Source organism: Tundrisphaera macrotermitis, assembly GCF_051175315.1.
GTDB lineage: Bacteria > Planctomycetota > Planctomycetia > Isosphaerales > Isosphaeraceae > Tundrisphaera.
Genome location: NZ_CP195100.1, coordinates 5,810,420 through 5,925,762 on the forward strand (window position 1 = coordinate 5,810,420; position 115,343 = coordinate 5,925,762).

The 115,343-nt window shown below is 66.9% G+C and carries 90 protein-coding genes and 2 tRNA genes (2 of these 92 running past the window's edge); 45 read left to right on the top strand and 47 right to left on the bottom strand.

Annotated elements, in window-relative coordinates:
* Positions 1–865 carry the 5' portion of a carbon-nitrogen hydrolase gene (locus TA3x_RS23490; protein WP_435017106.1) on the bottom strand. The gene continues 23 nt to the left of window position 1, outside the view, so 865 of the gene's 888 nt are visible here — the first part of the coding sequence; its start codon is at positions 863–865; the stop codon falls past the left edge of the window.
* A 238-nt stretch (positions 866–1,103) separates the two neighbouring features.
* On the opposite strand from TA3x_RS23490, the gene TA3x_RS23495 reads away from it, so the two are divergent.
* Positions 1,104–1,586, top strand: coding sequence for a RidA family protein (locus TA3x_RS23495; RefSeq protein ID WP_435017107.1), 483 nt, complete (start codon positions 1,104–1,106; stop codon positions 1,584–1,586).
* A gap of 73 nt (positions 1,587–1,659) precedes the next feature.
* On the opposite strand, the gene TA3x_RS23500 is transcribed toward TA3x_RS23495, so the two are convergent.
* Positions 1,660–2,568, bottom strand: a complete 909-nt coding sequence (locus tag TA3x_RS23500) for a glycosylase (protein ID WP_435017108.1) — start codon at positions 2,566–2,568, stop codon at positions 1,660–1,662.
* A gap of 162 nt (positions 2,569–2,730) precedes the next feature.
* On the opposite strand from TA3x_RS23500, the gene TA3x_RS23505 reads away from it, so the two are divergent.
* Positions 2,731–2,803, top strand: a tRNA-Ala gene (locus TA3x_RS23505).
* A 92-nt stretch (positions 2,804–2,895) separates the two neighbouring features.
* Here the strand turns inward: TA3x_RS23505 and TA3x_RS23510 are convergent.
* Complete coding sequence (locus tag TA3x_RS23510) at positions 2,896–3,936, bottom strand: cytochrome d ubiquinol oxidase subunit II (RefSeq protein ID WP_435017109.1); 1,041 nt, start codon at positions 3,934–3,936, stop codon at positions 2,896–2,898.
* Between the two features lie 7 nt (positions 3,937–3,943).
* Positions 3,944–5,287, bottom strand: a complete 1,344-nt coding sequence (locus TA3x_RS23515) for a cytochrome ubiquinol oxidase subunit I (protein ID WP_435017110.1) — start codon at positions 5,285–5,287, stop codon at positions 3,944–3,946.
* 474 nt (positions 5,288–5,761) lie between these two features.
* Here TA3x_RS23515 and TA3x_RS23520 point away from each other — a divergent pair, with 474 nt between their 5' ends.
* Both TA3x_RS23520 and TA3x_RS23525 read left to right on the top strand, forming a co-directional pair.
* Complete coding sequence (locus TA3x_RS23520) at positions 5,762–6,757, top strand: DUF1559 domain-containing protein (protein ID WP_435017111.1); 996 nt, start codon at positions 5,762–5,764, stop codon at positions 6,755–6,757.
* Positions 6,758–6,838: 81 nt separating this feature from the next.
* Complete coding sequence (locus TA3x_RS23525) at positions 6,839–7,039, top strand: hypothetical protein (RefSeq protein ID WP_435017112.1); 201 nt, start codon at positions 6,839–6,841, stop codon at positions 7,037–7,039.
* 120 nt (positions 7,040–7,159) lie between these two features.
* On the opposite strand, the gene TA3x_RS23530 is transcribed toward TA3x_RS23525, so the two are convergent.
* Both TA3x_RS23530 and TA3x_RS23535 read right to left on the bottom strand, forming a co-directional pair.
* Positions 7,160–7,681 carry a VOC family protein gene (locus TA3x_RS23530; RefSeq protein ID WP_435017113.1) on the bottom strand — a complete coding sequence of 174 codons (522 nt, stop codon included), beginning with the start codon at positions 7,679–7,681 and terminating at the stop codon, positions 7,160–7,162.
* On the bottom strand, positions 7,678–8,106 hold the full coding sequence (locus TA3x_RS23535) for a RidA family protein (RefSeq protein ID WP_435017114.1): 429 nt from the start codon (positions 8,104–8,106) through the stop codon (positions 7,678–7,680). The genes TA3x_RS23530 and TA3x_RS23535 overlap by 4 nt, the downstream gene beginning before the upstream one ends.
* 180 nt (positions 8,107–8,286) lie before the next feature.
* Between TA3x_RS23535 and TA3x_RS23540 the strand changes: the two genes are divergently transcribed.
* Positions 8,287–8,619 carry an FKBP-type peptidyl-prolyl cis-trans isomerase gene (locus TA3x_RS23540; protein WP_435017115.1) on the top strand — a complete coding sequence of 111 codons (333 nt, stop codon included), beginning with the start codon at positions 8,287–8,289 and terminating at the stop codon, positions 8,617–8,619.
* A gap of 106 nt (positions 8,620–8,725) precedes the next feature.
* Positions 8,726–11,788, top strand: a complete 3,063-nt coding sequence (locus TA3x_RS23545; protein WP_435017116.1) for a hypothetical protein — start codon at positions 8,726–8,728, stop codon at positions 11,786–11,788.
* 5 nt (positions 11,789–11,793) lie between these two features.
* On the opposite strand, the gene TA3x_RS23550 is transcribed toward TA3x_RS23545, so the two are convergent.
* The 14 genes from TA3x_RS23550 to TA3x_RS23615 all read right to left on the bottom strand — a co-directional run bounded on the left by TA3x_RS23550 (position 11,794) and on the right by TA3x_RS23615 (position 37,475).
* Entirely contained in the window at positions 11,794–12,516 is a 723-nt protein-coding gene (locus TA3x_RS23550; protein ID WP_435017117.1) for a DedA family protein, read from the bottom strand.
* A 67-nt stretch (positions 12,517–12,583) separates the two neighbouring features.
* On the bottom strand, positions 12,584–13,015 hold the full coding sequence (locus TA3x_RS23555; RefSeq protein ID WP_435017118.1) for an ExbD/TolR family protein: 432 nt from the start codon (positions 13,013–13,015) through the stop codon (positions 12,584–12,586).
* A 36-nt stretch (positions 13,016–13,051) separates the two neighbouring features.
* A complete protein-coding gene (locus TA3x_RS23560; RefSeq protein ID WP_435017119.1) occupies positions 13,052–13,921 on the bottom strand; it encodes a MotA/TolQ/ExbB proton channel family protein in 870 nt (289 codons plus the stop codon).
* A 418-nt stretch (positions 13,922–14,339) separates the two neighbouring features.
* The gene (locus TA3x_RS23565; RefSeq protein ID WP_435017120.1) at positions 14,340–15,551 is read right to left on the bottom strand and encodes a DUF1559 domain-containing protein; all 1,212 of its coding nucleotides are present in this window, start codon (positions 15,549–15,551) and stop codon (positions 14,340–14,342) included.
* 166 nt (positions 15,552–15,717) lie between these two features.
* Positions 15,718–22,911, bottom strand: a complete 7,194-nt coding sequence (locus TA3x_RS23570; protein ID WP_435017121.1) for a hypothetical protein — start codon at positions 22,909–22,911, stop codon at positions 15,718–15,720.
* A gap of 67 nt (positions 22,912–22,978) precedes the next feature.
* Positions 22,979–24,970 (bottom strand): PulJ/GspJ family protein, encoded by a 1,992-nt coding sequence (locus tag TA3x_RS23575; RefSeq protein ID WP_435017122.1) that lies wholly within the window; start codon positions 24,968–24,970, stop codon positions 22,979–22,981.
* Positions 24,971–25,014: 44 nt separating this feature from the next.
* Positions 25,015–26,409 carry a type IV pilus modification PilV family protein gene (locus TA3x_RS23580; protein WP_435017123.1) on the bottom strand — a complete coding sequence of 465 codons (1,395 nt, stop codon included), beginning with the start codon at positions 26,407–26,409 and terminating at the stop codon, positions 25,015–25,017.
* Positions 26,406–27,977, bottom strand: coding sequence for a prepilin-type N-terminal cleavage/methylation domain-containing protein (locus TA3x_RS23585; RefSeq protein WP_435017124.1), 1,572 nt, complete (start codon positions 27,975–27,977; stop codon positions 26,406–26,408). The genes TA3x_RS23580 and TA3x_RS23585 overlap by 4 nt, the downstream gene beginning before the upstream one ends.
* Complete coding sequence (locus tag TA3x_RS23590; protein WP_435017125.1) at positions 27,977–29,551, bottom strand: prepilin-type N-terminal cleavage/methylation domain-containing protein; 1,575 nt, start codon at positions 29,549–29,551, stop codon at positions 27,977–27,979. Before TA3x_RS23590 ends, TA3x_RS23585 begins: the two co-directional genes overlap by 1 nt.
* A 65-nt stretch (positions 29,552–29,616) precedes the next feature.
* The gene (locus TA3x_RS23595; protein ID WP_435017126.1) at positions 29,617–30,786 is read right to left on the bottom strand and encodes a type II secretion system protein; all 1,170 of its coding nucleotides are present in this window, start codon (positions 30,784–30,786) and stop codon (positions 29,617–29,619) included.
* Between the two features lie 179 nt (positions 30,787–30,965).
* Positions 30,966–32,216: a type II secretion system F family protein gene (locus tag TA3x_RS23600; protein ID WP_435017127.1), complete on the bottom strand. Its 1,251-nt coding sequence runs from the start codon at positions 32,214–32,216 to the stop codon at positions 30,966–30,968.
* Positions 32,217–32,296: 80 nt separating this feature from the next.
* Entirely contained in the window at positions 32,297–34,015 is a 1,719-nt protein-coding gene (locus TA3x_RS23605) for a GspE/PulE family protein (protein WP_435017128.1), read from the bottom strand.
* 266 nt (positions 34,016–34,281) lie between these two features.
* Positions 34,282–35,406, bottom strand: a complete 1,125-nt coding sequence (locus TA3x_RS23610) for a type IV pilus twitching motility protein PilT (protein WP_435017129.1) — start codon at positions 35,404–35,406, stop codon at positions 34,282–34,284.
* A gap of 350 nt (positions 35,407–35,756) precedes the next feature.
* Entirely contained in the window at positions 35,757–37,475 is a 1,719-nt protein-coding gene (locus TA3x_RS23615; protein ID WP_435017130.1) for a GspE/PulE family protein, read from the bottom strand.
* A 771-nt stretch (positions 37,476–38,246) separates the two neighbouring features.
* On the opposite strand from TA3x_RS23615, the gene TA3x_RS23620 reads away from it, so the two are divergent.
* The gene (locus tag TA3x_RS23620) at positions 38,247–38,627 is read left to right on the top strand and encodes a hypothetical protein (protein ID WP_435017131.1); all 381 of its coding nucleotides are present in this window, start codon (positions 38,247–38,249) and stop codon (positions 38,625–38,627) included.
* Between the two features lie 85 nt (positions 38,628–38,712).
* Positions 38,713–39,228, top strand: a complete 516-nt coding sequence (locus tag TA3x_RS23625; RefSeq protein WP_435017132.1) for a BON domain-containing protein — start codon at positions 38,713–38,715, stop codon at positions 39,226–39,228.
* Positions 39,229–39,232: 4 nt separating this feature from the next.
* Here the strand turns inward: TA3x_RS23625 and TA3x_RS23630 are convergent, their stop codons facing one another.
* Together TA3x_RS23630 and TA3x_RS23635 are read right to left on the bottom strand one after the other, a co-directional pair.
* On the bottom strand, positions 39,233–40,147 hold the full coding sequence (locus TA3x_RS23630) for a UbiA-like polyprenyltransferase (protein WP_435017133.1): 915 nt from the start codon (positions 40,145–40,147) through the stop codon (positions 39,233–39,235).
* A gap of 33 nt (positions 40,148–40,180) precedes the next feature.
* Positions 40,181–40,945 carry a ubiquinone/menaquinone biosynthesis methyltransferase gene (locus TA3x_RS23635; protein ID WP_435017134.1) on the bottom strand — a complete coding sequence of 255 codons (765 nt, stop codon included), beginning with the start codon at positions 40,943–40,945 and terminating at the stop codon, positions 40,181–40,183.
* Positions 40,946–41,139: 194 nt separating this feature from the next.
* Between TA3x_RS23635 and TA3x_RS23640 the strand changes: the two genes are divergently transcribed.
* The 4 genes from TA3x_RS23640 (at position 41,140) to TA3x_RS23655 (ending at position 46,048) form a co-directional block, all read left to right on the top strand.
* The gene (locus tag TA3x_RS23640; RefSeq protein ID WP_435017135.1) at positions 41,140–42,984 is read left to right on the top strand and encodes a UbiD family decarboxylase; all 1,845 of its coding nucleotides are present in this window, start codon (positions 41,140–41,142) and stop codon (positions 42,982–42,984) included.
* 205 nt (positions 42,985–43,189) lie between these two features.
* Positions 43,190–44,494, top strand: coding sequence for a hypothetical protein (locus TA3x_RS23645; RefSeq protein ID WP_435017136.1), 1,305 nt, complete (start codon positions 43,190–43,192; stop codon positions 44,492–44,494).
* Positions 44,495–44,565: 71 nt separating this feature from the next.
* Positions 44,566–45,333, top strand: a complete 768-nt coding sequence (locus TA3x_RS23650) for a DUF6655 family protein (protein ID WP_435017137.1) — start codon at positions 44,566–44,568, stop codon at positions 45,331–45,333.
* Between the two features lie 184 nt (positions 45,334–45,517).
* Complete coding sequence (locus TA3x_RS23655; protein WP_435017138.1) at positions 45,518–46,048, top strand: adenine phosphoribosyltransferase; 531 nt, start codon at positions 45,518–45,520, stop codon at positions 46,046–46,048.
* A gap of 80 nt (positions 46,049–46,128) precedes the next feature.
* On the opposite strand, the gene TA3x_RS23660 is transcribed toward TA3x_RS23655, so the two are convergent.
* The 5 genes from TA3x_RS23660 to TA3x_RS23680 form a co-directional block, all read right to left on the bottom strand.
* Complete coding sequence (locus TA3x_RS23660) at positions 46,129–48,936, bottom strand: BamA/OMP85 family outer membrane protein (protein ID WP_435017139.1); 2,808 nt, start codon at positions 48,934–48,936, stop codon at positions 46,129–46,131.
* Positions 48,937–49,206: 270 nt separating this feature from the next.
* A complete protein-coding gene (locus TA3x_RS23665) occupies positions 49,207–49,626 on the bottom strand; it encodes a hypothetical protein (protein WP_435017140.1) in 420 nt (139 codons plus the stop codon).
* Positions 49,623–50,786, bottom strand: a complete 1,164-nt coding sequence (locus tag TA3x_RS23670) for a GTPase (RefSeq protein ID WP_435017141.1) — start codon at positions 50,784–50,786, stop codon at positions 49,623–49,625. Before TA3x_RS23670 ends, TA3x_RS23665 begins: the two co-directional genes overlap by 4 nt.
* A complete protein-coding gene (locus TA3x_RS23675; protein ID WP_435017142.1) occupies positions 50,783–52,198 on the bottom strand; it encodes a DUF697 domain-containing protein in 1,416 nt (471 codons plus the stop codon). Before TA3x_RS23675 ends, TA3x_RS23670 begins: the two co-directional genes overlap by 4 nt.
* A gap of 59 nt (positions 52,199–52,257) precedes the next feature.
* Positions 52,258–53,799, bottom strand: a complete 1,542-nt coding sequence (locus tag TA3x_RS23680) for a YcjF family protein (RefSeq protein ID WP_435017143.1) — start codon at positions 53,797–53,799, stop codon at positions 52,258–52,260.
* A gap of 370 nt (positions 53,800–54,169) precedes the next feature.
* On the opposite strand from TA3x_RS23680, the gene TA3x_RS23685 reads away from it, so the two are divergent.
* The 3 genes from TA3x_RS23685 to TA3x_RS23695 all read left to right on the top strand — a co-directional run bounded on the left by TA3x_RS23685 (position 54,170) and on the right by TA3x_RS23695 (position 57,283).
* Positions 54,170–55,732: a GspE/PulE family protein gene (locus TA3x_RS23685; protein ID WP_435017144.1), complete on the top strand. Its 1,563-nt coding sequence runs from the start codon at positions 54,170–54,172 to the stop codon at positions 55,730–55,732.
* 66 nt (positions 55,733–55,798) lie between these two features.
* Positions 55,799–56,596 carry a hypothetical protein gene (locus TA3x_RS23690; RefSeq protein WP_435017145.1) on the top strand — a complete coding sequence of 266 codons (798 nt, stop codon included), beginning with the start codon at positions 55,799–55,801 and terminating at the stop codon, positions 56,594–56,596.
* Between the two features lie 150 nt (positions 56,597–56,746).
* Positions 56,747–57,283: a Fur family transcriptional regulator gene (locus TA3x_RS23695; RefSeq protein WP_435017146.1), complete on the top strand. Its 537-nt coding sequence runs from the start codon at positions 56,747–56,749 to the stop codon at positions 57,281–57,283.
* A 73-nt stretch (positions 57,284–57,356) separates the two neighbouring features.
* Here TA3x_RS23695 and TA3x_RS23700 read toward each other — a convergent pair whose 3' ends face one another.
* The 3 genes from TA3x_RS23700 to ltaE all read right to left on the bottom strand — a co-directional run bounded on the left by TA3x_RS23700 (position 57,357) and on the right by ltaE (position 61,869).
* The gene (locus TA3x_RS23700) at positions 57,357–59,771 is read right to left on the bottom strand and encodes an alkaline phosphatase family protein (RefSeq protein WP_435017147.1); all 2,415 of its coding nucleotides are present in this window, start codon (positions 59,769–59,771) and stop codon (positions 57,357–57,359) included.
* Between the two features lie 253 nt (positions 59,772–60,024).
* Positions 60,025–60,711 (bottom strand): deoxyribonuclease V, encoded by a 687-nt coding sequence (nfi, locus tag TA3x_RS23705; protein ID WP_435017148.1) that lies wholly within the window; start codon positions 60,709–60,711, stop codon positions 60,025–60,027.
* A 108-nt stretch (positions 60,712–60,819) separates the two neighbouring features.
* The gene (gene ltaE / locus TA3x_RS23710) at positions 60,820–61,869 is read right to left on the bottom strand and encodes a low-specificity L-threonine aldolase (protein WP_435017149.1); all 1,050 of its coding nucleotides are present in this window, start codon (positions 61,867–61,869) and stop codon (positions 60,820–60,822) included.
* Between the two features lie 194 nt (positions 61,870–62,063).
* On the opposite strand from ltaE, the gene hisD reads away from it, so the two are divergent.
* The 5 genes from hisD (at position 62,064) to TA3x_RS23735 (ending at position 66,821) form a co-directional block, all read left to right on the top strand.
* The gene (gene hisD, locus TA3x_RS23715) at positions 62,064–63,428 is read left to right on the top strand and encodes a histidinol dehydrogenase (protein ID WP_435017150.1); all 1,365 of its coding nucleotides are present in this window, start codon (positions 62,064–62,066) and stop codon (positions 63,426–63,428) included.
* A gap of 123 nt (positions 63,429–63,551) precedes the next feature.
* Positions 63,552–64,046 carry a GNAT family N-acetyltransferase gene (locus tag TA3x_RS23720; RefSeq protein ID WP_435017151.1) on the top strand — a complete coding sequence of 165 codons (495 nt, stop codon included), beginning with the start codon at positions 63,552–63,554 and terminating at the stop codon, positions 64,044–64,046.
* Complete coding sequence (hisC, locus tag TA3x_RS23725; RefSeq protein WP_435017152.1) at positions 64,043–65,086, top strand: histidinol-phosphate transaminase; 1,044 nt, start codon at positions 64,043–64,045, stop codon at positions 65,084–65,086. The genes TA3x_RS23720 and hisC overlap by 4 nt, the downstream gene beginning before the upstream one ends.
* 65 nt (positions 65,087–65,151) lie before the next feature.
* Positions 65,152–65,745: an imidazoleglycerol-phosphate dehydratase HisB gene (gene hisB, locus TA3x_RS23730; RefSeq protein ID WP_435017153.1), complete on the top strand. Its 594-nt coding sequence runs from the start codon at positions 65,152–65,154 to the stop codon at positions 65,743–65,745.
* A gap of 26 nt (positions 65,746–65,771) precedes the next feature.
* A complete protein-coding gene (locus TA3x_RS23735) occupies positions 65,772–66,821 on the top strand; it encodes a lysylphosphatidylglycerol synthase transmembrane domain-containing protein (RefSeq protein ID WP_435017154.1) in 1,050 nt (349 codons plus the stop codon).
* Here TA3x_RS23735 and TA3x_RS23740 read toward each other — a convergent pair.
* A complete protein-coding gene (locus TA3x_RS23740; RefSeq protein WP_435017155.1) occupies positions 66,799–68,139 on the bottom strand; it encodes a TlpA family protein disulfide reductase in 1,341 nt (446 codons plus the stop codon). The genes TA3x_RS23735 and TA3x_RS23740 overlap by 23 nt on opposite strands.
* 123 nt (positions 68,140–68,262) lie before the next feature.
* Between TA3x_RS23740 and TA3x_RS23745 the strand changes: the two genes are divergently transcribed.
* A complete protein-coding gene (locus tag TA3x_RS23745; RefSeq protein WP_435017156.1) occupies positions 68,263–69,123 on the top strand; it encodes a CAP domain-containing protein in 861 nt (286 codons plus the stop codon).
* Between the two features lie 18 nt (positions 69,124–69,141).
* On the opposite strand, the gene ribA is transcribed toward TA3x_RS23745, so the two are convergent.
* Positions 69,142–70,362 carry a GTP cyclohydrolase II gene (gene ribA / locus TA3x_RS23750; RefSeq protein ID WP_435022423.1) on the bottom strand — a complete coding sequence of 407 codons (1,221 nt, stop codon included), beginning with the start codon at positions 70,360–70,362 and terminating at the stop codon, positions 69,142–69,144.
* Between the two features lie 425 nt (positions 70,363–70,787).
* On the opposite strand from ribA, the gene TA3x_RS23755 reads away from it, so the two are divergent.
* Positions 70,788–72,140 (top strand): cobyrinic acid a,c-diamide synthase, encoded by a 1,353-nt coding sequence (locus TA3x_RS23755; RefSeq protein WP_435017157.1) that lies wholly within the window; start codon positions 70,788–70,790, stop codon positions 72,138–72,140.
* 25 nt (positions 72,141–72,165) lie between these two features.
* Here the strand turns inward: TA3x_RS23755 and TA3x_RS23760 are convergent, their stop codons facing one another.
* Positions 72,166–73,239 carry an Ldh family oxidoreductase gene (locus TA3x_RS23760; RefSeq protein WP_435017158.1) on the bottom strand — a complete coding sequence of 358 codons (1,074 nt, stop codon included), beginning with the start codon at positions 73,237–73,239 and terminating at the stop codon, positions 72,166–72,168.
* A 148-nt stretch (positions 73,240–73,387) separates the two neighbouring features.
* Between TA3x_RS23760 and TA3x_RS23765 the strand changes: the two genes are divergently transcribed.
* Together TA3x_RS23765 and TA3x_RS23770 are read left to right on the top strand one after the other, a co-directional pair.
* The gene (locus tag TA3x_RS23765; RefSeq protein WP_435017159.1) at positions 73,388–74,398 is read left to right on the top strand and encodes an aldose 1-epimerase; all 1,011 of its coding nucleotides are present in this window, start codon (positions 73,388–73,390) and stop codon (positions 74,396–74,398) included.
* A 132-nt stretch (positions 74,399–74,530) separates the two neighbouring features.
* A complete protein-coding gene (locus TA3x_RS23770) occupies positions 74,531–75,043 on the top strand; it encodes a hypothetical protein (RefSeq protein WP_435017160.1) in 513 nt (170 codons plus the stop codon).
* A gap of 9 nt (positions 75,044–75,052) precedes the next feature.
* On the opposite strand, the gene TA3x_RS23775 is transcribed toward TA3x_RS23770, so the two are convergent.
* From TA3x_RS23775 to TA3x_RS23810, 8 genes are all read right to left on the bottom strand, one after another.
* On the bottom strand, positions 75,053–76,267 hold the full coding sequence (locus TA3x_RS23775) for an ATP-binding protein (protein ID WP_435017161.1): 1,215 nt from the start codon (positions 76,265–76,267) through the stop codon (positions 75,053–75,055).
* The gene (locus TA3x_RS23780; protein ID WP_435017162.1) at positions 76,264–77,109 is read right to left on the bottom strand and encodes a response regulator; all 846 of its coding nucleotides are present in this window, start codon (positions 77,107–77,109) and stop codon (positions 76,264–76,266) included. The genes TA3x_RS23775 and TA3x_RS23780 overlap by 4 nt, the downstream gene beginning before the upstream one ends.
* A 401-nt stretch (positions 77,110–77,510) precedes the next feature.
* Positions 77,511–78,278: a nucleoside phosphorylase gene (locus TA3x_RS23785; protein ID WP_435017163.1), complete on the bottom strand. Its 768-nt coding sequence runs from the start codon at positions 78,276–78,278 to the stop codon at positions 77,511–77,513.
* Positions 78,279–78,401: 123 nt separating this feature from the next.
* Complete coding sequence (gene shc / locus TA3x_RS23790) at positions 78,402–80,450, bottom strand: squalene--hopene cyclase (protein WP_435017164.1); 2,049 nt, start codon at positions 80,448–80,450, stop codon at positions 78,402–78,404.
* Between the two features lie 242 nt (positions 80,451–80,692).
* A complete protein-coding gene (locus TA3x_RS23795; RefSeq protein ID WP_435017165.1) occupies positions 80,693–82,165 on the bottom strand; it encodes a BON domain-containing protein in 1,473 nt (490 codons plus the stop codon).
* Between the two features lie 60 nt (positions 82,166–82,225).
* Positions 82,226–84,109, bottom strand: a complete 1,884-nt coding sequence (locus tag TA3x_RS23800; RefSeq protein ID WP_435017166.1) for a metallophosphoesterase — start codon at positions 84,107–84,109, stop codon at positions 82,226–82,228.
* 162 nt (positions 84,110–84,271) lie between these two features.
* Positions 84,272–85,111, bottom strand: a complete 840-nt coding sequence (locus TA3x_RS23805) for a CDP-alcohol phosphatidyltransferase family protein (RefSeq protein ID WP_435017167.1) — start codon at positions 85,109–85,111, stop codon at positions 84,272–84,274.
* Between the two features lie 11 nt (positions 85,112–85,122).
* Positions 85,123–86,676 (bottom strand): amino acid permease, encoded by a 1,554-nt coding sequence (locus tag TA3x_RS23810; RefSeq protein ID WP_435017168.1) that lies wholly within the window; start codon positions 86,674–86,676, stop codon positions 85,123–85,125.
* Between the two features lie 275 nt (positions 86,677–86,951).
* Here TA3x_RS23810 and TA3x_RS23815 point away from each other — a divergent pair, with 275 nt between their 5' ends.
* Together TA3x_RS23815 and TA3x_RS23820 are read left to right on the top strand one after the other, a co-directional pair.
* A complete protein-coding gene (locus TA3x_RS23815) occupies positions 86,952–87,179 on the top strand; it encodes a hypothetical protein (RefSeq protein ID WP_435017169.1) in 228 nt (75 codons plus the stop codon).
* Between the two features lie 129 nt (positions 87,180–87,308).
* Positions 87,309–87,620, top strand: a complete 312-nt coding sequence (locus TA3x_RS23820) for a hypothetical protein (protein WP_435017170.1) — start codon at positions 87,309–87,311, stop codon at positions 87,618–87,620.
* Positions 87,621–87,633: 13 nt separating this feature from the next.
* Here TA3x_RS23820 and ybaK read toward each other — a convergent pair whose 3' ends face one another.
* Entirely contained in the window at positions 87,634–88,125 is a 492-nt protein-coding gene (gene ybaK, locus TA3x_RS23825; protein WP_435017171.1) for a Cys-tRNA(Pro) deacylase, read from the bottom strand.
* 518 nt (positions 88,126–88,643) lie between these two features.
* Between ybaK and TA3x_RS23830 the strand changes: the two genes are divergently transcribed.
* From TA3x_RS23830 to TA3x_RS23870, 9 genes are all read left to right on the top strand, one after another.
* The gene (locus TA3x_RS23830; protein WP_435017172.1) at positions 88,644–88,955 is read left to right on the top strand and encodes a hypothetical protein; all 312 of its coding nucleotides are present in this window, start codon (positions 88,644–88,646) and stop codon (positions 88,953–88,955) included.
* 153 nt (positions 88,956–89,108) lie between these two features.
* Positions 89,109–90,770 carry an AMP-binding protein gene (locus TA3x_RS23835; protein ID WP_435017173.1) on the top strand — a complete coding sequence of 554 codons (1,662 nt, stop codon included), beginning with the start codon at positions 89,109–89,111 and terminating at the stop codon, positions 90,768–90,770.
* A 49-nt stretch (positions 90,771–90,819) separates the two neighbouring features.
* Positions 90,820–92,106 (top strand): protein kinase domain-containing protein, encoded by a 1,287-nt coding sequence (locus tag TA3x_RS23840; protein WP_435017174.1) that lies wholly within the window; start codon positions 90,820–90,822, stop codon positions 92,104–92,106.
* Between the two features lie 94 nt (positions 92,107–92,200).
* Positions 92,201–93,073 (top strand): prephenate dehydrogenase, encoded by an 873-nt coding sequence (locus TA3x_RS23845; RefSeq protein ID WP_435017175.1) that lies wholly within the window; start codon positions 92,201–92,203, stop codon positions 93,071–93,073.
* 159 nt (positions 93,074–93,232) lie between these two features.
* Positions 93,233–96,097 carry a phosphoribosylformylglycinamidine synthase subunit PurL gene (gene purL, locus TA3x_RS23850; protein ID WP_435017176.1) on the top strand — a complete coding sequence of 955 codons (2,865 nt, stop codon included), beginning with the start codon at positions 93,233–93,235 and terminating at the stop codon, positions 96,095–96,097.
* Between the two features lie 77 nt (positions 96,098–96,174).
* Entirely contained in the window at positions 96,175–97,020 is an 846-nt protein-coding gene (locus TA3x_RS23855; RefSeq protein WP_435017177.1) for an NYN domain-containing protein, read from the top strand.
* An 11-nt stretch (positions 97,021–97,031) separates the two neighbouring features.
* Entirely contained in the window at positions 97,032–97,808 is a 777-nt protein-coding gene (gene purQ, locus TA3x_RS23860; protein WP_435017178.1) for a phosphoribosylformylglycinamidine synthase I, read from the top strand.
* A gap of 712 nt (positions 97,809–98,520) precedes the next feature.
* Positions 98,521–99,615 (top strand): DUF1559 domain-containing protein, encoded by a 1,095-nt coding sequence (locus tag TA3x_RS23865; RefSeq protein WP_435017179.1) that lies wholly within the window; start codon positions 98,521–98,523, stop codon positions 99,613–99,615.
* Positions 99,616–99,653: 38 nt separating this feature from the next.
* On the top strand, positions 99,654–99,875 hold the full coding sequence (locus tag TA3x_RS23870; protein WP_435017180.1) for a hypothetical protein: 222 nt from the start codon (positions 99,654–99,656) through the stop codon (positions 99,873–99,875).
* A gap of 99 nt (positions 99,876–99,974) precedes the next feature.
* Here the strand turns inward: TA3x_RS23870 and TA3x_RS23875 are convergent, their stop codons facing one another.
* Positions 99,975–101,105, bottom strand: coding sequence for a prenyltransferase/squalene oxidase repeat-containing protein (locus tag TA3x_RS23875; RefSeq protein WP_435017181.1), 1,131 nt, complete (start codon positions 101,103–101,105; stop codon positions 99,975–99,977).
* Positions 101,106–101,497: 392 nt separating this feature from the next.
* Between TA3x_RS23875 and TA3x_RS23880 the strand changes: the two genes are divergently transcribed.
* The 5 genes from TA3x_RS23880 (at position 101,498) to TA3x_RS23900 (ending at position 107,038) form a co-directional block, all read left to right on the top strand.
* Positions 101,498–101,770 carry a WXG100 family type VII secretion target gene (locus TA3x_RS23880; protein WP_435017182.1) on the top strand — a complete coding sequence of 91 codons (273 nt, stop codon included), beginning with the start codon at positions 101,498–101,500 and terminating at the stop codon, positions 101,768–101,770.
* A 47-nt stretch (positions 101,771–101,817) separates the two neighbouring features.
* Complete coding sequence (locus tag TA3x_RS23885) at positions 101,818–102,300, top strand: hypothetical protein (protein ID WP_435017183.1); 483 nt, start codon at positions 101,818–101,820, stop codon at positions 102,298–102,300.
* 46 nt (positions 102,301–102,346) lie between these two features.
* On the top strand, positions 102,347–102,556 hold the full coding sequence (locus TA3x_RS23890) for a hypothetical protein (protein WP_435017184.1): 210 nt from the start codon (positions 102,347–102,349) through the stop codon (positions 102,554–102,556).
* 138 nt (positions 102,557–102,694) lie between these two features.
* A complete protein-coding gene (locus TA3x_RS23895; protein ID WP_435017185.1) occupies positions 102,695–106,645 on the top strand; it encodes an FtsK/SpoIIIE domain-containing protein in 3,951 nt (1,316 codons plus the stop codon).
* Positions 106,646–106,852: 207 nt separating this feature from the next.
* Positions 106,853–107,038, top strand: a complete 186-nt coding sequence (locus TA3x_RS23900) for a hypothetical protein (RefSeq protein WP_435017186.1) — start codon at positions 106,853–106,855, stop codon at positions 107,036–107,038.
* 112 nt (positions 107,039–107,150) lie between these two features.
* Here TA3x_RS23900 and TA3x_RS23905 read toward each other — a convergent pair whose 3' ends face one another.
* Positions 107,151–107,990, bottom strand: a complete 840-nt coding sequence (locus TA3x_RS23905; protein ID WP_435017187.1) for a class I SAM-dependent methyltransferase — start codon at positions 107,988–107,990, stop codon at positions 107,151–107,153.
* Complete coding sequence (tsaB, locus tag TA3x_RS23910) at positions 107,987–108,670, bottom strand: tRNA (adenosine(37)-N6)-threonylcarbamoyltransferase complex dimerization subunit type 1 TsaB (protein WP_435017188.1); 684 nt, start codon at positions 108,668–108,670, stop codon at positions 107,987–107,989. Before tsaB ends, TA3x_RS23905 begins: the two co-directional genes overlap by 4 nt.
* Before the next feature lie 221 nt (positions 108,671–108,891).
* Between tsaB and TA3x_RS23915 the strand changes: the two genes are divergently transcribed.
* Positions 108,892–109,740: a metallophosphoesterase family protein gene (locus TA3x_RS23915; protein WP_435017189.1), complete on the top strand. Its 849-nt coding sequence runs from the start codon at positions 108,892–108,894 to the stop codon at positions 109,738–109,740.
* Positions 109,741–109,824: 84 nt separating this feature from the next.
* On the top strand, positions 109,825–112,065 hold the full coding sequence (gene yidC / locus TA3x_RS23920; protein WP_435017190.1) for a membrane protein insertase YidC: 2,241 nt from the start codon (positions 109,825–109,827) through the stop codon (positions 112,063–112,065).
* 154 nt (positions 112,066–112,219) lie between these two features.
* Here yidC and TA3x_RS23925 read toward each other — a convergent pair whose 3' ends face one another.
* The gene (locus tag TA3x_RS23925; RefSeq protein ID WP_435017191.1) at positions 112,220–112,822 is read right to left on the bottom strand and encodes a GNAT family N-acetyltransferase; all 603 of its coding nucleotides are present in this window, start codon (positions 112,820–112,822) and stop codon (positions 112,220–112,222) included.
* A gap of 66 nt (positions 112,823–112,888) precedes the next feature.
* Positions 112,889–112,961: transfer RNA gene (locus TA3x_RS23930), tRNA-Ala, on the bottom strand.
* Between the two features lie 223 nt (positions 112,962–113,184).
* Between TA3x_RS23930 and TA3x_RS23935 the strand changes: the two genes are divergently transcribed.
* The 3 genes from TA3x_RS23935 to TA3x_RS23945 form a co-directional block, all read left to right on the top strand.
* Positions 113,185–113,592 carry a hypothetical protein gene (locus TA3x_RS23935; RefSeq protein ID WP_435017192.1) on the top strand — a complete coding sequence of 136 codons (408 nt, stop codon included), beginning with the start codon at positions 113,185–113,187 and terminating at the stop codon, positions 113,590–113,592.
* Between the two features lie 109 nt (positions 113,593–113,701).
* Complete coding sequence (locus TA3x_RS23940) at positions 113,702–114,472, top strand: ABC transporter ATP-binding protein (RefSeq protein ID WP_435017193.1); 771 nt, start codon at positions 113,702–113,704, stop codon at positions 114,470–114,472.
* Positions 114,469–115,343 carry the 5' end (the start) of an ABC transporter permease gene (locus TA3x_RS23945; RefSeq protein ID WP_435017194.1) on the top strand. 967 nt of this gene lie beyond the right edge of the window, so only the first 875 of its 1,842 coding nucleotides appear in the window; the start codon lies at positions 114,469–114,471; its stop codon lies beyond the right edge, outside the window. Before TA3x_RS23940 ends, TA3x_RS23945 begins: the two co-directional genes overlap by 4 nt.

The following is a 115,343-nucleotide window of genomic DNA, read 5'->3' on the forward strand; positions in this document are numbered from 1 at the left end:
TCGGCCCGTAGGCGTCGATCCGCCGATCCCGGAGGAACGGCCAGTGCTGGCGGGTGACCTCGATCAGCTTCGGGTCGCACTCGACGATCAGGATATCCTCGACGTCGTGGCCCAGGCGGCCCAGGACGCGGCCGAAGGGATCGACGGCGAACGTACCGCCCCAGAACTCGATCCCGCCGTCGGCGGGCCCCTCGTGGCCGATCCGGTTCACGGCCATCACGAACACGCCGTTGCTGATCGCATGGGCCCGTTGCATGGTATGCCAGGCATCGGCCTGGGCCGGACCGTATTCGGCCTTCTCGGCGGGATGCCACCCGATCGCCGTGGGGTAGAACAGAATCTCCGCCCCCTTGAGCGCGGTGAGCCGCGCCGCCTCGGGATACCACTGGTCCCAGCACACCAGCGAACCGACGGTCCCCCGGCTGGTCTGGATGGCCTGGAAGCCGAGGTCGCCGGGGGTGAAATAAAATTTCTCGTAGTAGAGCGGGTCGTCGGGGATGTGCATCTTGCGGTACATCCCCCGGGTCGAGCCGTCTGCATCGAAGACGACCGAGGTGTTGTGATAGAGGCCCGCCGCCCTTCGTTCGAAGAACGACCCCAGGACCACCATCCCGGTTTCCCGGGCCACGGCGGCGATCGCCTCGCTGCTCGGGCCGGGGATCGGCTCGGCGAGCTCGAAGAATTTGTGATCCTCGACCTGGCAGAAGTACTGGGTCCGAAATAATTCGGGCAAGCAGGCGACCCGGGCGCCCCGATGCGCGGCCTCGCGGAGCATCTCGCACGCACGGCGGAGGTTCTCGTCGGGGTCGGTCGAGCACCTCATCTGGATCAGGCCGACGGAGACGGGGCGATCGATTCGATTCATGGCATCAGGGCTCATTCGAGGAGGAAACGCGGGGCGGCGAAGGGCCCGGGGGCCGACCGTGCTGGCCACGGCCGATGCGAACGGTCTCCAGGTTCGGGGCCCGATTATACGGGCCAGTCAAGGTTGTTAGCGAGTCCGACCGCCATCACGCGCGGTTGCGTTTCGGGCCGAGGCGCGTTAGCGTCGGCGGCCCGAATGAACCGACCGCATTTCCCCGATCCCGAAGGAAGGCCGCACCATGGGTGCCGACGCCCGTCTCGCCGCGATGAACCTGCCGATCCCGCCTGCCCCCAAGCCGATGGCGGTCTACCTGACGGCCGTCCGCCAGGGCAATCTCGTCTATGTATCGGGCCACGGTCCCCTGAGGCCCGACGGGACGCTCCACCTCGGCAAGCTCGGGGCGGACCTGGACATCGAGGCGGGGGCCGCAGCCGCCAGGCAGACCGGGCTGGCCATCCTGGCGACCCTCCGCGACCACCTGGGGACGCTGGACAAGGTCGTCCGGGTCATCAAGGTCCTCGGCCTGGTCAACAGCACCCCGGATTTCACCGACCATCCCAAGGTCATCAACGGCTTCTCGAACCTCATGGTCGAGGTCTTCGGCGAGCCCGGCCGGGGGGCCCGCAGCGCCTTCGGCGTCGCCGCCCTCCCCAACGGCATGGCCGTCGAGGTCGAGGCGATCTTCGAGGTCGACGACGCCATCCGGGCCACGGCCCTCTGAGTCGACCCGCCGGTAACGCCGGGCGTCCCAGGACTCCCGGCGGCCCGCGGCCGCGATGCTTGATCGGTTGAGTTTACTTCGCGGGCAAGGGCTCGAAGGCCCGGATCTCCGGGTGCATGGTGTAGAGCCGGAGGAGGCCGTCGACGTCGACGAACATCGCGCTGGACGAGTCGTTGCGGACCAGGGGATTGCCCGGGTACTTCTCCCAGTGGATCAGGTCGCGGGATCGGGCGATGTTGGTCGTCCAATCCTTCTGCCAGGGTTCATGGGCATTGGCGTGATACAGGGCATAGTAAACCCCGTCACGCTTGATGATCTGATCGAAGGCGACGGCGTGGCGATCATATGCGTCGGGCCCCATCGCCAGGACGGGCTCGTCCTGGACGTTGGTCCAAACCTTCAGATCCCGCGACCTCGCCAGCCAGACGCCGCGATCGCCCCGTTCGTAGAAAAGGGACCAGACCCCGTCCTCGTACCAGACGGTCGGCGTCCCGTAGGGGCCGGTTGGGATCGGCATCCCATCCACCTTGCGCACGTCCAACGGACCCTGTTCGTCCCAGTGGATGCGATCCTTAGACGTCAGCAGGTGGGCGACGTCCCCCTTCCCCTCGGCGAACATGTAGTAGACGCCATCGTTCTTGAGGATGCAGACGTCCTCAACCCATTCCGTGGGGGGCGAGAGGGGGTTGGCCGGATCGCGGTTCCACCGGACCCCATCCGTTGAAGTGGCATGACCAAGGAACCGCGTCGGAGACTTTGCCTCGTTGTAGCCGGTGTACCAGAGGTGGAATGTTCCGTCCTCGATCAGGATCCAGCCCCGCTCGCGTATCTTGAGATCCCAACGGTCGGGGGTGGTGCCCGTGAAGACGGGATTTGTGGCGATCGGCGCCCAGCGGACCAGGTCGGGCGGGAATTCGTCCGACCGCGCGAGCGTCGCGAATCCGAGGAGCAGGAACGGCGTGATGCGCAGGCTTCGTCGCATGATTGGGGTCATCCCATCGAAGGAACGCGGACTCGACGGCACCAGGAGATTAGGGCGAGGCCCCACCCCAGACAAGGGGCCGGGGCCGATCTGCCCATCTCGGACCGGTGGGCTTGCGTCTCCGGCCGCGCGCGGATAGACTGTCCGGGGTCAGATGAACGAGGGGCGGTAGCTCACTTGGGAGAGCGTCGCGTTCGCAATGCGAAGGTAGAGGGTTCGAATCCCTTCCGCTCCACTCGGCCTCGTTTCTTTTTCGTTTCCCCGCAGCTTGCCTTCATCGTAATGCCCAGGTCCGGCCGGCCTGGGCTCGATCTGCTTCACCGCCCCTCAGTGCGGTCGAGCGGAAACCTCGCTCGCGTTGGTCGCCCGTTCCGTGGTTTTGAAGACCCGGAATAGCAGCCAGAGCGACGGGATGAGGAAGACCGCCCCGAATGGGAAGCTCGCCAGCAAGAAGGCGATCGTCGCCCGAGGCGCCGCGGCGTCGTAGATGGTGACGTCCGGGTAGATCAGGTAGGGCCGCTGGGCCACGCCCCAGCCGGCGAGCATCAGCACCACCTGCCCCGCCGCGAAGAATCGGCTCAGGCGGTGGCGGCGTCCGAACACCGCCCAGGCCGAGGCCGCGAACATCAGTCCCCCGACGGCCAGGATCGGCCAGGCCCTCGGCGCGGTGATCTGCCGGAAGAACCAGTCGGCGCGATCGTGGGCGAGGAACAGGACCAGGGCGGCCAGCATGGCCGTCGTCGTCCCCGAGAGGATGGCGTGGCCGCGGAAGTCGTCTCGCAACTCGCCCGTCGTCTCGACCGTCAGGTAGACCGCGGCCAGGTAGGCGCAGGTCGAGAGGGCGAGGAAGCCGCACGCCAGCGTGTAAGGTTCCAGGAACAGCGAAGCCGGACGCATCGTCACGCCGCCGCCCGGGTTGACGTGCACGCCCCCCTCGGTCACGACCCCGAAGGCCATCCCGAGCAGGAACGGCGAGATCAACGACGTCACGCCGAAGACCGCCCCCCATCGGGACGGGCGGCCCGTCGCCTGGCTCCGGTATCCCCGGAAGATGAAAGCCGCCCCCCGGAGCATGATCCCGATCAGGGCCAGGTGGAACGGGATGAACAGCGCGATCCCCAGCGGCGCATATCCGTAGGGGAAGCAGGTGAACAGGACCACCACGACGAAGATCAGCCAGACGTGATTCGCCTCCCACACGGGCCCCATCGCATGGGCGATCGCCGCGCGTTGGGCGTCGCGGCGCGGGCCGAAGGCGAACAGGTCCCAGACGCCCCCGCCGAAGTCGGCCCCGCCGAACACGGCGTAGGCGGCCAGGCCGGTCAGGGCGAGGATGGCGGCCAGATGGATCAAGAGTTCGTGCGACATCGTCGGCTCAGGCCCCCGGGGTATTCGTAGGGATCGGATCTTCCTGGGGCGCGATCACCCGCTCCCCGGCTCGCAGCCCGCGGAGAAGCATCACGACCGTGACGCCGAGGATCAAATAGAGCAGCGAGAACGAGAAGAACATCAGGGAAACCCCCGACGCCGGGGTCACGGACTCGCTCGTCCGCATCACACCGTTGATGATCCAGGGTTGGCGGCCGACCTCGGTCACGATCCAGCCGGTTTCCAGGGCCAGGAATCCGAAGGAGCCGCAAACGAGGATCGCCCGGGGCAACCAGTAGCCGTCCAGGGCCCCTTCCCCCTTACGCCAGGTGGCCAGCCAGAACCAGGCCGAGAGCCCGATCAGGGCCATGCCGAATCCCACCATGGCCTGGAACGCCATGTGGACGACCTCCACGGCTGGCCAATCGGCCTTCGGTACCTGATCGAGCCCGGGTACCTCGGCATTGAAGTCGTGGGTGGCCAAAAAACTCAACCCGCCAGGGATCTCGATCGCATATTTGGTCTCGCCCGCCTCGACGTCCGGCCAGCCGCCGATCCGGAGCGGGGCATGCTTCTGGGTGCGGAACTGCCCTTCCATCGCGGCGAACTTCGGCTTCTGAGTCTCGAAGACGAACTTGGCCAGGAAGTCGCCGCTCAGCGGCTGCATGACCGCAACGATCGCCCCGACGGCCAGGCTCAGGCGGATCGCCGACCGGGTCGCGGCATCGCGTCGCCCTCGGATCCAGGCGGCGGCGTAGACCCCCGCCACCGCGAACGAGACCGCGATGTAGCAGGACAGGGTGGAGTGCAGGGCCATGTAAAACCAGCCGGGACGCTTGAAAATCGCGATCGGGTCCGAGACCGCAACTTTGCCCCCTTCCATCGTGAAGCCGACCGGCAGTTGCATCCAGGCGTTGACGCCCAGGATGAAGATCCCGGAGATCATCCCGCTGATTGCCACGACGACCCCGCACCACCAGTGGGCACGTTGGGAAAGCCGATCCCACCCGTAGAGGTAGAGTGCGATGAAGATGGCCTCGATGAAGAAGGCGTAGCCTTCCAAACCGAAGATGTGGCCCACCACCGCGCCGGTCAGCTCCATGTATTTGGGCCAGAGCAGCCCGAGTTCGAACGAGAGCGCCGTCCCGGAGACCGCGCCGACCGCGAACAGGATCCCGGTCGCCTTGGCCCAGGTCTTCGCCAGGGCCTTGTAATGGGGCTGCCCGGTCGAGATCCATCGCCGCTCGACCAGGACCATCAAGAGCGGCAGCCCGATGCCGATCGCGGCGAAGATCATGTGAAAACCGAGAGACACCGCCATCTGGAGCCGCGCGGCGACCAGGTTATCCATGGGATCAAGATTCCTTCGGTCCAGTCGGGCCACTCCGACGTTGAGCGGCCCGACATCTTGATTGTATCCAATCCGAACCGGCGTTTCCCATTCGCGTTTCCCGCGAGTCCACCCGATCAGTCGCGGCGTCTCGACGGGCGGCCTCGCGACGACCGGCCGGCCCCGCAGGCGGCGGGGAGCGGCCGGGCCCCGAAGCATGAATAGTTGGAATTAATTTCCCATATGGATTGGTAAATATCGATGGTTTCTCGCATCCGCGACTGGAATCGCCCGGTCGGCCCTGATAGAAGTCGAAATCACGCCTTCGCTGGCCCACCTGCCCGGTCACCGTCCCGATCACGCCTCATCGAACCTCCCTGCGCGGTGCCCACGGCAACCGCCAAATTTCCTTCCATGCGATGTCCGGGCCGGGCACGCAGGCCACCAGCCGAATCACCAGGACAGGAATCGAACTCGTCTCGCGGGAGTGTCATCATGCTCACGAAGATGAATCGGGCGCGACGGCCGGCCTTCACGCTGATCGAGCTGCTGGTGGTGATCGCGATCATCGCCGTGCTGATCGCGCTCCTGCTGCCGGCCGTCCAGGCGGCGCGCGAGGCCGCCCGGCGCTCGCAGTGCGTCAACAATCTCAAGCAGCTCGGCCTGGCCATGCACAATTACCACAGCGGCCTCGGGACGTTCCCGATCGGACGAACCGGGATCGGCTTCACCTACCCGACCAGCGGCGGCCCGAATCGCAGGACCTGGGCCTGGACTCTCCTGGGCCATATCGAACAGACCAGCCTGTACAACGCGATCAATTTCAGCCGCACCTTCTACGAGTGGGAGAACACGACGGCGATGCGCACCGAGGTCGCCGCCTACAATTGCCCCTCGGATCCCAACGCCACGCTCATCCTCTCGACCGCCGATGCCCAGACCACCCGCATGAACGGCAACTACATGGTCAACTGGGGGAACACCCATTTCTACCAGGGCACCCGGACCGATATCGATCCGTTCACCGGGCCGCTGCTCCCCGAGAAGCTGCGATTCCTGGGGGCCCCGTTCGCGGCCAACGAGGCCTTCGGCATCCAGGCGATCGCGGACGGGACGAGCAGCACGCTGATGATGAGCGAGATCAAATGCCCCACGCCCCGGGGCAACAGGAATGGGGATGTTGACCACCGCGGCGACGTCCTCAATGACGACCAAAATTGTGCCATGTTCCATACCTACTCGGCACCGAACACGACTGCGCCCGACAGCGTGCCCGGCTATTGCGTCCCCGATAAAGAAAGGGCCTTGAATCCGCCCTGCGTCGATTTGGCCCCGGCTTTCAGCGCCGCCCGCAGCTTCCACCCGGGCGGGGTGAACGCCCTGATGTGCGACGGGAGCGTTCGATTTGCCAAGAACACGGTGAACATCAACATCTGGCGCGCCCTGGGGACGTCCAAGGGCCAGGAAGTCATCTCGGACGATTCTTATTAATTCAAGCGACTCGGCATGCCGAACCCGGGACAATTCAGCCCATTGTCATCGTCATCTTCGACTCTTTAGGAGGTTCATGCGTTGATGCGATCCATGCAGGTCACGGGGGCCATGACGGCGCTTATCGTCGGGTTGGGCGGTTGCGGGGAGAAGTCGGATGTGCCGCCCGTCGAATACGGGGTCCAGAAAATCAATGCCAAGCCCCAGTCCGGGCCGCCCAAGCATGTGACACCGTCCGGCATGGAACCGGCCGAGTCGCGGTCGGCCAATCCCCTGCCCTGACCCGCTTCGTCTCCATGTCCCGTGAAACATCGGCTGTATTCGAACCGACCATTCGAGCCGAGGTGCGGGTGCATCCCCCGCACCTTGGCCTGATTCTCGGGAAGGATCGGGCGAGTTGGATCAATCGCCGCGGGGAAGGTCCAGGAGCGTCTCGGGATCGTACCGATGGGTGACCATGGCGATCCTCCCCTGGGGGTCGGTCGGCCACTGGTCGCGGGGGCGATCCCAGTAGAGTTCGACGCCGTTGCCGTCCGGGTCGCGGAGATAGAGGGACTCGCTCACCCCGTGGTCGCTGGCCCCTTCCAGGGGGATCTGGGCGGAGACCACGCGGCGGTAGGCGTCGGCCAGCGCGATCCGGGTGGGATAGACGATGGCCAGGTGGTACAGGCCGGTCGTCCCCCGCGCCGGGGGCGGCCCGCCCGCGCTTTCCCAGGTATTCAGGCCGATGTGATGGTGGTAGCCGCCCGCCGAGACGAAGGCCGCCTCGTGGCCGATCCGCTGGATCAGCTCGAATCCGAGGACGCCGCAATAGAAGCCGAGCGACCGTTCGAGGTCGGCGACCTTGAGGTGGACGTGGCCGATCCGTGCACCCGGGTCGATCCCCCGGATGGCCGGTTCCTCCTTGCCGTCGCGGCCGGTCACTGGCCGGTCCCCAAGATCGCGTCGGCCTCGATCTCGACCAGTGCCTCGGGGATGATCAGGCGTGACACCTCGACCATCGAAGTGGCCGGGCGGATCGCCCCGAAGATCGTGCCGTGGGCCCGCCCGATCTCCTCCCACTGGTTGATGTCGGTCGCGAAGATCCGGGTCCGCACGATATCGGCCGCCGTCCCGCCCAGAGCCTCGACGGCCGCCACGATGATCGCCAGCGCCCGGCGGGTCTGCTCGCCCGGGGTCGACGATAGAGAGCCGTCGGCCTCGGTCCCGAGGGTCCCCGAAACGCTGATCGACGAGCCGACCCGAATCGCCCGCGAATAGCCGATGATCGGCTCCCAACTGGACCCGGATGACGCCCGGCTCCGGCCATGTTCGTCGCAGGTCACCGTGATCTGGATATCGCTGGACATCGACTCGCCCCCACCGTTCACGCCCGGGATGGGCCGATGCCGCCATCGCCCCGGCCCACAGAGTAACGTCTGGAACCCGCCCGGTGAAGGACCGGGTGGGTTGTCGGCGGGGCCGGGCGGTCGTAAGATTTCCCGATCCAAACCCTCCCATCGCACAATGGCAACTGGCGGAGACGCGCCGTGGCAGACTTCAAGACCAAGATCGACGACCTCCAGGTGGGTTCGGGCCCGGCGGCCAAGGCCGGCGATCGCGTCTCGGTCCACTACACCGGCACCTTGACCGACGGGAGCAAGTTCGACAGTTCGGTCGACCGCAACCAGGCGTTCGACTTCCCTCTGGGGGCCGGACACGTCATCAAGGGGTGGGATGTCGGGGTGGCCGGGATGCAGGTCGGGGGGCGTCGCCGCCTCACGATCCCGCCCGAAGAAGGCTACGGCGCCCGGGGTGCGGGCGGCGTGATTCCCCCCAATGCGACCCTCATCTTCGACGTCGAGTTGCTCAAGATCAACTGAAACCGGCCAGTCCCGACCGCGGTGGATCGTCGCGATCTCGCCCGCGACTTCCGGGATGGGCGGAATCGACACCAGTGAACCCATCGGGGGGGATGTGGCGGATCGCGTGCCCGACTACTACGCCTTGCTCGGGGTCGATCCCGACGCGGACCGGGCCATGCTGGAGAACGCACTCGCCCGCCTCCAACCGGTCTGGTCGTCGGGCACACGCAATCCGAAGACGAAGCACATCTACCAATCCTACCTCGATCGCATCCCGGAGATGCGTCGCTGCCTGCTCGGGACTGCCGAGGCACGCACAGCCTATGATGCCGAACGGACTGCTTCGCTCCGTGCCGACCGGGAAGCCCGGCTCGATGCCATGCAGCGGCTGGTCCGCCTCCGGGCGGCCAAGGGCGGGCTGACCAAGGCCGACCGGGATGCACTCCGCGAGCGAGCCGGCAGGATGGGCGTCGATGCTGCCGACCTCTCCCACCTGGTCGCCCCATTCCCTGATCTGAAGCCGGAAGCAGCGGTTACCCTGGCTGCGCCCGAGCCATCCTCGGACGTGCTCGACCCGGTGACCCGGACCCAGATCGCATCGGTCCTGGTCCACCTGAATCGGTCCGACCTCTATGATGCCCTCGGCCTCCCGCGGGATGCCCCACTCGACGAGATCGCCGACCGGGCCGGGGCCGAGCGTCGCCTGTGGATGCAGAAGGCCCAGGTGACGGCGGAGAAGACCGCCTGGCTGGAAGCCATCTCCCACGCCCAGACCCACCTGGGGACGCCCGAACGGCGTGCCCGCTATGACCGGACGCTGATCCTGGAGGCCGAGGAGCGGGCGGCCGAAGCGATCGCCTTCGCCCTGGAAGGCGTGACCCGGCTCGACGGCGGGACGCGGCTTGCGCTGATCGAGGAGGCCGCGGCCCGCGGCATCGCCCCCGACCGGGCCCTGATCCTGATCGATCGCGGATGCCAGGCCCTCGGCGTGGGCCGGGACGCAGCGGCGTTCGGGTTGTTCTCGGCCTCGATCGAGCCGCCACGCCACCTCCGCTGCCGGTCCTGCTCGGGACTGACGGAATTCGAGGAGTTGAACGCGCCGGGGGCTCGGCCGGAGTGCCGGCATTGCCGCAAGTCGCTCCGCTGGAACTGCCCGGCCTGCAAGCAAGAGCGTTGGGTGGATGAGGCCCGCTGCGCCTGCGGGTTCCCCCAGGCATTCCGCGAGCCGCTGGCCCGCCACCTCGACGCGGCGCGACGTGCCCACCTGGATCGCGATTTCGCGGCTTCCCTGGATCACCTTCAACGCGTCCTCCACTATGCCCCGACGCATGCCGGGGCCCGCAAGGGGATCGAGTCAATCCGGCGATCGATGGCCCAGGCCGAGGCCGCCCGGACCTCCTGCGAGACGGCGCGAGCCCGAAGGCATCTGGTCGCGGCCCGCGCGGCGATCCTCGCCTGGGGCCGGCTGGTGCCCGATGATTCCGCCGAATTCGCATCGGCCCGGGACGAGATCGCCCGCGGGCTCCGCATGGCCCAGATCGCGGCCGCCCGGGGCAAGGCCGCCGAGGCCGAGGATCCTCGCTCCGCGCGGGCCTGGTTCGAGAAGGCCCTGTCCATCTCGGCCGACCTCGACGACGCGCTCCAGGGGTTGCGGCGATGCCCGCCGGAACCTCCCGCCGGGTTGGTCGCGGATTTCGACCTCGACCGGGTCCGCCTGAGATGGACCGCGCCGGCCCCCGACCCGATCGGGCCGATTCGATTCCGCGTCGTCCGGAAGCGAGACGGCCGACCGACTCTCCCCAACGACGGGGTCGTGATCGCCGAAACGGCCGAGGCCGAGGTCGAAGATCCCACGGTGACGGCCGGGGATTCGGTCGGCTATGCCGTCTTCTCCGTCCGGGGCGAGGCCATCTCGGGCACCCCGGCGGCGGCCGGCCCCGTCATGATCGTCCCGGAGGTCATGAACCTGGCCGCCGAAGCCCGCACCGGCGAAATTCGCCTCACCTGGAATGTCCCCCAGCGAGCCTACGAGGTTCGCGTCACCCGCAATCTCAGCCATCGCCCCGCCCATGCGCGGGACGGCGAGCCGATCCCCGCCACCGATGGCGAGGCCATCGACCGAGGGTTGATCGATGGGCGGACCTACCACTACCTCGTCACCGCGATCTATCGCGGGCCGGACGGTTCCGAGCATCTCTCCCGAGGTCTGGGGATCTCCGCGGTGCCCCAGGCGGCGGTCGGAGCCATCGGCCCCCCTTCGATTTCGCGGAACATCCATGGATCGGTGCAACTGGCTTGGGACAGACCCGCGCGAGGGTCGGTCAAGCTGATCCGGACCGCTTCGGCGCTGCCCCACCAGCCCGGCGATCGGCTCCCCCTGGCGGCCACCGCGCGATGGGAAGGGGCATGGATCGATGTGATGGGCGATGATCATGCCATCGACGAATCCCCGCCGCCGGCCGGTCTCTGCGTCTACACGCCGATCGCGATCGGGGCGGGCGGCGCGACGGTCGGCCACCCGGCCCGCTATTCCTGCGTGGCCGACCCCTCCGACCTCCGGGCGGTCCGGGCGGGGAACGGCGGTCGGGTCCACCTCCGCTGGCGATGGAGCCCCCACGGGACCGAATCTCGCGTGGCGGCCCGTGCCGGGGTGCCACCGAGCGGCCCGGACGACCCCGAGGCGATCGTGACGAGCGTGGCCGACTCCGAATACGGTCGGCTGGGATACCTGGCGATGACCTTGCCGCCCACATCGAATGGCCCGTGGCACCTGGCCGTTTTCAGCGTCGTGTCGGCCCGGGGGGAAGAGATCGTCTCGCCCGGGCTGGAGCCGACCGCTCGCACCGTGGTCCCCGGGCCGAATCCGGAGGTCACGGTCTCCTACGTCCTCCGCCGACCCATGTTCCCAGGGCGGGCTTGGTCGGTGAGCTTCCGCACCGACCCGGCCGGGGCGACGATCCCGCCCACCGCACTGGTCGCCCACCCGCGGACCGTCCCACTCTCGCCCGATGATGGCGAGATCGTGGTGCGATTCCCCGCGGCGAGGGACGGTGAATCGTTCCCGATCCCCGGCCATGTCGACCTCGCCCGGCGGCGGACCCGGGTCTTCGCGGACCCGTCCTCCGACCCGTCCGGGCTGCCTCCGATCCGCCTGCGGCACCCGGAAGGAGGCGGGACCCGGGTCTGACGCCGTCAGACGACCTCGGGCTCATCGGGCACCAGGGTCGGTTCGAGCGAGGTCGCCTCGACGATCGCCGAACGGCCGCGACGGGCGGCGAGCCAACCCTTGGCGAACTCGAAGAGGGCTGGGATGACCGAGATCAGGATGATGGCCACGATCACCAGGTGGAAGTTCTTCTTCACCACCTCCCGGCCCCCGAACCACCAACCTGCGCCGAGGAATCCCGCCACCCAGGCCACCGCGCCGATGACGTTGAAGGCGGCGAACCGGGCATAGTTCATCCGGCCGATGCCGGCGACGAACGGGGCGAAGGTGCGGATGATCGGCACGAACCGAGCCAGGATGATCGTCTTGCCGCCGTAGCGGTCGTAGAATGCCTGGGCTTCGGTCAGGTGCTTCTTGTTGAGCAGCCAGGAGTCGTCGCGAGAAAAAACACGGGGACCGATCCGCTTGCCGATGGCATAGTTCACGGCGTCTCCCACCACCGCGGCGACCAGCAGCAAGATCATGGTCAGGCCGAGGTTGATGGGCGAGCCCGGGCTGGCGGCCACGGCGCCGACGGCGAACAGGAGCGAGTCGCCGGGCAGGAAGGGCACGACGACCAGCCCGGTCTCGGCGAAGACGATTGCGAACAGGATGACATAAAGCCAGGGGCCCACCGACTGGGCCAGGGTATTGATCGATTCCGGGCTGAGATGCAGGAGCGTTTCAAAAAGCTGCTGAAGGAAGGCCATTCCGGGCTCCAGGTGGGATTCGATTCGATGCGAATCAAGAAGGAGGATCGGTCGCGAAGCCGATGGTTCAGCGCGAGGATGAGTCATCGCGAGGTCGGACCGGCAGCCCGACGTTGCGGATGCCGGCGGAGTGGCAGGCGGAGAGCACGTCGGCCACGTCCTGATAGTCGAGCCGGGCATCCGCCCGGATCGTCACCGCCTGGTCGGCGTAGCGGGATCGGGCCTCGCGCAAAGCCTTATCCAGGGCGGGGAGGTCGAGCGTCCGGTCCTCCAGGACGATCCGGCCCGGGGCGACGACCGTCAGCGTCAAATCTTCGGGGGCCGCGGTCATCGGGGCCGCCGCGGCGACCTCCGGGACTTTCACCGAGAACTCGTTCTCATCCCAGTCGTAGAGCTTCGTCGCCGCCATGAAGAAGACGAGCAGGCAGAGGACGATGTCGACCATCGGGGTCATGTTGATGTTGGGCAGCTCGTCGACTTGGTGGCGATCCGAGATCATCCCAGGACTCCGGGGGCCAGCGGGCAGGCCGGGCGCTCAGTGCAGCCTCGACTCGGATCGGGCATGGTCGATCCGCCGATCCATGGCCGGTCGCAGCGCCTCGGCGCAGACCAGGTCGATTGCCGATCGGGCGTGATCGTCCAGTTCCCGGACCAGCACATCGACGCGGTTGAGCAGGAAGTAATAGACGGCCACCGAGACCACGGCGATCCCCAGCCCGACGGCCGTGGAGATCAGCGCCAGGCTGATGCCCTGGGCCAGCAATTCCCCCTTGGCCCCTCCGGCCCGGCCGCCGATCGCGTCGAACGACTGGATCATGCCGATCACCGTGCCCAGCAGCCCGAGCAACGGGGCGAGCGTCGCCGTCCCGTTCAGGACGCGGATGTTGCGCTTGAGATCCGCGACCTCGCGGGCGGCATCGTGGTCGACGGCCTGGCGGATCGTCGCGGCCGGCTGGCCCCAGTAGCGGACCACATGGCCGAACACGCGGGCCACGGCACTCTCATTAGAACGGCACAACTCGGCGGCCCGATCGCGATCGAGCTTGCCACCGGAGAGTCGTTCGGTGAAGCGGTGGACGAAGTCTTTCGGGATGACCCGGCCACGACGCAACGCCACCAGCCGCTCCAGCGTGTACCCGACCGTGACGATCGAGCACAGCCCGAGCAGCAACAACATCGGGTTGGCGGATTTGAACAGAGTGAGGATGCTCTGACGACCGACGCCGGTGGCTGCCGGCTTCGTCCCCGCGGCCCGCGCCGCCGGCGCGATGGTCTCCTGCGAGACATCGACCGGAGTGGTGACCGGCGACGGTATGGCGGGGTCCTGGGCCAATGAGGCGCCAGAAGTCAGCACCAGAGCTAGCGCCAGGCTCAGCCCCAGCGTTCCGAGGCACCGGCGAAGCATGGCGGGTCTCCTCCCCGGGTCGACGATTGGCCGACCGACTCTTCAATCCTCGCGGCATACGCCGAACCGCCGATTCTAGCGTTCGCACCATCGCTGTCAACCAGACCCGATTGCAAGAAAAGATCCCCATCAACCGACAATCAAGACATCACAAATCACAATCCTATGCGGCGTCCGGAGGACAGGGGCGAGGGTAAGTCGCCGCCGTCGAGCTCGCGGGCCCTGGTCAGAGAATCCTCGGACCGGCAACGCATCGGATCGCCTGATGATGAAATGACCCGATCAAAGAGATTGAACATGATTTCCACCTGCCACCCGCGTGCGCATGCAAACCCCCATCCGACTTCCCGAAGGCGTCGGATGGGGGTCCGGAGATCCGAGTGAGTCGAATCGTCCTAAGCGGTCCTGCCGACGAGGATCACTGGCCGAAGGCGTCGCCGCTGACCGGCAGCTGGCGGAAGGCCAACGGCAGGCGGCCGCCGGCGGGGGTGATGAGCTTGGAGTACACGACCCCGTCGATGCGATCGCTGATGAAACGGGCCGCACCGTCGCCGAAGAGCATGTTGACGCCCCCGGTGTGGAAGCTCGACGGGAACGGCGAGGTGCCCTTCTCGGCGAAGTTCAGGCCGGTATTGATGGCCTCGAGCGTGGACTGGTTGTTGGCAAACTTCCAGTTCGTGCCGGAGTCGTCGGTCGGCGTCGTCGGGACGAAGACGCCACCGGTCCCACCATTGCCGTTGGCGACGTTGTCCGAGGCGATGAAGCCGCAGTAGTTCGGGTGCGGGCAGCCCCAGTTGGTGCGGGCCGAGCCGGTCGTCGCGGTCAGTCCGGGGGAGGCACCACCCTGGACGCTCTCCGCCACCACGATCGTGTTGCTGGCGCCGTCATACATGCTGGACGCCGTGGTCTTGAAATCCCAGGAGAACGAGCCGAGATCGCTGGTGAGGAACATCGCGGAGGTCTTCTGAGCGTTGCCCGGACCCCAGACGACATCGCCCACCTTCGCGACGGCCATCCCCCCGCCGCCGGTAGCGCCCCCCTCGGACGTCCCGACCCATCCGATCGAGGGATCGCCGGCGAATCGGCTGAATCCCAAATTGGCCAGATAGGAGAGGTTTCCATCGCCGGGGCTCGAGTTCAGGTCATCCGGGCAGCGGAGGACCGCGATCGCCGTGTTGGTCACGGAGGAGTTGCTCATCACGGTGCCGGGATTGACCGTGGGATTCAGGTAACCGGCGTTCCGGTTGAAACCGTTGTACAGATCTTGATTGTCAAGATACGGCAGTACCTCGACCACCCAGCTATACAAGGCGGTCGCGGCCGTCGTGCCGGTAGCGGTCTTGAACGATGTGGCCGGGGTAAGGATGGCCGACGCGATGATCGAGTCCGAGGCCGTGTCTCCCGGCGTCCCAGTCTCGTGGAATACGCCCGCCGAGGGGTAAGCATTCTTGGCGGTGAGGAATCCCTGGAGGGCGAGACCCACGTTATGCAGGTTGCTCGCACATTGCATGCGGCGGGCCGATCGGCGGGCCGCCTGGACGGCCGGGAGCAGGAGGCCGATCAGGACCCCGATGATGCTGATCACCACCAAGAGTTCGATCAGGGTGAAACCGCGGCGACGACGCCTCATGGTTCGGATCCTTTCGAGATGAGATGGGAGGGGTTGACTTCGATTCTAGCTGCGTTCCCGATGATTCCACAAGCCGTTTCGGCCCGTTATGTGGATCTCTGTACGGTTCGACCCGCGGATCGTGTCGCGCAATCCGCGGGTCCGGTTGACACCCGATGCCGAACGATCATTCGATCCGGCGTCGATAGGTCACGACATCGCGGAAGTCGCCAGGGTTGTAGGGGTTGAATCCCTTGGCCCTGGTCCGGTCCAGCACGAAGAACGAGCGGAACCGGATCTTCGCCCCCGCGGCGCTGTTCAGTTCCACGCCCAACTGGTCGGCAATGCCCATCTCGGGCGTTCCCGTCTTGGTCACCTCGAAGAACCCGACCGTGATCCAGACGGCGAACTGGTGAGTCCGCACGGTGGTCAGATTCATCACCTTCTGGAGCCACTCCGTCCGGTAGAGCGGGTGCTGGCGATTGTCGGTGTTGCCCGTCCCGATCGCCGGGAGGCCGCCGAGATAGTTCGCGCGGCCATAGCCGAGGCCGCTCAGGTCTTGCTGGTCCTCCGTTTGATTATCGGGCATCAACACCTTGCGGTTGCGGAGCACCAGGGTCGGCGGGAAGAGCGTGGCCGGCGAGGTCGACGTGTCCTGCGAGGTCAGGTGGACGTCGGTCGTCTGCTGGTTGACGAAGTACACGGGATCGGGGAGGACCGCCGCGGTGTTGTGGGCCCCATGCAGGCTGGCATTGGACAGCGAGGAGGCGGGGATCGGCGTGCTGCCCTGATTGTCGGGGATCTGGAACAGACGCCGCGCCGGGGTCGGCGGGATTGCACCGTGGTTCGGCTGGAGCGGCGGCAGATTCGCGGCGGCGCTGCTCTGCCGCTCCAGGTAGGGATTCTTGATCCCCGGATCGGCGACATACTGGACCCCCGGGGTGAGCCGGCTCGGCGCCTCGGGAGGATACGGGGTGACGAAGGGTGCGGCCGCCGCCGCGGCATACTGGAGGATCCCCCCGCCGACCGGCGGTCCGGCAGGCCCGACCATCTGGGTGGGGATCAGGGGGAACGACCAGCTGGGAAGGTAGGTCGCGTCGGTCCCGTAGGTCGACGGCGGCAGGCTGGCCGGCCGCATGACCGTGTAGTTGATGTCCGGGAAGCTGAGCGAGCGGAACGGTCGTTCCGAGGCGACCGGGGAGGTGAACAACTTACCGGCCCCCTGGAGGACCGTGCTCACCTGGCTCGAAGGGACATAGGTCCCCTGCCCCGGGGCGCCGGATCCGAAGGCGAAGAGATAACCCGAGCCGCCGTGGCGGAGCTTGAGGAAGTCGTGGAAGGCCCCCTTCAGCCCGTGGATCAGGTTGCCCGAGGCCGCTGGATCGCGATAAACGAACCCACGCCCCAGCGTCCCCGCGTTCACGGGGGCAGGCCGGTTGTGGAGGGTCGTATCGGAGCTGACCGAGAGCAGGTCGGAGATCGGATAGCGGGCCAGGGTGGTCCCGACCAGGATGTCCGGATAGCCGTTGGCGTCGATCTGGGTGACGACGGAGGGGAGGTTGTGGTAGTCGTCGGCCAGGCTCACGAAGGTTCCGGCCGCCAGGTTCTTGTTCAGGCGATCGTCGTCGATGAGGCCATAGAACGCCTCCTCATCGATGATGAGGTTAAGGTTCATCAGGCCCGGCTTGACGTCGGATCGATACCAGTCGAAGTCGACGCCGTTGGCGGCTGTGCCGATGGCCCCGTTGGCCGAGCTGGGGACCTCGAAGAACTCGAACATCTTGAACCAGCCGGCGCCGGTCCGGCCGCCCACCTCGGTCGGGAGCTTGGTCATCCCGGCGTTGGGAGCATCGGGCGGGGTGATCGATGCCGCGGTGTAGTAGAAGGCATCGGGCAGATACGGGAACGACGGGGTCGGCAGGACCGGGGCGGTGACGTTGAAGTTCACCCGCCCTTCATCGTTCGCGTTCCCCGACTGGACGATGGCACCGGCGGCGCCGGGCGGGTTGGCGTCGTTGAAGGCCGTGCCGCCGATGTTGCCGGGATAGGCCTCCTCGACGAATTGCTTGGTGAACAGGCCCGGCGGGCAGCCCGGGACGAGAAGCAACTCGGCCACGCTGGTGAAATCCCGATCATGGAACGGGAAGTGGCACCAGTTGGCATCGATCGCGTCGTTCGCCCTGCCGATCGTGGACTCGATCTGCCGGGTGATGAGGTTGTTCTGGGGATCGCCCATCGCCGCCGTGTTGTTCTTGTAGGCCCCGTAATTCGGGTCCGAGCTGGAACTCACGCCGTCGGCGGAGTCGGTCTGCTCGGTGTAGCCATAGGCATCGCGAGGCGAGGGGCGATTCCCGCCGGGCAAGGCCCCGACCAGATGGCCGCCGCGGTAGGGCTGCAGCCGCTGGGTGGAGAAGATGTGGTTGGCGCCGGGCGTCTGCGGGGCCATCGGAGCCGGGGTGCCGCTCCCCTCGACGAACAGGAAGCGCATCGAATCCACGACCACCATCTCGCGGTTGGGCCTCGCGTCGGTGAGCTTCTCGGTATCGAACGGATTGGCGGGCCGCCTGAGGTAGACCCAGAAATATTTCCCCGCGTTCCTGGCGATGGCCGGCGCGGCGCCATATCGCAGCTGATTGGGATGGGTCGCGTCCGGCGGGGTCGGGTCCTCGGTGGCCGGACGGCCGAAGGGCATCGCATAGTCGGGGAAGAGGCCGGAGATCTTGTGATCGCCGGTCGGGATCGTCCCCGTGAAGTTGACGGGGAGGATCGGATCGACCTCAGCCCCGGCCGGGGAGAGCCCGGCCCCCATCCCGACGGGATCCGCGCCCGCCGCCGCCTCGTTGGCGAGGATGAAGAACCGCCGACCGGCTTCGTCGGCCGGCCCGGCCTGGATCGCCGGGACCCTCGGCGTCCCCGTCACCTGGGGGTTGGCCAGGGTGTTGAGCGGCCTTGTCTCCCCGAAGATGTAGCCGGGCAGGCCCGACCCGCCGTTGACCTGGATCGGCACCATGGGATCGACCGCCGTGGGCTGGGGGGGGAGGTTCGCATCCCCGGCGGCCGTCTTCTTCAAAACGGCCGGGAACTTGACCGTGCTGACGTCGCCGGTGATCGGGTCGGGGCGTCCCCAGCCATAGGCATCGGGCGTGACCACGATATCCCAGCCCCGGAGGTCGATGTCGCTGGCGTTACCCCCCTGGTGGTCGGTCAGGGTGTTGACCAGTTCGATGTACAGACGGTTGTTATCGGTGTCCGTCCCGGAGGCGTCGTACCGGGTGGAATAGGCCAGGACCTCGTTGATGGCGACCGGGCTGTATTCCATCCCATGCTGGACCACGAACCGGGTCTGGGGCCTGAACTCCAGCGGGTCGGCGGGATCGGGCCGGACGTTCAGCTCGAAGAGCGAGGGATCGTAGGGGAAGGCCGGGTCCTTCTCGCCGGGCCGGAGCATGGGGTCGGCGGGCCGGGCGAACCGGACGCCCGCGTGGGTGGTGTCGGTGGCCGGGATGGTCTCGATGTCGGTGTTGACGAACCGGGTCGAGGTGCAATCCGGGTCGCGGAAGTCGATGATGTTCACGACGTACTGGCTGAGGGCCGCGAGTTCCTCGGGGGTGTCCACCGACTGGGGCGGCAGGATCGCCTTGAGGAGCTGGTAGGTCTCGCGGATCCACTTCTGGCGGATCGGCTCGGCCGGGTCGCTGGAGATTGGCAGGGGGAAGTTGAGATTGATCCGCCGATCGCGATGGGCGAGCGACGGGGTCTGGACCGGGGCCGCCGACGATTGCAGGGCGGAGTAGTTGAAGACCCCCGTGACGAACTTGAGCGTGGCCGCGTTGTTGCCCGCGGCCCCAATCAGCTGGGCCGGGGTCGCGGGGGCGGTGTCGTACGGCAGGGCCGCCGACGCGCCTTTCACGTAGATGTAATTGTTGATCGACGCCCCGGCCGTATCCGCGTTGTTCGGATTCGGGTTCATCGGGAGCGTGGGATTGGGGAGAAACTCGGTCGCGATCGGGTTGGCGTGGGTGAACCCGAGATAGGAGTGGAAGAAGGTATCGGGATCGTAGTTGAGGTAGGCATTCGCCGGGTAGCGGGTCCCGCCGGAATCCTCGATCGAGGCGACCTGATTCATCCCGTAGAAGTTGGAGCTGGCCCGGGGGGTGAACCGGCTATTCCACTGGAATCGGGGCTGGAGCACACCCCGATACGGGACCTGCTCGTGCATGTAGCCGGCCGGGTTGTCGTTGGCGTAGACGAAGCTGATCGGCTCCCAGGAATCGATCGAGAACAGGCGGCGGCGGGTGAGCCCGTCCGCCTGGTTCAGGAAGCTGATTGGGGCCAGGCTGGGGAGGCGGCTGGAGAGCGACGCCCCGTCGACGTCGTGCTTGCGATACAGCCATTCCAGGTCGCTGGGGCCGAACGGCTGGTCGTAGATGTTGGGGGTATACAGGTCCATCTCGTCGGCCTCATCCTTGTTGAGGCTGCCGCCGAGATAGCCGTTCACCGTACCGAGGTTCGCCGTGGCGTTGTAGGGTGCGTATGGCCCGACGGCGAGATAGGCCGGCGAGGAGGCCCCCAGATTGGGGCCCCAGTCCGTGTTGATCTTGGAACCCAGGGGCAGGTCGTAGTTCGGGTTGACGGTCGGCGCGGCGATCAGCGGGTCATAGCCGGCGGGCGGGGCCGGGGTCGGGGGCGTCGTGGCCGTGGGGTCGGCCTTCCAGTCGAACGGCATCGCCCCCATCACGGCCACGGCCCGGGCATCGGGGTCGGCGGTGAGCTTGCCGGGCAGGAGGGCCTGCTGGAACCCGTGCAGGACGTTCTGAGTCCGGTTGGTCCCCGTCTCGGGCGAGAGGAGCGCGATGTTGTAGTCGAGGACGCCGCCCGCGTTGTTGTACAGGTAGCTGATCCGCTGCGGGAGGCCGGCCGGGCGGAAGTAGCGGAAATGGCTGACGCGGCCGTTCTTGTCATGGCCCAACCCGTAGTCGTGGGCATCATAGGGCCGCTGCATGTATCCCACGACGCGTCCGGTGCCCGCCGGATCGATGGGGTCGACGAAGGCCCGGATTCGTTCGGAGGCCACGCTCCGCTGCCCGGCGCCGTCGAACGAATCGATCTGCTCGGGCAGGGTCCGCACGACCGGGATCGGCGTGCCCATGAGGGGGCTGATCGGCACGGGATAGTTCACGCCGGTCTGGTCGACCCCAGCGAAGTACGGATCGATCGAGTCGAAGTCGTCGTCCATCACGTCGTTGGAGCCGTAGACGTAGGTCGACCGGCCCGCGCGGACCGGGTTCAGGTAGGGGGCGATCGGGTAGAGGAAGTTCGGGGCCATCGACGTCCCCGAGTAGATCGTCTCGGCGGGGATGGAAGAAGGGATCCCCCCCGCCTCGCCCCAGCGGCCGGGGACCGGCGTGTTGGAGCGGGACATGCTTGTATTGCCCCATGCGTAATCCGCCGGCTCGAAGACGTTGTTCGGGAACACCCAGTCCTGGCCATCGATCCGGACGATGTTCGTATCCTGATTACTGCGGATCGTCGTCGTGTCGATCACGGTCTTGAGCGGGGTCGGCATGTCGGTCGGATACGTCCCGGCCAGCAGGTTCCTCAACTGGGTCAGGGCGACGTCCACGCCGGCGTTGTCAAACTGGCTGTAGTAACCGGCGACGCTGACCGTGCCCCCCGGGTAGAGGCCATTGAACTGCCGTTGCGTCGCGCTGGCGGGGTAGGCGTTGGCCGGGGCATTCTGGAGGGCGTATTTGGGGTTGATCTCGTTGACCGAATAGCCCAGGTGCGAGGCATGGTCCCAGATCGGGGCATCGACCCAGGTCTCGGAGACCAGGAACGGGCTCATGCCCGTGTTGAACGGGTAAGGCGCCGTCGTGCTGGGATCGTAGGCGCCCGCCTGGGGGACGACGGTCTTGCCCAGGGTCGGCGGGGGACCGGCCGCGATGCCGGCCTGACGCGGGGGGGCGACCGGGGTCGCACCCGGCCCGGCGACGGGAGGGACGGGGGCGACCGCGACCGATTCGGGCAGCCCGACGCCATCGGCGCGGGCCTGGAGGTTGCCGGCGGTGTTCAGCGGGAGACGGCCGTTGAGCCCGAGCACCATGAAGGCGAACAGGGGCTTGTAGAGCTTGCCCCCCGGGTCACGCTGGATCGGGTAGCCGAGATCGAGCCAGACCGAGTCGGTGATGCCGTCGCCGTCATTGTCGATGTCGTAGGTGATCTTGCCGGTCGCGTTCGGGGTCGGGTCGATGGGAAACAAAGGCGAGTTGTCGATCTGGCGTGGGCGGAGGATCTTGGCCGCCGACTTGGTGTTCACGTCGTTGGGATCGCTGGTCGGCATGACCGTCCAGTCGGCGAGCCTCAGGATGCCGGGGCGATGGAACGACGGGATGATCACCTGTCCGTCGGCGCTCTGGATGGCCAGGAACCAGTTCTCCAGGTCGCAGGCGTCGTAGTCCTCGTCCATCCCGACCGCGTCGGGATCGAGCCCGGTGAGCCGGAAGTTGGCATAGGCGGCGTAATTCTTGGGATACGGCGCACCCCAGGTCGGGTGAGTCGTCGTCGATTGCGTGTAGTCCGGCTGCGTCATCCCCGGCCCGTTGAACGCCCTCATGTACTGGGCATCGAGCGTGAAGCCCGAGACCGGGAACGCCGTGATCGTCCCGTTCAGCACGCTCCGGTTGATCGGGGCGGAACGGACGACGCTGCCCGTCTCGACGAGGTTCGGGTTCAGATAGATATTCGAGGAGGTGTCCGAGCTGATGTAATTCGGCGCGGCCCCGGTGGGATTCCCCAGATTGTTGCTCAGCGTGAAGACATGCGTGCCGCCGCTCACATTATCGCCGAGGATCTCGAACGTCTGGGCCACCCGATTCGGCGCGGCCGGGAAGGTCAGGATCCAGCGGGTGAAGTTCAGGCCGAAATACTGGCCGTTGGTGGGGATGTTGGTCGTGTACTGGATCTGGTTGTAGAACGGCGCCTCGGTGGAGACCGCCGAGCCCGTCAGGGTAAGCGGCGTGGCCGTCCCGTTCAGGTAGACCTGATCGAGGTGCCCCCGGATCGCGCCGGCCGCGGAGACCGTGGGGTCTCCGCCCCGGAACACCGAGTCGTTGCCGTACATGTCGCGCAGCAGGCTGTGGCCGCGGATCGCCGACAGGGGGTTGGAGGTGTCGTTGATGAGCTGCGCCAGGGCGTAGTCCATCAGGACCTCGGCCGACGGGCGGGCGACCCCCTGCATGAAGTCGCGGCTGCTCTTGAGCGACTGGCCGGCGAAGGTGGCGAAGGTCACCCCGATCAGCGCGACCAGCCCGAGCATGCCGAGGATCAGGACCAAGACGATGCCCCGGCGTCTGGCGCGGGGCCCGAGAGAGCTTGCGAACATCGGCGGTTCCTCCTCGATCCGATCGCCGCGCGGTCCGCGCGGCCGGCGCTCGGGCGGTTGGGTCGAATCAAAGCTTGTCGGTGAAATCCTGGCGGATCGTCAGCACCTTCACGCGTTCGCCCCGGGGATCCGCGACCCGGATCTGGATCTGGATGCCACGCAGCGGCGACGGGTAGGGCGCGGGGAACGACGGGTAGATCGGCACGGCCGGGGCGACCCCGTTCAGGAACAGGTCGCTCTGGGGGGCATTGGTGTAATCGGTCGACCAGGTATCGAAGACGCGTCGCAGCCGGATCACGCCCTTGGAGTCATCGCCCACGTTGTAGGCCGACGTGGCCGGCGACGTGTTGTTGACCTTGATGTCGTACTCGTATTGCGCCTTGCGGGTCGGATTCGCCCGGAAGTCGTAGAGGCTCGGCGGGATCCGCCCTTCGTGGCCGAATCCCTTCGGCTCCTGCCCCCGAGTCTGGAAGAAAAAGAGGTTCTCGGCCTTGTACTCGGCCTCGGTCAATCCCGTTTCGAGCGAGGCATAGCCGAGGTCGTGATAGCCGGCCCCGTACTTGTAATCCTTCTTCGTGGGGTAAGCCGAGTAGTCCAGATAGAGCGGGGCATCCGGGTCGTAGGCCTTCACGTCGAAGCTGCGGACGTTGGTCATGATCAGGTCGTCTTCCCAGATCGCGCCGTTCGTCAGGCCGGCGATCTGGAAGCTGGTGGAGCCGGCCCCGTCGAAGCCGTAGGGAGTCGTCTGCGTGCCGGGGATCGTGACCGGCGGGAGCAGGCGGGCCGAAGTGGTGCTGGGGAGTCCGGTCGGATCGAAGGGGCGGAGCGGGAGGGCCTGGGCGTAACTATTCTTGTTCGGGCTCAGGACCGGGTCCGTCCAACCGAGGTTCGCGGTGTCCTTGTAGCCCGTCATGGTCTCGCGCCAGGTCGGGAACCCGTACCAGGTCTGGTTCGCCGTCGGCAGGTTGGTATCCCCGGATTCGAGCGGTGAATGGTTGTAGACCCCGGAGTTGGGGAACAGCTGGTGGATCCAGCCCTTGGCCGTGTTGTAGTCGGCCGGGACGGAGTACATCCCCGGATAGATGAACGGGAAGGCATAGACGTCGTAGGCCGTCGTGGTCGTGCTATGCCGGCTCATCACGCCATAGGGACGAAACTCGCGGACGCGTCCGTTGGGTCGCCAGTCAGGGCTGGTGCCATTATCGACCCCACCGTCGTAGTAGAGGGTCTGGTAATAGTCGGGGACGTTATCCCCGTTGTTATCGTCGGGGACCCCATCGGGGACTTGGTTGGCGCCGATTGGGTTGGCCGGGGTGGATGGGGTCGAGAAGTCGTTGTTGAATCGAGGGCGGAAGGCGCGATTTTCCCGATTTGTCAGCTGACCCAGGGTGTTCGGTACGGGGGGATAAACTAGCGGCAGCAAGGGGGTTGCCGGGGCCGGGCGGGCCGAAATATCGTTCATGCCCTGCCAGCTGACGCTCGCCGCCGGGCCGAACAGATAGCTCGTGTAGCTCTTGGTCGTGGAATCGGCCGAGCTGAATCCGGTCACGATCGAGGGGGCCCGTTCCGGAACGACGAGGAACGTCCGTCGGTACAGGTTCCCGTTGCGGAGGAAGTAAATGACCTCGGCAACGTTGCTGGTGATCGTGGTCGGCTGGATGTTCTGATTCGCCGGGAGGCCGAGCCACTGGCGGCCGGTGAAGACCTGGCCTTCCGGGGTCCGGGTGGTGAAGGCGAGATAGTCGTCGCCGTCCTCCCCCTGGAAGTCGGCCGGGGCCCCCTCGCCATACTCGAAGTAGCCCTGGTTGTGGATCGGGTTGAGCGGGGGGGTGAAGCGGGCCGTCGCGCCCTGGAGGTCCTGGCGGAGCGTGGTGTCGAGGAGCCGGAGCGAGAGGTCCAGTTCCTGGATGGTGCGCGACGCGGTCATCGTCCCGGTGGTCGCCTGGAAGATCTGCACCAGGATCGTCATCATCAGGACGAGCAGGGCGACCGTGACGAGCATCTCGACGAGGGTGACGCCCCGGCGGGGCGAGGCGGGTCGACGCAGGCTCGCGAACATGTTCGGCTCCCCTCGGTTCTTCCGGGTCGCGGCGTGGGCTGGCATCAGTGGACCTCGAACGCCCGGGGGAACACGTTGATCACGCTGGGCATCACCAGGGCAAAGTTCAGGTGGACGGGCTCGGCGCTGGAGGCTTTCAGCAAGGTTTTCTGCTTCACGTTGGTGTTCAGCGTCACGATCATGCGGCGGTAGTTCCCGGCGGAGTGGGGGCCCGCGGAATTGTCCGTCTCGGTCTCCGCCTCGGTCCGCTTGTTGACCTGATACCAGTGGCACCGAGCGTAGGGGATGACACCACTGTTGGACCGGGTGCCATAGAGCGTGAGATTACGCTCATAGGTCACGTCGGCGATCCAGCCGCCCGGGCGGACCTCGGGGTCGGGCACGCCCACTTTCCACCGCAGGAGCACCATGCGATCGCTGCCGCGGGCGAACTGATTGGTGTCGGCCGCCTTCCCGGTGACGAAATTCCTCCCGAATCCGAAGATCGCCTCGACGGTCGTCTCACCGGCAGGGATCCGCGCCGACTGGCCGTTGATGGTCACCGTGTCGAAGCCGAAGGGGCGGCTGTCGCAGACCACGATGTCGCCGACGAACTGAGAGCTGTTGATGACGTCGACCTGGCGGCCGGTGAAGAACCAGCTGAATCGATAGTCGGCGATCATCGAGCCCGGTGACGTGGTCAGGTCGGGCAGGAGCGGACTGGGCTGCGCGACCTGTTTCGTGGTCGCGTTTTCGATGTATTGCCCGTCCTTGGCGTTGAAGACGATGTCATCCCCGGCGAAGAAGATGTCGGCGGCTCCATCGGGCCTCTGGGCCGCGGCCCCCAGGTTGATGTTCTGGTGGGTGAACGGATAGAGCGGCGTGTAGCCCGTCGCGCTGTAGGGGATGAAGTTGGTCAGGCGCTGGAGCCCGTGGCCGCTGGCGGTACTGCCGTCGGGGTCCTCGCGGATATTGAAGGCGACATCCTCGATCACCGCCGCCCCGAACCGGGCTTCGTGGGCCCCGTTCGCGTAGGCGGGCTTGTAGTCGAGCGAGCTGTCGTAGAGGGCGTTGGACGGGTTCACGGGCATCACCCCGGTCATGGCCCGCCACGCGGGGTCGTAGGCGAAGGGGAGTCCCGACGCCATGTTTAAATCCGGCGCGTAGAGTGCGGATGGCGTCCCATCCCGCAGCGAGTCCTGGATGAAGGGGTTGCGGGGCCCGTACCAGGTCTGGATGAACGACGACGTGGTCAGCAGCGAGCGGGCGTCCATCTCGTCGGCCGCGTTCTCGAACAGCAGGGCGGTCCGCCCGAAGCGGGTCGCCTCGCGCATCCGCAGGAGGCCGAGGGGGAAGAGCGTGGCCAGCGAGATCAGCCCCACGCCCATGATCATGATGGCGATCAGGATCTCGGTCAGGGTGATCCCCGACCGCGTCGAACGGGCGGCACGCGCGATCATTGCGGCTCCTTGATGCCCGTCTGGGCGGCATAGTAGGGGGCGTTGATGTCGTTGGCGTCGAAGCTCTCGATCGAGTTGGTCATGATCTGACCGGTCCGGGTGAACAGCGTCACCAGCCGCCGGTTGCCGGTCAGGAAGACCGGATTAGAGCTATAGGCCTGGGCCAAATTGTTGGGATTGTCGACCATGGGTTCATAATCAGACGGCAAAGCCGGGTTGAATGAGCCCCTGGTCCCCTTCGGCATCGGCAGCAAAAAGCTCTGGGGGTTGGTCGTCGACTTGAGCCGAGGATTATTCTTGAGGATGGCGCCAGGGCTGGGGGGCTCCCACAGGGGCGCATTCACTCCCTCACGCTCGGTCAACCAGAAGTGATAGAACGGGTAGTTGGCGATCGGTGACTTCGCCAGCGAGCCCCCCTGGCCGGCCCCGGGCACGATCACCCGCCCGCTCGGCTCGATCATCACGTCGACGTAGCCTGTATAGGGATCGACGGGCAGGCGCGAACGTTCGGGGAGGAGCGGCCGGGAGTCGGCCGACGGGGTCGAATTGGCCGCATTCCAGGTGGTGAGGTCGATCACGATGCCGTCCGGGAGGAATGTCTCGCGGGCGCCCGGGGAGACCACAGGCCGGCGATAGACGGTGTAGTCGTCATCGAACGGAGGCAAGCTCACCTGCGTGCCGACGAATTTCTCGACCTCATACTCGTCGCCGATCAGCCGCTCTTCGATCTCGTCGACAAATCCGTTGTTGTTATCATCGATACCGTTGAAGAGAGGATCGGTGATCCCATCGCCATCGTTGTCGATCCCATCGCAGGCCTCGTCGATCCAACCGTCCCCGTCGTCATCGATCCCGTTGGTCAGGTTGAGGTATTCGCCGCGCCAGGTGGACAGGTTGGAACTCGTCGCGATCAGGCTTGAACCGGGCTTGCAGATGATGAAACGTTCCTTGTTGGAATCGTTCACATAGCTCGCCCCAGCCGCTCCCGAGTAGGGCTTGGGCGGTGCGATGGGCCCGGCGATCGTGTAGTAGTTACCGGACGAGTTGAAGCGGATCTTGTCGCCTTGCCGCAGGTTGTAGGACCATCCCGTCGGAGGGTTGGTGATCAACAGCTTGGACATGGGGGACGTCGAGACGCGGAGATAGTAGTTAGTCGCGACCGTGGTGGGGGTCGAAGGAGGCTCCTCGACGTAATGGGCCGGATCGGTCACGGTGGTGGCGAACGAGTAGGTCGGATCCGAAGGGGTGCGGACCTTCCCCTCCGAGTAATCCGGGCCCGGCTCGATGGCGACCATGCGATTCGAGGCCAGGGGTTGGCCAGCCCCGCCGGCGAAGATCGGATCGGGGAGGAATCGGACGCCCCTGGGGGCCCCGGCGCGGACGGCATTGTCGCGGGCGCCGGCGAGCACGGCCTGCACCAGCCGGGCCGCCTCGCCGATCTTCCGCTCGTTCAGGGCGGGGAGGACGACCGGGAGCGCGACGGCGCTCACCAGGCCGATGATGGCGATCACCACCAGCAACTCGATCAGGGTGAACCCGCGGGAGGCGGGACGAGGCGTCGCATGCATCAGCGGACTCCCGTGCCGGGGGCTGAGATGTTGTGATTGGTGATGTCGTCGACTCCCGCGACCCCCTGGAGATAGGCCGAGACGTTCGACCCAGAATTCGGGACTGTCTCCCAGAAGGAGTTGACCCTAGCGGCGGGGTTGGGGTCTTCCTGCGCCGCCTGGTTCTCGATCAGGGTCAGATACCGGGCGTTGACCGCGATGCTCTTGGTCGAGTCCGGGAAGGCCTGAAAGCTGACGCCCGTCGGGTCGTCGACGAGCGAGGTGTAGTCCTTGTTGAACTGGCCGACCCCCGGCTCCTTGTCCGGCCCCGAGGAGAGGATGAGGAACTTCGAGAAGTAAGCCCGGCGATTCATCGCATTGGAGCGGTCCCACATCGTGCCGCCCGTGCTGGTGGCCTGGGGATCGACGAGCGAGCGGAAGTAGCTGGTGAACGCGATCGCCCCGGGGCTCATCTTGCCGCTGGAGTCGGTCCCGTTGGGCGGTGCGAACGTAGGGGAGAAGCCCGTGATGGTCGGGAGCGAAGGATTCGCGGTCTTGTTCCACCAGCCCGGTGCGGTCAGCTGTTGGTTCGGATCGTAGTTGTCCTGTTCGCGAACTTCCGCCGGCCCGCCATAAGGCGCCCACCCGCGCTGCGTGTCGGAACTCCCGGGGACGGCCCCGTAATAGATGGGCCAGCGGAAGAATTGCAAGGGCTCGCCCCACGCATCGACGAACTCGGGCAGGCCGTCGCCGTCGGTGTCCCGCACTTCCTTGTCCGTGAAATCGTCGGGGGTGAAGGCGCTCCCCAGCGGGCCGAGCCCCTCGACCAGGGAGGCGTAGAGGACCTCGGCCCGGGCGGTCTTATGGGTGTGCTTCTTCAGCTTCTCGTCGACGGCGTCGAAGGTCGTACCGCTCTCGGCGCCCAGCTCGTCGACATACCCGTTCCCGCCGTTGTCGACCCCGTCATAACCTTGCTTCTGATAGCCCAGGTTCTTGTAGAGCCCGCCGGCGGCGGCGAAGGAAGCCCCGAAGATCCCGGTGCGAGGCAAGTACTCTCCCGTCCCGACGAAGATACCGTTGGCGACATCCAACTGTGTGTAGGGCAGGCCTAGCACGGTGTTGCCCAAAGGCAGCACATACGAATCGATTGCATTCGAAGTCAACGGATAAGGCGAGGCGCCGAAGTTCAGCGGGTACTGGCCGGCCAGGGTCGAGCCATTCGAGGTCTCCGAGTTGCGGAAGAACACCTCGGGGAACTCGTAGCGGAGGAAGTCGTTCTGGGCGATCACCTGGGCGCGAGCCTCGACCGATCCGGGGAGCGGGACGTAATTCGTCGACGCCGGGGCATTGATCGCGGCCAGGAACCGATGCGTCTGATTGATCGGGGCCTGGGTGTTGAACAGGGCATCGATCCGGTCGGCCACGGCGAAGTCGAGCTTGGTGATCAACGACTGCGTGGCCTTCTCTTCCGCCCGGCGGACGCCATCGCGGGCGGCCACCAGGATGAAGGAGATGATGATCCCGATGATGGCGATGACCACCAGGAGTTCGACCAGGGTAAATCCGGCCCGACGGGGGCCGCCGTTCGTACTCATGGTGGTGGTCATCCTGAAATCAACGAGCCTTCGGGGAAAGGATAAGCCGTTCCATCATCCGTCGATCACTCGAGGCGACCGCCCGCGAAGTTCGCCAGGTTGTCCTGCTCGACGAGCCGAGGGTTGCCGGCCGGAGTCGGCGTGATATACGTCCCCGCGTCGAAGAATCGGCTGGTATCGGTCGGGTTGAACGGCAACTTCGGGGTGGTCGTGGAGTAGTCGCCGCCGATCCCCCACTTGCGGTCGATGCCCGAGGAGATGAGCTGGAACGACTGCGGATTCTGAAATGTGGCCGAGGTCATTGCCGCGGCCGTGCCGCCGATCGGCCCGGAGACGGTGTAGGGGTTCGGCCCGGCCGATTCGACGGGGAGGGACGCGGACGGGAGGAAGCTCACGTAGTATTTGCGCTTGAGGGTCGCCCCGCTGCTGTCGTCGATCTCGTAAGCGGCGTTGTAGTCATTCGGGTCGTAGGCATTGTTGCCGTAAGCGCAGAAGTACGCATAAGGACGCTTGTCCGACGTGTCGGTCATCGGCTGAATGCTGGCGGGGCTCCCCAGCGGGTCGAGGTAACTCGGGAAGTCATTCGCGGGGCCTTCCGAATCGTCCAGCCGAGCCGAGTTGAACTCGAACAAGGGGGCCTGCCGATTGGTGGTCGCGGTTCCCTTCTCGGTGATGAACGGATTGAGCGGATCCTTGCCGAACCCCATCATCGCGAAAGAGATCGTGCCGCCCGTTCCGGTTTTTTTGGGGATCCCGCCCAGGAAGAAGACGAGGCATTCCGGGCCCTGCAAGATGTAGGGACCGAGTCCAGGCGTCTTGCTATCGTTGATCGCATTGCCGTTGAAGTCGTAATACCCCTGGCCGCCGATGGTGGGTGCCGTGCCGTTGTTGGTGATGGCGACTCGCGGCCAAAATTTCCTGAGGTAACGCAGAGAACGCTGCTTCAGCTGCTGGATATCGGCGGTATCGGTGGCGGCCACCTGATAGTTGCCATCCTCGGCGCAATAGAAACGGCTGGGCGGATACTCCCCATACCTGTTCCGGAAATCGGCCAGCGCCGAAGCGAGGTTGCTCATCTCGGACGTCACCTGGGCCTGCCTTGCGGCCTTGATGGCCCCGCTCACCGCAGGGATGAGGATCGCCATCAGGGTCCCGATGATCAGGATCACGACCAGCAGTTCGACCAGGGTCAAACCTTGGCGCCTGGGCCTGGTGTTCACAAGCGAGCAACGCATCGTTCGGATCTCCGCTAGCGGGGGCAGGGGTCGATTCACCGTCGTGGTCGGGATGCGGGCCACGGGGGCCTGAGGCGAGTGACGGCCGGGCCGGGCGTCCGCCGGACGCCCGCGTACCGCACTGGGAGGATCCGGGGAGGATCGCCCGATCCTCCCGGGCGCCCCCTACCCCGCCGGGATCAACCCGAGAGCTTGCTGATGAGCGAGATCAGGGGCAGGAACAACGCGATCACGATGAAGCCGATGATGCCGCCGAGGACGACGATCATGATCGGTTCGAGCAGGCTCACGAGGCTCTCAACCAGCGTCTCGACCTCTTCGTCGTAGTTGTCGGCGATCTTGTTGAGCATCGTGTCGAGGTCGCCGGTCTCCTCGCCGACGTCGATCATGTTGACCACGATGTCGTCGACGATCCGGGCCTCGCGGAGCGGCTGGGCGATCGTCTCGCCCTCGCGGATGCTCTCATAAATCCGGGTGAAGGCCCGCTCGAACACCATGTTGCCCGCCGTGTCGCGGACGATGTTCAGCGCCTCGAGGATCGGCACGCCCGACTGCACCAGCGTGCCCAGGGTCCGCATGGTCCGGGCCACGGTCGACTTCTCGACGATCGCCCCCATGACCGGGATCATGAGCAGGATCCGGTCGCAGATATACGCCCCCGTCGCGTTGCGGTAGACGAGCTTCAGGAAGATCCAGGCGAACACCGGCATCAGCAGGACGACGTAGAAGTAGTTGACGACGAAGTGGCTCGCCTTGATCAGAAAGGTGGTCATTGCCGGCAGGTCGACGCCGAAGTCTTTGAAGATCGCCTCGAACTTCGGGATGATGAAGTAGAGGATGAAGCCGACGATCAGGCAGGCGACCGAGATCACCACGCACGGATAGACCATCGCCGACTTGATCCGCCGCTTCAACGTCTGCGACTTCTCCTTGAAGTCCGCCAGGCGCTGGAGGATCGCCTCCAGGGCACCGCCGGCCTCGCCGGCCTTGATCATGTTGCAATACAGGCGATCGAACGCCTTGGGGTGCTTGGCGAACGCATCCGACAGGGTCGAGCCGCTCTCGATGTCCTCGACCACGTCTTCCAGGGAGTTCTTGAGCACCCCCGGCTTGCACTGGCCTTGGAGGATCTTGAGGCTGCGGAGGATCGGCAGGCCGGCGTCCTGGAGCGTGGAGAGCTGCCGCGTGAAGGTACAAAGCTGCTTGGTCCCGACCTTGCCGATCGTGAACGACTTCTTCTTCCCCTTGCGGCCGCCCTTCTTCGCCTGGGCCGGGCCCTTCTTCTGCTTCTTGGAGCGTTCGGAGATCTTGGTGACGAAGAAGCCCTTCTGGCGGATGAGTTGCTGGGCTTCTTCCTGCGTGCTGGCGTCGATGGTGTCCTTCACCTCGCGCCCGGTGTTGTCCATCGCCTCATACTGGAACGTCGGCATCTGAGGGTCTCCTCCACGAGGCGCGGTGGTTCGGGTCCTTCGCTGATTCTTCGGTGGCCGCGGACGCTGGTCCCGGGGGATCAGGCGTCGTCGAGCATGGTTTCACGGATGATTTCTTCGATCGAGGTGTGCCCGGCGTGGATCGCCTGGAGGCCGGACTCGCGGAGGGTCTTCATCCCGTGCTTGCGGCACAACTCGCGGAACACGTCGAGCGAGGCCTCGGAGATCACCATGTCCCGGAGTTCCTCGTTCATGACCAACAGTTCATAGACCCCCATGCGGCCCTTGTATCCGGTATTGTTGCACCGGTCGCAGCCCTTGCCGTAGTAGAACTTCTTGGTCGCGGCCTGCTCGGGGGTCATCCCCAGTTCCATCGCGACTTCGGGGCTGGGGGTGAACTCGGTCCGGCAGTTCACGCAGATCCGCCGCACCAACCGCTGGGCGAGCACAGCCTCGATGGTGGCCGTGATGAGGAACGTCGGGATCCCCATGTCGCGGAGACGAGTGATCGCCGAGGGGGCGTCGTTGGTGTGGAGCGTGGTGAAGACGATGTGGCCGGTCAGCGACGCCTGAATGGCGATTTCTGCCGTCTCCAGGTCGCGCGTCTCCCCGACCAGGATCTTGTCCGGGTCCTGGCGGAGGATGGCCCGCAGGCAGGCCGCGAAGGTGACGCCGATCTCGCCGTTGATCGGGACCTGGACCAGCCCGTCGATGTCGTATTCCACCGGCTCCTCGGTGGTGATGATCTTTTCCTTGACCGAGTTCAGCTCGTTAAGCGTGGCGTACAGCGTGGTCGTCTTGCCCGAGGAGGTCGGGCCGGTGACCAGGATGATCCCGTTCGGCTTGTGGATCACCTGCTTCCAAGTCGCCAGGATATCCTCGGGCATCCCGATCTTGGTGAGGTCGAGGTTGACGACGGTCCGGTCCAGGATCCGGAGCACGACGCTCTCGCCGAACAGGGTCGGCAGGGTCGAGACCCGGATGTCGACCTGGTTGCCGCCAATGGCCAGCTCGATGCGGCCGTCCTGCGGCAGCCGGCGCTCGGCGATGTCGAGGTTCGACATGACCTTGATGCGGCTGGAGATCGCCGGGGCCAGGTGCCGGGGCGGCGGCACCAGCTCGTAGAGGATCCCATCCACGCGATACCGCATCTTGTATTCGTCTTCGAACGGCTCGAAGTGGATGTCCGACGCCTTGTCCTTGATGGCCAGCAGCAGCACCATGTTCAGGAGCTTGCGGACCGGCGCCGCCTCGGCCATCTCCTCGATGGCCTCCAGGTCGATCGTGTTCTCGTTCCGGTTCTGGAACTGGGCCAGCCCCTTGTCGCTCTCGATCTGCTTGACGACATCCTGGATCGATTCCTGCTTGCCGGCGTAGAGCCGCGAGATCGCCGCCAGGACGTCGGACTCGGCGGCGATGACCGCCTTGACGTCGACGCCCAGGAATTGCTTGATGCTTTCCAGGGTCCCCGGGTCGCGTGGGTCGGCCATCGCGACCGTGATGCTCTTATCCTTCTTGGCCTGGGAAATCGGCACGATCTTGAACGAGGTCGCCATCGTCTCGTTGACCAGGTCGGTCAACTCGGCCGGGATCGCCACGTCGCCGAGCCGGACGACCTTGAGGCCGAACTGTTCTCCCAGGGCCTTGAGCACCTGATCTTCGGTCACCAATCCCAGGCGGACGGCGACCTTGCCGATCAGCTCATTGTCGGATCGCTTCTGTTCCTCGATGACGTTCCAGAGCTTCTCCTCGTCGAGGTAGCCCATGTCCACCAGGATCGTTCCGAGTCGCCGAGCCATGCAAGCCACCTTCCGCGCGGGCGAAGACGTGTCCGGGCATCCGCGTTGATCTGAGAGCTTCGTCGAGCGTGATAGGTCTGAAGTTCGTCCCTGATGGGGCCGAACGCCGGGCGGGGCGGTCGGGCCCCGGCCCGGGAGGGCGGCCGACGCGATGACCGGCAGCGGTCGGCCATCGCATCGAATTCTGGGTTGGAGTCGGACGGAAGATGGGAGATGGGGCCGTCCGCTCGGTCATACGCAGCGGGCCGCGAATCGTGACACCGTTGTCACTTCTTGCGCGGCTCTTCTTCCTCCTCGTCCTCGTCCTCGTCCTCGACGATCCCCTTCTTGGCATTCTCGATTCGCATCCGGAGATCGTGCGGCTTGCGGGCTTTGTACAGCACCTCTTCCTCTTCGACGAGCCCCTGCTTCCACAGGTTGTAGAGGCTGTCGTCGAGCAGGATCATCCCGTGCTTGCGGCCGGTCTGGATCGAGGAATCGATGCGATAGGTCTTGTTTTCGCGGATCAGGTTGGAAATGGCCGGCGTCACCACCAGCATCTCGTAGGCTGCGACCAGCCCCTTCGGCTTGCGAGGCAGGAGGGACTGGGCGAGCACGCCGAGGATCGCGACCGAAAGCTGGGTGCGGATCTGGTCCTGCTGTTCCTTGGGGAACACGTCGATGATCCGGTTGACCGTGCCTTCGGCCGAGTTGGTGTGGAGCGTGCCGAAGACGATGTGGCCGGTCTCGGCGGCGGTGATCGCCGCCTGGATCGTCGCCAGGTCCCGCATCTCGCCGACCAGGATGATGTCCGGGTCCATACGCAAGGCACGGCGGATCGCCTCGGGGAAGTCCGGGACGTCGATGCCGATCTCGCGCTGATTGACCAGCGACTTCTGGTGCTTGTGGTAGTACTCGATCGGGTCTTCGATCGTGATGATGTGGCGATCCAGGTTGGCATTGATCCAGTTAATCATGCTCGCCAGGCTGGTCGTCTTGCCCGAGCCGGTCGGCCCGGTCACCAGGATCAGGCCGCGTGGCCGGGTGATCAGCTCCTCGATCACCGAGGGGAGCCCGAGTTGCTGGAACGTGAGGAACTCGTTGGGGATTCGCCGAAGCACCAATCCCACGTTTCCGCGTTGCTTGAAGATGGCCACGCGGAAACGGGCCGCCTCGCCGAAGGCGAACCCGAAGTCAGTGCCGCCGACCTCCTGCAGCTCCTGCTGGCACCGCTCGGGCGTGATGCTCTTCATCAAGGCGGCGGTGTCGGGCGACTCCAGCACCTTGGTGTTGAGCGGCACCATGTGACCACCCAGCCGGAGCATCGGCTTGGAGCCGACGGTCAGGTGGAGGTCGCTGGCCCGTTGGGTCACGACCGTCTGGAGCAACTTATCGATGAGCAGTGTACCCATGAACGTCTCCGCCCTTTCGCTCGATCTTCGCGGACTGACTCCAGGTGCCGGATCCGACCAGTGCAGTCAAGACTTGACTTGGTCTCACGAACCAGGTGTCCAACGAAACGAAGATTGAGCGATGGGATTTACGAAAGGGAGATGGTGCCCCGCTCGAACTCATTATTGAAGTGCTCCGCCACCGATCAAGCGGAGCGGAAGCTGATTTGCAGCGAGCAAGTCCCCTTCTGACCGGTGTAAAGTCCGGCATAAGGGGACGCTGAGCGACAATGACGGGGCGAATGATCATCCACCCCGGCGTGGATGTTGCGTGGAGATATCGGCCGACGTCGGCTTCTCCACGGACGCGATCAAGTGGGTTCCTGGTGGGTGATCCGCAAGACCTCGTCGATGGTGGTGATTCCCTTGAGGGCCTTGATCATCCCGTCTTCGAACAGAGTTCGCATCCCTTGCTTGCGGGCGACTTTACGGATCGCCTGGGTGGATTCGCCCTTGAACGTCATGTCGCGAATCTGGCTGGTCATCCCCATCAACTCATAAATGCCCTGACGGCCCCGATAGCCGGACTTACCGCAGTTGGAGCACCCCTTGCCCTTCATGAAATTCGCCTTCTTGGCGATCTCGGGGCGGAGGCCCAATCCCTTCAAGACATGGGGCGGGGGTTCATAACGAACCTTGCATTTGGGGCAAACCTTCCGCACCAAACGTTGCGCCATGATTGCCATGACCGAGCTGGCAACCAGGAACGGTTGTACCCCAATATCGACGAGCCTTGTCACAGCACTGGGCGCGTCGTTCGTATGAAGCGTACTGAAAACCAGGTGTCCTGTCAGGGACGCCTGGATTGCCGTGTTAGCGGTCTCTTCGTCGCGGATTTCGCCGACGAGGAGGATGTTCGGATTCTGCCGGAGCATGGCCCGAATGATCCGAGCGAAGGTCATCCCGATCTTGGCCTTCACTTCACATTGGTTCACACCCGGCAGGTAATACTCGACCGGGTCTTCGGCGGTGATGATCTTCGTGTCCGGACGATTGAGCTCGTTCAAGGCCGCATAGAGCGTCGTGGTCTTCCCGGAGCCGGTCGGCCCGGTCACCAGGAGAATGCCGTTGGGCCGCTTGATATAGGTGGAGAAACGCTTCCAATCTTCCTCGGCGAAACCCAGGTCCCTGAGCCCGACTTTGATGTTATCTCGGTCCAGGATTCGCATGACGACGGACTGACCGTGGTTGGTTGGAAGAATGCTGACACGAAGGTCGATGTCCTTCCCGGACACGTTGATCTTGATTCGCCCGTCCTGGGGTCGCCGTTTCTCGGCAATGTCGATCGATCCCATGATCTTGATGCGGCTGACGATGGCGCCCAGGAGACGCCGAGGGGCGGAGTCTCGTTCCATGCACACGCCGTCGATGCGATAACGGATCCGGACCCGGTCCCCGAATGGTTCGATGTGAATGTCCGATGCGCGGCTGACCACCGCCTCCTGGATGATGAGGTGGACCAGCCGGATGACGGGCGCGTCGCCCTCTTCCAGTGTATTCGCTCCCGAACCGGCACTCCGCCCCCCTCCCCCATCGTCGGAGAAGTCGATCGCCGTGTCGGTAAACTCCTGGAGCATCGAGTCGACCGACTCGGTCTCCTGCGAGGTGCCGCCGTAATACTTATTGATCGCTTCGAGAATCGCTTCCTTGGACGCGAGCGCGACGTCGATCTCCCGGTTCAGCACGAATCGCAGTTTGTCGACCGTCTCGAAGTCGTCCGGGTTGGCCATGATCACTTTGATCATGCCGTTCTCCTGGGAGAGCGGCATGACGAAGTTTTCCCGGGCCAACGATTCCGGGACGAGTTCGATCACCGAGGATGGGATCTCGATTTCTCGCAAGGCGACGAAATCCATCCCGTTCTGCTCGGCCTTCGCCTGGGTGATGTCGTCGTGGTCGACGTAGCCCAGCCGGACCAGCGCATCCTCCAGCGAGAGGTTGCCCATCTTCTGAGCCTCTCTCAACTGATCGGGGCCGATCACCTGGCGCTTGACGAGGATGTCGCTCCAGTCGCGAGTCTGTTTGGCCATGGATGCGGGGCTCCGGGTAGGGCGGATAGCGGACGACGACAACCGCGATACCCATCACGACCCGCCCCCTCATCGGGGAGGGGGGCGGAACACGCATGAGGGCAGCGGGACTAGAGTATCGAGGGAGAGGTTCAAAGCGCAAGGAAAAGAGTCGGTCGGCGCGATCGAGTTGAAATCAGGGCACACCCGGCGATCGAAATGATGGGTGCATGTCGCAAGCGATCATGCCTAAGTTACCACGACAGCGAGAGATCAGCAAGCAGCCGGGGCAGTCGCGGATTCCAGTCATCGGGATCGTGTCGAGGGAGTCGTCGTCGCGGGCTGGCCCCGTCCGGATGGGCGATGGTCGACCGTCGAGTCAGGCGACTTGAAAGAAAATCGCGAGGCGACGACACATTTCTACAGAATGACGCCCCGACGACCGAACCGGCGAAGAGATCGACGGTCAGAAGAAATATTACTTCCGATCAAGATCAAACATTTTCATATTCCAATTAATAAGCCACTTCCTCCAGGAGTTTCGGGGCGATCATCGCGGAAATAGGGGATCAATCCAATTCCCATTTCTCGTGAGGCGGAAAGAATTCGGGGAAGGGAAGTCGCCGGTTGTCCCGCGTCTGGGGTCGAATCCTGGGCAAATTTCGGGAGAAGTTCTCAAGTTCCAGGGTTCTGGCACGACGAGTGCAACTTACCAGTGCCATCCTGATCCCCCACCTCGCCGAACACCCACCCGAATCCTGGCCGACAATCAAGCCCCGCAGGAGGTTGGAGATGTTCTACAGCGTCGCAAGCCCCGACTGGAAGCCGGGAGAGCCGTTGACCCCCGCCGGTGCCCTCCTGTTCCGGACTCGCGCCGAGGCCGAGGCATTCTCCCCCGACTCGGCGACCGTGGCCGTGGCGGTCAGGTTCGACGAGAAGAAGAGACTGATTCGCCCACAAGGTCCGGTGGCCACGGCCACCGCCGGGGCGTGGTCGGCGGCTGCGGTGGCCAACAGCCTGGGCGGGGTGACGGTCTTCGGTGTCATCCCCCCGTCCCTGGTCCGTCCCTTGTTCGAAGTTGAGACGCTTGCCGACTGGCGTCCGAAGGCGGAGGAACCGCCCGATTCTCGATTCGGGGGCTGGGATTCGCTGACGATGGCGCTGATGGCCTGACGCGGTCGCGATCCCTTTCGCGACAGGATGAGAGGGTCCATCTCCATCACGAGGTCGGAAGGGTACGGCTCGAACGATGAACCGCATGATGTGGCTGGTAGTGATCGGTCTTTCGTTCGCGACGGCGGGCGAAGCCTTCGGGCAGACCGTGGGCGAACGGGTCGGGGAAGGATTGGATGAGGCGGGACGCGCCGTGCGTCGGGGATTCCAGACGGCGGGGCAGGCGGTCCGAGGCGGGGTGAATTCGGCGAAGACCTCGGTCTACAACATGGAGGTCGTCAATCGGATCTACAGCCGACTCCACTGGGATAAGGCCCTGGCGACCTCGACCCTGGAGGCAGAAGTCCGGGCCGGCGGGATCGTCGTCCTGTCCGGCGTCGTCCCGGACCGGGCTGCCAAGCTCAAGGCCCTGACCCTCACGGCGGACACGGTCGGCGTAGTGCAGGTCGTGGATCAGGTCGCCATCGTCACTCCGGGGGCTCCGACCGCGCCGGCCGCAATCGTCCCCGGATCAAGGCCGGCGGTGGTCGAATCGACCCCGGATCCCATCCTCGAATCGGTCCCGGCCGAGACGGTCGTGCCCACGGCCCCACGACGCTGAACCGTCACCGGACGACCGTGAGGTCGATCAGACCGATGACCAGGAGCCCGATGCTGATGGCGATATTGACCTGGAAGAAGGCCACGTTGACCCGCGTCAGGTCGTCGGCCCGGACCAGGGCATGTTCGTAGACCAGGAGCGAGGCGACCACACCGACCCCGGCGAAATAGATCCAGCCCAGCGGGTAGGCCCAGCCCAGCGCGAGCAGGGCCAGGATCATGATCGCATGGCATAAGGCCGCGAATTTCAGGGCTCGCGCGACCCCGAGACTAGCCGGGATGCTGTGGAGGCCCTGGTCCCGGTCGAAGTCGGCATCCTGGCAGGCATAGATCACGTCGAATCCGGTCACCCAGAAGATCACGGCCAGCCCGAGCAGGACCGGGGGCCAGGCGATGTCGGCCCGCAGGGCGATCCACGCCGCCAGCGGAGCCAGGCCCAGGGCCACGCCGAGCCAGAGATGGGCCAGGGCCGTGAATCGTTTCGCGAACGAATAGCCGAGTAGCCAGAGCAGGACCGGGCCGGAGAGGATCAAGGGCCAGCGGTTGGGCCAGAACGATAGTGTGCCGGCGATGAAGCAGGCGCAGGAGGCCACGGCGAAGACCGTGACCGACATCACCGAAAGGCGGCCGCTCGGCAGGTGGCGCGAGGCCGTCCGGGGATTCCGGGCATCGATGTGGCGATCCAGGAGGCGGTTGAAGGCCATCGCCGCCGACCGGGCCGCCGCCATGCAGATCAGGATCCCGGCCCAATCCCGTGCGCGGCCATGCCAGCCATCGCGGCCCCTGGCCGCCAGCGCGGCGCCGAACAGGGCGAACGGCAGGGCGAACAGAGTGTGGCTGAACTTGATCATGCCGAGGATTTCGGCGACCGTCGCGGCCAATCCGCGGCCGGGAGGGATCTCAGCGGTCGGAGCACTCACGGCGGTTCTTCCTTCGTCGCGCATCCAAAGCCGTCACGAGGCGACGGAGGTCGGCTTGGTCCCAACATAAAGGGTGGCGATGCCGAACGTCATCGGCGTCTCCGTCAGATCGACCAGGCCCCGGGACCCGAGGAGGTCGATCATCGCCTGGCCGTCGGGGAACTGGAGGACGCTCGCGGGCAGGTAGCTATAGGCATCGTACGAGTTCGGGGCGATCGTCTGGCCGACCTTCGGCAAAATCTTCCGGAAGAAGGCCAGGTAGGCCCGTCCCAGGATCGCACCCCGGGGACGGGAGAACTCGAGGATCGCAACCTTCCCGCCGGGCCGGGCCACCCGGATCATCTCGTCGATCCCCTGGACGGTGTTCGCCACGTTCCTCAGGCCGAAAGCCACGGTCACCACGCCGAAGGTATTGCTGGGGACGGGGAGCCGCTGGGCATCTCCCTCGATCAAGACCACCGATTCGTCGGCCCTGCTGCGCCGGATCTTGTCGCGGCCGATCACGAGCATCTCGTGGCAGAAATCGGCGCCGACGATCGGGGACCGGCCCTGGCTCGCCTTGAAATATTCGAGTGCGAGATCGGCGGTGCCGGTGCAGCAATCGAGGACCGGCACGCCCGGGACCGGGGGGACGGCCCGCGTCGTGGCCTTCCGCCAGCGTTTGTCGATGTTCAGGCTGAGGAGGTGATTGAGCAGGTCGTAGCGCCGGGCGATCGACGCGAACATCGACCGCACCCGCACGCCGGATTTGTCGACGGCCGGCGGGGTCACTTCGGAATCTTTCTCGGCAACCGCCATGCGATCCACCCAACACCGGGGATGACTCGGGATGGCGCGACCAACTGAGGTCTGGCTCGCCCCCTCCGTCTTTCTGAGTATAAGCAAAACGCCCTCGAAGTCCACGAGCGCGGATCCCCGCTACCCGCCGGCGGCCGTTTTACCTACCATTCTGGCTCGTAGCGGACGGCATCCGTCGAGGGTTCGAGGGTTTCATGGGATATCGCAGCCTGGCCGAATGCGTCGCGGACCTGAGGAGAACCGGCCAGCTCGTCGCGATCGATCGCGAGGTCGACCCGTTCCTCGAAGTGGGGGCGATCCAGCGTCGGGTCTACCAGGCCGGGGGCCCTGCCCTCCTTTTCCCTCACGTCAAGGGGACTCGCTTCCCGATGGTGGGCAACCTCTTCGGGACCATGGAGCGGACCAGATTCCTGTTCCGCGACACGCTGGAGGCGGTCCGGCTTCTGGTCGAGATCAAGGTCCGCCCGCCCGAGGCCCTGCGTCGGCCATGGCGATACCGCCACCTGCCGGCGACGGCGCTCCGGCTGCTCCCCAGGCGCGTCCGGCGCGGGCCGATCCTCGCCCATCAGACGACGATCAGCCAGCTCCCCCGGCTCCAGTCATGGCCCGATGACGGGGGACCATTCGTCACGCTGCCCCAGGTCTATAGCGAGGATCCCGACGCCCCGGGCCTGGCGCGATCGAACCTGGGGATGTATCGCGTGCAGTTGGCGGGGAATCAGTACGAGCCCGACCGCGAGGTCGGCCTCCATTATCAGATCCATCGCGGCCTCGGGGTCCACCATGCCGCGGCGATCCGACGCGGGGAGCCGCTGCGGGTCAGCATCTTCGTCGGCGGGCCGCCGGCCATGACGGTCGCCGCCGTCATGCCGTTGCCCGAAGGGCTCCCCGAGCTGAGTTTCGCCGGGGCACTGGGCGGCCGAAGGGTCCGGATGGTCAGCGACCCCTCCGGTGGCCTGCCGATGCCCGCCGATGCCGACTTCGCCATCGTCGGCACCATCGCCCAGGGCCTTCGCAAGCCCGAAGGTCCCTTCGGCGATCACCTCGGCTATTACAGCCTGACGCATGATTTCCCGGTCCTGCGCGTGGAGCGGGTCTATCATCGGCCCGACGCGATCTGGCCGTTCACCACGGTGGGACGCCCTCCCCAGGAAGATACCTCGTTCGGGGACCTGATCCACGAATTGACCGGCCCCCTGATCCCGACCGTCTTGCCGGGGGTCCATGGCGTGAACGCGGTCGACGCGGCGGGCGTCCACCCGCTCCTGCTCGCGATCGGGAGCGAGCGCTATGTCCCCGACGCGTCGGTCCGCCGGCCGCAGGAATTATTGACCTCGGCCAATGCGATCCTCGGCCAGGGGCAGATGTCCCTGGCGAAATACCTCTGGATCGTGGCCAAGGAAGATGACCCGGACCTGGACATCCACGACATCCCCGCTTTCTTCCGGCACGTTCTGGAGCGGGTCGACTGGGCCAACGATCTCCATTTCCAGACCCGAACGACGATCGACACGCTCGACTACAGCGGCCACGGGCTGAATCAGGGTTCCAAGGTGGTGATCGCCGCCGCAGGCCCGCGACGACGAAGCCTGGGGACGGAAGTCTCCGAGAGTTTGCGACTGCCCGATGGGTTTGCCGATCCCCGGGTCGTCCTGCCGGGGATCCTCTCGGTCCGGGGCCCGTCCTACGCGGCCGTGCCATCCGGAGAGGCGAACGGAATCGGGTCATTCTGCCGGGCGAATGAATCGAGCGTGCTCATCGAGTCCTTCCCGCTGATCGTGATCGTGGATGACAGCGAGTTCACCGCCCGGACCGTCAACAACTTCCTCTGGGTCACGTTCACCCGTTCCGATCCGGCTCCGGACATCCATGGAGTGGCGGCATCGACAGAGCACAAACACTGGGGCTGCCGGGGTCCCCTGGTCATCGATGCCCGGATCAAGCCGAGGCACGCCCCGCCCTTGATCGACGACCCCGAGACGGAGCGGCGCGTGGATGCACTGGGCGCCCCGGGCGGCCCGCTGCACGGGATCATCTGAGCCAGGATGCCGCTCCCCCGGCCGATGGACGACGCCGGCGAACCTGCGAAGTGCGATTGTCGGGTCGACGAGGATGGAGTATCGTCGCCCGCGCCGGCCGGACCGCAGGGATAGGCAAGGATGCGCCGCATCCAGTCGGTCTGGAAACGGACGTGTTGAGACGAGCCGACGGTGCTGGGGAGTCATCCGCCGGAGGATGCCAAGGATGCCCACGAAATGCCCGAGATTGCGGCGCAAACTCATCAAGTTGGGGATCGTCGCCGCACCGGTCCTGGCCTGGGCGGCCGTCATCCTGATCGTGCCGACCGAGTGGGCCCGGACCCGGCTTTCGAATAATCTCAGCCAGGCGACCGGCTGCCCCGTCCGAATCGGCTCCCTCTGGATGGGCATGTTCGGCAGCCTCCGAATGCGCGACATCGTCATCTCGGAGGATCAATCCTCATCGACCTGGCTCGTCGTCCCCGAAGCCCATGTCGACGTGCACCTCGGCCAGGTCCTCCTGGGACGTTGCGCCCCCGGGGAAATCCGGCTGCTCAACCCGTCGATTCGGCTCGAGCGTGCCAGGGATGGATCGTGGGCGGCCGGCCGGAAACGATCCGCCCGACTGGTCCATGAGCAGTCTCCTGATGAGGGGGCGGAACCCGCCAAGGCCAGCACCTGCCTGGTGATCGAGGGGGGCAACCTGGACCTCATCGATCAAGCATCCGGGCTGCAATTTGCGCTGAGCGAGATCGCGGGCCGGGGGACGGTCGGGGATGGTTTTGCCACCGTCGAGGAATTCCGGGGCATGCTCAACGGAGGCCGGCTGAGCCTGGCCGCCCATATCGAACATGAGGGCGAATCGACCCGGTTCGAGGCCGATCTTCGGACCCACGGGGTGGTGCTGGACCAGAGCTTCTCCGGGTTGGCCTACCTGGCGCCGATCGCGGCCGGGGGCGAAGGGGGGGTCCGCGGCACCCTGGAACTCCACCTCGCGGCGAGCGGCGGGGGGCGGTCCCTGGACGAGGCCCTCCGGACGCTCCAGGGGAACGGGTCGGTGATGATCTCCCCTCTCGACCTGGAGGGGTCCAAATTCCTTTCCGAGCTCGACATCCTCGATCAGTGGGATCCGGCCGATCGCGTCGGGGTCCTTTCCTGCGACTTCAGCATCGGGAAGCGGCGGATCAGCACGGAGAACCTGTGCCTGCGCGTCGATCGGCTCCCCCTGGTCATGGCCGGCTGGACGGACTTCGATGGCCGCTATGACTACGGGATCCGCACGGAGCAGATGACGGCGATGGTCCCGCGCGACGCCAAGGGCTGGCTCAAGGAGATGGGCGTCAACTTCGACGAGTTGAAGGGGCTCCGCATCCAGGGGACCACGACGCAGGCGGTCGCCACGCTCAATGGCCATCCTCTCCTGGAAGACCCGAAGGCGGGCCCGTCCCGCGGCCCTCGGGCGGGCCGGGACGACGAACATAGCCGTTTGCGCGAGTCCGCCCGGCGAATCCGCGATCGTTTATTCCGATGAGAGGGGACGGCGGCTGATCCTCGGTCGGAAGAGCCGATCCGGGTCCGCTCGCGCCCCGAAAGGGAGATCCGATGTCGAAACGATCGAGGCGGAGCAAGGCAGCCTGGGGTGGGGTGGCGGCCTCATTCCTCCTGGCGGCGTCGGGCTGCGGCACCACCAAGGTGACCGGGACGTCCCGCACCGGCACCGAACAACTGCTCCTCACCAGCGCCTGGGACAAGGCGCTCCACCGGGTCGATTTCCGGCCGCTGACCGGCGTGCCGGTCTACCTGGACACCACCCACGTGACGGCCGTCGATCAGGGTTGGGTCGTCTCCAGCCTCCGCCAGGCCATGCTGACGCAGGGCGTCCTGATCCGGCCCAAGCCCGAGCAGGCCCAGTACATCCTGGAGGCGGCGGTCGGTGCCTATGGCACCAACGAGGACAGCTTCCTGCTGGGCATGCCCCAAACCACGGTCCCCAATGTCATGCCCGGCATCCCCTCCGGGACGATCCCCGAGGTGACCCTGGCCAAGCGGAGCCGGCAGCAAGCCGTCGCCAAGCTGTCGCTCTTCGCCTACGACCGGGCCAGCGGCCAGCTCGTCTGGTCGTCCGGGACGCTGCTCGACAAGGCCGACACCAAGGATGTCTACATCGGAGGCTTCGGCCCGATCAAGTCCGGCACGATCCAGTCGGGCACCGAGGTCGCCGGCATCAAGATCCCCCTGGGCGATACCTCCGCCGATGCCGAGGAAGGCTCGGATCGACGTCGCGATCGGGACCCGCGACGGGTGGCCGATTCCCTGCCCAACATCTCCGCCCCGTCCAACCTCTCCGACCTCGACTCCTTCAAGCCCTGAGCGCCCGCCCCCTCTCCTCCCCTCCCCCGCCGACCCAACTCCGTGATGACCACCGACAACGGGCCCGGGCCGGCTCCTTGGCCCGGCCACGTCGTTCGGTTAGACTCGCTCGGACTGAGGTGGGCGGATCTCCGACCGGATGGACCGGGCTCGGGCCGCCCTCCGGACAGGGAGCCCGTCCTGAATGAACGAGCCCGCGTCGATCGACCCCCGCGACTTCATCCGCGACATCCCGGACTTCCCCAAGCCGGGGATCCTCTTCAAGGATATCACGCCGCTGCTCGGCAACCCGGCCGCCTTCGGCGCCACGATCGACCGCCTCGCCGAACAGTTCGCCGATCGCAGGATCGATGCGGTGGCCGCCGCCGAGGCCCGCGGCTTCCTGTTCGGTGCTCCTCTGGCGCTCCGCCTGAACGCCGGCTTCATCCCGATCCGCAAACCGGGGAAGCTCCCCTATCACAAGGTGGGGATGGAGTATGCCCTGGAATACGGCACCGACCGACTCGAAGTCCACGCTGATGCGTTGACCCCGGGCCGGCGAATCCTGCTCCTCGACGATGTCCTGGCCACCGGTGGTACGATGGTGGCCTGCCGCGACCTGGTCAGCCAATCGGGCGCCGAGGTCGTCGCCTGTGCCTTCATGATCGAGCTGGGATTCCTGGGAGGAAGGGCCAAGCTGGAGCCCGTCGAGGTCTTCAGCCTGTACTCATACTGAGGGATGCGGGGCGGGATCTTGCGGGGAGAGCTGCGGCAAGAGGGCTCGCGGCGGGAGACGCCTGGTGGGCGAAACCATGCTCACCAGAACGCCCCGATGAAGAAGGTGAAGTAGCGGGTCCGGTCGTCGGGTCCCTTGGAGACCGGGAATGCGATGTCGAAGGCCAGCGGCATCTGCTTGGTGATCTGGGGGATGATTACCCGGAGGCCGGTCCCCACCGCCGCACGGAAGGTCGTGAACGAATAGTCGGACTCGACCGTGCCGAAGTCGGCGAAGAAGACCTGCTGGATCTGGTCGTTGGCCGTCCACGGGAACTGGTACTCGAGCGACCCCACCGTGGTCAGGATGCCGCCGGTGTTGACCCCCAGGATGTGCGGGCCGACGCCGCGATAGTAGAAGCCTCTCATACTGCGGAAGTCGCCCGCGAAGAACCGCTCGTAGATCGGCGTGTCGCGCCCGGTGATGCCGAAGAATCCGCGGGCGGTCAGGGTCCGCTTGCCCGATCCGTCGGGACGGCTGCCGGTGGTCCAGTGCTGACGGCCTTCGACGGTCACCTTCGGGAAGGTGAAGCTGCCCCAACCCTGTTCGAACGCCGCTTCGAGATACGAGCCCTTGCTCGGGGCAAACGGGTTGTTCCGATTGTCGAATCGGATGCTGGGCCGCAGCGTCACCAGGGTGGTATGCCCCGCCACGGCGAGCAGCTCGGCCGGGGCAGGATAATTGAAGCCGGTGATGTTGACGTCCTCGGCCCGGACCGCCACGTCGGCATAGGTCTGGGTGCCGAACTGGTATCCCAGCGACATCCGGCCGCCGCTCCGCTTCTCGGTGAAGTCGGGGTACGAACGGCTGAACTGGTAGCCGGAGACACCGAAGCCCAGCGGCAGGTCGAACAGGTACGGGTCGCGGAAGCTGACGACATAGCGGTTGATCGACGTGCCCGGAGACAACTCGACGCGGAATTCCTGGCCGGCACCCCGGAACGCCCTGCCGTTGCCGATCTCCTTGAAGCTGCGGGGGATGGCGAAGAGGTCGAAGTTCGACTCGTGGAGCACGACGTTGCCGCTCAGCCCGCCGAAGCTGCTGGCTCCCAGGCCGAACAGCAAACGCCCGGTCGGGGCCTCGTCCACGTTGGTGACGATGTCCGCATAGGCACGGCCGGGGAACGGCTCGTTGCGGTCGGGGCCGACATCATTCTGATTGTTCAGCGGGAGGGACGGCTCGCGCCCGAACGAGGGGTCGGTCCTGGGATCGGCCGGGAAGTCGCCGATCACCGGCGGTGCGGCCGGCAGCGGCTCGATCGTCGGGGGGGCCGACGGCACCGCGACCGGGGGCACCGTGTCCACTTCCGGCTGGAACTCGCGGCCGATCGATCCGAACGGCTTGATGGTCTGCGGGCCGGCGGCGGCATCGGGCATCGCCGGGAGTTCCACGGCGGACCCGCCGGGGGCGGGATCGAGGTCGGGGCTCTGGAGCCGGGTCAACTCGTGGGTTTCGGGGCTGACCGTCACGTCCTCGCCGAACGGTTTATCCGCCTTGCGACGATTGACGATCCGCACATCCAGGGGCTTGCCCTGCTGCGGGTCCGTCACGAAATACTGCAGGCCCCCCAACCGCTGCTTGTACTTGTCGATGCGGTTGAGGTCGAGCACCTCGCCAGGCAGCAGCCCGGCCATCAACGCCTCGCGTCGGAGGACCTTCTCCTGGGTCCGGGCGTTCCCCTTGATGATGATCTGCCCGAGGGTATAGAGGTCCCCTTCCTCGATGTTGTAGACGATGTCGACGACGTCGGGCTGGTCGGTGATCTTCTGGCTGGGCACGATCTTGGCGTCGATGCAGCCGAGTTCCCAGTACCTTGAATTGATGAGCTTCAGATCGGCGTCGCGGATCGCGTCGTTGTAGGTCTGGCCCGAGTGGAGGGTCAGATCCTTGCGAAGCTCAGGATCCTTGAGCTTCTGGTTGCCTTCGAAGATGATGTTCCGGATCTTGTACTGCGGACCTTCATCGATGACGAAGGTGATGACATCCTCTCCCAGGTCGTCTCCCTGGCGGACGACCGGCCGGATGTCGATGTCGAAGAACCCGTTGCCCTGGTAGTACTCGATCAGCTTGCGGCGATCCTCGTCGACGCCATCCTTATGACGCTTCCCGCCCAGGAAGTTGAGCCCGAAGATGCCGCGACGGCTCTCGATCTTGGTCTTGAGGACGTCGTCGGAGACGAACTGGTTGCCGATGAAATCGATCGAGGAAACCTTGAACTTCGGCCCCTCGAAGATCTCGATCACGACCCGGGTATCGTCGGGGTTCCCCCCCTCGACGAGCTTGACCTCGGCCTTCTCGAAACCCTTCTCTTCGTAGAGGGTCTTGATCTGATTGACGGCCAGGCGGGCGCGGATCGCGTCGGCCCGCTCTCCCTTCTTGAGCCCGGTGGTCGCCTGGATGTCCTTGAGGCTGACCTTGGAGCGGCCGATGAACTCGACCTCCTTGAGGATCGGCATCTCGGCGACGTGGAAGGTCAGGATGAACCCCTTGCCGTCGGGGGTCGGGTCGAAGTCGGCGTAGACGTCGGAAAACCACTTGGTGGCCAGCAATTTCTTGACGTCGGCGTCGATCGTATTCCGATCGAGGGGTCGTCCGGTCCGGCTGGTGATCTCCGCGCGGAGCTTGCTCTCGGGGATCGAGGCGTTCCCCTCGATCCGGACCTCGGTGATCGGGCCTTCGGGCAAGCCCTTCCCATTGGCCGCCTGCGCGTGGGCGGACAGGGTTGCGAGGATCAGTCCGATCAGGAGCGCCACCGACGACGCTCGCAAGCACCGCCGCAGGGCCGCCGTCTTCCCGGCCGCCCCCGCCTTCCCTGGCGCGGGCGGGATGTTCGTGTCGCCGCGTGTCATGCGCGATCGGCCCCGAGGATGGCCGTCGAATGGCCCGCCGGCCCGAATGGGCCGAGGCTATCGACGAGGAGGATTGGTTCAAACGCCCGATCTCGACTCGACTTGGAGTCGAGGCAGGTGGATCTGGTTGGCGGGCGCCGGCCGTCCTTGGACGGTGCCCGTGATCTGCCGTTCTAGGGGTGCGGGGCCTTGTACCTTAGGAGCCGGTATCCCGCAAGCCCACCCCGGACGATCCGCCGGGCAACTTAAACGTTTTGGTCGCGAGTTCGCTCAGAAGTCCCCGGCCGCAACGCCCTCGACCCGGCCGCCTCGGAGCAGCCCGGCCAGCCCATCGAACCGATAGGCGTCCCGATCCCAGATGAATCGATAGACGGGCCCCTGGCGATCGGTCGGGCACAGCCAGACGTCCGGCCCTTCCCGCCAGGCCTGGAAATTCCGATGGATGTTGCGCGGAAGGTCCGCGACCCCGCCCCCTTCCGATGGCCGGATCTCATGATCGCGGAGGTATCGGCTCGAACACTCGGCCCGCACGGCATCGAGATCCTGCGCATTGGCCGCCGCGATCAATCGGGCATAGGAGGCCACGGCTTGCCGGGTCATCCACAGGGATCGGACCCCGCTGGCCACCGGCCCGGCCGCCATCGAGGCGAGGGCGATCCCCAGCAAGATCCGGAGCGACCGCCGCGTCATGGCGTCCCCTTGATCCGCGACTTGATCCGATCGACCAGCCCGCGCGTCAGGGCACGGCGGTCGGTCGAGGCGGCGACGCGGTCCAGGGCGGCGATCAGCCCCCCGTCCCCCCAGTCGTGGCCATTGTCGAGATAGTCGACGAGGGCCCGTCCGACGACGTGGGCGAAGTACCCGGCCGAAGCCCCCTGCGCGATCGCGCCCGCCACATGGCCGACGCCGGGGACCAGCTTAAGGGCCCCCCCGGCGATCGTCCCGGCCAGCGATCCCCAGAGCCGAATCCGCCCTCCCCGGATCAGTTCCGATGCCATGGCCCGGGTCGCCTCGGCCGTCGGCGTCTCGCCATAGACGCCCATGACGCGACGGACCAGGATGGCCAGGCCGCCCGGGCCGGTCAAGAAGTCGATCAGCGGGACCGGATTGACGGCCAGGGCGATCGCCAGGGCGGCGCCGGTCTCGTCGGCGACCGCCGTCGCCCGCTCTCGAAGCCGTTCCCGATCGGATTCGCGGGCGAGCCGATGTGCGTCCACCCGCCTGGACAGGGTGTTGAGGGCTTCCAGGTCGCCCGCCGATTCTTCCAGGGCCGAGATCAGCCGCCGCTCCAGGGCCTCGATCCCGGGCTCGCCCCGGGTGGTCTCGACGCGTTTCGACCCATCGGGTGCGAAGACGAGGCGTTTCACGATCGGGGCGGCGGCGGTCGGGAGGATGTCTTCTTCCGGGACGAGGCCCGCCAGACCATCGCGGATCGCCCGCAGGACTTCTCCCTGCTCCTGCTCATCCAGCAGGTCGACCTTGTTCACCACGACCAGCATCGGCTTGCCGAGCGCATGGAGGTCGGCGATCGCCCGCCGTGCGGTGGCCGTCAGGTCCTCGGCGAGGACGAAGATGACGAGGTCGGCCCGGCGCGCGGCCTCGGTCGCCAGGTCGTCCCTCCCCTGCCCATCCACCTCATCCAGGCCCGGCGTGTCGAGCAGGCGAATGGCATGGCCCGAGGGATGTCCCCCGTCGATCTCCCGCCAGTCGACCGCCTCGATGCCGGTCGTGGTCCCGCCGATCGGGCCAGTGAGCCGTTCTCCGCGACGGGTCAGGGCGTTGATGAGGCTCGACTTGCCGGCGTTGATGATCCCGTAGACGGCCACGTCGAGCGTAGCTTGATCGGTCATCCCCCGACCTTGCGGCGGAGGTCGTCGCGGAGTCGATCGACGACCGAATCCTGCTTGGCTTGCGCCAGGATCTGGTGGATCACCGTCTTGATCCCGAGGTTACCCCACTGGCAACCCTGCTGCAAGTAGACCTTGGCCGCACGGCCGAGGATGTAGGAGGTCCAGGAAGCGGTCACGCCCTTGCTCAAGCCGAGCGCCCCATACCCGATGGCGGCCAGCGGCGCGGCCAGGCCGCCGGTGGCGATCGTGGTCCCGGCCAGGATGAACTGGGCCCCGCTCAGCATCAGCCGACCGCCCACCTCGACGGCCCCCAGGGCGCCCAGGGTCTTGACCATGTCCTTGACCAGGCTCGATGCCGTGCGGCGCGTGAGCTGGATCCCGTAGACCTTACTCAACGCCACGATCATGCCGACGTCGATGGCCAGGCCCCCGGCCATGTCGGCGACCGGGATCGGATTGATGGCGACGGCCCCCCCCTTGGCCAGGGCGAAGTTCCAGATCATCCGGTTGGCGGCATCGTCGCGGATCCGGACCTTGTGGGCCACAATCTCCTCGTGGATGTCACCGGCGAAGAGGAGGGTGTTGAGGGCCACCAGCGCCTTGCCCTCGCGTTCGAGGACTTCGAGGATGCGCCGCTTCAGCGGCTCGATCACCGGCGCCGGGCGTTCCCAGACCACCTGGGCCTTGCCGTCGGGCCCCTGGATCTTGACCTTGAACGGATCGGGCCGGGCGGCGGTCATCACCACATCATCGGGGCGGATCAGGTGCCGGACACGCTCGCTGGCGATCTTCCCGTAGATCAGGTCGCGGTCGGCGTCCGGGTAGCGGTCGATCTGGTTGAAGACCAGCAAGATCGGCTTCTGGGCCTCGCGCAGCTCCGCGAGGGCTTCATACTCCCGGCGTTGCATGTCGCTCGACACGACGAAGAGGATCAGGTCGGCGTGGCGGGCCACGTCGCGGGCCAGCGCCTCCCTCGCCTCGCCGCCGACCTCGTCGATGCCGGGCGTGTCGACCAGGATCAACTTCGCTTCGTTCCATCCGGGTCCGTCCGAGCGAGAGACTTCCCACCGGCTCGTCGCCTTCTCGACGGTCGTGCCGTGGGTCGATCCGGCCCGGAAGACCTCCTGCCCCAGCAAGGCATTCAGGACCGACGACTTGCCCCGGCTGACCATGCCGAAGGCGGCGATCTCGACCGTGTTCTCGTCGAGCTTCCGGGCCAGGTCGCGAAGCTGCTCCAGTTCGCCCGCCAGGGCCTGCTCCTCGACCGCGGTCAGCTTCATCCCGCCGATGGTCTGCTCCAGGCTCTCGCGGGCACGCGCGATCAGGTCATCGCCCTCGTCGAGTTGTTCGAGGATCCCATCCAGGGTCGGCCCTTCGATCGGGCCGGATTCGGGAATGTCGGAGGTCGCCATGGGATCGGATCTCGGGTGTCGGTGCCGGTCGGGTCGGGTCGGGGCAATGCGGGTCGGTGTCAGTCCTGCGGGCCGCCACCCTTGGAGAAAACCTTCGCCCCGACCCGGACGAGGGCCTGCTTGGCGAACTCCTGGAGGAAATCGGCGCGGCTGGTGAGGTCGAACTGGCGGATCAGCGCGGCCCCCATCCCGCCATCTCCCCAGGATTGGCCCCGCCGGAAGTATTCGGCGAAGGCCTGGCCCGAGACGTGGGCCAGATACGCCATCGAGACCGCCTGGACCGCCCCGCCCGCGGCATAGCCCACCAGGGTGGATTTGAAGAGACCGGCGATCAGCGAGGTCGAGGCCTCCACCAGCCCGGTCTTGAGGAGCATCTGGATCATCTGGCCGCCGATCATCTTGACGTGCGCACCGGTGATCTCGACGCCATAGGCGTTCGCCAGTTCGGTGATCATCTGGTACTGGACGGCCCCGGCCGCCATCAGGTCCAGGGCAGGGACCGGGTTGGCGAACACCGTCCCGGCGGTGATCCACTGGAACTTGTCGATCACCGCCTGGGCCTTCTTGTCCCGCTCGGCGGAGACCTGGTCGCGGGCCTCGGCATTGATCAGGTGGGCCCGGAGCAGGAGGTTTCCGGCCCGGAGCGCATCCCCCTCCCCCTCCAGCACGGCCGCGATCCGATCTCGGAGCGGCTCGATGTCCGGCTCCTCGGCCTCCAGCACGGTCGTCACCGTCCCGTCCTCGCCGCGAACCCTCACCGGCATGGCGCGGGGGGAGGCGGAGACGGCGATCACGTCGGCGGGGGCGATCAGCCCGACCAATCGCTCGCGTAGCTTGGCCAGGATCGCGTCCCGATCCTCGTCCGGGAGCCGGTCCTTCTTGTTCAGCACCAGGATCGACCGTTTCCCCTGCCGGGCGAGCGCGACCATCGGCTCGTACTCGGAGCGGATCAGGTCATGATCGACGACGAACAGCAGGAGGTCGGCACGCGCGGCCAGGTCGCGGGCCTCGGCCTCCCGGGCCGCCCCGCCGTCGCCGATCTCGGAGAGGCCCGGCGTGTCGGTCAGGAAGACCGTCCCGTCCACCCCCTGGATTTCGTGGGTGAAGGCCTCGCCGGCCCGGGTGGTCCCCAGCGTCGCCTCGGTCCGGCCGACCTCCCGGCCCAGCAAGGCATTGATCAGGGACGTCTTGCCCGCCGACCCGGTGCCAAACACGACGACGTGGAAGCGGCGGGCCTGGCGGTCGGCCCGAAGCTCGGCCAGTTCGCGGCGGAAACGGGCCTGGGCCTCGGCGTCCGAGACGCGATCGACGATCGTCTCGGCCTCGCGGGCCTGGACGTCGGCCGCCTGGATCACGTCCTCCGGCGCCTTGCGATCGGCCGTCCCCTCGGGCCGTCCCAGCCTCCAGAACAGGCGGGTCGCGGCGATCGCCGACGTCATGGCGATCGTCACGGCGAGGACCACGAAGCCGATGGCCAGCGGGGGGGAGTAGGCAGCGAGCCGGTCGTGCATCTCGCCGACGGAGGTGATGAGCCAGGCCGCCATCCCCAGGGCGAAGGCCAGGGTCACCAGGGCTAGCCAGAGGCGTTGGGTTCGCATCATCCCGAAAGCTCGGTTCCTGGGGAACGGCCCGCGTCGTCGGGGCGGTGTTGTCTCGACCTCGCGCACTCGGGCCGCCGGGCCGTGGGACGCCCATTCTAATCTTCGGGCCGTCGCTTCATCAAAGGACCGGGGCGGGATCGGCCCGATTTTCGGACCACTCCCCGAGCTCTCCGACACCAGGTCTTCGCCCCGTCATCGATTCCATTCGCGAAATCAGGGTCATGGCTGGAAATCCCCCTTCGGATGGGGAACAATCGCTGGCCTCCGGCGGTTCCGTCCCTGCCGAACGAAGCCAGGCCGAGCCGGATCGCCCGGCTCGCCCGGGGTCGGCCTGGCCGGGGATGACCGATCGGACCCGGAGGCATACTCGATGTCCGCTCCGCCATCGACGGACCGATTGCCGGCCGCGACCGAACTGGCCCTGGGCGCGGTCCTGGTCCAGGATGGCCTGCTCTCGGCCGCCCAGTTGCTTGCCGTCCAGCAGTATGGGGCGGAGCACCACCTGGATCTCCTCCAGTCGATCACCAAGCTGAAGATGGTCGATGAAGGACGGATCCGGGGCATCCTGGTCGACCGCATCCCTTTGATCCAGCCCTCGGCGTCGCCTCTGCTCGTCACGTCCCCCGCCCCCGCGACGGACCATCCTCTCGCCGGACCGACGCCGCCGGCCGCCTCTCCCCAGACGCCGGTCCTGGCGACGACCGGCGATCACCCGCCGGACCTCGCCCAGCGCGAGCTGGACATCCGCGATGAGCTGAAGGCCATCGCCGCCACGGCCGGGTCGCCCGACCTCGTCGCGCAGATCTTCGATCGCGCCTTCGAGACGCGGGCCACCGACATCCATTTCGATCCCCAGGATGCGTGCCTCCGGGTTCGGTTCCGCATCGATGGCCAGCTCCATGATGTTTTGGAACTCGACACGGCTTACGCGACGTCGCTGGTCAGCCGGATCAAACTCCTGGCCGACCTGAACATCGTCGAGCGGCGTCATTCGCAGGATGGCCGGATCCGCCTGCCCCACGGGGAGAAGATGCGCGACTTGCGGGTGGCGACCCTGCCCACCATCATGGGGGAGAAGATCGTCGTCCGGGTCCACGAGACGATCGCCCACTCCTATGGATTCGACACGCTGGGCCTGACGAGCCGGGAGACCGAGCAGCTCTCCAACATCTGCACCAAGCCGTACGGGTGCGTCCTGGTGGCGGGGCCGGTCGGTGCGGGCAAGACGACGACCCTCTATACCTGCCTGAACCGGGTCAATTCCCCGACGCGGAACGTGATGACGATCGAGGACCCGATCGAGCACCGCCTGCCCGGCCTGAACCAGACGCAGGTCGACAGCCGTAACACGGTCGGTTTCTCCGAGGGCCTGAAGGCGATGCTCCGCCAGGACCCGGACGTGATCATGATCGGAGAGATCCGCGACGAGGAGACGGCCCATATCGGCATCCGCGCCGCCATGACCGGCGTGCTGGTCTTCAGCACGATCCACGCGTCGGATGCCCCAGGCACGATCGGCAACCTGTACGACTTCAAGATCCCCGGCTACCTGCTTTCGAATACCCTGCTCGCGATCATCTCGCAGCGGCTCCTCCGCAAGATTTGCCCCTATTGCAAGGTGGAGTACCTGGCGACCGAGCAACATTATTCCATGCTCGGGCTCGATCCGGCCGATCATCCGGACCTGACCCTGTCCCGGGGCGAGGGCTGTTCGGCGTGCTTCCAGACGGGTTACCTGGGACGCTCGGGGATCTTCGAGATCATGGAGATCGGCGAGGTCCTCCGGGAGCTGATCTTCCAGCAAATTTCCAAGGATGTCCTCCGCCGCGTGGCGATTGACCTGGGAATGCGAACGTTGAGGCAGAATGCGGTCGATAAAGTACTGGAAGGCGCGACCACCGTGGAGGAAGTGTATCGGGTCGTGGCGATGTAGGACGTCGCGACGATCCGACGCGGGTCGACTGCCAAGGCCGAGGGCTTACCGACAGGGAGGTCGGCGATGCGTCTCGATTCGATCACGATCCGGACGGCAACCTGGGTCGCCCCAGGGATGATTCTGATAGGGCTGGCCGCGGCGACCAGCCACGGCGACGAACCGGGACGATTCGGTCGCCTGTTCGGCATGGGCGCCTCACGATCCGCCCCGGACGCCCCGGCGGCCGGGGGAAACAAGGGGGGCGCCGCGGGGATGGCGTCGCGAGCCCCCATCAACGCGGACCCGTCCAGCTTCGCCAATCCGGCGATTGCCACGCCCACCGGGCCGGCATCCCCGCCCCCGCCCCGACTCGCACCGAGGGCGCGCAATCTCAAGCCGCCCACCGAGGCCGATCCGATCGTCACCCGGGTCTCGCTCGGCCGCTCCGACAATGGCGGCCAGTTCGGGATGTTCATGCAGGTGTTCGCCGACGGCACCGTGATCGACGGCGAAGGCGTCCATCGCGTCAGCCCCGACGCCCTCAAGCCGGTCGTCGAGGCGGTCCAGTCCGGCGACCTCGCCAAGGCCAAGGGGCATTGCGGCGGCCCGGCCGGCGACTTCATCGAGACGGTACATGTCGTGACCTACGACAGGAGCTACGGCCGGCTGCGGGCCAACTCCTTCTCCTACTCCGGCAACACCCAGGGTTGCGACCACGCCGTCCACCAGCTGCAGACGGCCCTCGACGCGCTCCAGACCAAGATCAGCTCGTCGTCCCCCTCGATGGCCCAGGCCGATTCTGCCCCCCCCGCCCCGAGCGTCCCTTACGCCGCGGCCAACTCCCTGCCGACGCCCCCCCTGCCGTTGACGACCACCCCTTGAGATCGGGCTTGGGAGGCTCATCTCGGGTCGGCCGAGTAGCCGAACGCGTGTTCCACTGATAGAATAAGAATCGTTATTGATTGCGTGCCCCCGCCCGTTCGCCATTGGTGGCGGGGTGGGGGCTCCGTCCGCTCTGGGAATGGAACTGTCATGGCGGACTCAAACCACGCCGGCTCGGTCGTCGAACAGGGCAATGTCGACCTCAAGCCGATCGACCCGGTCACCCCGTCGGGGAGCGCCGAGGATAAATTCCGCGAATTCCTCGAAATCCGGGGCGAGAAGCTCACCGAGCCCCGACGGGTCCTGGTCCGCCACATCTTCGACTCGCACAAGCATTTCGATGCGGACGAACTGGTCGCCGACCTCCGGGCCGCGAATCGCCAGGTCAGCCGATCCACGGTCTACCGGACGTTGCGCTTGCTGGTCGAATCCGGCCTGCTCCGCGAACTCCGCCTGACCAACCGGACCGCCTACGAGCACGACTTCGGCTATCCGTCGCACGACCACCTGCATTGCAGCGGGTGCAATCAGGTGTTCGAGTTCCGCAACGACGAGATCCGGCGTCTCCGCGAATCGATCAGCGTCGAGCATGGTTTCCGCGCGACCGGCCACCGCTTCATCATCACCGGGGTCTGCCCCAAGTGCAGTCGTGCCCGGAGCCCCAGGCGCCTGCTGGACCTGATTTGAGCAGTTCGAAATCAGGATGACCGGCCACATCCGAGATGGGCCGGTCGACAAGGGCGAGGGGCCGAACCCGGCCTCATTCCAGGTAGCCGAGATCGGACAGGCGCTGTTCGATGATGGCCTGTTCCTCGGCCGTGTACTCGAACTGGGACGCCTCGTGCGGCCCGGCGAGTTGGCTCACGGCCGGGTCGAGCCGATGGTTCCGATCCCGCCATCCCAGGCCGGTCAGGCAGGAGAGAGGTTCGCCCTCGACGTGCTTCGGGATCGGCAACCCGAAGTGGGTCAGGATCGTGGGGGCGATGTCGCGGAGGTTGGCCTCGATGGTCCGGCCGGGGGCGATCCCCTTGCCGCTCAGCGCGACGATCCCCTCGGGGCGATGGGTCCCGGGCAACTGCGGGTCGGGCTCGACCCAATCGGTGCCGGGGGCGAGCTTGCAGCGCACCCAGTAGGATTCATCCGGGGGGGCCAGGAGGTCGGGGAAGCCTTCCCTCGCCGGGTCGACGTTATAAGTCTCAGCCACCGAGATGATCGACGGAAACAGTGGGGCGCCGGTCTCGGGGTGTCGTGCCTCGGCCAGAGCGGACGCCGCCGCGGCGCGGGCCTCGTCGATCTGTCTCGGCGTGGTCAGCGGGGCCCCGGCCCGCCGTTCCGACGAATTCAGGTAGACCATCGCCGCCGTGTCCTGGTGCGGGGCGAAGGCCAGGGTCCGCTTCCAGTCGAGCGGGAACTGGGCCGCGATCGATTGTTCGAAGGAGGCCGAGCGGGCCTCGGGGTCGTCGCGCTTGGTCCGCCAGATCCGATAATGCTCCCGGGCCTGAGCCGCACGCCGTCGCAGACGACCGCGTACCCCGGGGAGGCGGGCCACGCCGGCATCGATCAGGATGCGGTTGGCGTGGATCCGTCCCAGGCATGGCCCGAACCCGTGGTCGCTCACGGCGAGGACGCTCGCGCCCCGGCGGTCGGCCAGTTCGCAGAGCATGCCGATGGCGTGGTCGAGCCCAGCCATGACCTCGTGGGCCAGGGCGTTGAACGGCGCATCGTCGATGCCCGTCTCGTCCACGTTCAGGTAACGCCAGGCCCGATGCTGGAAGTGGTCGAGGTTCTGGAACTGGACCAGCATGGCCGACCAGTCGGGGACCATCCGGTCGGCGAGCAGGCCGGCCTCGGCCTCGGCCCGGAAGACGTCGACGGTCTGTCGCGTGTTCTCGGCCATCTCGGCCAGGTCGCGAGGCGGGCGTTTCCAGATCGTCCTGAGGTGATAGCCGGGGATCTCCGCCCGGAGACGCTCGGCATACGCCGGGGCCCGGGACAGGGCGGCTTCCAAATGGGGCGAATCCATCCCCGAAACGACCACCCCGCGTACCGCGAAGGGAGGATACGTCACGGGAAGGTTCAGGCAGACCACCGGGCGGCCGGCGTCGGAGAGTTGATGCCAGAAGGTCGGCAGGCGCAGCCGCCCGGAGTGCGTGACCTTGAGTCGGCCGGAGGCCATGTCGAAATGGCGATGGTCGAAGACGCCGTGCCGGGCCGGGCCGGCACCGGTCATCATGGTCGACCAGGCGGCCGACGTGACCGGCGGGATGCACGACCGGAGGGTCCCGTGGGCCGAGCGGGCCAGCAGGGCATCCAGATTCGGCATCATCCCGCGTCGCCGCATCGGGTCCAGGACCGACCAGGTGGCGCCATCCAGGCCGAGGATGACCATGCGATCGTTGCGACTCATCGGGGCCTCCTCGCTCGCGGCGGGGCAAGTGTAGACGGACGGGACCGGTTCCGGGGTGTCGCGGATCGGCGGGGGCTCGGGTCGGGGCGACTGATCGAGCGTGAACTGGGCCTGGAACTGGGCCGAGACGCGGCGTCTCTCCCCCTTCGAGCGGTAGAGTTGGCCGAACCCTCGCCGCAACCGCTCCCCGATCGGGAGGGAACGTTCGGCCTCGACCAGCCACTTCTGGAACCCGTGGGAGACCCGATCCAGGCGGCTCTTGACATCCGCAGGCGCCGGGGCCTTGATCCCGACGGTGAGCACCGTGTGCGGGAATTTGTGGTATCCCTGCGACCCCGTCAAGCTCGCCTGATACGGGGCCATCAGCCTCCGGAGGCAGCCCGGCGTCATCCGCCAGTAGTCCTCGGGGAAGGCATGGATCCGGAAGTTGAGCGGCATCGTGGCGACGAACAGGCCGCCCGGCTTCAGGATCCGATAGACCTCGTCGAAGGCGCGACGGATCTCGAAGACGTGCTCGAAGGTCTCGATGCAAAGCACCGTGCCCGCGGCGTGGTCATCGAGCTGGATCTCGCTCACATCCTGGACCTGATCGACGCCCGGGCCGGGCCGGAGGTCGCAACCGACATAGGTCCGGCCGGGGAAAAGGCCCCGGAGATCGGCGATCCGATGCTGATCGGTGGTCTGATACGAGCCGAACTCGTAGATGGGGCCTTCGCAGTCGAAGAATTCGGACACCAGCCGGCAGAAGGCTCGCGTGTTGTCTCTCATTGGCGGGTGCTCCTCCTTGAGCCCCGGGCCGCGGCAGATCTCGCCCCGGATGCTCGCCGATCGGGCGAGGCATTCGGGCGGGTCGGTTGGAGCGGATGTTACGCCAGGCCCGGAAGTCGGTCAATCCCACCCGCCGTGCGCCAACACTCCCATCGTCACCGCCCGACCCGGAGTGTCAAGCCCACGGGGCGTGGGGGCTTCGCATGAGGTCGGTTCATGGAGTGGACCACAACTCCGATGGATCCGACCGTCCTCAATCGGGCATCGGCTGCCCCGCCTTGGCTGACCGCCGGACCTGATTGACGTAGTCGTGGGCCATGCGGATCGGGATCGGCAATCGATAGCGGGTCGTGGACTCCAGGACCAACCGCTCGGCCCCTTCCAGGTCGCACCGATGTCCCGGGGAGACGAAGACGGGCGAGACGCGACGGCGGGTCCGCAACACCGTGCCGATGACCTCGCCGCGATGGACGAGCGGCGACCGGTCCCCCCGCTCCTCGCCCGGCTCCTCGAAGGTCCCGCAGAGCAGGCTCTTGGCACAGCCCACCGTCGGCAGGTCGAGCCAGAGCCCGAGATGGCTGGCGATCCCCAGGCGGCGGGGGTGGGCGATCCCCTGCCCGTCGCAAAGCACCGCGTCGGGCCGGGCCTTGAGCCGCCCGAAGGCCTCCAGAAGTGCCGGCGCCTCGCGGAATGAGAGCAATCCGGGGACATAGGGGAACCGCGCGGGGGCGGCCAGCCCGACCCGTTCGACCAGATCGAAGTTCGCGTAATCGACCACCACGACCGCGGCATACAGGAACTCACCTCCCCGATCGAACGAAACATCGGCGCACGCCAGGGTTTGGATCGAATTCAATGGAGTGGCGACGTCGACGCGTGAGGCCAGTTCCTTCTGAAGTTGGACGGCCTCGGTCGGGGTGAGGTCCCACGGGTGTTCCAAAGGTTTCTCCTGATCGGCGCACCGATGAAATCGGCCGGCCAGCCCCGGTCCACCGCCCGCATCGACATCCAGCCCGCGATCTTCGACTGGGCGAGGGGCGCCGGTCGCTTATTTGCCCCGGATCGACCCGACGCGTCGCAGGGCATCGGCCACGCGAACCGCATCCTCGCGAGTGACATCCAGATGGGTGACGGCGCGGATGGCCTGGGGGCCGAGGGCGCTGACCAGGATGCCCTCCTCTTTCAGGCGGGCGGCGAACTCCCTGGCCGTCGAGACCCTGGGGTCGACCGTGATCCAGACCAGGTTGGTCTCCACCGGCCCCGCCTCCAGCGAAAGACCGTCGGTCTCCTCGACCGCCTCGGCCAGGATCCGGGCATGGGCGTGATCCTCGGCCAGGCGATCGACGTGATGGTCGAGAGCATGGAGAGCCCCGGCCGCCACGATCCCGGCCTGACGCATCCCGCCCCCCAGGACCTTCCGGAGCCGATGGGCCTCGCGGATCAGGTCCGCCGAACCCGCGATGGCCGAGCCGACCGGGGCGCCGAGGCCCTTGGAAAAGCAGATCGCCACCGTGTCGAAGTACCGGGCCCATTCCTTCGCGGCGATCCCGCTGGCGACCACCGCGTTCATCAGCCTGGCACCATCCAGGTGCATCCTCAGGGAATGGGCCCGGGCCCACCCCGAGATCTCCCCCACCACGGTGATCGGGTGGACGCGGCCGCCACCCCGGTTGTGGGTGTTCTCCAGGCTGACGAGGCGGGTCCTCGGATAATGGGGGTCATCCGGGCGGATCTTCCCCTGGAGGTCGGCTAGGGTGAGCATCTTCCGGGCGGGCTCGATCGTCCGGGTCGAGGCGCCCCAGAGGCGGGCCACCGCGCCCCCTTCCCAGACGTTGATGTGCGCCGTGGGATCGCAGAGCACCTCGTCCCCCGGGCCCGCATGGACGCCGATGGCGATCTGATTGGCCATCGTCCCGGTCGGGACGAACAGGGCCGCCTCCTTGCCCATCAGGTCCGCGACCCGTTCCTGCAGTTGCAGGACGGTCGGGTCTTCGTTCATCACGTCGTCGCCGACTTCCGCCTCGGCCATGGCCCTTCGCATCGCGAGGGTCGGGCGAGTCACCGTGTCGGATCTCAGGTCGATCGGAGGAGTCGTCATGCGCCACGGCCTCGCAGGATGATCTGGGAAGGATGCCGAGAATGGGATGATAGAGGTTGTTCCACCCTTCCCCCACCAATCTGCCAGGGAACCGGCGAAAAATCGAGGTGGGAAATGGTTCGTCGGGATGGGGGGGCGGGAACGGGATGCGGCGATTAGAATAGGGTGCTGCCCTCGACCCGGAGTAACGATCGGTGACTACCGCTTTGAACATCGCCCGTATCGACTGTGCGTCCGAGTCGGCGCGGGATGCGATCCGCGAATTACGCCGCCAGCTGAGCCCGAGGGGCGACGTGGTGAGCCCTCAGGGGCGAGCCCGGACGATCGCCGCATTCGGGCAACCCCTGACGCCGCAGCAAGTCGTCGAGACGATCTGCGCCGATGTCCAATCGCGGGGGATGCCCGCCGTCCTGGACTACACGGCGAAGCTCGACAACGTGTCCTTGGAGGCATCGAAGGTCCGCGTCTCGGCCGGAGAACTGGCCGAGGCCCATCGCGCCGCCGATCCGGGCTACCTCGCGACGATCGGCCGGGTCCGGGACAACATCCTGGGATTCCAGAGGAGCATCCTCCATTGCGATGTCGCGTTCCGGGGCGAGTCGGGTTCCGACCTCCGGCTCCGCTACCGGGCCTTGCGCCGGGCCGGCGTCTGCATCCCCGGGGGCGCGGCGGCCTATCCTTCCTCGCTGCTCATGACCGTGGTCCCGGCCCAGGCGGCGGGCGTGAAGGAGATCGCCGTGGTCGTCCCGCCGACGCCGTTCGGCGGCTACAACCCGGACCTCCTCGCCGCGTGCCATGAACTGGGAGTGACCGAGGTCCACCGCATCGGAGGGGCCCAGGCGGTGGCCGCCCTGGCCTACGGGGTGGAGGGGATCGAGCCCGTCGACAAGATCGTCGGGCCCGGCAACCTGTTCGTGGCCCTGGCCAAGCGGCAGGTCTACGGCGAGGTCGACATCGACAGCATCGCCGGGCCGAGCGAGGTCGTCCTCATCGCCGATGCCTCGGCCAACCCGGCCTACATCGCGTCCGACCTCATCAGCCAGGCGGAGCACTCCCCGGGCGCCAGCGTGATGATCACCTGGATCCCCGAGCTCATCGACCGCGTGGCCGACGCCCTCGCCGAGCAGCTCGCCCGCCTCAGCCGCGGCGACCTGGCCCGCGACAGCCTGGAACGTTTCGGCGCCCTGATCCTGGCCCGCGACGAGTCCGAGGCCGTCGATCTGACCAACGCGATCGCCCCGGAACACCTCCACGTCTCGACCGCCGACCCCGATCGGCTGGCCGAACGCCTCACCGACGCCGGCGCCATCTTCCTGGGGCACCACACGCCGGTCGCCGTGGGCGACTACGCCGCCGGCCCCTCGCACGTCCTCCCGACCGGGGGCACGGCGCGATGGGCCTCGGGGCTGTCCGCCAACGACTTCCTCAAGAAGACCAGCATGATTCAAGTCGATCGTGCGGCCCTTGCGAACCTCGCCCCCGACATCCGGCGTCTGGCCGACGTGGAAGGGTTGACCGCCCACAAGCTCAGCGTCGACATCCGCCTGGACGAGGCCTGAGGCGATGGGCACGCCCGGCCCGCTCGGCCGATCGTGAAGCCCTCGACGACCGACCCGGACGGAGGCCGCCCTCCGCCGGGCCTTCTCCTGACCCGTGATCGCCCCCGCCTCCCGAGTGAACCGATGCCGCCGACCCTCCGCGCCGCGAAGAAAGAAGATGCCCCGACGATCGTGGAGATGATCCGCGAACTGGCTGCCTACGAAAAGCTCGCCCACAATGCCAGGGCCACCGTCGAAGACATCGAGCGACACCTGTTCGGCGACCGCCCCGCCGCCGAGGCGCTGATCGCCGAGGTGGACGGGACGCCGGTCGGCGTGGCCATCTTCTACACGACCTTTTCGACGTTCCGCGGCCAGCCCGGGCTCTATCTCGAAGACATCTACATCCGCCCCGAGCACCGGGGGCAAGGGGCCGGCACGCTGATCCTGCAAACTTTGGCATCGATCGCCGTCGAGCGAGGGTACGGCCGGCTGGAATGGGTCGTGCTGGACTGGAACGAGCCGGCGATCAAGTTCTACCGGTCGATGGGCGCGATCGGCCTGGACGGATGGACCGTGAACCGCGTCGAGGATGGAGCATTGACGAGCCTGGCCCGTCGGGGAGCGAGCGAGGAATGAGCGGCTATTTTCTCGATCACATCGACCGGATGGCGGGCTACGTCCCGGGGGAGCAGCCCCAGGGCGGGGGCGTCACCAAGCTCAACACCAACGAGAATCCGTATCCCCCCTCGCCTCGCGTGGCCGAGGCGATTTCTCGGATTCTGGCTGGTGATCGACTCCGCCTCTATCCCGATCCCTCGGGCATGGCCTTCCGCCGCGTGGCCGCCGACCTGCATGGCGTCGAGCCCGACATGATCCTGCCGGGGAACGGCTCGGACGAACTGCTCACGATCCTGACCCGGGCCTTCGTCGGCCCCGGCGACCTCCTGGCCTATCCATCCCCGAGCTACATCCTTTACAAGACCCTGGCCGAGATCCAGGGGGCGCGGCCCGCCGTGGTTGAATTCCGACCGGACTGGACCCTGGACCCGGACGCGTTCGCGGCGACCGGCGCCCGGCTCTCGTTCCTGGCCAATCCCAACAGCCCATCCGGCACGGCGCTGAGGCCGGACCAGATCGGCGAGATAGCGGGGCGCCTGGACGGCCCGCTGGTCGTGGACGAGGCCTACGCCAACTTCGCCGAAACCGATGCCATCGGCCTCATCCGCACCCATCCCAACGTCATCGTCTCGCGGACCTTGAGCAAGGGCTACGGGCTGGCCGGGCTCCGATTCGGCTATCTGATCGCACGCCCCGAGATCGTCGCCGGGCTGAACAAGGTCAAAGATTCGTACAACTGCGACGCCCTCAGCCTCGCCGGGGCCACCGCCGCCCTGGAGGACCAGGAAAACCTGGCCGAGACCCGGTCGCGGATCCTCGCCACCCGGGCCCGGCTCCAGACGGCCTGCCGCGACCTGGGCTACCACGTGCCGGACAGCCAGGCCAACTTCGTCTGGTGCACCGGGGGGATGCCCGCAGCCTCGACCTACGAACGGCTCAAGGCGCGGAACATCCTGGTCCGGCTGATGCGATATCCCGGACAGCCCGAGGGAATCCGGATCACGGTCGGCACCGACGCCGAGATTGACCTATTGTTGCAGACGCTCCGGACGCTTTGATCCGCGTGGCGATCGCCGGCCTGGTTTGCTAGGATCATCGCGAGACCCCGACCGGAGCCGCGACCGTGCCCGAAGCCCGCACCGCCGAGATTATCCGCAAGACCCGCGAGACCGACATCCGCCTGAACCTCGACCTCGACGGATCGGGGACGGCGGACAATCGGACCGGCGCGGGTTTCCTGGATCACATGCTCGACCTGTTCGCCAAGCACGCCCTGATCGACCTGAAGGTCGAGTGCCAGGGCGATCTTCATGTGGACGCCCACCACACGACCGAGGACGTCGGCATCTGCCTGGGTCAGGCGATCGACCGGGCCCTGGGAGACCGGGCCGGGATCCGCCGCTATGGCCACGCCATCCTCCCGATGGACGAGACGCTGGTCACCTGCGCCGTGGACCTGGGGGGACGGGCGTACTGGGCCTGGAACGCCCCGATGCCGACCCCCCGCGTGGGAGACTTCGACAGCGAACTGGTGGCCGACTTCTGGCAAGGCGTGGCGATGCAGGCCCGGATGAACCTCCACGTCCTGCTCCACTACGGCCGGAACACGCACCACATTAGCGAGGCGATCTTCAAGGGCCTCGCCCGAGCGATCCGCGACGCCTGCGAGCGCGATCCTCGAAGCACTGGCGTCCCCTCGACCAAGGGCTCGCTTTGACCTCCCGCCCCCTCCCGAGAGCGTTGATGACCACCAAGACCTCCCGCTCGCCCCGACGTTCGCTGATCATCAACCTGTCCCTGGTCGCCCTGGCGTTCGGACTGCTCGGGCTGGTCATCTATCAAAATCGGGCCCAGGTCCGGCAAGTCTTCGCGAAGCCGGTCGATCCCCGCTACTTCGTCGCCGGCCTGCTGATCTACCTGGTCGCGCTGATGATCACGTTCTTCCGCTGGAGCCTGCTGGTCCGCGCCCAGGGGATCGCCCTGAGGCTCCGCGACGCGATCCGGCTCGGTTTCATCGGCAACGTCTTCAACCTGGTGATCCCTGGCGCCGTGGGCGGCGACGTGATCAAGGCGGCCTTCCTGTGCCGGATGCGGCCCGATCAGAAGCCCCAGGCGGTGGCGTCGATGGTCATCGACCGGATCCTCGGCCTGATGGGGCTCTTCCTCCTGGCCGGGATCGCCGGGGGCGTGATGTGGGGCTCGGCGACGCCGCAGGTCCGGATCCTGATCGGGCTGGTCTGGGGGGCCCTGCTGGCCGGCTTCACCGCCCTGGGTGTGGTCTTCTCCCCGCAGTTGTACCAGCCGCTCAACCGCCTGGTGGCCGGCCGCGGGAAACTCGAAGCCATCGTCAAGCGGCTGGAGTCGATCGGGGGGGCTTATCGCCAGAGCCTGGGGACCGTCTTCCTCTGCCTGGGGATGGCCTCGCTGACCCACGGGTTGTTCGTCCTGGCGTTCTACACGGTGAGCGTGGCCCTGTTCCCCACCCTGCCGACGCTGGCCCAGCACTACCTGATGGTCCCGCTGGTCCTGTTCACCACGGCGGTCCCCCTCCCCTTCGGAGCGCTGGGGCTGACCGAGCAGATCAGCGGCCAGTTGTTCCAGATGGTCCATCATGCCGAGGGGGCCGTGGCGATGATGGCCTTCCGCGTCCTCATGTATGGCAACGGGATCATCAGCGCCTGCGTCTACCTCGCCAACCTCCGACAAGTCCGCTCCCTGGAAGCGGAGGCCGAGAAGCTGGTCGAGGGTGATGATGACGGGATCCCGTCGGTCACGGAGCCTCTGCCTTCTTGATCGGCGACTTGCCGGCGAGCAGGGCGTCGATTTGCTCCGCGAGGACTTCGCGACGGGTGACCCCCACGTTGACGGCCCGGACGGTCCCGGCGGGGTCGAGGATCGCCACGAAGGGGATCGCCTCGACCCCATAATCCTTGGCGATCTTGCCGAGCGGGTCGAGGGCGACCAGTCCCACGGGGTTGCCATCGAGCTTCCACTCCTTGGCCGTAAGGGTCTTCTCGACGGTGGCGCGGGCCTCCTTGAGGTCGCCGGCCTCGGCCTGGTCGATGCTGAGGGCGACCACCGCGACCGGCTTCCCGGCCCTGGCATAATCGTCGATGAGCCGTTGAATGTCGGGCATCTCGCTCAGGCAAGGGCCGCACCACGTCGCCCAGAAGTCGATGACGACCACCTTGCCCTTCAGGTCCGCCTTGGTCACCTTGCGGAGCGTGTCCGGCCCGTCCAGGACATCCAGGGTGAAGTCGGGCGCGGACTTGCCCAGGAGGGGGTTGGCCTCCTCCGGCTGGCCTTCCCCCTTGGCCTCGACGGCGATGTCGGACAGCTTCGCGACCGCGGCGAATCCCTCCGGCGGCTTGAAGCTGAACCGATCCGGCGCCGGCCGCTCGGTCGAGATCGGGCCCGCGGCCCAGCGGAGTTGCTCGATCTTCGCGCCCAGGACGGATTTCCCCTTGTCGGCGGGAACCCGGTCCACGGCCAGTTCGATGAAGCCGAGGAGGCCGGTGTCCGGGTCGATCAGGAACCGCCAGCCGCAGTTGTCGGCCTCATCGAGCAGCAAGGAGCGATACGCCTTGCCCTCCACCTGCTTCTCCCCTTCGGCGACGACCCGGGGTGCGAAGTCGAAGATGAGTCGATCGGGCTCGACCCCGGTCACCAGGTTCAACGCATGGACGAGCGGAAGTCCGGCCGCCCCTCCCAGTTCGATCGCACCCAACGGTCCGTTGCGGAACGACGACTCGGCGAAACGCGAAGGGGCGGGGCCGGCGAGATATTTGCGAAGGGGTTTGACCACCGAGGTCGTGGTCGTGCCGTCGCTGACCAGGCGGATCAGGTCGGTTTCCACTTCGAGCCGATTGGGCCGCTCGAACGAGATCCGCGCCGGATGAGTCTCGGACCTGGTCGCATCGCCGATCCGCACCACCAACGTCACCGCTCCCTGGTCGGCATAGGCCGGAAGCGCCTTATAGGCCGAGATCAGGGCATCAAGGACCCTTTTCGCTTCCGGATCAAGGTTCGCTACCTTCGGCCCGTCGGCGAGGGCCGGCCGGGACAGGACAATCGGCATCACGACGAGAGCGATTCGAAGGGCGAGGATCATGGGCAAAGTCCTGGCGGTCCGGCGAGCGAGATCCGTATCGGTTGTACCGATCTTCCCCGATGATCTCCAGGCCGGGCCGGTCAATTCGGGCCTCCTGGCAAGCCATTCGCAGGGATGACGATCATGCGAAACCTCAGCATCGTGACCTTTTTGGCATGTACATTCGGATGGGGCGTCGTCCTGGCATGTCCCGCGTCGGGCGAGGATCCGCCCCGTCCCGACCCGGTCGTCGTCGAGCTTGTGGAAGCCCACAACCGCGAACGTGCCGAGGCAAAACTTCCGCCCCTGACCCTGGAGCCCAAACTTCAGACAGCGGCCCTCAAGCATGCGCAGGACATGGCCGAGCACGAGACCATGAGCCACGAAGGGTCCGACAAATCGACCCCGGCGCAGCGGGTCGAAAAGGCCGGCTACATCTATCGGAAGACGGCCGAGAATGTCGCCTGGGGTCAGCCCGACGTGGCGACGGTCATGAAAGGCTGGATGGAGAGCCCGCACCACAAGGAAAACATCCTCGGCGATTACACCGAGATCGGGGTAGCTCGCGCCATGGCCGCCAACGGCGCCCCCTACTGGAGCGTGAGTTTCGGACGGCCACCGCTCCGCCTCGATCCGGACAAGGCGGCCGCGGATCTCGTGGCCCGGTTGAACGAGGAGCGGGTCAAATCCGATCGCCCGTCAGTCCTGGTCGATGCCGGCCTGACAGCCAAGGCTCGCGAGGTCGCCGGAGGCCGGGCCCGGTCCAAGGACGCCCCGCCCCCGTCCTTCGACGGGATCGACGCGAAGCGTTGGAAGACGCTCGCCATGAACACGGCGGCCGGCCCGTCGACCCCCGAAGAACTCGTCCGGTCCCTCCTCGAAAACGAGGACCAGAAGAAGAATCTCCTCGGGGATGCGAGCCGGATCGGGGTCGGCTACGCATCGGCCGAGGATGGCACGGCTCACTGGTGCCTGATCCTGGGGGTTCCCCGGGGGAAAGATTGATCGGCGGGGCCGGGCCGATCAACCGGCCGTGGGGAACGGCAGTCGGTGGCCCATCTTGTCCCGCTTGGCGTCGAGATACCTGCGACGTTCCTCCTCCTCGGGGGCGATGATGGGGACCTGGTCGACGACTTCGAGCCCGAACCCGTTGTAGACGAATGCGTCGGTCTTCTTGGGATTGTTCGTCAGCAGGCGGACTTTCCCCAGCCCGAGATCCTGGAGGATCTGCATCCCGATCCCGTAGTCGCGGAGGTCGGCACGGAACCCCAGCGCCAGGTTGGCCTCCACGGTGTCCATCCCCTGATCCTGGAGATTGTAGGCCCGGATTTTCTCGATCAGGCCGATCCCCCGACCCTCCTGGGGCAGATAGATCAGGGCACCCACGCCGTCCTCGCTGATGGCCTTCAGCGCCAGGTGGAGCTGGTCCCCGCAGTCGCAGCGGAGCGAATCCAGGAGGTCGCCGGTGAAGCAGGACGAGTGGATCCTCACCAGGGGAGCCGGCACGGAGCGGAGATCGCCCATGACGATTGCCACCGGCTCGTTTCCGGGCTCGTGATCGACGCGATAGCCGAAGATTCGCGCCCGGCCATAGCGGGTCGGCAGGTCGGACTCCGCCGCACGCTGGACCAGCTTCTCGCGGCGGCGGCGGTAGCTGATGAGCATCTCGATCGACACGATCGGCAGGTCGAACCGGTTCGCCAATTCGTGGAGCTTGTCGCGTCCGGCGACGCGTGTCCCGTCGAGGATCTCGCAGATCACCCCGGCCGGGGTGAGGCCGGCCAGGCGGACCAGATCGACGGCCGCCTCGGTGTGCCCGGCCCGGCGGAGGACCCCTCCCTCCTTGGCGATCAGCGGGAACAGGTGACCCGGCCGGACCAGATCCTCGGGCCGAGTGCCCGGGTCGATGATCGCCCGGATGGTCGCGGCGCGTTCCTCGGCGCTGATCCCGGTCCGGCAGGAAATGTGGTCCACCGGGACGGTGAACGGGGTGTGGTGCGGGGCCGTGTTGGTCTCGACCATCGGGTGGAGGTCGAGCCGGCGGGCCAGGTCGGGCATGATCGGCATGCACAACTGGCCCCGGCCGTGCGTGATCATGAACTCGATCGTTTCGGGGGTGGCCCGCTCGGCCGCCGCGACGAAATCCCCTTCATTCTCGCGTTGTTCGTCGTCGACGACGATGACGACCCGGCCCGCGGAGATCGCATCCAGGGCATCTTCAATCTTGGAGAATTCGTAGGCCATGGGAAACACCACCGTCGGGATCGGGTCGAGGGGCAGACGGGACGTCCGGCCCTTGCTGATGTCATTGTAGGCCGCCCCCCCGACGACTTCGAGGGGAGAGCCGTTATGGCTCATCGGAACGGCTTGCACCGAAGGCATGACGTTCATGAGACGCGGGGGGCCGGTGCCGGGTTCGACTGGCACCGATACTGGTTGATCGGCCTTGACCCGACCGATGTGGCCCTTATGATTGTCGTGGTCTGGCACACGGCCCAGGCCATGCCGACCGGGCACAAACCCCGGACCTCCCTCCTGCAGTGTCCGCCATCCAACCCGCACGATCTTCCTTGACGAACGGGCCATTCCCGGCCCTCAAGTACCGCGTTGTGTCCTGATCCTCCATCAGGCCGTCCGGGCCGATCGCGCCTAATGTGAGTCGTTCGAGCATGATGTCACTCCCACGGCTGGCATTGGCGGTCTCCGGGTCGGGGCTGGAACCCAGCGCGGCAAGCCTCGGGCTCCTGGCGGGCCTCCACTCGCTCGGATGGCGTCTCCAGCATTTCCGATCGCGGGCCTGCCCGATCGGCACCGAGGCGATCTTGCAGGCCACCGGCCGGCCGGGCCGGCATCTGGACGCCTGGCTCATGCCCGACGACGTCTGCCGCGGCGTCTTCGCCAGGGGGGCCGACCGATCTCAGCTGGCGATCGTCGAGGGGACCCTGGATCGCCCCGCCTCGGGCGATGAGGCCGGGTGCGGACGTCCGGGCGGGCTCGGCCCCCTCTCCCGCTCGCTCGACCTGCCGATCATCTCCGTGATCGATTGCCCCCGCTGGGATCGTCTCCACCTGCCGAAGCTCCCACCTGAGATGGACGCCGTCCTCCTGGACGGTCTGGAAGACGCCTCGGATTATGCGAAGATCGCCTCGGCGGTCAGCACGATCACCCGCAAGCCGGTCGTGGGGGCCATCGAAGCCCTGCCCGAGGCGCGTCGGATCCTCCAGGAAGCCCCGAGGAATCGCCCCCTGCCCGACGGTGTCCACGGCCCGTTCTCCGCGAGCTTCCTCCGGTTCGCCGACCTCCCCCTGCTCCGCTCGCTGGCGAACAGTCGGCCCTTCCCGGGCGAACGGCTCGCAATAAACACTTCCGAGCGGGCCCGGTTCCGGGTGGCATATGCCCTGGATGAAGCGTTCGGCAGGTACTTTCCGGACACCCTGGAGACCCTGGAAGCCCTCGGGGCGGAGCTGATCGAGTTCTCCCCGCTACGGAGCGAGGCCCTGCCCGAGAGCGCCGACCTGGTGATGATCGGGTGCGGCTTCCCGGACGAGCACGCCGACGCCCTGGGCGCCAATTTCAGCCTGATCAACGCCCTGCGATCCCACGTCTATCGGGGTCGTCGCATCTATTCCGAAGGCGGGGGCACGGCCTACCTCGGGCGATCCATGCGGATCGATGGCCGCGAGGTGCCCGGCGTCGGCATCCTCCCGTTCGATGCCGAGCGTCGGGCCAACCCCACCTCCCCGTATCCGGTGACGCGGACCCTCCGCGAGGATACCTGGCTCGCCCCGCGTGGGACCGTCGTCCGGGGATATCATTCGGGACGATGGGATCTGAAACCGACGTCGGAACTGTGCCATCAGGCGGCCGGCTTCGGTGCGCTGTCCGACGAGAACGATTTCTTCCATCACCACCATGCCGTCGGCGGCCTGATCCACCTCCACCTCGCCGCCCTGCCCCAGGTCGTGGAGGCTTTTGCCGGCCCGCATCGCCCCTCGCTCACCCTCCGTCGGCCGGGCCGGTGAGCGTCGGGGCCGGTCGTTTCGCGGATCAGATGGCCGCGATGTGGGACTCGTCGGGCAGGGCGACACCGAGGTTGGTGGCGACCTCGGCCAGCCTGGCCCAGTGTCCCGTTTCGAGCGGGATGCCCTGAATCGTCCGGTATTCCAGCATGTTCCGCTCCGGATCGCCCGGCAGGAGCACGGCCGAGACCCCCTCGGCACGCGGGGTTTCGCGGACATAACGTGCCACGCCCGACGCCTCGCGGACCAGGGCTTCGCTGCCGGCGAATCGGGCCGGGTCCAGCACGATGAAGACGACATTGTTGCTGTTCGCGGCCCCGGCGCCGGGGTAGCTCGATCGTCCTCCGGACAGGCCACCCGTCAGCATGTCGAGGACCAGGGCCAGGCCGAACCCCTTGTAGGCCTGGTCGCCCCCCATGGGGCGAATCGAACCCATCGGCGCCTCATAAAGCACCGACGGGTCGGTGGTCGGCTGTCCGTGCGTGTCCAGCAGCCACCCTTCCGGCACGGGCTTGCGGTCGTTGAAGTAGTAACCGCGGACCTTCCCCTCGGCCACGGCGCTGGTGCCGAAGTCGAGGACGACCGGGTTCCCTTCGGTGGGCACGGCGGCGCAGAGGGGGTTGGTGCCGAGCCGACCCGCGAGTCCGCCTGGCGGGGCGACCCTCTGCCCGGCGCCGTTGTTGTTGACCGAGGCGATGAGGATCAACCCCTGCTCCGCAGCCTTCTCGGCATATTCTCCCAGCCGGCCGATGTGGCCGACGGACGTCATCACGCCCGATGCCACCCCCAATTCTCGCGCCTTGGGGATGACGAGCGCGAGGAGGCGGTGGGCCTGCACGGGACCCAGGCCCATCTGGCCATCGGCGACCACGACCCCCGGCGCCTCGGATTTGATTCTGAGTTCGACCCCCGGCTTGTAGGTCCCCTTATTGAGGAAGTCGATGTACTGGGCGATCCGCATGACCCCATGAGAGTCGTGACCGCGGAGGTTCGCGCCGACCAGGTGATCGGCCACGATCGTCGCCTCGCCACCAGGAACCCCGGCGGCTTCGAACAGGCGAACGGCGAGGTCACGCAAGATCGGGGCATGGATGGTCGGCACGAGCGGGGCTCCGGGGGGTCGTTTTGCGAATTTTCCGATCTTACGCAGACACCAGGCGTTTGCAATCCGGAGCCGCCGAGGGTCTGATGATCGGAGGGGGGACCTCAACTCTCACCCCCCGATCGGATGACCTCGGGAGGGCCCGCTCATGGCCTATCGCGTCGATACGGAGAATCACGGCGGCCGGACTGTCATCATCCTCCGGGATGAGACGAGCGGGGCCTCGGCCTCGATCCTGCCCTCGTTCGGATTCAACATGTTCGACCTGAGGCTGCCCGCAGCGGGACAGGCCCGGCGGATGGTCGTCGCTGCGGACGACTTCGCCGACACTCCCACCCGGCCGGGCCGCAACGGGACCCCGGTCCTGTTCCCCTACCCGAATCGGGTCCGCGACGGCCGATTTACGTTCCGGGGCAAAGAATATCACTTGCCGATCACCAACGCCCCCAACGCCATCCATGGGTTCGCCATCTCGGCGGCCTGGGACGTCGTCTCCCAGGGGGTCGACGATTCGGGCGCGTTCGCGGTCGGGCGGTTCCACCTGGCCGAGCATGCCCCGGAGATGCGACCCCACTGGCCGACCGACGCGATCCTGGAGATCCGCTATTCCCTGGCCGGTCGCAAGCTCGACATGACCGTGACGGTCACGAACCCCACAGATGCCGAACTCCCATATGGCTTCGGGATCCACCCGTATTTCCGCTGTCCGTTCGCCGGAGCCCCACTCTCTGAGGCCCGGGTGATCCTGCCCGCCTCGCGGCATTGGATCCTGGAGAAGAACCTGCCGACCGGCGAGATCGAGCCCGTCTCCTCCCGACTCGACTTCCGACGCGGGAAATCCCGGGCCGGCCTCGTCCTCGACGACGTCCTGACCGGACTAACCTACCAAGGCGATTTCGGGGTGGCCCGGCTGATCGACAACAGCCTGCGCTCCGAGTTCCGCCTGACATTCGACCGCGGTTTTCGCGAACTGGTCGCCTTCACGCCCCCCCAGGATCAGACCCTGCTGGCCATCGAGCCTTATACCCAGACGACCGACGCCATCAATCTTCAGGCTCGCGGCCTGGATGCCGGGCTCCGAGTACTGGGACACGGGAAGTCGGACACCTTCCGGATCGGGATGGAAACCGTCGACTGGGATGCCCCTGCGAAAGATTGACGCAAATTCACCGGAGGGCGATGGCCGTCTTGGGGAAATCGGCTTATGATAGGGCTGGTCCAAACCCGATCGACCCGATCCGGGCCTGTGGCCTTCTCTCCCCGCCCCGCCTCCCTCGCCCGAGAACTGGCCATGGAGCCGTCCGGTACCGAAAAGCCCACTGCGCAGGGGATGCCGCTCGACCTCCTGCGGAGGGGGATCGATGTCTATCTGGAGATCGCCTATCCGGCGGAGCCGCCGCCCGAATCGGTCCGCCGACGGCTGGCATGGCCCGAGGATGCGACGGCCGAAAACCTGCTTTGCAAGCCCCCATTCGAACGGGTGAGCAAGAAAGGCGTCGAGCCGCCGATCTACGCCCTTCGGCTCGGCAATGCGCGCTATCCGCACATGAAGATGCAGATCCAGCCGTGGGACGGCGAGGCGGGCTTCCTCCTCTCGGTCAATACCCACGACCACGCCCTGTCGATCGACCCGGATGCCCCGGACGCCGCCGCCTTCATGGCCTTGCAGGCGGATAATCAGAGGTTGAAGGTCGCCATCGAGAAGGCCTGGGATCTCGCCGGCCTGCCTACCTTCCCCCGTTACCTCCGCGATTACCTGGTGGCCCAGCAGGCCAGGTCGGTCCAGCCGGGGGAACTCGGCTGATCGGGCCGTTCAGCAACCCGGCTTCGCCCCGGGTGCCGGCGGCTGCCGGCGGGGTAGGCTGAACAGGAAGGTGGATCCTTCGCCCGGCGCGCTGTCGACGCCAACCGTGCCGCCATGCAACTCGACGAACGTCTTGACCAGGCAGAGCCCGAGGCCCATCCCCTTCTTGCAATACTGATATTCGCCCGACGAGTGGTGCAGCGTGTCGTTTCCGGTGAAGAACGGCTCGAACAGGTGGGCGCGATCTTCCGGAGGGATGCCGACGCCGGGGTCCGTCACGCGGACGTAGAATCGCTCGGGGTCGTCCCCCCGGGCCTCCACGATGATGGTCCCGCCATCCGGAGTGAACTTGATCGCGTTGACGACCAGGTTGGTCACCACGTCGGCCAGCTTCGCCGGGTCGACCTCGGCGGTGCCCAGGTCGTCCGCGGCGCGGAAGTCGACCTGCTGGCGGCGAGCTTCCAGGAAGGGCCCGACATCGGCAAGCGCACGGACCAGCAAGGGCCGAAGTTCGACCTCCTCCGTCGCCAACCCCGGGGCGATCTGGTCCGTCTTGAGGAGCTTGAGCATCCGCTCGACGGTCGTCGCCAGGCGTCGCCCGGCCCCATGGATGCGGTCGACCCAGTTCCTCTCGGCCGGGGAGGAGTCCGGGCTCTGGGTCATCTTCCAGAGTTCGGCCAGCCCCAGGACGACCGTCACCGGGGTGTTCAACTCGTGGCTGGCCACCTCGATGAACTTCCCCTTCAGGCGGTCGGCTTCCATCAGGCGCTGATTGGTCTCGGTCAACTCGCGGAGGAGCCGGTTCTTCTCGACGATGAGGGCGTGCTGGTCCACGGCCTGCCGGATCACCGTGGCGAGTTCCTCGGCATCCCAGGGCTTGGTCACATAGCGGAAGATGTTGCCCTGGTTGATCGCGTCGATGACGGCGCGGATATCCGCATAGCCCGTGAATAGCAGTCGGGTGGCGTCCGGGTGGAGCTTTTTGACCTTCCCGAGGAAGGCGACGCCCGTCATCTCGGGCATCCTCTGGTCCGACATGATGACGTCGATTTCGGGGGCCTGTTCCAGGGCGCTCAACGCTTCGGCGGGGCGCTCGTAGGTCAGGACCTTGTAGTCGAGCCGGAAGAGGTCGTGGAGCGACCGGAGGACCTCCGGCTCATCGTCGACGACGACCAGCGTCGGCCGCTTGGCGAGCTTTTTCGGGGACGAGAAGGCGGTGCTCATGACCGATCCATTTCCCGCGGCAGGAACCGCTTGATGAGAGTCACCTCGTTTCCCTTCTCGTTATGCCGCATCTCATCGACCATCCCGTCGGTGACCATCAGCCCGAATCCGCCTTCCCTCAGGCCCAGTTTCTCCCGGACGTCCATGTGCGCGATGGGATCGTCGGCCGAGGCGGCGTGCGCCAGGTTGTTGCGGTCGAAGCCAGCACCTTGATCTCGGATCACGATCTCAACGCGGTCGTCGTGGATCCGATAGGTGATGTCGACAAGCTGCTCGGAGCGGTGGCGATTGCCCCATTCGATGGCGTTCTGCCCCATCTCCAGCAAGGCCTGTCGAAGGTTGAATAGCTCGCTCTCGTCCAGGGGGATCGCCATGGTGATGCCCATCAGGAAGTCGTTGACTTCCTGGAGGAACGCGACCTCGCTGTTCAGCTCGACGTGGATCTCGCCCTGGATCCGGCCCTTCTCCATCCGCTCGCGCCAGGCGCAAGCCTCGCCGATGGCACGGAACAAATCGGCCGCGCCATAGGGCTTCGGGACGTAGGAATTGGCCCCGACGCGGAACCCCCGCGTGCGATTGGTGGCGTCATCCAGCGCGGTGAGCATCACGACGGGGGTGAGCATGGTCGCCCGGTCGGCACGGATCCCCCGGCAAACCTCGAAACCCGAGGTATCGGGGAGCATGAGGTCCAGCAAGACGACGTCGGGTCGGAGGTCCCTGGCCAGGGCCAAGCCCGTGTCCCCGGTCGAGGCGATCACCGGCTCATAGCCGCGATAACGGACCATCCGAGCCGCCATTTCGGCCTGGTCGGCGTCATCTTCGACGATCAGAGCCGTGGGCATCGTCGCCTCCCGGCCGGGATGAAAAGAGCGACCCGGCTCGACCAAAACCGACCTCAGCGGCCAATCCCGGCACCCCGGGGCATGGCATTTCGAAGCCCGATCGAATCGTACACCGTCGAATGGACCGAGTCCAGGAAGCCGACCGGAAAGGGGCATGACCGGACCTCCTTCGCCACGCGGACGGCGCGTGCCGGAGCATCGGAAGATAGGCCTTCGGCCGCACCGAAGCAAGGGCCACCCCACGAGGATGATCGCTCTCCTTAGAGTACGAGCTTCGATGAGGATCGGTGCGAAGCCGAGCGACCTCCGGCCTTCGGATTGGCCCGAACGCGTTCGGGTTTCCCCGACGCACCTTCTACTGCGCATCGCCCGATCGGACACGCGGGGACGGCCGGGCCCCTTCAGGTGAGTTGGCCCATCGTGGCCGAGAGGAAGGCAGATAACCGATCGGCGGCCGATCTGGCATGATCGCGGAGCAGGAGGAGGTCCTTCATGCTCGAAGGACGCTTCCAGATCGCCCCGACGGCCGCCCCCAGGCGAAGCCCTCCCGACCGCCCGAGGATCGCCACCACCTCGGGAGGAAGGTCGACCCCGGCCTCATCGCTGATGACCCGGACCGACAGAAACCGGACGCCCCGCTCCCCGCACAGGGCGGCGACGGACGAGGTCTCCATGTCGACCACCGAGGCCCCGGTGCGAGCGTGAAGTTCCGCCTTCTCGGCGGCCGTGCGGATGATCTCATCGACGGTCAGGAGCCGCCCGGCCCGGATCGCCGGCTGGCCCGGTACGGGCGGAGGCACGGCCACGTCGATCGCGAACCGGCCCCCCTCCAGATTCATGACCTCGTCGGCCAGGACGATGTCGCCGCGATGAAGGTCGGGAGACAGGGCGCCTCCGAAGCCGGCCGAGATTATCCAGCGGGGTCGGTGTCCGTCGATCAGGATCTCGGCCCCGATCTGGGCCCGCTTCCGCCCGGCGCCGGCGACGACGACGGCGATCAACTGATCGCCGAGTTCCCCTTCGATCACGGTGAGCCGTTCGCCGGCATATTTGCGGACGTCACGGAGTCGAGAGATCAACGGCGCGATCTCGATCGAGAGGGCCGCCACGATCCCGATATCGGCCGGCCCTGGCGGGCGGGCCGGCTTTCCTCCGGGTCCCATCACCATCGGCCGGGGCTCAAGCGGTTTGCCACGGGGTTGTCTTCATGAAGGCACCGAGATCGGAGTGAATTCCGGGCGAAACGGGGGTCGGGCCATGCGGCGCCATGGTGGGACCGCATGGCCCGCATGTCAAACCTCGACGGAGCGGGGCTGGGCCGGGATCCGGCTGGCCATCGCGCCGGGCGGTCGGGCCACGGTCGTCATCGCCAGCCGATTCATGGCCGCGGTGTGGCGGGCCACGGCCATGAGCGAGAACGAGACGGCGTAGAGGTGATACTTCATGTAGAACACCAGGGGGAAGCCGGTCCCGGTGTAGTCGGCATCATCCCAGGTGCCATCCTCTTGCTGGATGCTCAGCAGGTAGTCGATCCCCCTGAGAGCGGCGGTGCCCGCCGCCCGACCCCCGGAGACCAGGCCGAGCACGGCCCATGCGGTCTGCGAGGCCGTCGGGTTCCCCTGCCCCATCAGCGAGGGATCCTCGTAGCTGGCGCAGGTCTCGCCCCAGCCGCCCGATTCCTGCTGGACCGATTCGAGCCAGTCGCAGGCGCGGACCAGGGCCGGGTGATCCATCGGGAAGTCGAGCGCCTTCAGGCCCTGGAGGACCTGCCAGGTGCCATAGATGTAATTTACACCCCAGCGGCCATACCAGCAGCCTTCGGGCTCCTGGGTCTTCCACAGATAGTCCAGGGCCCGGACGATGGCCGGATGATCCTTGCGATAGCCCAGGGTGCCCAGCAGCTCGATCACGCGGGCCGTGATATCCGCACAGCTCGGGTCGAGCATCGCGTTGTGGTCGGCGAACGTGACCTTGGTAAAGACCTGGTTGTTGATGTCCTTGTCGAAGGCCGCCCAGCCGCCGTCGGAGTTCTGGAGCGCGAGCAGCCAGTCGACCCCGCGGCGCGTGGCCGCCACGACCTCGGGATCGTCCCGCATGGCCGTCGCCCGGAGGGCGAGGAGGACCATGGCCGTGTCGTCGATGTCGGGGTAATGCTCGTTGTTAAACTGGAAATGCCAGCCCGACGGGGCGATCGGCTTCCAGCGGTCCTGCCAGTCGCTGGCGACTCGAACTTCTTTCTCGAGCAGCCAGCGGGCCGACCGGAACAGCGCCGGGTGGAAGTCGGCCGCCTTCGCGTCCGCCAGCGCGATCGTGGCGATCGCCGTGTCCCAGACCGGCGAGAGACAAGGCTGGATCCGGATCGTCTCGGCTTCCTCGATCAACAGCTCGTCGAGGCGTTCGTGGCACCACCTGACCTCATCCGAGTCCTCCGCGTAGCCCAGGCAGCCCAGCGCCACGATGGCATACACCATCGGCGGGAAGATCGCGCCCAGGCCGTCGGAATTCTCGAAATGCTCCAGCATCCACCGTTCCGCCGCGCGGATGCCGGGGCGGCGCCACGCGGACGGCAGGAGGCGGTCGGCCCACTTGAGGCCCCGGTCCGCCGCCAGGAAGAAGTTCTCCCAGGAGATCCACCGCTTGGTCCACCGAGAAGGCGGGGGTTTATCGGCGGGGAAAAGCTCGGCGATCCCCTGCTCGGGAGAGAGGGGCCGGCAGGGCTTGAACGACGAGATGATCATCAAAGGGACAATGATCGTCCGGGTCCAAGACGACATGGCCGCCACGCTGAACGGCACCTTGGCCGGGATCATCAGCAATTCGGCCGGGACGCTCGGGACGTCGTCGTAGGGGATCTGCCCGAGCAGGGCGAGATAGAACCGGGTGAAGCTATTGCACCGGAGCGCCCCGCCCAGCGAAAGGATCACCTTCCGGGCGCGGACCATGTCCGGGTCTGCGGTGGAGACGCCGATCAGCTTCAAGGCGAAGTACGCCTTGACCGTCGCGCTGATCTCGGGCGGGCCGCCCGGGTAGATCGCCCAACCGCCGTGGTCGGATTGCCTGGATCGGATATATCGGCAGGCTTTGACGCATTCGTCCGAGTCGTGCCGGCCCAGGTAGGCCATCAGCAGGACGTACTCGGATTCGAGGATCGTGTCTCCTTCGAGCTCGCCGAGCCAGAAGCCCCGGGGATCCTGGGACTCGATCAGCCATTGACGGGTGGCGGCCATCGCCGATTCGGCATCTCGCGGGGTCTTCAGGGCCGGGCGAGACGAGACTTGGCCCTTGGCGGGAGAAAGCGCCCCGCCCCTCCGGGCGACGCCCTCCACCGTGTTGACGGTCATTCGATCCGGGCCCCTCTCCCTGGGAATCTCTGGGGTTCCCGGCCCAGTTCGATCTGGGACGCGGGCCGCTTCGCCTCGGCGCGACGGGTCCGAGGCGCGGCGCCATACTAGGAGGAGGAGTCGGGTCGATCAAGATCAATCCATCGTCGCCAAGCCCAATCGACACCAATTTTTGCGTCGAGGCCACAGGTCGGATCATGACAGACTTCCGCAGCTTGCCGGACCCGCAAACTCGATCAAATTCAGGGCGTGTCGACGACGAATTGGGACTCGACCTTGAAATCCCTGAGCAGCGGCATCGAGCGGAGGATCGCATCGAATCGGCCGCGGTCCTCCTCCCGGCCGAGCGTCCCGCGGACCTCGAGCGAATCCCCGCGGGCGCGGACCGTATCGACGTGGGCCAGGTCGCCGACCTGCCGCCTGATCTGGGCGGCGAGGTAGGGCTCGACGTCCTCCGGCCTTCCCTTTTCGGCCAGGGGGTTGCGATGGTTCTCGTCAGGGACGGCGAAGGCGAGCCGGTCATCGACCTCGCGGACCCCCGGAGTCTGCTGGACCGCCCGGTAGGCGAGCATCGCCTCGAAGGCCGTGGGGACGCTGCCCGTCAGCGACGCGATGCCGTCCTTCACCTTGACGCGGGCGCCGGTCTCGGCCAGCGCGGGGCGATCGGCCAGGGCCTTCTCGGCACGCTGCGAGACCGGATCCCCCTCGGCGGGGATCGCGATCGGGGTGCTGACCACCTCGCGGGGGGCCTCACCGGCGGGGGCGGGTCGCTCGCCGGCGGGCATAGGGGGCGGCGGCGGGCCGTCGGGTTTCGCCGGGACGATCCGGACGGTCAGGAGGTTGATGACCTCGGAGATCCCCGGCTCCTTGGCGAGCCTCTGCCCCACGGCAATCCGATCGGCGAGCGTGGGGACAATTCCCCGAAGCGTCGCCACGCCTCGGCCGTCGATCGTCACCTCGATCGGGTTTTCACCCGGGTTGTTCGCGGGATCGAGATGGATCTTCGTCACGTCGTCCTGAGGCGCGGCCGGGTAGGTCATCACGGTCCCGCCGTTGGGGGCGGGGAGGTTCTGGGGCTGCCCCGGATCGATGGCCGCGGGGTTGGTGGCCAGGCGTCGTGCGGTCAACTCCCCCCACCAGGGGGGATATTCGATCGTGGGCGGTTCGAAGCCGTAGAACGGATCGCCGACCAGCCCGAACAGGGACGGGTAATTGGCGTAGGGGGTCGGCCCATAGCCGTACCCGAATCCGACGGACCGCGACGTATAGCCATAACCGGGCCCGAGAGCCGGGGGCCCGTAGCCGTAGGGGACGGTCCGGAAGCCTTCGACCGGCGCGGCATAGCCCGAGGCGATCGCCATGTCGGCCACGCGACGCCCCTCGGCCGTGTCGATCACCAGGGCGTCGTAGACCGGGACCCCTTGAGCGATGGCGATCCGGATCGCCTCGTCATGGACCCGCTTCGAGCCCACGCGTCCGACCAGCGCGATCTTGTTGCCCCTCGGTTCGGTGGCGAACCGATAGGGGGCGGTCAGGGGGTTGGCCTGGAGAGCATGGAGCAGCCCCAACTCGGCCTGCGAGGCGACCGGCGCCGGAGAGACGGCCTGGGCCTGTCCCGAGGCCGGCGGATTGGCGAGGCTCTGGGCCGAGGCCGGGGCGATCAGGCCCGATCCCCCGAGCACGAGCACGATGCAGGATGTCCGATGGCGACTCATGGTGCGACCGCCTCCCAGATTGACCGGGCGTCGCTGGCTTGGAGGTGCGTCGCCCCATCCTCAGTCTACGGACGGCGCCGGCCGACCGGCAAGTTGATCGCCGGATTCGCGTCCCTTGTCGATCACCAGTCGATCCACCTCGCGGCCATCGCGATCGAAGGCCCGATAGGTGAGCCGGCGTTCGCGGACCTTCACGTCGATGGTCTGGTAGGTGGCCACATCGGTGAAGCCCTTGGCCGTGTACCCGCGCGGGTCTTGCTCGCAGAACTTGTCGCCCGACACCGCGACCACGTAGACGGGGGCCACCTCGTCGGGGCTGGCCGGATGCCCGGCCTTCATCGGGACCGTCCTCAGGTAGGCGTGATCGTGGCCTTGCAACACGAGATCGACTCCGTGCTTCTCGAAGATCGGCGACCAGGCCGGGCCGAGCTGGGGGTATTCGCGGGTCCGGTGCGAGGCATGGACCGGGTGGTGGAACGAGACGAACTTCCAGGTGGCTCGGGTCCGGGACAACGCCTCGTCCAACCATCGCGCCTGGACGCTGGCCAGCGACGCGTCGTAGATCGCCAGGTTGCTGTCCAGGACCGCCACGAAGGCGTCGGAATACTCGAACGCATAGACGAGGTTGGGGTCGATCCCGGGCGGCCCGTTCCGGGGCAGGTCGAAGGTCTTGCGATAGATCTCCGGCCCCCTGTCCAGATACTCGTGGTTCCCCACGACCGGCATCAGGGGAATCGACCCGAAGACGTTGCCGGCGCGGAGGAAGAAGTGATCCCAGTTGGTCCGTTCGTTGCCCCGATCGACCAGGTCGCCGGCCATGAGGACGAAGCCCGCATCGGGCCGGTGCCGGGCCATCGCGGCGAGCAGGTCGCCCCACCGCTCCAGGCCGCACTGGGCATCGCCTAGATAAAGGAAGCCGAAATCCGGCCGACCGTCCGGGGCCGTCCGGGTCGACTGCCAGGGGCTCGACCCGGCCTCCGTCCCATCCCCGATCGAGTAGAAGTAGCGGGTATCGGGCCTGAGATCCGCCACGACCACCCGATGCCGGAGGATCGTCGGGTCGTTGAGCAGCCCGTCCGACTCGATCGGCCGCGCATCGCCTTCCACCTCGCGGATCGATCCGCGGTCCCCCTCCGAGGCGATCCGGAGAACCGAGCGCGTGGAGAGCGGATGGGTCCGCCACGTCCAGGACAGGGCGTGCCTCGGATCGTCCCCGAACGAGACGACCACCTGATCAGGAACCGGCCCCGAGGGTTGCCTCGCTTTCCAGACCCGCCCTCCGGCGAGCGACACTTCCTGGCGGCGTTCATGAGCCACCTGGACAAACGTCGCACCTCGAAGTTCTTCGGGAATCACCTCGAAGGGCTTGAAGCGATCGGAGAAAGGTGAGGACCAACGGGTTGCGGCGACCGCCCGCCTCGGCTGGTCGCCGACGGCTTCGATCCCGACCGGCGAACCGTCATCGCCCCGCACCAGGACGGCGTAGTGGGCCTGGGCGGCATGATCCAGCGCATTCACGCCGAGCCCGATGACACCGGCGGGGAAGTGCCTGCGATGAACCGCGAACTCGCCATCCTCGTTGCGGAGGCGAATGCCCGCATCGGCAAAACCTTGATCGGCGAGCCAGAATGGGATCGACCGGATCGGCGCAGCGACCGAGACGATGCAGGGTCGATCGACCCGGAATCGCACCGCATTGCGGCCCAACGCCCAGCGCTCCTCTCGGGTGAGGTTGGCCAGGACCCGATCCCCCCTGCGGGCGATCCGGGTCAGTTCGATCGGGGACAACTCCCGGCCCAGCCGCTTGCCGAGCGCAACTACCGATGCGCGTGCGTCGGGCAGGTCTTCGATGGCCGATCGAGGCCCACGCGAGGCGAGCAGGGACCAGCACAGTCCGAGCCCGGGCGCGAGCCAGAGCACAAGTCGTCGGGCACGCTTCGCCATCGTGGTGGGACTCCATTCCCGGGCCTGGGCGGGGCATCGGCCCGCCCAGGCCCGTTCATAGCCGAATCCCGCCCAGCGGGCAAAGCCAATCGGCCGCAGGGACCGGCTCGCCGACCGATTTCGGACCCGAGCCGATCGGGAATCCCCCGGGTCGTGACAGGCTCAAACGTGAGACGGCCGCTCGACCGGGCGGGCTGGCCCTCGGCCGAACCAGTGCCACAGCGTGATGATCCACGAGGAGATCATGTAGAAGGCCGGGTGGAACAGGGAGATGGTCGCAAGCTGGCGGGTGTCCGAATCGAGTCCCTCCGGGCTGGCCGGATCGCGCCAGATCACATACGCCACCATGACCGTCCAGACCGCGCCGATCACATTGCTGAAGGCATTGAACCGGCCCGGCTGGGTCGGATAGAGGTAGCGGCTCGGGATGAAGGTCATCAGGGCCAGCACGATCACGATCGCCAGGGCCGCGGACGCCGGGAGGTCCAGATAATAGAGATAGAGGGCGACCACATTCCAGAGCGATGGAAAGCCCAGGAAATAGCCGTCGTCGGTCTTGGCCTCGACCTGGCAGAAGCCGTAGGCGCTCGCCAGGAGCGGCAGGAGGAGCCAGCCCTCGGTCCCCGGAGGGAGGAGTTGGGCCCTCCAGATCAGGAGCAAGGGCAGGAACGTGTACGTGAGGAAGTCGGTGATGTCGTCGAGCTTACGCCCGTCGAAGTTGGGCAGGACCGTCTTCACGTGGGCGCGTCGGGCGAAGGTCCCATCGATGGCGTCGATCAGCGTCCCGACCACCATCAGGAAGAAGACCCCGCGAAATGCCGGGGCCCCGCCGCGGACCAGGAGGACCGCCATCGCCGCGGCGACGACCAGCCCCATCCCCGTGAACAGGTGGACGGACCAGGCGATGATCACCGCGGCCAACGTCGGCCGGGGTGCGACGGTCACACCCGTCGCGGCCCCATCGCGGTGTGGAGCCTTCTTCTTCTTGGCGAGGCGACCCATGTCCCGACTCCCTAACCCATTCCGATGTCGGCGACCGGAGCGGGCCGCGTGGCGCGATGTTCTTCGATCACGCCGGCCGACTCGCGACGCCCGATCGCCACGTAATAAAGCGCCCCGAGGGCGAGCAAGGCGATGGTCGCGATCGGGGCCGCATATCGCCCGATCTCATCATCCCCATAGATCGCCTCGCGCGGCCAGCTGATGTTGACGATCACAACAACGCCCCAGGCGACCGCCAGGGCATTGATCGGCAGGCCCCACCGCCCCAGATCGAACAATCCCTTGGCTCGTCTCCGCCGGGGGCGCCCGAGATAGCGGATCCGCTTGACCAGGAGCGGGGCCGTCACCAGGAGATAGGCCAGGTTCGCCCAGACGATCGACACCGAGGCCAGCACCTCGACGATCCGAGGATGGCCCACGTTCGCGATCAGGATGGCAAACGCACAGACGCCGAGCATGACGGCCGCGACCAGGGGCGACCGGGTCTTCTCCGGGAGGCGGGCCAGGGCGACCGAGAACGGCAGGTTGTTGTCGCGGGCCATCGCGAACACCAGGCGGACCGCGGCGGCGTGGACCGTGAGCGTGCAGACGACGATCGCCAGGACGACGTCGATCAGGAGCAGCCGGCCCCACCCCGAGCCCAACGCCGACTTGATGATCGCCGGCATACCGCCGCTGATCTGGCCCAGGGCCGGGTCGCGGAGGTCGGGGGCCGCCCGGAGCGCGCCGAGCAGCAGCAGCGTCCCCATGATGCCCACCGCCGCCAGGGCTCCCAGGATGGCGCGGGGCGCCCTTTTGCGGGGGTTGTCCGTCTCCTCGGCCAGCGCGCCGGCGGTATCGAACCCGTACATGACGAAGGAGGGCGTCAGGGCGGCTGCGCAGAACGGGGCGAAATAACCCCAGGCCAACCCCTCGCCGCGTCCCTGGGTGTCCAGGACGACCGATGACCCGCGTCGGACCGCGGTGAACAGGAGGATCGCCAGGATGATCGCGCCGGCCATCTCGGCGAAGACGCCGACATTGTTGATCCGGGCGAGCAGCTTGACCCCCACGGCGTTGATCAGCGTGCTGAAGGCAATCAGGCCGGTCCCCAGGATCACCGCATTCTTCGCGGCATCCGTCGGGTCGCCCACCTGCCCCACCAGCTGGAAGGCCGGGGAGATTTGCGGCAATGTCGACTGGAGCGCCAGGGCCACCGCGGCCAGGGTGATCACGGCGCAGGCCAGGTAGACCCATCCGGCCATCCAGCCCACCGGGCCGGGGGACACTCGATTGGCCCACTGGTAAACCCCGCCCGAGAGCGGATAGTCGGCCGCCAGCTCGGCGAAGCAGAGAGCGACCAGGAATTGTCCGGCCAGCATCAGCGGCCAGGTCCAGAAGAAGGCCGGGCCCCCGGCCGCATACCCGAGATGGAAGAGCTGGGGCAAACCGGTCAGGATCGACAGGTAGGAAAAACCGGCGGCGAACGAGGAGAACCCGCCCAGGGTGCGGTCCAGCCTCTGCTTGTAGCCGAATCCCGCCAGGTCGTCGACATCCCGGCCCAGGGCCGTCTGCGGATCGGGCATCACTTCGATCGAGGCCAGGAGGCCCCGTCCGGTGGGGACCGCGACGATGGATCGCCCCGGGATACGCATCCCATCCCGCAGGGCCGGATCGTCGTGAAGGGGGGAAGTATAGCAGGTTAGGGCCGCCGGAGGGAACCGGGCTGTCCTGCCTCGGGATCATTCGGCACCGGCCCGCGAACCCGGATCGTCCGGCTCGCCTCTATGGGGCGTGGGCCGCGATTCGCCGGCCCCGCCGATTCGAGTACGACGACGACGTCGCAAAGGAGGACGTCATCATGGCACGCCGACCGCAACCTTCGCTGGCCGATCTGTGGCGGGCCACGCTCGCCCGCCTGGAACGCCAGGGGGTGGGCGATGCGGCCGGCCTGGCCCGCCAGCAGGCCATCGCCGCGCTGATCGCCATCAACGCCGACCCCCCGGGATCTCGCGATCCGGAGGGATGCAACCTCCCCCCTCGCCCGTCGAGGGGCCGCTGTCGTCCGCTGGCTTGCGCCTCGTCCTGAGTCCCTCGGGGCGGGGCGCGGTGGGGGGGCGCCCTCGGTTTCCTTGAAGAAAGCCATCGGCTCATCCGACTCATCACTGTGAGGACGACTCACCGACCACGTCCGCACGACCCGCAAGGAGGATGACCGATGGACGCATCCGCGACGCCCCCCCTCGCCATCGACCTGGTCCGCTGGACCTTCACGGCCGACCCGGAATCCCAGGACGCGATCGAGGCCCACCTCGACGACCTCGGCGCCGACGTCGTGGCCTACGACGATGGCCGGTGCGTCGTCTCTTGGGAGGAGCCGGGCATCGACCTCGAAGAAGTGGTGGAAGCCCTCTGGTCGCTGAACGGCGCCCCGTTCGACGTGACCCAGGAGGAGTTCCACCGCACCAGCCTCAACCTTCTGCAACAGGAAGAAGGCGAGATCCCCACGCCGGATGCCGACGCCGCCTGAGCCCGGCCCGCCGTCATCGCACCAGCGGTTCTCGCGCGATCGCGGCGACGCGGGCCGAGATGGCACGGATGAGGTCGTCGGGGGCGATCACGATCTGGAGCCCGCGCTGCCCGGCCGAAACGCTGATCTCGTCCCACAGGGCGGCCGTCTCGTCGATGACGGCGGGATAGGGCTTCTTGCAGGCGAGGGCCGTCACGCCCCCCCGGACGTAGCCGGTCAGCGGCTGGACCTCCTTCAGCGGGACCGTCTCGACCCGGCGGTCGCCGGTCTGCTGGGCCAGGGCCTTGAGGTCCAGTTCCGAGTCGCCGGGGATGATCGCCAGGCAGATGCCGTGGCGGTCCCCCCGGGCCACCAGCGTCTTGAAGACCTGAGCGGCGGGCAGGCCCAGCTTCGCCGCGACCGAGCCGGCCGATAGATCCTCGGGGTCCACCTCATATTCGCGGAGGCGATGGGGAATCCCCATACGCTCCAGGAGACGGACGGCATTGGTCTTGGTCGTGGCCAAATCGGACCCTCCGGGCCGGCGTCGTCGATCGCTCCCCGTCCCGGGAAATCGTCGATCCTGGCAAATTCTATGCTAAGGATGCCCCGTTCCAACGATCATATGGATCGGGGGCGATGCGCGCCCGTCAGGAGAGTCGAAGGAGGAGGACACAACGAACCGGACTGATCGACTGGCAAAGGTTTGGGATTTTGAACAATATCATCTCCCTGGTGAATGCGCTAGCATGGCCGACGGCATTTGTGGTCCTGGTCTGTTTATTCCGTCGGGAGATTGGGCAAGCATCCGGACGGCTGGGGCGGGTCAAATATCGCGACATCGAGCTGATCTTTCGCGAGGAACTGAGGCAGGCGGAAGTCCTGGCACGGTCGCTGCCCACCGCGACTCCGGCAGCGACGGCGGGGACCCCCTCGGCGGGGCAACCCTTGCTGGAGGCCGATCATGAAGGGGGACCGACCCTGAGCGGCTCGATGATCGTCTCCGCGACGCCGAGCGAGCCTCATGATGCGAGACGGGGTCGGATGCCCTCGGATACGATGTCCCCCCGGGAATCGATCCTCGAAGCCTGGTGGCAGCTCGGCCAGGCGATGATCCGGGTCGCGGCGAAGGTCGGGGACCGCCGGTCGCCGACCCCGTCGCGGGCCGACGACGCCTTCCGGTTCCTGGTCAGCCGCGGACGTTTGGAGCCGGATGAAATCCGCTTGTTCGAAGGCCTCTCCAAGCTGCGAGACCAACTGGACCGCCTCGACGCCGCATCGATCGGGCCGGATGAGTCCCGGAAGTTCATCGGGGCCGCCTCCTGCCTGCTGTCGCGGGTGGTGAGCCGCCTCTGACCGGACAGCGAAGGGGTGGGGGTCGGGATGACCTCCACCCCTCGATTGATTGCCGGGCCGCTCTGCCGTAGATTGGGGCCGGTCGCCGTCCGATGAACCGGGCGTACCCCCGTCCCCGAATCTCCCCCTCCGGGGATTCGAAGCGAGATTGCCATGAGCGTCGATACCGCCGCCCCGCACGCCGAGGCCATCCCGGCGGGCGAGCCCGATGAGGCGTTACCCCCACTGCCCCCGCACTGGCGATCCCTGGCGCGGGCGTTCGTCCATTCGGCCCGCGTCCACTGGTCGCGCCCGGCGGTGGCCGACAGCACCAAGGCCAGCGCGACCTACGGGATGGCCCTGACCCGGGCGATCGCCCTCGGGCGGGTCCTGGCCCGGACCCTCGGGCCCGAGCCCTATGTGGGAGTGATGGTCCCCCCCAGCGTCCCGGCCGTCGTCACGAATCTGGCGCTCATCCTGATCGGGAAGATCCCGATCAACCTGAACTACACCGCCAGCCAGACCGTCGTCGACTCGGCGGTCAAGCAATGCGGCATCCGCCACACGATCACCTCGCACAAGGTCATCGAGAAGACGCAACTCGCGCCCGGCGGGGAGTTGATCTACCTGGAAGACATCCCGGGACGGGTGACGAAGCTCGACAAGATCTGGGCGGCCGCGACCGCGAAACTTGCCCCGATCGGCATGATGGGTTCGTTTTTGCCCGGCCTGAAGGCGGACAGCCTGGATGCCACGGCCACGGTGATGTTCACGTCGGGATCGACCGGCGACCCCAAAGGGGTGGTCCTGTCCCACCGGAATGTCCTGAGCAACGTCCACCAGGTCAACACCCACCTCAGGCTCCTCCCCGACGAGGTCGTCCTGGGCGTCCTGCCGATGTTCCACTCGTTCGGCTTCACCGTGACGATCTGGACCGTGCTGCTGCTGGGCAAGAAGGTCGTTTATCACGTCAATCCGCTCGATGCCAAGATCGTCTGCGACCTGGTCGAGAAGCACGGGGTGACCATGCTGGTGGGCACCCCCACCTTCATGAGGCACTATGCCCAGCGGGCGAAGCCGGGGCAGCTTTCCACCCTGTACCACCTCCTCCTCGGGGCCGAGAAGCTCAAGCCGGAACTGTTCCAGGAGATCGTGGAGAAGACCGGCGTGACCCCTCTGGAGGGATACGGCACGACCGAGCTTTCCCCGGTGGTCTCCGTGAACGCCCCGTTCCCGATGACCCTGCCCGACGGCCGGGTTGTCGACGGCAATCGCCGGGGCACGGTGGGCCGGCTCATCCCCGGGACCGCGGTCAAGACGGTCGGCATCGAGGATGGACAAGACCTGCCGCGGGGCCAGGAAGGGATGATCCTCGTCAAGGGTCCCCAGGTGATGGTCGGCTACCTGGATCGGCCCGAGGCCACCGCCAAGGTCCTGAGGGATGGGTGGTACACGACCGGCGACATCGGATTCCAGGACGCCGACGGCTTCCTCCACATCACCGACCGGCTGAGCCGCTTCTCCAAAATTGCCGGCGAGATGGTGCCGCACCAGGGGATCGAATCGGCCCTGATGAAGGCGGTCGGCGTCGATGAGACGGCCGTCGCCGTCACGTCGATCCCCGACGCCAAACGCGGCGAGCGGCTGGTGGTCCTCCACACCCCTTGGCCGATCTCCCCCGCCGAGGCGTGCAAGCGGCTGGTCGAGGCCCAACTGCCGCGCCTCTGGATCCCCGCGGTCGAGGACTTCGTGCCCATCGAAGCCATCCCGATCCTCGGCACGGGCAAGATCGACTTGCGCCGCCTCCGGGAGATCGCGGCGGAGGCGGCCCGGTGAAACCGAATAGCCTGGTCGGATCGCGCGGGCGGGAGCCGGGGGGCCGGGGATGAAGGTCGTCCTCCGGGTCACCGCCGGGCCGCACACCGGCCGCGACTACACCTTCGACCGGCACGATACGTTCGTGGTCGGCCGATCGTCCCAGGCGCAGTTCCCGGTGCCCGAGGACGGCTTCCTGTCCCGCCACCATTTCCTGATCGAGTTCAACCCGCCGGCCTGCCTGCTCAGGGATCTCGGCAGCACGAATGGGACGAAGGTCAACGGCCACCTGGTGGACTCGATCAGGCTCCGCGACGGCGACTCGATCGAGGCCGGCGAAAGCGCATTCATCCTGCTGGTCGAAGAGACGACCTGGGAAGGGGGCGGGCCCAAAATCCGCTGCCTCGGGTGCGGCAAGCCGGCCCCCCCCGGCATGGCCGTCAACGCCCTCCCCGGCGAGGACCAGATCACCTGGCTGTGCGAGACCTGCATCGCCCACCGCAGGCAGTACCCGACCACCGAATCCGAATACCTGATCGAGCGTCGCATCGGCGGCGGGGGCATGGGCGAGGTCTACCTGGCCCGCGACCTGAAGAACAACACCTCGGTTGCCATCAAGATGATGGTCCCCTCGATCGCCGCCAGCGATCGGGCCAAGCTCCGCTTCCAGCGCGAGCTGGAGGTGCTCAAGAACCTCCGCCATCCCAATATCGTCGAGTTCTACAAGATGTCCGAGCTGGAAGGCCAGTTCCAGCTCGTGATGGAATATGTGGTCGGCAAAAACGCTCAGGAGTGGGCCTCCGAACTGGCCGCCCCGCTCTCGGCCGCCACCGCGGCCCGAATCGGCGTCCATTTGCTGCGTGCCCTGAACCACGCCCACAACAAGGGTTATGTTCACCGCGACATCAAACCCTCCAACCTGCTGGTCGCCGGGACCGCCGCCCGGCCGATCATCAAGCTTTCGGACTTCGGCCTGGCCAAGAGCTTCCGCGACAATGCCGGCTTCGCCGGGCTGACCCACCAGGGGGACATCGGCGGCTCGGGCGGTTTCATCTCCCCCGACCACATCCGTGACTTCCGCGACGCGAAGGCGCCGGCCGACATCTACAGCGCCGGCGCCACCCTTTATAATCTCCTGACCAATCAGTACCCGTTCTACGGCTTCAATCCCAACCGGGCCGACTCCTACAGCATGATCCTGGAACATCCCGCCGTCCCGCTCCGAGCCCACCGACCGGACCTCCCTGAAGGGCTCGATCGGATCATCCTCAAATCCCTGGAGAAGCAGCCCAAGGATCGATGGAAGTCGGCCGCCGACATGGCCCGGGCCCTCCTCCCGTTCGTGGAAGGACGATGACGGGGTAGGAGCCGGTCGGGCGGGACTTACACGGCGAATCTGGGGCGAAGGGGTGGGCGGACGATCGCCCGCGGGAATGCTGAGGGGAGCTGGGATGTCGCGACGACTGGGGACGGTGGCCATCGTGGGAGTCGGCCTGATCGGCGGTTCGATCGGGAAGTCCCTCCGTTCCAAGGGGCTGGCCACGACAGTGGTCGGGCTCGGTCGAGACCGCGACCGGTTGGAGGAGGCCCGCCACCTCGGGGCCATCGACCGATTCGCGACCGACCCGGCCGAGGCGCTGGCCGAGGCCGAGGTCGCGGTGGTCTGCACGCCGGTCACCCGGATCGTCGAGGACCTCCTGGCCGCGGCCGAGTTCGGCCCGGAATCGATCCTGGTCACCGACGCCGGAAGCACCAAGGGGGCGATCGTGGAAGCCGTCGAGCGCCACCCGCGAGGGCAGGCCACGTTCGTGGGCGCCCATCCGATCGCCGGATCGGAGCGGAAAGGCGCCGCCCACGCCCGCGCCGACCTGTTCGACGGCCGCGCCTGCGTCGTGACCCCCACCTCCCGCACGCCCGCCGATCGGCTCGATCGGGCCCGAACCTTCTGGTCCGATCTGGGATGCGTCCTCCACGAGATGAGCCCCGAGGATCACGATCGGGCCCTCGCCCGGACCAGCCATCTCCCTCACGTCGTGGCCGCCGCCCTGGCCGCCGCCGTCCCCGCCGAATTGCTCCCCCTGGCGGCGGGGGCCTATCGCGACGGCACCCGGGTCGCCGGGTCCGATGCCGCCCTCTGGGCGGGGATCTTCCGCGAGAATCGGGGCCCGGTCCTCCAGGCCCTGGCCGGCTACCAGGCACAGATCGACGCCTTCCGGGCCGCCCTGGAAGCCGACGATGAGGACGCCCTGATCGGCTGGTGGGAGGCCGCCCGGGGCCTGAGGAGCCGGTTCGAGGACGTCCCAATCCCACCCATGAGGCGATGAGTCAAGCACTTCGGGTTTGTAATCCCGACCCGACTTGGACATAATGCAGTCACTTGGTTAACGATTTTCAGGACGTGGGTCGCGACCTCGTGCGGTGGGAATCCGCCCGCAGGTTGAACGCTCATCAATGCGATCTCCCGAAGCGAGTCATTGGACCTCATGCTCTGGCACCTGCAAATTGACCCCGCCCCGGGAAGGGTCGACCTCCCCGGGCAACGCGTTTCCGCCGACGCCGCCGAACTGGGCCTCCCCGGCCCCTGGAAAGTCTCGGCCAGCCGCGGCTTCCTGATCGAAGGGCCGCTCGACCGCGCAGCCATCGCCCGAGCCGCCGAGGCGGTGCTGGTCGACCCGGTGGTCGAGGTCTTCTCGATCCATGGCCCGTCGGAGGATGCGTCCCCGACCACCGGCTCGGATCAGGTCATCCATGTCCTGCCGAAGCCGGGCGTGACCGACCCCGAGGCGGAGAGCGCCCTGGCCCTGCTCCGGGAGATCGGCCTGGCCGCCGAGGCCGTGCGGACCATCCGGACCTATCGAGTCGAAGGCCCGGCTGCGTCCCTGCCCCGCCTGATCGGCCGCGTCCTGGCCAACGACGCCGTGGAACAGGCCGTGGTCGGCCCCCTGCCATTCGACCGGCTCGGGCAAGGCTCGACCTATGACTTCCGCAAGGTCGTGGTGCCGATCCTCGGGCGATCCGACGAGGAACTCCTCACCCTGAGCCGTTCCGGCCAGCTCCACTTCAGCCTGCCCGAGTTCCGGGCCATCGAGGCCCACTTCGCCTCGCTGGGCCGCGAGCCGACCGACTGCGAGCTGGAGACCCTGGCGCAGACCTGGAGCGAGCATTGCTCGCACAAGACGCTACGCGGTCGGATCGACTTCGACGGCACGATGATCGAGAACCTGCTCAAGTCGACCATCTTCGGGGCCACCCAGAAGATCGGCGCCGACTGGCTGGTCAGCGTCTTCGCCGACAACGCCGGCGTGGTCCGGTTCGATGATGATTACGACGTCTGCTTCAAGGTCGAGACCCACAACCACCCGTCGGCCATCGACCCCTACGGCGGGGCCAACACCGGCCTGGGCGGCGTGATCCGCGACCCGATGGGGACCGGCCTCGGCGCCAAGCCGATCTGCAACACCGACGTGTTCTGCGTCGCCCCGCCGGACACCCCCGCCGACTCGCTGCCCGCCGGGGTGCTCCACCCGCGCCGGATCCTCAAGGGGATCGTCGCCGGCGTCCGCGATTACGGCAACCGAATGGGAATCCCCACCGTCAACGGGGCGCTGGTCGGCCACCCCGCCTACCTGGCCAACCCGCTGGTCTTCTGCGGGACGGTCGGCCTCCTGCCCCGGGGCATGTCCGAGAAGACGGTGCGGGCGGGCGACCGGATCGTCGCCATCGGCGGCCGGACCGGCCGCGACGGGATCCACGGCGCCACGTTCAGCTCGGTCGAGCTGACCGGCGAGAGCGAGTCGATCTCCGGCGGTGCCGTCCAGATCGGCAACGCGATCACCGAGAAGATGGTCCTCGACGTCGTCCTCCGCGCCCGGGATCGCGGCCTGTTCCGCTCGATCACCGACTGCGGCGCCGGCGGGTTCAGCTCGGCCGTGGGCGAGATGGCCGCCGAGATGGGGGCGGAGGTCGACCTCGATCGCGCCCCGCTCAAGTACGAGGGGCTGTCCTACACCGAGATCTGGATCTCCGAGGCCCAGGAGCGGATGGTCCTGGCCGTGCCGCCCGAGCACTGGCCGGCGCTGGTCGCCCTGTGCCGGGAAGAAAACGTCGAGGCCACCGACCTCGGCCAGTTCGTCGACACCGGCCGCCTGACCCTCCGCTATCGCGGCGAGGTGGTGGCCGACCTGTCGATGGACTTCCTCCACGATGGCCGGCCGCCCGTCATCCGCCAGGCGACCCATACCCGGCCGGCCGAGACGCCGTTGACGCTGCCCGAGGCGGGCGATTTCACCCAGGACTTGCTCTCCATCCTGGGAACCTGGGACGTCTGCAGCAAGGAATGGATCGTCCGCCAGTACGACCACGAGGTCCAGGCTCGGACGGTCATCAAGCCGCTGGTCGGCGACCAGGAAGATGGTCCCGGCGACGCTTCGGTGGTCCTCCCGGTCATCGGCTCGAACCGGGGGCTGGCCATCTCGTGCGGGATCAACCCCCGCCTCGGGATCATCGACCCGGGGGCGATGGCCGGCTGCGTGATCGACGAGGCGGTCCGCAACTGCGTGGCCGTCGGCGCCGACCCGGCGCGGATCGCGATCCTGGACAACTTCTGCTGGGGCAACACCGAGCGTCCCGAGACCCTGGGCTCGCTGGTCGCCGCCGCCCAGGGTTGCCACGACGTGGCCATCGCCTATGGCACGCCGTTCATCTCGGGCAAGGATAGCCTCTACAACGAGTACACCCACGAAGGCAAGAGCCTGGCCATCCCGCCCACGCTGCTGATCAGCGCCATGGGGCAGGTGCCCGACGTCCGCCGCTGCGTGACGATGGATCTCAAGGAGGCCGGCAACGTCCTCCTCCTCGTCGGGACGACCCGCGACGAGTTGGGCGGATCCCACTGGTCGATGGTCCGCAACCTCGAAGGCGGCCGGGTTCCCCGCGTCGTGCCGGAAGCCGGCCCGCCGCTGTTCCAGGCCGTCCACCGGGCCATCTCCGCCGGACTGATCCGCAGTTGCCACGACCTGAGCGAAGGCGGCCTGGCCGTGGCCCTGGCCGAGATGGCCCTGGCCGGCGGCTTGGGCGCCCGCGTGGCGCTGGATGAGGTCCCCGCCGATGCCAAGGGCCGCCACCCGGCCTCCCTCCTGTTCTCCGAGTCCCCGACCCGTTTCTTGCTGGAAGTCCGCCCCGAATCCGCCCAGGAAGTGACCGCCCTGTTCGACCGCCTCCCTCTGGGCCGGATCGGCGAGGTGATCGCCGAACCCCGGCTCGTCGTCATGGCCCAATCGGGCAGCGCCCTGATCGACGCCCCGATTTCCGAATTGAAAGCCGCATGGCAGGCCCCGCTCCGCTGGTGAGCCGGGCATCGCGGCAGTGAGAATTCCTCATGATGGGATCAGCACCGATCGTTTTGGATCGTAAAGGGAAGGACAGCATGCTCCGATTCGTCACATTCGTCGACGGCTCGAATCTCGATGGCGTCCTGAAACACCTGAATCTACGCGTCGATGATTATGGTTCCTTCTACCGCCACGTCTTCGAGCAGAGCGTCCACTACTGGGGCCGGACCTTCGCCGAAGGGTCGCCCTGGCCCTCGGCCCAGCACACCCGCATCTACTGGTACGTCGTCGGCAAGATGGACGAGTGGGACCTGAACGACCCCAAGGCCGAGGCCCGGCTCCGGAGCCGGTTCGAACTCAACCCCCGGCTCCGCGACAGCTACATGGAAGACATCCAGAGGCGGATGCCGGACCTCCCCCTGGACCGCCGCAACGAGGAAGCCTGGGCCCTCTGCTTCGCCGAGACCCGAGACTGGTACGACAACAAGCGCCGGGCCCTGGAGCGGAAGAAGCGGTTCTATCACGGTGTCCAGGCGGCGACCGACTTCGTCGAAATCCGCCAGGAAGGGCACTGGAAGGTCGACCTGCTCCACCACACGTTGAACGAGAAGGGGCTGGACACCAGCCTCGCCGTCGACATGGTGGCGCTCCAGGACACCTACGACATCGCGATCCTGATCTCCGGCGACGCCGACGGGATCCCGGGCATCAACTACGTGAAGGGCCGATCCAAGCACGTCGGCGTCGCCGAGTTCCGCCGGGGGGCCCCGGCCGACTTCCCGACCAAGGGGGCGTCGTCCCGGCTCAAGATCGCCGCCGACTTCGTGGTCCAGGTCTATGAGTCGGACCTGATCCGCCGCAACCTGGCCTATCGCGCCGAGCCGGACTACCCCAACGTCTCCTATAGCTCCACGTCTTCCCCGAACGATACGGGCTATTGAAGGTGGCTTCCATGACGATTGCACCCCGCGTCCTCGTGCTGAGGGCCCCCGGGACCAACTGCGACGAGGAGACGGCGGAGGCCTGGCGTCGGGCCGGGGCCTCGACCGAGACCTGGCACGTCGGCCGGATCGTCGAGAAGCCGGAGACCCTGGATGCCTTCCAGGTGCTGACCATCCCCGGCGGCTTCTCCTATGGCGACGACCTCGGCGCCGGGCGGATCCTGGCCACCAAGATCGGGTCGGGATTCGGCGACGCCATGCGGCGGTTCCACGACCGTGGCGGCCTGATCCTGGGGATCTGCAACGGCTTCCAGGTCCTGGTCAAGTCCGGACTGCTGCCCGGTCCGGCCGCCTCCGGCCGTGCGACCCTGACCTTCAACGACTCGGGCCACTTCGAGTCCCGGTGGGTCCACCTGGTCCCGACGCCCGGCCTCAGCCCGTTCGTCACGTTCGACGATACGATCGAGTTGCCCGTGGCCCACGGCGAGGGCAAATTCGTCGTGTCCGACCCCTCCGGCCTGGCCGAACTTGAGTCGGCGGGCCAGGTGGTGCTCCGGTTCGCGACGCCCGACGGCTCGCCGGCCACGGCCTATCCGGCCAATCCCAACGGGTCGGCCGGGGCGGTGGCCGGCGTCTGCGATCCCACGGGCCGGATCTTCGGCCTGATGCCCCACCCCGAACGCCACGTCGACCCGCTCCACCATCCCCGCTGGACCCGCGAGGGATTGGCCAGCGAAGGGGATGGGCTTCGGATCTTCCGCGATGCCGTCCGGTCGCTGGCCGGCTAGCCCCCAGGGCTCATCGCCTCGGCTCAGGCCGAACAAACACATCGCCGCGGCGAGTCCTCGGCCCCGACGCGGGGCAAGGGGCTCGCACGCACCGGCGAGATCGGCGTCGAGCCGCGCCGGCTGGCCGGGGCCTCCTTGACGGGCCCGGCCTCGCGCCGGGTCGCGTCCGCGGGCTCATCCGGGAACAAGATCGAAAGCATCATCCCTTCGAATCGCGTCTGCATCGGCCCACCTCTTCGCACGATCCGCAATTATCAGTCGTCGAGCCCCCATGCCCGGAGGGCGGGACCTCCCCGGCGGGCCGGCGGTCGTCGTGCGACGCGCCGATCCCGCCGGGAAGGCGGGTGAAGTGATTCGGTCCCCTCATCCCGGGCGGGACTTGCGATCGGGGGCGGCCTCGGCGGCCGATGGTCCTGCCTCACCCTGGCTTCGACCCTCGTATAATTAGCATCCATCGCCCGAATGTCAATCGTTTCCCGATCGATTTAGTCAAGAATAATGCGCGAAGCATTGATGTTACGTTGAAGAAGTCCGTCCAACGGCGATCCGACCGTTCGGATTTGCCGGATACCAACTTCACGCAGGTTTCAATCGGCGAACACGAAACGTACCCGAGGCCGGCCTAGAATCCGCCCGACAGGAGATCACACCCGGATCGGCGCCCTTCGTCGGGGTGGCCGCCGGAACGAACCGTTGTCGGAGCGATCCCAACGTGCCCATTCGATCTGTCGGACATGAGAAGGCCCAAGGCCCTGGAAGTTTTATTCGTCGCGGTTTCACGCTGATCGAGCTTCTGGTGGTGATCGCGATCATCGCCGTCTTGATCTCGCTGCTCCTGCCCGCCGTCCAGTCGGCCCGGGAGGCGGCCCGCCGGGCCCAGTGCACGAACAACCTGAAGCAGATCGGCCTGGGCTTCCTGAACTTCGAGTCCACGAACAGCATGCTGCCGCAGGGGCCCTTCGACGGGATGGCCAGCAACAACTTCGCCTGCTGCAATGCGGCTTCTCCCGATGGGTGGAATCACTTCTTCAAGATCCTGCCGTACATCGAGCAGCAGAACGTCTTCAACCTGGCCAACTTCCAGATCGCCCCGGTGCATGACAAGCGGGACACCACGGCCAATGGGGAGGTTTTCGTCGCACGGACGGCCATCCCGGGTTATTACTGCCCCTCGCGACGCGTCAACGAGCGTTACAACGGCGACCTCGTGACCGCGACCTCGCGCAATGATTACGCCGGGTCGGCCGGATTCCGGACCGGGCCGGCCTACAGCTGCGCCCCGGCCTCCACGATCCCGGCGGCCCCCAATGGGCTTGCGGGGCACACCGGCGCCGATGGCAAGGACGATAGCGGGCTGGTCGCCCAGGGAAATTACTCGGGTTACAAGGGGGCCATCGTCTACAGCGCAAAGGGAGCCAAGCGGACCCTCGCCGATTTCAAGGACGGGACCTCGAACTCCATCCTCTGCGCCGAGAAGAGCATCAACACCAAGGGTTTCGGCAATGAGGGCGGCGACAACGAGACCTGGATGAACGCCGGGTGGGATGAGGACAACGTCCGCTGGCACTTCGTCCCGGTGGCCGATAACGGCAGCCCCTGGAAGTGCGATGGGTTCAAGAATCCGCCCAACCAGGAGACGGGCGACACCGTCTGGCGTCGCAACTTCGGCGGCCCGCACCCCGGCGGCATCAACGCGGTGCTCGGCGACGGCTCGGTGAAGTTCATCAAGTTCACCGTGAATCCCGGAACGTTCCGGAAGCTCGCCGTGATCGATGACGGCGAAGTCCTCAGCTCGGACGAGTATTGATCGAACCTCCCGCCCGGAATGAGAACGGAACCATCATCATGCGTCTGCGAATTCCCCCTTCCGCCGTCCTGCTCGCCTCCTCGCTCGGCCTCATCGGGTGCGGCGGCAACTCCACCGCGATCGACGAGGCCCCGAAGCGGGCCCTGACCGATGCCGAGAAAGCCCAGTTCCAGTCCCAGCTCGACGACGCCAACAACGCCGAGCGGGCGGAGCGGAAACGCGAAGCGTCCGAGAAGCTCGCGACCAGGCCCGGCCGTTGACGCCCAGTGGACCGATTCATGCGAAGGGGCGGCCTCCCGGATCGGGGAGTGCCGCCCTCGCTCGTGGCCCGCGTCCTGGTTTGTTCGTCCGAGAGGGCGTCAGGCCTTCCGGGCGTGTGCCAGGGCCAGCAGGCCATACGCCGTCACGAGGTTGGCGTCCCCTTCCATGAAGCTGTCGGCCTTGTTGACCCAGCTGCCATTAGGATCCTGGCGGGAGGCCAGGGCTGCGGTCAGATCGGCTCGCCAGTCGTGCGCCGTCCCCTTGTCATCGACGAAGGTATCTTTACCGAGCAGCGCCATCGTCTTGCTGAACGTCTGGTAGTAGTAATAGAGCCCACGCTGGCCGAGGCCCGGGTTCTCGTCCAGGGTGTAATGCTTCGCGATATAGGCGGTGGCGGCCTTGACGCGGGGGTCATCGGGCTTCAGGCCGGCATAGATCATGCTCTTGAGGCCGGCATAGGTCATGCTCGCGTAGGAGCGGAGGCCGCCCCCCTCGCCCTGGCCCGCGACGCTGGTCCCGCCGTTGGCGGCGGTGTAGATGAATCCGCCGTCGTTGATCTTTCCGGCCCAGGGCTGGTCGTTGAACTCGCTCTTGAGGTTCTGGCACCGCGAGACGAACACCAGGGCCTTCTGGAGCGCGGGGTCGTCGGCGGGCAGGCCCGAGTCGTGGAGGGCCTCCATCATGAAGGTGGTGTTGGACAGGTCGGGTCGGCTGTTGTTGCCCCCGTAACCGGCCCCCCCATAGAACGGATCGGACGGCGCCTTGTCCTCGGACTCATCCCACTGCTTGTCCTTGAGGAACTCCTGGCTCCCCTTGATCAGGGCATCGTATTTACCGCCGGTATTGGCCTCCTTGAAGGCCATCAGGGCCACCGAGGTGGCGTAGTTCGCGTGCGCCGCCTCGCTGAGGCCGCCCTTGGGGCCGACGAACTTCTCCAGGTAGGCCAGGGCCTTCACGGAGACCGGGTCGGTCGGCGTGATCCGGCGGGAGCGGAGCAGCGAGGTCACCACCAGCGCGGTGATCCCCGGCTCCTTGCGGAGGGCCGACCAGCTCCCATCGGCGTCCTGCCGTCCCTTCAAGAAGTCCGCGGCCCGGGCGATCATCGCCTCGGACGAAGGGCCCTCGTCGCCCCGGGCCCGACCCGCGATCGGCAGGGAGCCCAGGCCCAGGAGGCCCAGCGTGCCGACACCGCTGGCCAGGAAGACGCGGCGAGAACGAGTCGTGGACATGGTGTCATTTCCTTTCCGGGAGGCTCGAAACCCCGCGATTCGGGGCGGACGTCCGATCTTCCGGGCAAACCCCGTTCCCAGGCCCGGAGATCGCGATCTCGCCGAAGGTTTGCCCGCGAGTCGGACTTCTCGCCAGGCATCGCGATGAAATTTTCCCCCGCCGCCGGTGAAAGTTTCACCGGCGTGCTTGGCCCGATCGGCGCGCCCGGGCCTGGCGGGCGGTGACCCCGGAAGGATGCGGGCCCGGTGCTTTACGAGCCCCGGCCTTCCGGTTAGGCTGGAATGGATCGATCGTCAGTTCGTCGCGATCGTCGTCCCTTCCCCGGGACCGACACCACCTCTTCACCCATCGCGGTCGGGCCCCCTGGCCCCCTCGGTCGAAAGGACGTCCCATGGCGCAAGCCGTCGTCGACCCGTCCGAACTCCGCAGGTTCGCCCAGAACCTCCGGCATTTCAACACCGAACTGCACAACAAGATGGCCGTGATCCACGGCCAACTGACCGGCCTGGGGCAGACCTGGCGCGACAAGGAACAGCAGAAGTTCACCGAAGAATTCGAGGCGACGCTGGTCGTCATCAACCGGTTCATCGAGGCGACCAACGCCTTCGTTCCGTTCCTGCTCCGCAAGGCCGAACGCGTCGAGGAATACCTCCAGCAGCGCTGAGGTGAGGAACCGGACCGACCCCATCGTTCCCGACCCAGGAGGCCCCGATGGCCGATTCCGCACGCGTCGGCAGGATCGACGACATCCGCGTCTTCCGCGAGGCCCTCGGCACATTCATCGAGGACGCGCGCAACGCCCTGATCGCCGTCGACATGGAGAACCGGAGGATCACCGACTGGGTCAAGAATACCCAGAAGTTCCACTGGATCAACGAGGTCAAGCGTCGCCGCGAGAAGATGAACGAGATCCGAAGCGAACTCCACCGCAAGAAGCTCTCCGGCACCGGGGAGACCGAGGCGAAGGAGGCGACCCGGATCGCCAAGCAGCGGCTCATCGAGGCGGAGCAGAAGGTCGAGATCATCAAGAAGTGGGAGCCCCAGCTCGACCACGCCATCGCCGAATATCTGAGCCACTCGCGCCCGCTCGGCGACATGCTCACCGGCGAGCTCGAATCCGCGATGGCGATGCTGGAACGGATGGCCGACGCGCTGGACAAGTACCTGGCCACCGCACCGCCGCCCGGCTCCTGAAACGGATCCCGGATCAGCCCGATCGGCCGACAGCGAGGGGAGTCTCATGAGCAAAGAAGGCTCGAACAAGCTGACTTATGCGATCAAGAATCTGCGCAAGCACTGGGAAATTGCCAAGGAACACTGGCAAGACCAGGTGCAGCGCGACTTCGAACAGAACCACCTGTTCCCCCTGGAAACCCGGGTCAACGCGACGATCCGGAGCATGGACAAGCTGTCGGAAGTGACCGCCAAGGTCCGACGCGACTGTTCCTGAACCGGCATCGCCGCCCACGTCGACCCCGCCCTTCCCCGATCGCCGGGCCTCGGCCCACCCCCGGAGGGTTGCTCTCCGGGGGTGGATCGCGACGGCCGCTTATGATCCTGTTGCGCACCCCGTGCTGGACACCCCGCGATGCCTGGACCGTCCCTGATCCAACGTCAAGTCGACGCCATCCGCGACCTTTCCCGCCTGGCCACCGAACGCGCCCAGCGTGAGGCCGCGATCGAGAAGGAGTTCGCCAAGGCCCAGGCCGCCGCCGAGAAGCAGTATCAGGCGACGCGGCAAGGGATCGTCCGCCGCCGCGACCTGCAGATCCAGGCGATCGACGGCGACATCCAGCAGGCCCGCGCGGCCATCGAGGCCCGCGCCCAGGCGGAGCAGGTCGCCGCCAAGCAGGAGCACGACCAGGCCCTGGCCCAGGCCAAGAAGGTCTACAAGTTCGAGACCGAGAACGCGGCCACCACGCTCGAAGAGGCCGGGTGGGAGACCACGGCCGTCTACGACGCCAACATCGTCAAGGTCCGCCAGCGCTACGATCAGATGAAGCGTCGCCTGGCCGAATCCCTGGCCACCTACGCCGAGGTCAAGGAGGCGGCCGGCGGCTTCCCCGCCCGATACAAGGCCTTCGTCACCCCGGACACCACCCCGCCGCCGCCCGCCGACGGTGAATCCGAAGACCCGATCGTCAAGCTCGACGAGTCGACCCAGGAGATCCACGACGCCTGGGTCGCCGCGACCCAGCTCAAGATCCTGCCGATCCTGGAGATGAGCTTCTTCGTCTTCCTGTGCGTGGTGCTGTTCCTGGCCGTGACCGGGGCCGTCGGCTACTTCGCCGGCTGGATGGTCGGCCTGGCGGTCGGGGCGGTGGCCACCGGCGTGCTCGGCTTCGTCGCCCGGTCGGCCATCAAGTCTACCGCCAGGGGCCAGATCAGCCGCGAGGTCAACGCGCTCTCCCGGGCGATCGCCCTGGGAGACGCCCGCGAGGCCCGCGCCACCGCCTGGGTCGAGGACTGGAACAAGAAGGCCACCGCCGAAGTTGAACGACGCCGCGACGCCGACGCGAAGAAGGCCAAGGACAGCTACGACCGGCTGATCCCCGAGTTGGAAGCCCGCCGCGACAAGGCGATCCGCACGGCCGAGGATCGCTACCCCAAGGCCCTCGCCGCCGCCCGGAAGAAGTGGGAAGACGACCTGGAGGCGGCCGAGGACAAATCCGCCCGCGAGATGAAGGAGGCCAAGGAGGCCGGCGAGCGGGAACTCCACGCCCACGACTCGGCCCACTTCGCCGACGTCGAGGCCCGCCGCATCGCCTACGAGGAGTCCTGGAACAAGCTGATCGCCGACTGGCGCCAGGGCGTGGCCAAGATGAAGTATGAGCTCGGCGAGGTCGATGCCGAGGACCGCCGCCTCTTCCCGCCCTGGCATGACCCCGCCTGGGACCCCTGGGAGCCGCCCGCGGCGTCGCCCGGCGTCCTCCGGATCGGCGAATTCCACGTCGATCTGGCCAAGATCCCCGAGGCCATCCCGGCCGATCCCCGGCTCAAGGAATTCACCCCCGAGTCGGTCGACCTGCCCGCCTTCCTGTCGTTCCCGGACAAGATCTCTCTGCTGCTCAAGACGCACGACGAGGGGCGCGGGCCCGCCGTCGCCGCGCTCCAGGTCGCGATGCTCCGGTTCCTGACGGCGATCCCGCCGGGCAAGGTCCGGTTCACGATCATCGACCCGGTCGGCCTGGGGCAGAACTTCTCGACGTTCATGCACCTGTCCGAATACGACGAGCTGCTGGTCAACAACAAGCGGATCTGGACCGAGCAGCAGCAGATCGACCAGCGGCTGGTCGACATGACCGAGCACATGGAGAACGTCATCCAGACGTATCTCCGCAACGAATACGAGTCGATCGAGGAATACAACGAGATGGCCGGCGAGGTCGCCGAGCCCTATCGCGTGATCGTGGTGGCCAACTACCCGGCCAACTTCTCCGACATCGCCCAGCGCCGGCTGGTGAGCATCGCCAACAGCGGGCCCCGCTGCGGCGTCTACACCCTGATCAGCGTCGACACCAAGCTGGCCGGCGCCACCGGGCCGCTGGCCAAGGATCTGGAGCCGAACTCGATCAACCTGGTCTGGAAGGACGGGCGATTCGTCTGGAAGGACAGCCCGTTCGAGCAATACCCGCTGAAGCTCGACCCGCCGCCCGACGACGACGAGTTCAACCGCATCGTCAAGCTCGCGGGCGAGGCCGCCAAGCAGGCCAAGCGCGTCGAGGTGCCGTTCGAGGCCATCGCGCCGACGCCCGACAAGTACTGGACCTGGGACAGCCGCAGCCTGATCGACGCCCCGCTGGGCCGGGCCGGGGCCACCAAGTTCCAGAACCTGAAGCTGGGCAAGGGCACTTCTCAGCACGTCCTGATCGCCGGGAAGACCGGCTCCGGTAAGTCCACGCTCCTCCACGCGATGATCTCCAACATCGCGCTGATGTACAGCCCCAAGGAAGTCGAACTCTACCTGATCGACTTCAAGAAGGGGGTCGAATTCAAGACTTACGCCGCCTACAGCCTGCCGCACGCCCGGGTGGTGGCCGTCGAGTCCGAGCGCGAGTTCGGCCTCAGCGTTCTGCAGCGGCTGGACGTCGAATTGAAGGTCCGCGGCGACAAGTACCGCGTCTCCGGCGCCCAGGACGTGGCCAGCTATCGCCGCAACACGGGCGAGTATCTGCCGCGCATCCTGCTGCTGGTGGACGAGTTCCAGGAATTCTTCATCGAGGACGACAAGCTGGCCCAGGAGGCCTCGCTGCTGCTCGACCGCCTGGTCCGCCAGGGTCGTGCCTTCGGCATCCACGTCGTCCTCGGGTCGCAGACCCTGGGCGGTGCCTATTCGCTGGCCCGGACCACGATCGCCCAGATGGCGATCCGCATCGCCCTCCAGTGCTCGGAGGCCGACTCCCACCTGATCCTCTCCGAGGACAACGCGGCGGCCCGGCTCCTGACCCGTCCCGGCGAGGCGATCTACAACGACGCCAACGGGATGATCGAGGGGAACCACGTCTTCCAGGTCGTGTGGCTGCCCGACGTCAACCGCGAGAACTACCTCAAGACCCTGCACAAGATGGCCGAGGAGCGGAACCTGCTCCCGGACACCCCGCAGCTCGTCTTCGAAGGCAACCTGCCGGCCGACGTGGCCAACAACCCGCTCCTCAACCGGGCCCTGGCCGAAGAAGCCTGGCCCGCCGAGGTCCGCTCGGTCCAGGTCTGGCTGGGCGACGCGATCGCCATCAAGGACCCGACCGCCGCCCTGCTCCGCCGCCAGAGCGGTGCCAACATCCTGATCATCGGCCAGTACGAGGAGATGGCGCTAGGCACCCTGGAGATGGCCGTGTTGAGCCTGGCGGCCCAGCACGTCCCGGCGATCAATGGCCACGAAGGGGCCGGCAATGCGGCCAAGTTCTTCGTCCTGGATGGCACCCCGACCGACTCGCCGCTCTACGGCACGTTCAACAACTTGGTGGACGTGATACCGCATCCCTACAAGATCGTCGGACCTCGCGAGGTCGAGCCGGTCATCAACGAGATCGCCGAGGAGCTGGCCCGGCGGCAGTCCGAGGATGTCGCAGATGCCCCGTCGATCTACATCATGATCTACGACCTCGGCCGGTTCCGCGATTTGCGCAAGTCGGACGACGACTTCGGCTTCTCTTCGAGCTACGGCAGCGAGGAGGCGAAGCCGAGCGCCTCGAAGCAGTTCGCCACCCTGCTCCGCGAAGGTCCGAACTTCGGGATCCACTGCATCGCCTGGTGCGATACGGTGGGCAACCTCAACCGGACCTTCGAGCGGCAGACGGCCGGCGAGTTCGAGCTTCGGGTCCTGTTCCAGATGAGCGTCAACGACTCCAGCGCCCTGATCGACTCGCCGGCCGCCGGCAAGCTCGGCGAGAATCGGGCCCTCTATTACAACGAGGAACAGGGCCGGATGGAGAAGTTCCGACCGTACGGACTCCCCTCCCCCGAGTGGTTGGAGACGGTCCGCCAGCGGATCGCAGCCAAGAGCATCCTCGATCCCGCCGCCGGAGGGACGACGGGCTGAACCCGATCGAATCCCGATCGATCGACGCGGGATTGCCGCTCCTAATCGCGGGGGCGGCGATCCCGTCGTGCGTTCTGGGCCGGTCCTCGGGCTTTTGACGCGGGGCCTCGCGATTTCTCCGAGATCGTTGCCCGGTTTCGACCCGGAATCGCAACGAGGGAGTGGGGACGACAGCTTGTGTTGCCCCATCTCCAGGGAGGAAAGCCGATGACCCGCTCCGACAACGCGTGCCCCCCGCGGCCTCGGGGGAAGATCGTCTGGAAGGCCATCGATCATCCGGGGCAGTTCTGGTCCGCGACCAGCGTCGCCGACCTCCACCGCCGCATCAGGATCCGCAATGACCTGCTCCGGAACATCGAGGCCTCGCGGCGATTGACTTCCAGCCAGGACTAGGCGAGCGGCCAAGGGCGACGAACCCGGCGGGGAAAAGGGGCGGCACCTCCGCCGACCACCCACGATCAGCCCCTTTTCCCGCCCGTCTCATCCGAGCGAGGCCCGACCCGAGTCAGGCCGGGCGATGGCCGGAGACGTTGACCCCATTCCCTTGCCCGGCGTGGAAGAAGACCTGCGATCGGGACAGATCCTGGATGTCGACGAGCCCCGCCTCCGCGAACCAGCTCATAACCTCCTCGGTCGTGTGCCGCGAAAGGTACTTCGGCGCGTACCAATCGAGGGTGTCGCACACGCGCACCTCGGGGTCGGGGTGCATTGAGACGCCGATCGTGGCCACGTTGAGGGCGACGCCCAGGCGTGATACCAGCCGATGGGGGCTGGCCATCAAGCGCCGCTTGAGCCCGCCGACCGGCGCCATCGCCCGGCTGACTGCCATCAGGGCCCCGAGCGGGAGCCGACGGGAGATGGCCCGATGAACCTCGATGATCCGTTCCAGCGCGGGACGCTCGCGCGAATAGACCCAGATGACGATCCGGCCGCCCGGCTTCAACAATCGAGCCAGGGCCAGGAACGCGGCGCGGGGGGCGGGCGTGTGGTCGAGCACGCCCAGCGAGTAAATGTGGTCGAAGGTCCCCGGGCCGAAGGGGGGTCGGAGCAGGTCGCCCCGCACCAGGGACACTCCGGGCAGGTCGGCCGTGAGGGCCTTCGCCGCGATCACGGCCTCGCTCAGGTCGAGCCCGACGACCCGGGCCCCGGCCTCCGCCGCCACGCGCAGATACCGGCCCATCCCGCAGCCGCCGTCCAGCACCGACCTCCCTCGCAACGCCTCGGGGTCGAGGCCCGTCCGGTTGCGGAAGGTGGCGCGGTCCTCGTCGGGCCGGAGGATCCGGAACGTATTCCACTGGAGGCTGTAGGCCGATTTGGTGCGCGATTGGTCGCGATCGGGGGTCATGTCCGCCTGTCCCACTGGTCCTCGGCGGCGCTCCGCCGGAAATAGGCGGGCTCCAACGTCCAGGGATCGTCGCGCCGGTCCGAACGGGTCGCGTCCCGGGCCAGGGCGATGAGGCTCGCGGGCGAGGGATGCCCCTCCTCGCTCGTCCCGGTTTGGACCCCTTCCGGCCATGGCAGGGAGAGGCGGTCGAGGCCCGGGCCGAGCACCAGGGTCCCGGGGTCGAGCCCCGCCGCCCAGGCGTCGCCCCGCTCGATCCGGGTCGGGGCGAGCCGCACCATCCCGCCGGGGCCCCGCGCGAATTCGGCCGCGTAGACATCGCCTCGCTGCGCGTCGGCCACGACGGCCACCCGCGCGGCCCCGGCCGGGGCCCCGGCAGCGATCACTTCGAGGCTGTCGAGCCCGATCAGCTTGCATCCGCCGGCGAATGCGAGGGTCTTGGCCGCCGTCAGGCCGATCCGCAGGCCGGTGTAAGAGCCGGGCCCGACCCCGACGGCGATCAGGTCGAGTTGCCCGGGTCGCAGGCCCTGGCCGTCCAGAAGGGCCTTGATGGCCGGGACCAGGTTGCGGCCGTGACGCCGGTCCGGCTCCGTCGCGCCGTGGGTGATGGGGGACCGATCGTCGGCCCCCGAGAGCGCGATGGCGGCGCGGAGCGTGGATGTATCGATGGCCAGGATCCTCACGGCGCCTCCTCCACCGCCGGCGAGATTGGGCCCGACGCCATCCGGACCACCGGACTCCGGGCGGGATCAATCACGGAGAAGGGCCGGGCTTGGCCTTGACCCCCGGGCCGTCGCGGCTCTATTTTAACAGTTAAGAGCCCCCCGTCCGTCGTGTCAACGCCGAGCGGAGTTCCGGTTACCTCTCTCCTCGCCGTCCCCGCCTCGTACGGAGGTCTCCCCCGGTGCGCCGCGCCCTGATCAGCGACATCCACGGCAATCTCGAAGCCCTGGAGGTCGTCCTGGACGACATCAAGTCCCGCGGGATCTCCGAGATCTTCTGCCTGGGCGACGTCATCGGCTATGGCCCCAACCCCCGCGAGTGCATCGACCGGGTGATGGAGCATTGCACGATGACCCTCCTGGGCAACCACGACCAGGGGGCCATGTTCGACCCCGACGGGTTCAACATCGGCGCCGAGCGGGCGATCTTCTGGACCCGCGAGCAGCTCGAAAACCCGTCCGACCGCGTCAACAATGAACGCCGGTGGGAATTCCTCGGACTCCTCCCCCGCCATTACCGCCACGAGTCCTTCCTCTTCGTCCACGGGTCGCCCCGAAATCCCCTGAGCGAGTATATCTTCCCCGAGGACATCTACAACCACCGCAAGATGGAACGGCTGTTCCAGCTCGTGGAAAAGTACTGTTTCCAGGGGCATACGCACGTCCCGGGCGTCTTCACCGAAGGGTATCAGTTCTTCTCCCCCGAGGAGATCGACCACGAATACACCCTCGGCGAAGGCAAGGTGATGATCAACGTCGGGTCGGTGGGCCAGCCCCGCGACGGCGATCCCCGATCTTGCTACGTGATCCTGGACGACGGCCAGGAAGATTCCTCGCCCGCGCCGAATTCTCCCAATGAAAGCCAGGGGTCCGACGAACAACGAGCATCGGGGACGCCCGGCAAGGCGGCCGGCCCGGTCCGGGTGACCTTCCGGCGGCTGCCCTACGATCACGAGGCCACGATCCGGAAGATCTACGCCATCCCCGAACTCGAAGCATTCCTGGGCGATCGGCTCCGGCAGGGACGCTGAAACCATCCCGGGCCTTCGTCCGGCCCGACCCTTCCCCGCGCGCCTCCCACCGCGCTTCCCCCGGACGCCAAGGTCTCCCATACGATGAGCAGCGAGAAGCGGCTGGTCTTGTTCCTGGTCCTCACCATCGGATCGATGTACGGGATCACGTTGCTGATGGACGCGATGGGGCTCAACCCGCCCCCGCAGAAGCCCGCACCGCCCGCCGTCGCCTCCAAGGCGGAGAAGGACGCGAAGCCCAAGGCCGAGCCGACCCCCGCCGAGGTGGCCAAGGCACGCGACGATGCGATGCCCGCCGACCCGTTCATGAAGGATGAGCCGGCCCGCCCGGCCGAGCCCCGGGTCCAGCGCGTCGACCAGCCGCTGATCATGGGCGCCAGCCCGAAGGCGGGCGGCGCCGCCGGCTATCACCTGGAGGTCCGGCTCGACCAACGCGGGGCCTCGGTCGCCTCGGCCATCTCGACGCTCTACGAGGGGGAAATCGATCGCGAGGCGGCCCGGAAAGGGCTTCAGAAGGATTCGCGGCTCGTCCTGATCCGCCAGAACCCCCGATCCGAGGCCCCCTGGCCGCTGGCCATGACGCTCACCTCCGATGCGAAGGAGGGGGGGAACGCCGCCGGTACGGAAGGGCGCAAGAAGATCGAAGCCGGCCTGTATGACCAGATCTGGGAAGTCGTCCGCGACTCCGACCAGGCCCCATACATCCGCACCATCTCCAGGCCCGACCCCAAGGGCACCGGCAAGATCGAAGGGCAGGAGATCGCGTTCCGGGCCAAGGTCGACGAGCCCGCCGTCACGGTGACCAAGACGTATCGCCTCTGGCAGGGCGAGGACGGATTCGATGTCGAGTTGAAGTTCACCGGGGATCGTGCCGCCAAGTTCGCCTACACCCTGGTCGGGCCCTACGGGATCCCGATCGAGGGGGAATGGTACACCTCGACTTTCCGCGACATCTTCTTCGGGCTGGTGAAGGAAAACACCACCGAGATTTCGACCCGCGCCGCCTCGGACGTCGTCGGGACGATCGACGACCCGACCCAGCGTTTCTCGCAGCTGCCGCTCAAGTTCGCCGGCGTCGAGGACCAGTACTTCGCCACCTTCGTCCAGCCCTGGCCGATCCCCAAGACCAACGCCGATCGATACGACCAGGACTCCGGCCCGATCGCGGTCTTCAAGGATGAGAAGGCTCCCCAGAAGTCCGACGTCGGGGTCGAGATCACCTCAAGGCCGCTCGTCGTCGGCCCGAATCTGGGCGAGACGACGCACACCTACAAGGTGTTCGCCGGCCCCAAGACCTATGATGCGCTGGTCGGGTACGGCGCCGACGAACTGGCCTCCTACCGCAAGACCTGGCTCCCGATCCCGTTCGCGTCGCAGCTGGCGAAGAACGTGATCGCCCCGCTCCTGGTCCGGATCTATGCCCTGACCGAGCAGGTTTCGCGGATGTTCGGCGGGACCAAGGGCAACTACGGCATCGCCATCATCCTCCTGACCATGTGCGTCCGCCTGGCGATGTTCCCGCTCGGGCGGAAGCAGGCGGTGATGGCCAAGAAGATGCAGGATCTCCAGCCGCTGCTGACCGAGGCCCGCGAGAAGTACAAGGACGACAAGGAACAGCTCAACAAGGAAACCTGGGCGATCTTCAAGGCTAACAAGGTCAACCCGGCCTCGGGCTGCCTCCCGGCCCTGATCCAGATGCCGATCTTCGTCGGCCTCTGGCAGGCGTTGAATAACAGCGTCCACCTGCGGCACTCGTCGTTCCTCTACATCCGCGACCTCGCCGCGCCGGACATGCTGTTCAAGTTCCCGTTCGAGCTGCCCCTGATCGGCGGCTTCCTCGGGCCGTACTTCAACCTCCTGCCGCTGCTGGTCGTGGCGTTGATGCTGATCCAGACCAAGCTATTCTCGCCCCCGGCGACTACGCCCGAGGCGGAGATGAACCAGAAGATGATGAAGTACATGATGGTCTTCATGGCCTTCATGTTTTACAAGGTCCCGTCCGGCCTGGGCCTCTACTTCATCACCAGCAGCCTCTGGCAGATCAGCGAACGCCTCCTCTTGCCCAAGGTCCTCCCGATCGCGTCGACCGCCCCGGTCAAGGGCGGCGACCCGGACTTCGGCGGGCCCGGGGACCGCGGCCCGTCCGGCGGCCGGGGCCCGAGCACCGGCAATGGCCCCGCCCCCCAGGGTTGGCTGGGCAAGAAGCTCGAGAAGCTGATCGAGGAAGCGAACAAGGAGAAGACGATCCGCAACGACGATCGCGACCGGATCCGCGACCGCGACCGCGACAATCGCTCCCGTTCTCGCCCGGGCAAGAAGCGCTGATCCCGGACGCGCACCGGGCCGATGGCCCCTGCCATCCCGTTCCCCATACCCCTGCGGCCCGACCCTTCACGGGTCGGGCCGCTTCGCATTCGGGGAGAACGTCGGATCGGTCCCGGATGAAACGCACCGATGGATGGCGTGCGGAGAGGCGACGTCACGCCGGCAGAGCCGGATCCACCGGCCCGGTTCGAGACGCAGCGAGGTCGCGATAATAGAACGTGGTGCTGCAAGGAGCTCCGCCCGGCATCAGGGCAAAGCCGGGGACATCGCCGACCCGCACCCACCCCAGGCGTTCATAGAGGCGAGAGCCGTCGCCGTCCGTGACGGCGTCGAGCACGAGCAACGTCCGGCCGCGAGCCCGGGCCTCCGCCTCGGCGGCCCGGACCAACGCCGCCCCCAGGCCCCGGCGGCGGGCCCGGCGATGCACCAGCATCTTCACCAGATCAGCGCGATGGGGCTGATTCTCGGGCAAGTCGAGGACGAGTTGCACGGTCCCGCAGGGCCCCGACTCATCCTCCGCGATCTGGAGGACCCGCCCGCCGGAGGCAACTCCGTCCGCCACCCGGCGCCAGAAGGCCAAGGCCCGATCACGCGAGAGCGGATGCATGAAGCCGACCGAGGCGCCGCCTTCGACGCAGTCGATGAGGATGTCGGCCAGACGGCCGATGAGGTCGTCATTGACCCGGTCGAGGCGGCGGATCGTCGGCTCGGGCATGATCATGGCTGAGAGGCGGGCGAATGCCGTGCTGCGCGTCATCGCAGCACCGGATCTGTCTCGGCCGGAACGACACCGACTTTTGACCTAAGTCCTGGCCTGACCTAGTGGAGATGATGGGGGTCGAACCCACAACCTCGTGGTTGCAAACCACGCGCTCTCCCAGTTGAGCTACATCCCCAGGAACGGCCGATCTCGCAATCGGCCGCTACGGATCGATTCTAGCGTTGGTCCAACGGATTGGGAAGGATCTTTTCGCATCACTCGGGCGTTGATCTTCGGGGAAATCCCGACGTCCATCGATCCTGACGAACCCTCATGGCCTCCTACAATCGCCCGGTCCAGGATGGTCGGATGACGTGTAGTCGGCAACGATTGGACCGGTACTCTTGAGGCTCGCTGTTATGATGAGCTTGGCCGAGGCGTCTCGGATGGTCTCGTTCGGGCTGGTGGTCCTGATCTGGCTCGTCCAGATCATCATCTATCCGTCGTTCGCCGAGGTCGCCCCCGATCGGTTCCGGGCCCACCATGCGGCGTATACCCGGGCGATCTCCTGGTTCGTGATTCCCCTGATGTTCGGCCAGGTCTTCCTGATCGGCCGGGGCCTCGTCGATCGGCCGGATCGCTGGGGGATCCTGGCCGCGGCCCTGGTAGTGGCGGCCTGGGTGTCCATCTTCGTGCTGTCGGTCCCGCTGCACGGCAAGCTCCAGGAAGCGGGCTACGACGCAGACCTGATCCGCCGTCTGGTCGCGACGAACTGGCCCCGGACGGTCGCGTGGACGCTCGCGTTCCTGGCCCTGCTGATGAAATGAGGAGGTTCTCGCGCACGCTGGCACGGGATCAACACACCATATCGTCCCTGCATGGGCCGTGCTATCGTGGCGGCGACGATCCGCGCACACCCGATGGCGAACGATCTCCATGACTCTCGCGATCGAGACGCACCAGCTCACGCGATATTTCAACGACTTCCGCGCCGTGGACGGCATCGAATTGGCCGTGGAGCGCGGGACGTTCTACGGCTTCCTCGGACCCAACGGGGCGGGGAAGTCGACCACGATCAAGATGTTGACGGGCCTGCTCACGCCGACCTCGGGCCGGGTGATGGTGCTGGGCCGGGACATGCTCGACGCGGGCGAGTCGCTGGAAGCCAAGCGGCACATGGGGGTGATCCCCGAGGACCTCGCCCTGTTCGACTACCTGACGGCCCGCGAGTACCTGACGTTCATCGGCCGCGTCCACCTGATGCCGAAGGAGACCATCCGCGAGCGGATCGAGGAATTGCTCTCGATCCTGGATCTCCAGGACGAGCACAAGAAGCTCACCCTGGAGTATTCCCACGGGATGAAGAAGAAGCTCGCCCTGGCCGCGGCGCTGCTGCCCAACCCCGACCTCCTGTTCCTGGACGAACCCTTCGAGGGGGTGGACGCGGTGACGTCGCGGGTCATCCGCGACCTCCTGGCCGGCTTCGTGGCGAGGGGATCCACGGTCTTCCTCACCTCGCACGTCCTGGAGATCGTGGAACGGCTCTGCACCCACGTCGGCATCATCGTCAAGGGGAAGCTGGTCGAGCAGGCGTCGCTGGAGGAGATCCGCCGGGGGGGCTCGCTGGAGAGCAGCTTCCTGGAGAAGGTGGGGGGCCACCCCGAATCCGCCGGCAAGCTGAACTGGCTGGAAGAGGCCGCCCCGTGAACATCGAGCACCTGCGGGCCTTCGTCTGGCTGAGATGGCGGATCCTCTACAACACGGCCCGGAAGGCGGGCGCGGTCAGTGCCGCGCTGATGGTCGTGATCGTGGTCGGGTTGGTGGCGACGGCGATCCCGAACCTGATCGGGACGTTCGCGCTGGGTGCGTACCTGATCCCGAAGGCCACGCCGGATCAGTTGATGTTCGCGTGGGATGGCCTGATCCTGGCCTTCCTCCTCTTCTGGACGATCGGGCTGTTGACCGATCTCCAGCGGTCCGATTCGCTGTCGCTCTCGAATCTGCTCCACCTCCCCGTCTCGGTGCGTTCGGCGTTCCTGATCAACTACCTCAGCTCGTGGACCCGGCTCAGCCTGATCCTCTTCCTCCCGGTCATGCTCGGGTTTGCATTCGCGCTGATCTTCGTCCAGGGCGTGGGGCAGCTCGGGGTCCTGCCGCTCCTGGGCGGATTCCTGCTGATGGTCACGGCGTTGACCTATCAACTGCAGGGGTGGCTGGCGGCGTTGATGAGCAACCCCCGACGCCGCCGCACGGTGGTCGTGATGGCAACCGGCGTGATCGTCCTGCTCGCTCAGTTGCCGAACCTGATCAATATCGTCGCGCCCTGGGGCGATCGCGGCGATAACGGGCGAGCCCAGGCCCTCCAGCGGGAACTGCAGGCTCTGGGCGAGCAGTACAACGCGAAGAAGATCGAGGCCGCCGAACATCTGCGGCGGCAAACCCAGTTGATCGAGTCGAGCAAGCAGGCCCAGGGCTCCGCGCGGCGCCGCTCATTCGAGGCCATGACGCGGGCGGCCCGGCTGGCCAACGCGATCCTGCCGATCGGGTGGCTGCCGATGGGGGTGAGGTCGGCGGCCGA

Excerpts from the sequence above, each read along its gene's own strand:
- ltaE (WP_435017149.1), bottom strand. The coding sequence starts at position 61,869 with ATGACGACTCCTCCGATCGACCTGAGATCCGACACGGTGACTCGCCCG.
- TA3x_RS23900 (WP_435017186.1), top strand. The coding sequence starts at position 106,853 with ATGACCCGCTCCGACAACGCGTGCCCCCCGCGGCCTCGGGGGAAGATC.
- TA3x_RS23875 (WP_435017181.1), bottom strand. The coding sequence starts at position 101,105 with ATGTCCACGACTCGTTCTCGCCGCGTCTTCCTGGCCAGCGGTGTCGGC.
- TA3x_RS23925 (WP_435017191.1), bottom strand. The coding sequence starts at position 112,822 with ATGACGCGCAGCACGGCATTCGCCCGCCTCTCAGCCATGATCATGCCC.
- TA3x_RS23680 (WP_435017143.1), bottom strand. The coding sequence starts at position 53,799 with ATGATGCGAACCCAACGCCTCTGGCTAGCCCTGGTGACCCTGGCCTTC.
- TA3x_RS23820 (WP_435017170.1), top strand. The coding sequence starts at position 87,309 with ATGGACGCATCCGCGACGCCCCCCCTCGCCATCGACCTGGTCCGCTGG.
- TA3x_RS23745 (WP_435017156.1), top strand. The coding sequence starts at position 68,263 with ATGCGAAACCTCAGCATCGTGACCTTTTTGGCATGTACATTCGGATGG.
- TA3x_RS23535 (WP_435017114.1), bottom strand. The coding sequence starts at position 8,106 with ATGTCCAGCGATATCCAGATCACGGTGACCTGCGACGAACATGGCCGG.
- TA3x_RS23675 (WP_435017142.1), bottom strand. The coding sequence starts at position 52,198 with ATGGCGACCTCCGACATTCCCGAATCCGGCCCGATCGAAGGGCCGACC.
- TA3x_RS23590 (WP_435017125.1), bottom strand. The coding sequence starts at position 29,551 with ATGAGTACGAACGGCGGCCCCCGTCGGGCCGGATTTACCCTGGTCGAA.
- TA3x_RS23805 (WP_435017167.1), bottom strand. The coding sequence starts at position 85,111 with ATGGGTCGCCTCGCCAAGAAGAAGAAGGCTCCACACCGCGATGGGGCC.
- TA3x_RS23765 (WP_435017159.1), top strand. The coding sequence starts at position 73,388 with ATGGCCTATCGCGTCGATACGGAGAATCACGGCGGCCGGACTGTCATC.
- TA3x_RS23555 (WP_435017118.1), bottom strand. The coding sequence starts at position 13,015 with ATGATCTCGGATCGCCACCAAGTCGACGAGCTGCCCAACATCAACATG.
- TA3x_RS23495 (WP_435017107.1), top strand. The coding sequence starts at position 1,104 with ATGGGTGCCGACGCCCGTCTCGCCGCGATGAACCTGCCGATCCCGCCT.
- yidC (WP_435017190.1), top strand. The coding sequence starts at position 109,825 with ATGAGCAGCGAGAAGCGGCTGGTCTTGTTCCTGGTCCTCACCATCGGA.
- TA3x_RS23885 (WP_435017183.1), top strand. The coding sequence starts at position 101,818 with ATGGCCGATTCCGCACGCGTCGGCAGGATCGACGACATCCGCGTCTTC.
- TA3x_RS23695 (WP_435017146.1), top strand. The coding sequence starts at position 56,747 with ATGGCGGACTCAAACCACGCCGGCTCGGTCGTCGAACAGGGCAATGTC.
- TA3x_RS23940 (WP_435017193.1), top strand. The coding sequence starts at position 113,702 with ATGACTCTCGCGATCGAGACGCACCAGCTCACGCGATATTTCAACGAC.
- TA3x_RS23615 (WP_435017130.1), bottom strand. The coding sequence starts at position 37,475 with ATGGCCAAACAGACTCGCGACTGGAGCGACATCCTCGTCAAGCGCCAG.
- TA3x_RS23610 (WP_435017129.1), bottom strand. The coding sequence starts at position 35,406 with ATGGGTACACTGCTCATCGATAAGTTGCTCCAGACGGTCGTGACCCAA.
- TA3x_RS23835 (WP_435017173.1), top strand. The coding sequence starts at position 89,109 with ATGAGCGTCGATACCGCCGCCCCGCACGCCGAGGCCATCCCGGCGGGC.
- TA3x_RS23840 (WP_435017174.1), top strand. The coding sequence starts at position 90,820 with ATGAAGGTCGTCCTCCGGGTCACCGCCGGGCCGCACACCGGCCGCGAC.
- TA3x_RS23585 (WP_435017124.1), bottom strand. The coding sequence starts at position 27,977 with ATGCATGCGACGCCTCGTCCCGCCTCCCGCGGGTTCACCCTGATCGAG.
- TA3x_RS23700 (WP_435017147.1), bottom strand. The coding sequence starts at position 59,771 with ATGAGAGACAACACGCGAGCCTTCTGCCGGCTGGTGTCCGAATTCTTC.
- TA3x_RS23515 (WP_435017110.1), bottom strand. The coding sequence starts at position 5,287 with ATGGATAACCTGGTCGCCGCGCGGCTCCAGATGGCGGTGTCTCTCGGT.
- TA3x_RS23635 (WP_435017134.1), bottom strand. The coding sequence starts at position 40,945 with ATGGCGGTTGCCGAGAAAGATTCCGAAGTGACCCCGCCGGCCGTCGAC.
- TA3x_RS23660 (WP_435017139.1), bottom strand. The coding sequence starts at position 48,936 with ATGACACGCGGCGACACGAACATCCCGCCCGCGCCAGGGAAGGCGGGG.
- TA3x_RS23650 (WP_435017137.1), top strand. The coding sequence starts at position 44,566 with ATGTCGAAACGATCGAGGCGGAGCAAGGCAGCCTGGGGTGGGGTGGCG.
- TA3x_RS23685 (WP_435017144.1), top strand. The coding sequence starts at position 54,170 with ATGTCCGCTCCGCCATCGACGGACCGATTGCCGGCCGCGACCGAACTG.
- TA3x_RS23580 (WP_435017123.1), bottom strand. The coding sequence starts at position 26,409 with ATGATCGCGCGTGCCGCCCGTTCGACGCGGTCGGGGATCACCCTGACC.
- TA3x_RS23855 (WP_435017177.1), top strand. The coding sequence starts at position 96,175 with ATGCTCCGATTCGTCACATTCGTCGACGGCTCGAATCTCGATGGCGTC.
- purQ (WP_435017178.1), top strand. The coding sequence starts at position 97,032 with ATGACGATTGCACCCCGCGTCCTCGTGCTGAGGGCCCCCGGGACCAAC.
- TA3x_RS23735 (WP_435017154.1), top strand. The coding sequence starts at position 65,772 with ATGACCACCAAGACCTCCCGCTCGCCCCGACGTTCGCTGATCATCAAC.
- TA3x_RS23720 (WP_435017151.1), top strand. The coding sequence starts at position 63,552 with ATGCCGCCGACCCTCCGCGCCGCGAAGAAAGAAGATGCCCCGACGATC.
- TA3x_RS23905 (WP_435017187.1), bottom strand. The coding sequence starts at position 107,990 with ATGACCCCCGATCGCGACCAATCGCGCACCAAATCGGCCTACAGCCTC.
- TA3x_RS23780 (WP_435017162.1), bottom strand. The coding sequence starts at position 77,109 with ATGCCCACGGCTCTGATCGTCGAAGATGACGCCGACCAGGCCGAAATG.
- TA3x_RS23810 (WP_435017168.1), bottom strand. The coding sequence starts at position 86,676 with ATGCCCGATCCGCAGACGGCCCTGGGCCGGGATGTCGACGACCTGGCG.
- TA3x_RS23600 (WP_435017127.1), bottom strand. The coding sequence starts at position 32,216 with ATGCCGACGTTCCAGTATGAGGCGATGGACAACACCGGGCGCGAGGTG.
- TA3x_RS23510 (WP_435017109.1), bottom strand. The coding sequence starts at position 3,936 with ATGTCGCACGAACTCTTGATCCATCTGGCCGCCATCCTCGCCCTGACC.
- TA3x_RS23565 (WP_435017120.1), bottom strand. The coding sequence starts at position 15,551 with ATGAGGCGTCGTCGCCGCGGTTTCACCCTGATCGAACTCTTGGTGGTG.
- TA3x_RS23775 (WP_435017161.1), bottom strand. The coding sequence starts at position 76,267 with ATGAGCACCGCCTTCTCGTCCCCGAAAAAGCTCGCCAAGCGGCCGACG.
- TA3x_RS23795 (WP_435017165.1), bottom strand. The coding sequence starts at position 82,165 with ATGAGTCGCCATCGGACATCCTGCATCGTGCTCGTGCTCGGGGGATCG.
- TA3x_RS23785 (WP_435017163.1), bottom strand. The coding sequence starts at position 78,278 with ATGGTGATGGGACCCGGAGGAAAGCCGGCCCGCCCGCCAGGGCCGGCC.
- TA3x_RS23640 (WP_435017135.1), top strand. The coding sequence starts at position 41,140 with ATGGGATATCGCAGCCTGGCCGAATGCGTCGCGGACCTGAGGAGAACC.
- TA3x_RS23595 (WP_435017126.1), bottom strand. The coding sequence starts at position 30,786 with ATGCGTTGCTCGCTTGTGAACACCAGGCCCAGGCGCCAAGGTTTGACC.
- TA3x_RS23645 (WP_435017136.1), top strand. The coding sequence starts at position 43,190 with ATGCCCACGAAATGCCCGAGATTGCGGCGCAAACTCATCAAGTTGGGG.
- purL (WP_435017176.1), top strand. The coding sequence starts at position 93,233 with ATGCTCTGGCACCTGCAAATTGACCCCGCCCCGGGAAGGGTCGACCTC.
- TA3x_RS23770 (WP_435017160.1), top strand. The coding sequence starts at position 74,531 with ATGGAGCCGTCCGGTACCGAAAAGCCCACTGCGCAGGGGATGCCGCTC.
- TA3x_RS23620 (WP_435017131.1), top strand. The coding sequence starts at position 38,247 with ATGTTCTACAGCGTCGCAAGCCCCGACTGGAAGCCGGGAGAGCCGTTG.
- TA3x_RS23690 (WP_435017145.1), top strand. The coding sequence starts at position 55,799 with ATGCGTCTCGATTCGATCACGATCCGGACGGCAACCTGGGTCGCCCCA.
- TA3x_RS23575 (WP_435017122.1), bottom strand. The coding sequence starts at position 24,970 with ATGTTCGCGAGCCTGCGTCGACCCGCCTCGCCCCGCCGGGGCGTCACC.
- TA3x_RS23500 (WP_435017108.1), bottom strand. The coding sequence starts at position 2,568 with ATGCGACGAAGCCTGCGCATCACGCCGTTCCTGCTCCTCGGATTCGCG.
- TA3x_RS23740 (WP_435017155.1), bottom strand. The coding sequence starts at position 68,139 with ATGATCCTCGCCCTTCGAATCGCTCTCGTCGTGATGCCGATTGTCCTG.
- TA3x_RS23880 (WP_435017182.1), top strand. The coding sequence starts at position 101,498 with ATGGCGCAAGCCGTCGTCGACCCGTCCGAACTCCGCAGGTTCGCCCAG.
- TA3x_RS23935 (WP_435017192.1), top strand. The coding sequence starts at position 113,185 with ATGATGAGCTTGGCCGAGGCGTCTCGGATGGTCTCGTTCGGGCTGGTG.
- TA3x_RS23800 (WP_435017166.1), bottom strand. The coding sequence starts at position 84,109 with ATGGCGAAGCGTGCCCGACGACTTGTGCTCTGGCTCGCGCCCGGGCTC.
- TA3x_RS23845 (WP_435017175.1), top strand. The coding sequence starts at position 92,201 with ATGTCGCGACGACTGGGGACGGTGGCCATCGTGGGAGTCGGCCTGATC.
- TA3x_RS23520 (WP_435017111.1), top strand. The coding sequence starts at position 5,762 with ATGCTCACGAAGATGAATCGGGCGCGACGGCCGGCCTTCACGCTGATC.
- TA3x_RS23670 (WP_435017141.1), bottom strand. The coding sequence starts at position 50,786 with ATGACCGATCAAGCTACGCTCGACGTGGCCGTCTACGGGATCATCAAC.
- TA3x_RS23625 (WP_435017132.1), top strand. The coding sequence starts at position 38,713 with ATGATGTGGCTGGTAGTGATCGGTCTTTCGTTCGCGACGGCGGGCGAA.
- TA3x_RS23870 (WP_435017180.1), top strand. The coding sequence starts at position 99,654 with ATGCGTCTGCGAATTCCCCCTTCCGCCGTCCTGCTCGCCTCCTCGCTC.
- TA3x_RS23895 (WP_435017185.1), top strand. The coding sequence starts at position 102,695 with ATGCCTGGACCGTCCCTGATCCAACGTCAAGTCGACGCCATCCGCGAC.
- TA3x_RS23665 (WP_435017140.1), bottom strand. The coding sequence starts at position 49,626 with ATGACGCGGCGGTCGCTCCGGATCTTGCTGGGGATCGCCCTCGCCTCG.
- TA3x_RS23550 (WP_435017117.1), bottom strand. The coding sequence starts at position 12,516 with ATGGCCTTCCTTCAGCAGCTTTTTGAAACGCTCCTGCATCTCAGCCCG.
- TA3x_RS23815 (WP_435017169.1), top strand. The coding sequence starts at position 86,952 with ATGGCACGCCGACCGCAACCTTCGCTGGCCGATCTGTGGCGGGCCACG.
- ribA (WP_435022423.1), bottom strand. The coding sequence starts at position 70,362 with ATGGCCTACGAATTCTCCAAGATTGAAGATGCCCTGGATGCGATCTCC.
- TA3x_RS23560 (WP_435017119.1), bottom strand. The coding sequence starts at position 13,921 with ATGCTTCGCCGGTGCCTCGGAACGCTGGGGCTGAGCCTGGCGCTAGCT.
- TA3x_RS23570 (WP_435017121.1), bottom strand. The coding sequence starts at position 22,911 with ATGTTCGCAAGCTCTCTCGGGCCCCGCGCCAGACGCCGGGGCATCGTC.
- TA3x_RS23890 (WP_435017184.1), top strand. The coding sequence starts at position 102,347 with ATGAGCAAAGAAGGCTCGAACAAGCTGACTTATGCGATCAAGAATCTG.
- shc (WP_435017164.1), bottom strand. The coding sequence starts at position 80,450 with ATGACCGTCAACACGGTGGAGGGCGTCGCCCGGAGGGGCGGGGCGCTT.
- hisC (WP_435017152.1), top strand. The coding sequence starts at position 64,043 with ATGAGCGGCTATTTTCTCGATCACATCGACCGGATGGCGGGCTACGTC.
- TA3x_RS23605 (WP_435017128.1), bottom strand. The coding sequence starts at position 34,015 with ATGGCTCGGCGACTCGGAACGATCCTGGTGGACATGGGCTACCTCGAC.
- TA3x_RS23755 (WP_435017157.1), top strand. The coding sequence starts at position 70,788 with ATGATGTCACTCCCACGGCTGGCATTGGCGGTCTCCGGGTCGGGGCTG.
- TA3x_RS23655 (WP_435017138.1), top strand. The coding sequence starts at position 45,518 with ATGAACGAGCCCGCGTCGATCGACCCCCGCGACTTCATCCGCGACATC.
- TA3x_RS23830 (WP_435017172.1), top strand. The coding sequence starts at position 88,644 with ATGCCCTCGGATACGATGTCCCCCCGGGAATCGATCCTCGAAGCCTGG.